Here is a 115,343-nt window from a genome sequence, read left to right on the forward strand (position 1 = left end):
GATGTCGGAGTCGCGACACACCATCGGAGCCTTCACGCTGCGCATCAAGGGTTCGCCGCAGACACGCGTGACCAGCCTCACGCGCCAGAACGGCGGCAACGCCTTCGGCATGCGCATCGTGCCTAGCCAGCCCAAGATCCTCGTGCTGGCGGCTTGAGGCGCGGGTATCAGCCGTTGCGCGGTGACGCCGTCCCCGCCAGCGTCACCTGCTGCGGAAACCCCACCCAGACAGCCAACGCCGAGTAGTTGTCCTGCGAGTCATCGGCCTTCGCCTCGGCCGCGCGACGGATCAGCGCCAGCCACTCTTCCGCGCTGTCGGCCAGCTGCAATGAACGCTCCATCACCTGCTGCGAGATCAGCTGCCACAACCCGTCGGTGCACAGCAGGAAGGCATCGCCATCGGCCAGGCGCTGCGGCGCGGTGATGGTGGCCTCTGCCGTCGCACGCGCACCTAGCGCGCGATACAGCAGATTGGTCTTCACGAGACGTTCCCCGCCGTTCTGGTGGCTCGCGGCGGCATCGCCAGAGCGCTCCGAGAGACTGTGATCCTCCGTGCGCTGCATCAGCGCGCCGCGGCGGAACCAGTACAGGCGGCTGTCGCCCACATGCGCCCAGCATGCCTGGTTGGTGATGCGGTCGACGAAGAGCGACACGAAGGTCGCGCTCATGCGGCTCTGTTCGGTCAGCTCGCGCTGCTTCGCGAGGATGGCGTCGTTCGCCGCCTTCACGCAGCGCTGGATGTTGTCGGCGGCCAGTGAAGGCGCGGCCACGAAGGTGTCGAGGGCGGTGTCGACCGCGATGCGCGAGGCCAGCTCGCCGCCCGCGTTGCCGCCCACGCCGTCGCTCACCACGAAGCAGCCGTTGCGCTCGTCGAGGTGGTAGCCGATGGCGTCCTGGTTGCCGCTGCGCTCGCCGACGCAGGAGAACTGCGAGGTCGAGATCGGAACGGCGAACGAGGAAGTAGACGAAGAGCGGGTGGCTTCAAGCACGGCGCGCCTCCTTCAGTCGTTCCATTTCCTTGTCGTAGGCCTGCTGGAAGGCGCGACCGAAGACGGCCTGGAAGTCGTCCTCGACGGCTGCCGTGGTCTCGGTGTGCAGCTGCTGCAGCTCGCGCCACAGGCGTGCTTCGCGGCCGCCGGGCAGCAGCTTCTCGCCGAGGCTGCCGTCGTGCGGAGTTTCGCGGCTGAGTGCTGCAGGGTCGAAGCGCTTCAGCAGCGTGAGCAGCGCGGCGCGCATGCCCGCGACCATGCCGAGCTGGTGCGACTGAAGGTCGCCGAGCGCGTCGTGCACCGCGGCCTCGGGCGGCAAAAAGCCGGGCATGCGTGCGCCGAACATCTGCATCAGCACGGCGCGGCCATTCGGCAGGATCTTGAACGGGTTGTTCTCCTCGTCCACGATCATCGTGATCTCGGCGCGCACCTCGCGCTTGAGCATGGCGCGCGATGACAGCAGTTCGATCGTGCCGTCGGTGAAGGCACGCATGATGCGGCCGAGCCGCTGCATGGCCTCGATGTCGAGCTGCTGCTGGCCGGCGACTTCGGGCACGCCGGCGCCTTCGAGGAAGGCCTTGAAGAGGGCTTCCGATGACGATGAGGGCGCAGTTGCTGCTGCAGTCTCGGCCGGTGCTGTGGATTGCACCGGTGCCGTTGTCGCCGGTGCGAGCGTCGCAGCAGGTGCCACGACGACGGGCGCTGCAACCGGGGCCGGCTCCGCAGCTGGAGGCGGCTCTGGCTTGATCTCCTGCACCACGGGCGGAGGCGGTGGTGGGGGAGGAGGCGGTGGAGGAACCGGCGCGGGCGGAGGCGGCGGTGCTTCCACCCTCGGCGGCTCAGCAACGGATGCGGGCGCAGGAGCCGGCGCAGGCATCGCCACCGGATTCGGCGGACGGAACTGGGCCGCCACTTCGCGCGCATGGTTCGCATGGCTGTAACCCTGCACCGCCGGCCTGTTGTTCTGCAGCAGGTCGACCGCCGGGTGCGTGTCGCCGGGCAGCAGCGGATCGGTATGGGTCAGCGCCGTGGGGCGCGGATCGGAGAGCGGCGAATGCGCGCTCTCGTCGGATGCGAAGAAGGACAGCGGATCGACGCCGCGCTTGAGCGCCACGTCCGACATGTCCTTGGCCGCGTCGGGGTTCAGTTCGGCGAGCGGATCGACAGGATTGCGGCGCGCCTGCGAGGGCAGTTCGAAGGGCTCGTGCGCCATCGGGTCGGGCATCGGCGCGGGCGTGCTGTCGACGCGACGCGGCGCGTTGGCGAGGATGGCGTCCCAGTCCGCGGCGGAAGGCATTTGGGACGAAGCGCTGGTGCTCGGACTCGGGCCTTGCTTCTGCGGGGCCGACGGCGAAAGAGTGGCCCAGGGATCGGGCTGGGGCGCTGGCGCCGGTGCCGGCGGCTGCTGGTATTGCTGCTGGAGCGGAGGAACGAAGGCCTCGCTGGGCGCTGGTGCGAAAGCAGCTGGTGGCGGTACCGGCGCTGACTGGCGCGACGGCGACGGCATCGCCACCGTGGGCTGCGTATCGCCGATGGGCAAGGCGCCTTCGCCGAACAGGTCGGAGAAGACGTCGGATGCGCCGGAAGACGGCAACAGCGCGTCGATGGGGCCTGCAGCCGGCATCGGTGGCGCGGCCATCGCAGGCGGCGGTGCGTACTGTGCTGGCGCCGGCGACGCAGGAAAGGGAGGCGGAGCAGACACGTGAGGAGGAGGGGGCGCAACCGGAGGGTGTACCGCGCGCTGCGCGCTCGATGCCTCCAGCACATAGCTGCCGATCGCCACGCGGTCGCCATCGGCCACGCGCGCTTCCTGCTCGTGCGCGAGCGCACGTCCGTTCACGCTGATGGGCAGCACCGCGCTCATGTTGCGCAGCACCGCGACGCCGTCGTCGTCGAAGCGCACGGTGGCCTGCAGGCGCGAGATCTGGCGCTGCTCGTCGGGCAGCACGAGGTTGTTGTCGGGGCTGCGTCCGATCGTTCCTCCGGGCGCGGCGAGCAATGCCGAGGGGCCCGTGGCCACCGGCCTGCCTGCGTGTTCGATCACTGTCCAGCGCATGGCTTCTCCGTGTTGGTCTTCTCGCGCCGCAGTGCCGGTGCGGCCGCGATGTTCGTCATCAACGCTTCATTCGCTTGGCGGCCTCGAACGCGGGGCCCCACACCGGATGCTTGCGCTCCGCCACGTTGAGATCGAAGGTCGGGAACGCGTCGAGAATCTTGCGGAACTGCACGCGGCACTCGGCGATCTGGTTGGCCACGCAGTAGCTGAAGGCTTCGAGCTTCATCGCGTCGAGGCGCGTGGCCGGTTCGGCACCTTCGAAAACCGACACGCCGCCGCTCTTGAGCGTGCTGAGTGCCTTGGCATAGTCGCCTTCGTCATACGCCTGTTGCGCCTTCTCGAGCGTGGTGCGCGCCACTTGCTGGCTCAGTCGTTCGGGTTGCGGCGCGGGCTCCGGCGGTGGCGTGGTCGTGCAACCGGCGACCGCAAGAAGAGCTAGCGCCAGAGCAGGCAGACATGACTTCAATCTTCTCTCCTACCTTGCAAAAGGCAATGCTTGAGATAGTGTGCCGCTGTGTTGCGACATGCACGCTATGCGCCATCGTAAGGGCGCATGACTTCGATAATATAAGCCGCGAACCCTCGGGAGATTTCAATGCATCGACGAAGCTTGCTACAAGGCGCACTTGCAACCACACCGTTGTTTGCGGGCCTCATCAGCGGATGCGCATCGACGGCCAAGTCCATGCCCACGCCCTACGCGATCACCATCAGGATCGACGACGGCGTCAATCCTGACGGACGGGGCCAGGCCGCTCCCATCCTCGTCAAGGTCTTCGAATTGAAATCTTCCGGTAACTTCGAGACGGCAGACTACTTTGCATTACAAGACCGTGACCGCGAAACGCTGAGCACCGAACTGGTCAATGCCGACCAGGCCATCATGCGCAGCGGAGAGGAGCGCGTGTTCAAGCGCGAGGCCGGTCTCGACTCGCGCGCCATCGGCATCATCGCCGGCTATCGCAAGCTGGAAGCCGCTCGCTGGCGCATCGTGCTGCCGCTGAAGGAGCCCAAGCAAACCAACCTGTACAAGGTGTGGCAGTTCTCGCCGAGCGAGCAGGCCGTGCATGTCGCTGTGCGCAAGACGGGCATAGAGCTGCTACCAAGTCGTTAACTTTGGACAGAAGGTACTGATTCGCTAGTACCAAAGTGCGAGAAATTCATAAGCGAAATGCGGTGCAAAACGTAAGACTCGACGTGTAGCATCGAGAGCAAAACAAGTGGACCGGGAGGCCGCTCTCCAGCGCATCTCCCGCTCCGGCGTGAGCACTCCCCAGGAGGTCTTTTTGGTGACAGTTCGCAATCCGGGCGCCGCAAAGAACGGCGCCCATCCGCAGGCATTGGCGAATCGCGTGGTGTGGTCCGAGGGCATGTACCTGCGCCCGCAGCATTTCCAGCAAATGGAACGCTATGTCGAGCAATACGTGACTCGGCGCACCGCGGGCCTGCAAGGCGCGTATTGGGGTTGGCTGCATCTGGACATCGATCGCGACGCATACGCGCTGGGCCGCGTGTCGCTGCTCGGCGGCGCGGGCGTGATGCCCGACGGCACGCCCTTCTCGTTCGGCGCGGAAGACGCGCCGCTTCCTTATGAGGTGCCGAGCGATCTCACAGATGAACTCATCGTTCTCGCATTGCCGTTGCGCAGGCCCGGCAGCGAGGAAGTCATCTTCTCGGAAGACGAAGGCTCGGCCGCGCGCTTCGGCGTGATCGAGCGCGAAGTGAACGACGGCAATGCCGTCGCGCTCGGCCCCGCGGTGCTGCAGCTTGCCGCGCCGCGCCTGCGGCTCGCACGCGCTTCCTCGCTCACCGCCGAGTGGCAGGCCATCGGCGCGGTGCGCGTGATCGAGCGGCGCACCGATCACAAGCTGGTGGTCGACGCCAACTACATCCCGCCAGTGCTCGATGCATCCGCGCACGCCATGCTGCGCAGCATGATCGCGGAACTGCACGGCCTGCTCACGCAGCGCTCCGAGGCACTGGCCTCGCGTCTTTCGCAGCCCGGACGCGGCGGCGTGAGCGAAGTTTCCGACTTCCTCCTGCTCGAGCTGGTCAACCGCTATCTCGCACTCACCTGGCATGCGCAGCAGGCCGTGCAGGTACACCCTGAAGAACTTTTCGTCGACTGGCTCAAGCTGGCCTGCCACCTGGCCACGCACACGTCGCCCACGCGCCGCCCGGTGCTGTGGCCGGTGTACGACCACGACAACCTCAACGAGTGCATCCGCCCGCTGCTCGAAGAGCTGCGGCGTTCGCTCTCCGCCGTGCTCGAGCAGAGCGCGATCGCCATCGAGCTGGAAGAGCGCAGCCACGGCGTGCGCGTGGGCCGCATGCCCGATCCGGTGCTGGTGCGCAACGCGGGCTTCGTGCTCGCGGTGCATGCCGACCTGCCGGCCGACGCCATCCAGCAGCGCTTCCCGACGCAGGTGAAGATCGGCTCGGTCGAGCGCATCCGCGACCTCGTGCAGCTGCAGCTTCCGGGTGTGGTGGTGCGTCCGCTGCCGGTGGCGCCGCGGCAGATTCCGTACAACGCGGGCTATCACTATTTCGAACTCGACAAGAGCGGCGACATGTGGCGCCAGCTCGAAAAATCGGGCGGCGTGGCAATGCACCTGGCCGGTGACTTTCCCGGGTTGGCCATGGAGTTCTGGGCCATCCGTCCGTGAGGGACTCTATGAACGGTGTCAATGACATGGCCGTCGGCCCGGGAGGCTTCGTGCCGCCGAACCCGGGCGGCGGCAACGCCGATACGGGCGGCATGCCCGCCGCACAGCGCGGACTTGGCGCGCAACCCGATTCCTTCACCGCATGGCACGACGCGCGGCGCCCGCATGCGGGCGACACGGCGCTCGCGGGCAACAACCCGCTCGTGGCCGCTGCCAATCCGCTGCTCGACCTGATCCCGCAGATCCGTGCCACCGGCCACCACCCCGCGCCGTCGCAACTGCGCGAGCACCTGGTCGACGAGGTGCGCCGCTTCGAAACGCGCGCGCAGCAGGCGGGCATTGCGCCCGAAGTCATCATCGGCGCGCGCTACTGCCTGTGCACGGCAGTCGACGAAGCCGCCGCGCTCACGCCGTGGGGCGGCAGCATCTGGTCGTCGCAGAGCCTGCTGGTGATGTTCCACAACGAGACCTGGGGCGGCGAGAAGTTCTTCCAGCTCCTGTCGCGCCTGGTGCAGAACCCGCAGCAGCACCTGCACCTGATCGAGCTCATCTACTTCTGTCTGGCCATGGGTTTCGAGGGGCGCTTCCGCGTCATCGACAACGGCCGCTCGCAGCTCGAGACGCTCAAGCAGCGGCTGCTGCAGATCATCCGGCAGACGCGCGGCGAAATCCCGGTGCCGCTGTCGCCGCATTGGCAGGACGGCAGCGCGCCGGTGCGCCGTTCGCGCAACTGGCTGCCCGTGTGGGCCGTGGGCGCGGTGGCGGCTGTGCTGCTGGTGGCCGTGTTCGCGTTTCTCACTTTCAATCTTGCGGGCCACTCCGACGGCGCCTTCGCGGCCGTCAATGCGGTGCGCCTGCCGCAGGCCGAGCGTGCGGTCGTCATGCCGGCGCCCGTGCCGCGCCTGCAGCGCTTTCTCGAGCCCGAGATCCGCGAAGGCCTGCTGACCGTGCGCGACGAGGCGGATCGCAGTGTCGTGGTGCTGCGCGGCGACGGTCTCTTCGCCTCGGGCTCCGACCGTGTGCTCGATCGCTATGCGCCGGTGCTCGTGCGCGTGGCCGACGCGCTCAACTCCGTGGAAGGCAACGTGCTGGTCAGCGGCTTCAGCGACGACCAGCCGATCCGCAGCGTGCGCTTTCCCTCCAACTGGCAACTCTCGCAGGCCCGCGCCGACGCGGTGAAGAAGATGATCGCAGCGCGCATTGCGCGGCCCGAGCGCCTGCGCGCCGAAGGCCGCGGTGACGCCGACCCGCTGGTGCCCAACGATTCCGCCGCGAACCGCGCGCGCAACCGCCGCGTCGAGGTGACGCTGCTGGTGGCGCCGGTGGCTCCCGCGCCACTCGTTGCGCCCGCACCCGCACCTGTTCCCGCACCGCGCTCCGGAGGCAACCGCTGATGCTGCGCGCCATCTTCCGTTTTCTCATCAGCCGCGACCTTTGGGTCTTTCTCGGTCTCGTCGCGCTCGCCTTCCTGATCTGGGTCATCGGCCCGGCCATCGCGGTGGGCCGCTATCGCCCGCTCGAAGACGAGATCGTGCGCATCGTGGTCATCGTGCTGATGTTCGCGATCTGGATCGTGCGCGTCATCTACCGCAAGTGGCGCGAGCGCCGGCTCAACGCGCAACTGCTCAACCAGTTGCGCACTCCTTCCAAGAGCGAGAAAGAGGCCAAGCCCGAGGACGCCCCCGAGATCAAGGAGCTGCAAAGCGGCTTCACCGACGCGACGAACATCCTGAAGAACATGCGCTTCGGCGCGGATGCCGACGGCAAGCCCGCGAGCCGCTTCTCGCTGTTCGACCGGCAGTACCTGTACCAGCTGCCCTGGTACATCTTCATCGGCGCGCCGGGCTCGGGCAAGACCACCGCGCTGGTCAACTCCGACCTCGACTTCCCGCTGGCTGACCAGCTCGGCAAGGCGGCGGTGCGAGGCATCGGCGGCACGCGAAACTGCGACTGGTGGTTCACCAACGAGGCGGTGCTGATCGACACGGCCGGCCGCTACACCACGCACGAGAGCAACCGCGAGACCGACGAGGGCGAGTGGAAGGGCTTCATCGAGTTGCTGAAGAAGTTCCGCCCGCGCCAGCCGATCAACGGCGCGATCCTCACCATCAGCATCGCCGACCTGCCGCTGGCTGACGACGCGCAGCGCGCGCGCCACGCGATGGCGCTGCGCAAGCGGCTGCTGGAGCTGCGCAACGACCTGGGCATCGACTTCCCGGTGTACGTGCTGGTCACCAAGACCGACCTGCTGGCCGGCTTCAACGAATACTTCGGCTCGCTGGGCCGCGCCGAGCGGCAGCAGGTGTGGGGCTTCACCTTCCCGATCCAGGGCAACCCGGCGAACAGGAAGGCCGGCAAGGGCACGGCGGCACCCGTGGGCGGCGACCTGCGCGAGCGCTTCCACCAGGAATACAAGCTGCTGCACCAGCGCCTGGACGAGCGCCTGCCCGAGCTGCTGGCGGCCGAGTCCGACCCGATGCGCCGCGCGCAGGCCTACCTGCTGCCGCAGCAGTTCGCGAGCTTCGAGGACATCCTCGGCACCTTCCTGGCCGATGTGTTCAACCCGTCGAAGTTCGAGGCCGCGTCGATGCTGCGCGGCGTGTACTTCACCAGCGGCACGCAGGAAGGCACCGCCTTCGACCGCGTGATGGGCGCCATCAAGCGCTACCTGCAGGTCAACGCACCGCCGGCACCGCCGCCGGGCCCGGGCAAGAGCTACTTCCTGAAGGAACTGCTGCAGCAGGTGATCTTCCGCGACGCGGGCGTGGCCGGCACCAACCTTCGCTGGTACCGGCGCAAGAGGGCCATCGACATCGCGGGCTACAGCGTGATCGGCGTGCTGCTGGTGCTGTTCCTCGGCGCCTGCGTGAACAGCTGGCGCAACAACAAGGACTACGTGGCCGAGGTCGACACCAACGCCAAGGCCTTCAACAAGGCCGCGGCGCGCGGCGAGCTGCCCACGGTGGTCGACACCAGCGGCGACATCGCCAGCTCGCTGCTCATCCTCGACAGGCTGCGCGACCTGCCGAAGTCCAGCCACTTCGACATCGGCGATCCGCCCACCTCCTACCGCTTCGGCCTCTACCAGGGCGAGAAGCTGCAGGCGGCCACCGACGGCGTCTACCAGCGCGCGCTCGAAACCGTGCTGCTGCCGCAGGCCGCGCAGCGCGTGGAACAGTCGCTGCGCGAAGCCGCGAAGAACGACGCCGAATACAGCTACGAGGCGCTCAAGGCCTACCTGATGCTGTACGACGCCGAGCGCTACGACGCCGACTTCCTGCAGGCCTGGCTGCTCACCGACGTGGACCGCAAGATCGGCGCCTCGCTCACGCGCGAGCAGCGCGCCAACCTCGAGTCGCACCTGAAGGCGCTGTTCTCGGGCCGCGTGGTGACCTCGCCCTTCGCGAAGGACGACAAGCTCATCACGCAGACGCGCGAACGTCTGGCCGGCGTGCCGCTGGCGCAGCGCTCGTACGCGCGGCTGCGCCGCATCCTGCTGCAGACCAGCCAGCCCAATGCCTTCACGATCGCCGAGGCGGGCGGCGCCGAGTCTGCGCTGGTCATCCGGCGCGCGAGCGGCAAGCCGCTGACCGACGGCATCCCGACGCTCTTCACCTACCGCGGCTACTGGGACATCTTCGACAAGCGCATGGCCGAGACCGCGCTGTCGCTCGAGCAGGAAGACCGCTGGGTGCTGCAGATCCGCGCGCCCGGCATCGCCGACATCACCTCGCGCGAGCTGCTGCTGCGCGAAGTGCGCCGGCTCTACCTCACCGACTACATCAAGGTGTGGGACGACTACCTCGTCGACATCCGCCTGGCCGACAGCCGCTCGCTGCTGCAGAGCATCCAGATGACGCGCGTGCTCTCCACCGCCGAATCGCCGATGTCGCGCATCATCCGCGGCGCCGCGCGCGAAACCGACCTGCTGCGCAACCACGACGAGGCCGCGCGCAGCCTGCTCGACCAGGCGCAGAACCGCGTACAGAGCACGCGAGAGCGCATCGAGCAGCTCATCGGCCAGCCCGACGGCAGCCAGCGCCGCAACACGCGCGTGGATCGCCCCGAGTCGCTGGTGGACAACCACTTCGAGCCGCTGCGCCGCATGGTGACCGCCCCCAAGCAGGGCGGCCAGGCGCCCATCGACGCGACGGCCGCGCTCATCAACGAGCTCTACAACTTCCTCACCGCAACCGATACCGCGCTGCGCAGCGGCAACATCCCGCCGACCAGCGACGCCGTCACCAAGGTGCAGGCCGAGGCCGGGCGGCTGCCGGTGCCGTTCCAGGGCATGCTGAACGATCTCTCCACCACCGCGTCGTCGAAGGCGGCGGCGGTGACGCGGCAGAACATCGGGCAGAGCGCGGCGGCCAGCATCGGCTCGTTCTGCAACCAGGCGATCGCGGGGCGCTATCCGTTCACGCGCGGCTCCAACCGCGACGTGGCTTCTGGCGACTTCGCGCAGCTATTCGCGCCGGGCGGGATGATGGACGACTTCTTCCAGAAGAACCTCATCACGCAGGTCGACACCTCGGTCAACCCGTGGGCCTTCAAGCGCGGCGTGGACGGCAGCGCGGCCGGGCGCTCGGCATACCTCGATTCCTTCCAGAAGGCGCAGGCCATCCGCGACGTGTTCTTCTCGGGCATGGCGGGCGGGCGCACGCCTTCGTTCACCATCGACATCCGGCCCGAGGACATGGACGCGCAGCTCACGCAGTTCACGCTCGACGTCGACGGCCAGACGGTGCGCTACGCGCACGGCCCGCAGGCGCCCAGCACCATCAAGTGGCCGGGCCCGCGCAACAGCAACCAGGTGCGCCTGCAGGTGACCACCGCCAACGGCACGCCGGCCGGCGGCATCGTGACCGAAGGGCCGTGGGCGCTGCACCGGCTGTTCGACAAGGCCTCCATCTCGGCGGGCAGCTCGCCCGAGTCGTTCAACGCGAGCTTCGACCTGCAGGGCAAGAAGGTGGTGCTCGCGGTCACGGCCAACAGCGTCTACAACCCGCTGCGCCTGCCGCAGATGAACAGCTTCTCCTGCCCCGGGAAGTCCTGAAATGAACAGCAGCATTCCCTCGCAGGCCTGGGTGCCCGTCGACGAGCAGATCGGCTGGTACGGCAAGCTGCCGGCCGCCGGCGACTTCCTCTATCGCCGCATGCCGCGCGAACTGCAGGCCTGGTGGGACCGCTGGATGCAGAACGGCCTGGGCAGCTTCAAGCGCTGGCCCGACGCGATGACGCGCCACTACGCGGTGGCGCCGGTATGGAACTTCGCGATTCCCGCCACGCAGGGCGTCGACGCGGTGCAGTTCGGCTGCATCGCGCCGAGCTGCGACCGCGTGGGCCGCTACTACCCCGTGTGCATCACGCTGCAGGTAGCCGCGCGCAACTACCGGCCCTCGGTGCTCGAAGGCTCGGCCGAGTGGTACTGGCAGTGCGGCACGGCGATGCTGCAGGCCATCCGCCACGGCGTGGCACCCGACCAGTTCGACAGCCAGGTGCTGGCGGCCGGCCGCGCCGGCTTCCAGACCGCCAGCGGCGGTTCGGACGACATTCTTTCGATCCTCGGGCCTACGGCCGGTGGCGCCACCGCCCAGCAGCGCCTGGGCTGGCCAGAGCTTCCACTGTGCTTCGACCCCTTCGGCAGCACCAGCTACTGGTGGACCAACCAGGCCGACGGATCGCCGTTGCGCACCGCGGCCCATGGCGGCGGGCTCAACACGCCGCTGTTTTCCAAGTTGTTTTCGCAGGGACATGTGCCATGGGCATGAACAAGAAGAGCCATATCGGCCGGCAGGCCCGGGGGGGCCACGAGGGTCATGGAGGCCATGAGGGCCACAGGGGCCATGGGGGCCATGAGGGCGGCCGTCCCGCAGGAGGAAAAGAAGCATGACGACCACGCACGGCATCGGAAGCCCGGCGGCCGACACGCAGGACGAGCGCCCGCACCCGCTGGGCGTGAACCACCGCCTCGACGAGTTCGAGCTGCTCGAGGTGATCGGCGAGGGCGGCTTCGGCATCGTCTACCGCGCCTACGACCATTCGCTGCAGCGCGAGGTGGCGATCAAGGAATACATGCCCGCCATGCTCGCGCGCCGCGTGGGCGACAACAGCGTGCACGTGCGCTCCGAGCGGCTCACGGCCACCTTCCAGGCGGGCCTGCGCAGCTTCATCAACGAGGCGCGCACGCTCGCGCAGTTCAGCCATCCGGCGCTGGTGCGGGTGCATCGCTTCTGGGAGGCGAACTCCACCGCCTACATGGCGATCCAGCTCTACAAGGGCCGTACGCTGCGCCGCCTGGCGGAAGACGAGCCCGGCAGGATCACCGAGCCCTGGCTGCTGGGCATGCTGGGGCCGCTGCTCGGCGCGCTCGAGACGCTGCACCGCAGCCAGTGCTTCCACCGCGACATCGCGCCCGACAACATCTTCATCCAGCAGGACGACCTGCCGGTGCTGCTCGACTTCGGCGCGGCGCGCAAGTCGATCGCCGACCTCGTCGACGAGGTGGCGGTGATGGTGAAGTCGGGCTACTCGCCCATCGAGCAGTACGCCGACGACAACACCCTGCTGCAGGGCGCCTGGACCGACCTGTACGCGCTGGGCGCGGTGCTGTACCGCGCGGTCACCGGCCACCCGCCGCCCTCGGCCGTGGTGCGCAGCGTGCAGGACGCCTACGCGCCGCTGTCGTCCATGGGCCGCGACGACCTGAGCCCGGCCTTCTGCGCCGCCATCGACCACACCCTGGCCGTGCACAGCAAGGACCGCACGCAGACCGTGGCCGCCTTCGCCGCCGAACTGGGGCTGGTGAAGTTGGGCGACATCTACGTGAGCGGCATGGGCGTGCCGACGGTGATCATTCCCGCCGCGCCTGTGTCGGCCACGCCGCCGCCTCCGCAGCTGACGCCGCAGCAGTTCTCGCCGGTGTCGGCGCCGGCGCCGCTGGAGCCGATGTCGATGCCCATGCCGGTGGCCGCGCCCGAGCCGGTGCGAGCTCCCTCGCCGGCGCCCGCGCCGCGCGCGGCGCAGGAAGAACGCGACAGCCGCGCCAAGGCACAGGCGGCGGCCCACGGCAACAAGAGCGCGCCCGCCCGGAAGCAGAAGCTCAAGCGCCCGCCATGGGGCATGGTCGGCGTGCTGTTGATCGCGCTCGTCGCCGTGGGGGCCTGGATCGGCCTGCGCCTCACCTCCGGCATGCAGCCGCAGGAGCCCTCCAAGACCGCGATGGTGCCGGTGCCGCCGCCGACCGATCCGATGTCGAGCAACACCGCACCGCCGGCAGCGATGCCGCCGGCGACCACCACCGGCGCCACGCCGCCCGCCACCGATGGCGTGCCGCCCGCCGTGGCCGGCGGCGGCGCCGCGCAGCCTCCGGCGGCGGCCGCCAGCGCGCCCGCCGCATCCACGGGGCCGCTGGCACCGCTCGAGAACGTTCCGGTCACCACGCCCGGGACCACGCCGACGACACCCGCCACGCCGGCGACGCCGCCCGAATCCGCTCTGGCCACCGCCGAAGCCGAAGACTGGAACCTCGCGCAGAGCGAGAACACGCGCGAGGGCTACGAGGCCTACCTGCGCCGCTACCGCCGCGGCCTGCATGCGCGCGAGGCGCGCAACGCCATCGCCGAGATCAACCGCGTCTCGCCGCCCTCGGTGCCGGTTGCCCCCGGCACGCAGCCGCCCGGAACCGTCGTGGCGGGCGCGACACCCGGCACGCCGGGGGCCGCTCCTGCGACGCCCGCCGCGGCGCCCGGCATGGGCCGCGTGCTGTTCAACGTGCGGCCGTGGGGCCAGGTGTTCGTCGACGGCGCGGATCGGGGCGTGAGCCCGCCGCTGAAGTCGCTGTCGCTGCGCCCGGGCATCTACAACATCGAGGTGCGCAACGGCGATCTCGAGGTGTTCCGCCAGCGCGTGACGGTGCAGGACAGCAAGTCCGCGCCCGTGGTGAGCCACGAGTTCAAGTAGCCGGGCGGCAGGGTCGCGCCCGCCGCCTGGCGACCCTTCTTTTGTTGGCTTGAGGCTGCATTGACGGCGATGCAGCGCGAAGGCTTTCGCCAATCGACTGGCCAAGCGACGGATCGTCGTATTCGCTCGATTTGTAATCGCGGCTGATGAGCCGTCTTCCTCGCTAACAGGTTCCTATTTGTTTTTGCACGCCTGCCTTGGGCAGGCTGCAGGCAGGACTGAGGTCGGCTTTTAACGAAAATTTTTTGATTTTGATTTGTCGAATTTTTGTTAATTCGATGTGCTGAGGTGCCGCGGCCGGTATTCAATTGGTGTCTTATTTTTAGTCAATTGAAAACATGTTATCGATTTTAAACTAACTATTTGGTGGTATTTTGCCGTTTGACGCCGTGGATTGGCATTGAATTCTCCCTCTTGGTCCTATGGCGATTGGGTTTTATTGAATTGGCTTGTTCGTAGCATTGGGTGCTAGACTTAATAGGCTCTCGCAGAAGAGTCGTGCCAAGTAAATAATAGATATTGCATGTAGGGAGGAAATCTTGAGCTATAGCCCGTTGCTTTTGCAGCGTTGGATTGCCACGTCCGAATCGGCTGTCCGATTGTGGGTTGGTCTTTCCATGGTTTGCCCGAAGACATTTTTCGGTGCGATCGGTTTGCGTTCGAGGTTTCTTTGATCTCGGGTCTTTTTCATGCGCGAGAACTGCTTCGCAATTGGCGAAGAAGTGCGCTGCTTGCCATATTGACGCTTTGCGCCGTATTGACGGGAGTGACGCAAGCCTCCGCTCAAACGGCGATTTCCGGCTCGATTTCAACTTCTGTCCGATGGACGGCCGCCGCCAGTCCATACGTGCTGAGCGGGACTGTTTCGGTGCAGGGCTCCGCGGTGCTGATGATCGATCCGGGTGTGGTCGTCTACATGGGGCCGGGCGCTGAACTCCGGGTCGATTCCGGAAGGCTGCTTGCTCAAGGCGACTCGGCTCGCCCAATCAAGTTCACTTCCGAAAAGGCGCGCTCAGGTGCGGCGCCGATGGCCGGCGATTGGGGGCAACTGGCTTTTGCGGCTGGTGCCTCGGGAAGCGCGCTCCAGCACACCGAAATTGCCTATGGTCGCGGCCTGCTCGTCAACGGCGCCGCTGTCGCGCTCGACAGCGTGCGATTGCTCAATCATGCTGCTCCGGCAATCTCTGCCGATTTGGCGGCCAGCCTCAGCGGCTCGGGAAATCAGGCCTCGGCAAACACGCTCAATGCGGTGGTGGTGCCGTCTGGCGACATCACGGGCACCACGCGATTCGGCCTGCGAGGCATTCCGTACCTGGTGCGTTCGGGCACTTTGTCCGTTGGCGCTTCTCCTTCAATCGACAGCGTTGAGCCCGGCAGCATCCTTGCCGGTGAGACGGTCACCCTGTCGCTCACCGGCAAGCGACTGACTGGCGCCGGTTCGCCCAAGTGGTCGCTGGCCGGCCTGACTGGGCAAGTGCTTGCTGGTGCGACCGACACGCGGCTGCAACTGCAGGTCGCGGCTGCGTTGACGGCTACCGCCGGCAATGCCGATCTCTCGCTGCTCACGGACGCCGGCGAAGCGATCAGGACCAACGCCTTGATCGTTCAGCGCAACCAGCCGCGCATCACGGCACTCAATCCGTCGAGCGTCTACACGTCAGCGGGCGCGACGACGGTCACCGTCTCGGGCAGTTTCCTTACCAATTCGACCGTCGTGGAGCTCGACGGGCAGCCGCTGCCCACCAGGTACGGCTCCGAGACCGAGCTCACCGCCAGCGTGCCGGAGCAGTTGGTTGCGGGCTCGCGCGGCGTCCGACTGCGCACGCCCGATCCGCTGAATCCTGGTGCTTTCTTGACATCCAATGTCCTGCCTCTCATGGTGCAGCAGGCGAGGGCTGGCTTTGTTCCGGCGACTGCGTCGATGTTCGCGGGCGCCTCGCAAGCCATCGCACTCCAGTTGCCCTTCAACGCACCAGCGGGTGGGCTCGAGTTCAATCTCACGTCGACCGCCCCTGCTATCGCAACAGTGCAGCCGAGCGTAGTCGTTCCGGCCGGCGCGAAGACGGCGACCTTCCTGGTGCAGGGCGTTGGCATCGGGGAGAGTCAAGTGATCGTGGCTCGTTCGGGCTGGGCCAATGCCACGCTGCCCGTGGCTGTGATCCAGCCGCCCGTCACACTGGCATACGAGCCCGTCACTTCGGCGCTGGTCGGCGTGCTCGTCGGCAGCGAGACGCAGCCGGTGGTCCGCTCGATCAACGGTTTGTCGTCGGAGCTTGTCGGTGTTTCATTCGGCGCGCATGCCAAACAGATCGCGCCAGCCGCAGGCGTGGTCGGCACCTCGCTCACACTTGAGATTTTCGGAGAGGGGCTCAGCGCCGTATCTGCGGTTCAGTTCGTGCCCGCGGACGGTCTCACGATGGGCGTTCCTTCGGTCAGCGCCGACGGCAAGATCCTGAGCGTGAACGTTGTCATCGACGTTGCCGCGATCAAATCAGCCCGCCGTCTGATCCTTTCCAGCGCCGCCGGCCGCGTGCCGTTCACGACGCCGGCTGGTGATCAGTTCGTAGTAGCAGCGCCGGCGCCGCGCATCGACTTCGTCAACCCGAACGTCGTGACCGTCGGTCAAGCGGCCGTCAAGCTCTCCATGGGTGGACAGAACCTGCGTGACATCCGCTCGCTGCGCTTCGAGCCACCGCAAGGCGTGACGGCCATCAACGCGCCGGTCGCGAACTCGGACGGGACACAGCTCGAGATCACCGTGCAGACCGATGCCGCTGCAACCAGTGGGCCGCGTTCCGTGATCGTTTCTACGGCGGGCGGTGAATCGTCCAGCGCTCCCACGTCGGGCAACACCTTCCAGGTAGCGCGTGAAGTCGGTGCGACCTATCGTGACCTTAGCTCACCCGTCGTGCGCGTGCAGATCGGCGATATCACGATCCCCCAGATCCAGCCAGTGGGCCCGGTTGTTTCTGCGCAGGTCGGCGTAGTGATCGGTGAGCCTCCGGTGCTGCCGAGTGGCAGTGTCGATCCGTTGGTGTCACCGGTGGTCGGCGTGATCGTCGGTTCGGGCGCATTCGACATGACCCCCAATGCCGCCAGCGTGGGGAGCACTGTCAACGTGCTGGTTCTGGGAACCGGCTTGTCGTCGGTAACGACTGTCGAGATGCAACCCGCAAGCCACCTCACGGTGAGCAACGTGGTGCCGAACGGTGCGGGTACGCAGGTCGGCTTCACCGTCGCAATCGATGCGGCCGCGGCCAAGACTGCGCGCCGCGTTGTGCTCAAGACCTCCGACGCCGCAAGCCCGGCGATTCCTTTCCTGTTGCCGGCGAAGTCGCAATTTCTCATCGCCGCACAGCTGCCGGTGGTCGATGTATCGATCAATCCGCAGGTCGTGGTGGCCGGCAAGCCGAAGGTCGACCTGATCGTACGTGGCCGCAACCTGCGCGACGTGCTGGGTGTGCGCTTCGTGCCGCCGCAGGGCATCACAGTCCTGGGTACACCCAAGGCCGATGCGGATGGCACGTCAATGCTGGTCAGCGTCCAGGCCAGTGCCGGCGCGGAGACCGGACCGCGCACGCTGGTGGTGGCAACTGTTGCGGGCGAATCGTCGGCGACGCCGACACCGTTCAATACTGTGCAGGTTGCGCGCACGGTAAGCGGACCGTTTGGTGATGCCAGGTCTCCGCTGGTGGGTGTAGTGGTCGGCGAGCCGCCGGTCGCACCGCCCGTCGCCAGGGAGGTCGTCGCACCGAATGTCCGCGTCCTCATGGGGCCGATCGTCAAGGCTGTGAGCCCAGACGGGATCGTCAAGGGAGCCACCGGCAGCCTGACCATCAGCGGCATCTCGCTCGACGGCGCGGCCGCTGCGAGCCTGATTCCCTCCGCATCGATTGGCGGCATCACGCTGGGCGCTCCTGTGGTCGACGCGTCGGGCTCAGAAGCGACGGTGCCGTTCGAGGCTGCCGCAGATGCGCCGAGCCACAGCTACCGGATCAACTTGCTCGATGCGACGGGCAAGCGCATTCCGACACTGACGGATACCCATCTACAACTGCGTGTGCTGAGTGCGCCGGTCATCTCTTCGTTCGAGCCGATCGTGATGACGCGCGGCCGCAGATATACGTTGGTGGTGCGCGGGATCAATCTCAAAGAGGTCCGGCGTATCGCGATCGAGCCTTCCGAGGACATCACGCTCGAGGAGTCGACGCTGACGTGGGGCACTGATTCGCTCGGTGAGAAGCTCAGCGTGCGCGTCTTCCTTTCGCCATCTGCCGCCACGGGGCCGCGCGTCATGCGGCTCGTGTATCCGGGCGGCGCCACGAGTGGCCAGGGCGCAACCAACAACACCCTCAACGTAGTCCCGGTGCAGTGATGAACCGATCTCCAATTTTTCCATGCTGGCCGCGGGCCATCTACAGCGGTGCTACCGAGGCAGCCGCATCTTTGTCTGCCTGTGCGTCCATCGCCTTTTCAAGGAGTCCCGAATGAATTCAACCCTGCAAACCGCATCTCGCCTGTCGGTCGTGGCGTCACGGCTGAACGCTGTTCCGAAGGCCGCCATCGCGGTCGTTCTTCTTGCTTCGATCGGCACAAGCCACGCCGCATTCAACAGCGGCAGCACCGGTGCGGACGGTGTGCTGAACCCCGCCGTCTCCACCGAGATCGTGCTTCCGCCAAGTGGCATCCTGCAGTACACCTCGATCAATATTCCGACGGGCGTCGTCGTGACGTTCAAGAAGAATGTGCTGAACACGCCGGTGCAACTGCTCGTCAGCGGCGATGCCACCATCGTTGGCAGCATCGACATTCGTGGTGGAACAGGCAAACCATCGGGTACTGCTGGCGATGGCAACCAGGCGGATGACGGTATCCCCGGCATGGGTGGCCCAGGCGGTTATGACGGTGGCCGTGGCGGCAAGGACGATCTTCAAAATCGCGGAGAACCGACGCGTGGCGGCGCTGGACTGGGGCCGGGCGGCGGTGCTGGTGGGTATGAACGAGCAGATGGATGCTATGGGGGGGTTTATTACCATCGCATGGGGCGTGGCGGCGCATACGCTACCAAAGGGGGAGCGGCATGGGGTAGCGGCCAATATTGCACGGCCGTGGCCGATGAGCCCGGGCGGGCCAACCTTTATGGCACCCCTGCCATTGTTCCCCTCATCGGTGGATCCGGTGGTGGCGGAGGTAAGGGAGGGACGAACTACCCGGGCGGCGGCGGTGGTGGTGGTGGTGGCGCGATCCTGATCGCGGCCAGTGGCACGATCACTCTCACGGGCTCTATCCTGGCGGGCGGCGGCGATGCGGCCGACCGTGCCGGTACCGGTGTCGGTAGCGAAGGCTCGGGAGGTTCCGGTGGCGCCATCAAGTTGGTCGCTACCTCGATCAAGGGCGCGGGCTCGCTCAATGCCGACGGCGGATGTCTGGTCAACAACGGGTCCCGTCAGTATTGCAACGACGTGCGACATAACGGCGGTTCACCGGGGCGTATTCGCATTGAAGGCGAGAGCGTGACGTTCAGCGGCGCCTCGTCGCCGACGTATACGACCGAAGTGCCAAGCGCCATCTCTGTGGCCAACGCGCCCGTCATTCGCATCGCCTCGGTCGCCGGCACCAACGTCCCGGCCATCCCCACCGGCAATGCCGACGTCACGCTTCCCGCCACGACAACGAACCCCGTCACGGTGAACTTCACCACGGCGAACGTGCCCACTGGCAACACCATCAAGCTGCGTGTCGTGCCGGCCTACGGCGATACCGTCGAAGTCCTGAGTCCGGCGCTCACAGGCACCACCGCGAGTGGCGCTACCAGTGTCAGCGTGAACCTTCCGCAGGGCCCGAGCGTCCTGCAGGCCATCACCAGCTACACCGTGACTGTCGCGCAGGCCGAGTCGCTCTCCCGCTTCGCGGAGAACGAAAAGGTCGAGCGCGTGGAGCTGGTCGCCTCGATGGGGCAGGACAGCGTTGCACAACTCGTGACAGCCAGCGGCAAGCGCTACACCGTGCCCGCCTCGGTACTGCAGCTCGTCGGCTTGACGGGTTGACCGCGAACGGCCACCCGGAAAAGAACAACAGGGAGCGACAGTGGTGCATGCAAGGCAACGGCAAGAGGGCATCGGGCGCGGTCGCTGCAAGCGTTTCGTGGCGGCCGCCGTTGCCTTCGCGATGCTTGCACCGTCGCTGGGGCCGGTCGCGCATGCTGCCGAGCTGATCCTCGACGAAGGCGTGGTCGTCAAGTTCGGTGCCGATGCACAGCTCGTCGTGCGCGACAAGCTGCGTGCGGGTTCAGCCGTCACGCTCACCAGTGCCAACGATGACACAGTCGCGGGCCAGACAAATCCCACTTCAGGTACACCCATTCCAGGTAGCTGGCGAGGCCTAAGCATCGAGAAGACATCGACTGCCGCAGGCCAAGCTGGATTGAGCGGCCTGTCGTTGCGCTATGGCGGTGGTCTTGCTGGCGCCGGATTGTCTGTGCGCAGCGCAAGTCCCGCTCTGCAGTTCATGCAGCTGACCGACAACACTGTCGGCTTGCGCCTGCTCGATGGCGCCAATCCGGCAATCACAGGCTCCAGCTTCCTGAGAAATGGAACGGGCATCGAGGCGTTGGGTGGCAGTGTGCCGAACATCACGGCCACGCAGTTCTCGCAAAACTCCGCCTTCGCGATCAACAACGCCAAACCCGCCACCGTGATCCAGGCCACCGGCAACTGGTGGGGACATGCAAGCGGACCACGCGACACCGCAGGCAATCCACAAGGCCAGGGCGATGCCGTATCGACAGGCGTCAACTACAGCAGCTACCTGACACAGGCGCCGCTGATCAGCCCGAGCGTCCGGCTGGTCGCGCCTGCTCCCTTCTATCCAACCAACATCCTGCGGCTCGAGCTCGCGTGTGTGAACGCGACCGAGTACCGCATCGCAGAGAACGGCGAATTCGCCGCGGCGACCTTCGTCCCCCTGGCTGGTGGCAAGACTGTCACCGACTACGCTGCATCGGCGGGCGACGGTCGCAAGACCATCGCGGTGCAGTTCCGGAATGTGGCTGGCACCGTGGTGACGGCCAACCTCACGAATCCCGCCGCCACGAACACGGCGACCGTGTTGATCGACAGTGCTGCACCGGTGGTCAGCATCAACAACCCCGCTGCCGGCAGCGTGCTCGCGCAGCCGATCACCGTCGAAGCCACCGCCACCGATGTCGGTGGCTTGGCCAAGGTCGTGTTCTATCTTGATGGGCAGGTGGTTTCCACGCAGACCACGGTTTCTCCTTCAGGCAGCTACAGCTACGCCTGGAACACCGACAACAGCGCGAACGGCGACCACACCTTGCGTGTGGTGGCGACGGACGAGGCCGGGCGAAGCAGCGAGCAGTCGCGCGTGGCGACGGTGTCGCGTACACCACCCGCGCCAGACACCTTCGGCCCGGCCGTCGCCAACGTGCGGCTCGACGGCGTTGCCTTGGCCAATGGCGCCACCGTGTCCGGCGACGCCGTGACGACTGCCGAGGTGACCGACCGCAGCGGCGTTGCACGCGTCGAACTGCTGCTCGACGGCCAGACAATCGCGACACCTTCGGGTTCCGGCGGGCTGTACAGCGCGCCGTTCAGCATCGCGGGTGTTGCCAACGGAGGCCATGTACTGATATGGCGCGCGGTCGATTCGCTGAACAACGTCACCACCGCGAGCTTCCAGGTTACGGTCACACACGCGGCGCCCGATGCTCCCGTTATCACCAATCCGAAGACGGGCCTTACGACCCGTACCCCCTCCCTGCCTGTTGCCGGCACCGCCGCCGCCGGAAGCAGCGTGCAACTGCTGGTCAATGGCCAGCCATCCGGCCCGTTGCTGACCACCAGCAACGGCACATTCAGCGGAACGGTCACGCTCGCTTCCGGCGGCAATCAGGTGCAGGCGCGCGCAAGCGATGTCTATGGTCAGAGCGGCCCGTCGGCCGTAGTGGCGGTGACTCTCGACGCCACCGTGCCCTCGAGTCCAGGCAACCTCGCGGGCACGGCACTGGTCGACGGCAAGGTCCGCCTGACGTGGACACGCTCCACCGACCCGAACGCCATCGGCTACGACCTCTACCGATCGCGCAGCGCCTTCACCGACATCGGCGCGGCCGCCAAGGCCAACGCATCGCCGATCACCGGAACCAGCTACGAAGACCTGCCCAAGCCAGACGGCGCATGGTTCTACCGATTGGTCGCAGTCAACTCGGTTTCCACACCGTCGGTGCCGACCGATCAAGTGCAAGTGACGGTTGACGGCACGGCGCCCAAGGCTGTGTCGGTGGTGTACCAGCCGCAAGGCAAAGTCGATGCGGCATCCGGCCGTATCGGCCAGGGTAAGGTGAACGTGCAGTTGATCGTCAGCGAAGAGTTGCAGACCGCACCCTATCTCGCAGTGGTGCCGGCAAGCGGTGCGCCGATCGTGCTGGAGCTGACAAAGTCCGGGTCCACCACATACACCGGCTCTTTCTTCGTCGACGGCAACACCCCGTCCGGCACCGCCAACGCACTGTTCTCGGCGCGCGACACGGTGGGCAACCGCGGCACCGAGATCGGTGCCGGGGCCACGCTCAAGATCGACACCGAAGGCCCTGCACTGTCTTCCATTACCCTGAACCCTGGCGCCCCCATCAAGGTCGGCGCGGGAACGACCGTTCAAGCCACCTTCGTCTTCAGCAAGGCATCCAAGCCCGGAGTCTCGCCGCAGATCAAATACCTGCTGTCGGGCCCAGTACGCCAGGCAACGCCGATCACAGCTCTCACAGCCGTCGACGCGACCACGTGGAAGGCCAGCTTCGTGCTGCCCACCGATGCAGGCCTGGCGTCGCTCGAGATCCTGAGCTTCAGCAGCCAGGCGCAGGACGACCTGGACAACGTCTCCACCCGCGTCAGCGCCGCCAACCGCTTCCAGGTCTACCAGGGCAACTTGCCGCCGGCCGGAGCGCCGTTGATGCTCACCGGCAAGGCATTGCCGGGCGGCAAGGTGCTGCTGAACTGGCAGGCCGTGGACGAAGCCTTCGCCTACCAGGTCTATCGCAAGGGCCCGAGCGACGCGACACTCGTTGCCCTCGCGCGCGCCAGCGGCGCTACGCATACCGACCAGACGCCCGCCGATGGGCGCTACACCTACGCGGTCGCATCGATCCGCTCGTCCAATGGCGAAGAGACCGTGTCGACCCAGAGCGCGACGGTGGAGGTCACGACCATCGCCAATGCCCCCGGTGCGCCCCAGAACCTGGCGCTGCAGCTCACGGGCCAAGGCATCAAGGCCACCTGGCAGGCGCCCGTGGCCAGCACCGTCGACTACTACAACCTGTACCGCGCCAGCGGCACCAGCATCGCCAGCGTGGCGGGCCTCACGCCGATCAAGACGCGCGTCAAAAAGTCCATCACCTACGACCCGCAGCCGTCCCCGAGCCAGGGCGCCTACGTCGTCACCGCGGTCGATGCGGCGGGCAACGAGTCGGCCGTGTCCAACTCCGCCTACCTCAACGCCAGCCTGCTGCCCGTGGTCAACCTGCGCATCGAGCAGATCGGCAACGCGCTGCCCGTCGTCTCGTGGCAAGCGCCCAACGGCACGCTGTCGGGCTACAACGTGTACGTCGGCCCCGATGCCACGCGCACCAAGCTCACGCCCAGCCCCATCACCGCCACCACCTTCAGCGACAGCGGCTTCTCGGGCGGCGAGCGCCGCTACACCGTTGCCAGCGTCGACGGCTCCGGCCAGGAGATCGGCCGCAGCCTGAGCCTGCCGGCCGTCAGCACCCAGATCGTGTCGGGACTGCCTCTCAAGCGCGGCATCATGAACAAGGTGCAGGCCCAGGTCGTCAACACCTCCGCCAGCGCCGTGACCAACGCGCGTGTGATGGTGCGCCTGCCCATCAACCGCGAGGGCACGCAGTTCGCCGACCATAAGTCCGAGCCCTTCGATCTCGGCAGCAACCAGACCCAACTGGTGACCGTGGTGGTTGGCGGCTACGCCGACCTGCCCGGCCAGGCCCAGGCCCAGGTGGGCCTGGAGAGCAGTCCGAACGAAGGCGAGACCGTCAAGATCGCACGCAACCAGACGCTCGACGTCGGTGACGGCGCGCTCGTCGTCGGCATGTCCACCGGCGAGTTCACACGTGGCGCTGCTGGCAAGGTGCGCCTGACCATCGAGAACACCTCCGAAGTCGAAGTGGAGTTCTTGACGGCCACCGCCGGCGGCAACAACCCTTCGAGCGAGCTGCGCTTCAAGATCCTCGATGCCGACGGCAACGTGCTGGCGACCCAGCCCTACAAGCAGGCCGTGGGCGCCAACGTGGTCACGCTGACCAACGGCCAGACCGTAGCGCGCATTCCGGCCGGTGCCAGCTACACCTCCGACCAGTTCGACCTGGCCGTGCCGGGCTCCAGCCCCAACAGCATCCGCGTCAAGCTCGAAGTCGACAAGATGCGCTACCACAGCGGCCAGGACGACCAGGTCGTCATCGCCGGGCGCGGCAGCGAGAAGGCCGTCTCGCTCATCGACACCGCCTACGTGGGTGAAATCACCAACGTCACGCCCACCAGCTCCTTCGGTGACCAGGACATCGTCATCAGCGGCCGCGCGCTCGCGCGCGGCGGCAATCAGCCGCTGCCGAGCACGCGCCTGAAGCTCGTGTTCAACCAGCAAGGATTCGAGCGCGTCTTCAGCGTGCTGACCGATGCAAGCGGCACCTTCACCTACACCTTTCAGCCCACGGCCACGGATGCGGGTCTCTACAAGATCAGCGCCATCCATCCCGACCTGACCGACCGGCCCGAACAGCGCAGCTTCACCATCAACCGCGTGACTTTCGGCCCCACGCCGTTCAAGGTCGACGTGCCGCGCAACTACAGCTACCCCGTGCCCTTCATCGCACGCTCGGGCGCCGGCACCACCGCGACCAACATGCGCTTCGTGCTGGAGCCGAGTGCCCAGCCGACGGGCCAGCTGCCCGTGGGCGTCAACCTGCAGTTGCCCGCGCCGGCCAGCATCGGCGAGCGTTCGCAGGTCAACGTGCCGGTCGTCTTCAGCGCCACCAACGAGGCGCCGGCCTCGGGCAGCGTCATCCTGAGCGTGTACAGCGACGAGCGCCCGCAAGGCGCCGGCGCCCCCATCGGACTGGTGCGCATCAACTACGCGTTGAGCGAGGCCAAGGCCTACCTGGTGAGCCTGCCAAGCGTGATCGAGACCGGCATGTCGCAAGGTGCGAGCCAGATCGAGAGCGTCAGCGTGCAGAACAAGGGCACGCAGGATGCGCTGGCGCTGGCCTTCACGCTGACCAAGCCCGATGGCAGTGCGGTGCCGGGCTGGGTCAATATCTCGAGCAATGCAGATGGCAACCTGGCCGTGGGCGAGAAGCGCACCATCGACATCGCCTTCAAGCCGCCGACGGGCCTGCAGGAAGGCGTGCACGAGTTCCGCCTGAATGTGCAGGGCACCAACGTGTCGGCACAGAGCCTGAACATCTATGCCAGCGTGACGCAGAGCGGGCGGGGCAACGTGCTGTTCCGTGCGAGTGACATCTACACCGCTACCCTCGACAAGCAGGGCCGGCTGATCCCCGGTCTGGCGGGAGCGGCCATTACCTTGCAGAACGAGGACGTCGCCAGCGTGAGCCATCAACTCACGACCGATGTCCTGGGCGAGGCCTACTTCCAGAACATTCCGGCCGGTCGCTACACCTATCGAGCACGGGCCAACAACCACCAGGAGGTGGCTGGACGGCTGCAGATCAAGCCGGGCGTCACGCTGACGCAGCCGATCTTCCTGAACTACAACCTCATCACGGTGGAGTGGAGCGTGCGCGAGGTCACGATCCAGGACCGCTACGAGATCACCATCGACGCGACCTTCGAGACCGACGTGCCGGCGGCGGTGGTGGTGATGCAGCCCAGCTCGGTGAACCTGCCCAAGATGAACCCGGGCGACGTGTTCTATGGCGAGCTGTCGCTGACAAACCATGGGCTGATTCGCGCCGACGGCGTGAAGCAGCAGCTGCCACAGAGCGACTCGTTCTTTCGCTACGAATTCCTGGTCGAGGTGCCCACCGAACTGCAGGCCAAGCAGCGCGTGACCATTCCCTATCGGGTCATCGCCTTGCAGTCGCTGGAGACGCCTGCCAATGCAGGCAATGCGAGTGGCGGTGGTTGCTACAACTACAGCAACACCACGCGGGTGAATTACGACTTCACTTGCAAGAACGGGGAGCTGTCGAACGGTTCCACGTCGACCAGCTGGTTCAGCAATTCGAGCAGCAGTTGCTCCTCGGGTGGCGGTGGAGGAGGCGGCGGCGGTGGTGGCGGCGGTTGGGGCGGCGCTGGCGGCTTCGGCGGCATTGGCGGTGGCAGTACCTCCATTTCTCTGCCCGGCAAGAAGTGCGTAGCCATTCCGGGAGGCAAGACGCAATGCAGCTGACAAAAAGCGAACACTCATGACCGCCATTTGCGCAAAGTGCCAGCTCGTTCGTCCTGACAACTCGAGCGTGCCAGTCTGGCAGTGCCCTGGCTGCGGCGTGGCCTACAACAAGGCGGCCGATGCGGCGCGGCCGAACCCATATCAGCGTCAGAGGCAGCACCCAGGAACGGCCCTTGGCGACGGCGGCTTCGCGTGGGGCAAGTGGCTGCTCGTGCTTGCACTGATCGTGGGGTGCTACGCCATCTACCAGATGGCGGGCAAGCGCGGCTTGACGAGCGAGAGTGTCGGCAGCCTCGACTCACGCCTGGGCCGCAGCGACAGTTCCGAACAACTCGCTGAGCTGGCGGCTGGCACGCAGGCGGGCGACGTCTTTGTCTTCAGCGCCGACTGGTGTCCGAACTGCCGCGAAGCAAAAGGATGGATGGAACAGCATAGCTTCAAGTACGAGCAATGCGATATCGACAGGGACCATGGCTGCAAAGCCCGTCTCGCCAGCCTGGGTGGCGACGGTATTCCCTACTTGATCGTCAAGGGTCATCACATGAGGGACGGCTTCGACTCTCAAGAGTTCGTGGCTGCAATGCGAAGCAGGTAGGCGAGTCGTTCGCGAAAGCCTTGCATTCGATTCAGAAGAAATACGGGAAAGAGGACCTGTGAAAACCCAACCAAGCATCGGGCGGATGGTGCGCCGAATGGGTGCAGCGCTGGCAGCGCTACTCTGCCTCGGCCTGCCTGCGGGCGTTGTGGCTCAGGGCAATGTTGTTCCCCCCAACGGAACCATGAACGCAGAGGTCGTCGACCTGAGTGTGCAAGCCGCCATAGGCAATGTGTCCTGGGCACGTACCTTCAACGGCACGGGGTGGCGCTTCAATCGCAATTGGGATGGCATCTCGGCCAGCTACAAGCCGTCCATGACGCAGAGTACCGGGGGAGGCTCGCCCGGCATGAGCAATGGCAGCCAGGGAGGCGGTTCGTCGACATGCTGGATCTGGGTCGACGAGGACTGGCAACCCGGTGACGGCGTGACCGTGCCGATTGGTGGAGGCAACGGGGGGGCTGCGGCGGTGCCTGCCGAAACATACCTGCCGCTCAATCGCAGCTACAGCCAGACCGCAGTTCCACTGGACACGGTCATTACCACGGGCTTCGCGAGTGGCTGCGGCAGCATCGGCGGCAACCTGGTGGGAAATTCCAGCGAGGTGCTCGAAGGGTGGCGTCGCCAAAGCCAGCTGTATGTCGGTGCTGGCGGAGTCTACGTCTTCAAGAATCGATTCTTTCTGAAGAAGCAGGCCATCCTCAAGCTTCCGGCGGGCAGCGCCATTCCTGTGGGCGGCAGCGTGCCGCTGGTCGGCGCCGTGAACGTCGCAAGTGGCTGGCGCTGGAGCGACAAGTCGGGCGATTGGGCCGAGTATGACGACGAAGGTCGGATGAGCCGGTATGGTGACAAGAACAACAACGCCATCTGGTTGCAGCGCAATGCGTCGGGCCAGTTGGTGCGGATCGTCGACGGCGGTGCCGGCAGCACCACGACCAGTGGATCCGTTCTGATTACGCTGCACTACAACGCCGCCGGCTATCTCGTGCAGGCCAAGGATTGGCCGCAGGTGGGCAAAAGTCTTGACCTGCCACAGCGCACCGTCACCTACACCTACGATGCCCTGGGTCGCATGACTGGCGTTGCAGATGTGCGCGGCCATACAACTGCCTATGACTACGACAGCAAATCACGGCTGACCAAGACCACCGATCCGAGAGGTGGTGAAACCAAGTTGACGTACGAATCCGAGGGCACGGCCGTCAAGAGCATGACAGCGGCGGACGGAGGCGTCACGGAATACAGCTCGAGTTGGGACAGCGCCAAAAAACTCTTCTACAGCAAGGTACAGGGCCCCGCGACGGCCGCAGGTCGACGCGTGGAGGACTACAGCCATGACCGCGCAGGCGACCTGGTGAAGTACGAGGTCAACGGACGCGCCGAGATCGAGATCAAGCGAGACCCAAGCGCAAGAACCGAGACAAGAACCAACGCCAGGGGCTTCGCTACCACCCTCACGCGAAACGAGTTTGAGCAGGTCACGCAGATCGAGCATCCAGATGGGAGCAAGCTCACAACAAGCTACGACCCGAATCTGCTGAACTCCGTCGAAGATACGAATGAACTGGGGGTGAAGACTCGATACGAATACGACGGAAAGGGCAATCTCACGAAGATGACCGAGGCGGTGGGGTCGCCCGATGAGCGCATCACCGAATTCCAGCGCGATGCTTCGGGCAGATCCACCCACATCACCCGAAAGGGCCGAACGGAGCCCAACGGTACCGTCACCCCCGACGCCACTTGGCGCCTGAGCTACGACCAGGCGGGCCAATTGGCGCAGACCATCGATCCGGAAGGCAACCTTCGCGGATATATCTACAGCCGACTCGGCGATCTGGTGCAATTCACCGGGCCCACTGGAGCGGTGTGGACCAACACCTACGATGCCGACGGTAACCAGCTCTCGGAAACTGATCCGTTAGGCAAGACCGTCAGCGCCGCATATGACGCGGCCGGCAACCAGGCGTCTGCGACTGACGAGCGCGGCAAGGTTTACCAGTTCACTCACGACAAGATGAACCGGCAGCTCAAGCAGAGCGACCCCACGGGGGCGGCTTATGCCACGAGCTACAACGTTCAGGGTTCACTGACCTCCGTCACTGACGGCGGTGGCAAGTCCATGCAGATGGACTACGACGCCCTCGTTCGACTGACAAAGGCGACCGACGCCAAGGGACAGAGCTACGCGCTGGATTACGCCGAGCCCGATGGCTCCGACAAGGGCGCACGCAAGCCTGGCCAACTGAGCTACCCCACCTTCCAGCGCCAGTTTCGCTATGACGCGCGCGAGCGAACGACACTGTCGAACGACAAGGCGGGCGCCGAGTCACGGATAGAAAGCTACACGTGGGATGGCGCGAGCCGGCAAAAAACCACGACCGACGCCAACGGCAAGACCCGCTACTACAGCTATACGCCACACGACGAACTCAGCGAAGTCAAGGACCCGTTGGGCAACAGCATCAGGCTGGTGCGCGATACGCGCGGCAATGTCATCGAAGTCGTGGATGCGAATGGCAAGTCCACTCGCATGACCTACGACCGGCGCAACCTGCTGACCTCGACGACCGATGCTCTGGGTAGTGTCACGCGCTACGCGCACGACGCCAATGGCTGGCTCAATACGATAACTTTGGCCAACGGGCAGAAGGTCGGCTATGACTTCGATGCGATGGGTCGGGTCACTGCCCAGCGCGAATACGACGCCCGGGCGGCACTGACCAAGACCACCAGCTTCACCTACGACGCTGCCAGCAACCTGCTGACCTGGAGCGACGGGACTTACAGCGCCACACGCCGCTACGACGATGTCGACCGATTGAGCAGCGAGATCGTCAACTACGGCAGCTTCAACCTTACACACGCCTACTCCTACTACGGCAACCACGAGATCAAGACATACACCGGTCCGGACGGTGCCGCCATCGAGTACGGCTACGACGGCACCGGCGTGCTGGAGAGCCTGACCATTCCCGGCGTCGGCGCTTTGTCCGTGACCGAGTGGCAGTGGTTCGCGCCAAAGAGAGTAGTCCTCCCTGGCGGCACCGAGCAGCGCATGGAGTTCGATGCCTACCAGAGTCTCACGCGTCTGAGGGTCGTCAATCCGGCCCAGGCGACAGTGTTCGAGTTGCAGAACAAGTTCGGCAAGCTGGCTGAAGTCAAGCAATCCACCATCGACGGCAACAGCGTTGACTACACACTGGACGACGCAGGTCGACTCACGGCACTCGATGCCAGTGTCCTGAGCGGACGCAGCGAGGCATTCACGCTCGACGCCAACAGCAATCGCCTGACCCACAGCAGGACAGGCAGCGGTACCTGGGTGTACGACAACGCCGGCCAGTTAACGCAACGCCCTGCTGCGGGCGGCACCGGCACCGTCGACTATCAGTACGACGCTTCGGGCAATCTCACGCAGAAGACCGATACGACCAAGAGCGAGCCCGCGCGCACCACGCGCTACGCGTGGGATGCACTCAAGCGCTTGAGCGAAGTGCGCGATGGTGCTGGTGAGCTCATCGCTCGCTACAGCTATGACCCCTTCGATCGTCGCATTCGCAAGGAACTGGGCAACTCGACGACCCTGAGCACCGCTGGCCCCGGCGCAAGCGACATCCGAAACGCAACCACGCACTACCTGCAAAGCGAGTGGGGCACGCTGGCCGAAGCCGACGGCAATGGCAAGGTTCGGACGGTCTATGGTTGGAACCCCCAGAGCGAGTCCGGCACCGCGCCCATCTACGCCCGCTTGGCCAACACGAGCCAGCCCGGCACGTGGCGCACCGTTTACTACCACAACGACCATCTCGGCACCCCGCAACGCATCACTGATGCGGCTGGCGCGGTAGTGTGGAGTGCCAGCTACGACGCTTACGGCAAGGCCACCACCCAGACCACTGTCAACCCTGCCACGGCCGTCACCAGCAACTTGAGGTATCCCGGCCAGTACTGGGATGCTGAAACCGGCCTGCACTACAACGACCGCCGCTACTACGACCCCGATGTGGGGCGCTACACCGCGCGCGACCCGATCGGTTTCGAGGGGGGCATCAATCTGTATGCCTATGCCGGTGCATCCCCGAATCGCTTCGTGGACCCTACCGGTGAATTGGGGTTTCTCGTCCCCGTGGGGGCGGCTATTGCCCGCGCGGCAGGCAGTGCTGCCGTCAGATGGGCTGCGCGGCGCTACGCGGCCTGCATGACTTCATGCGTGGGTGTGGAGCTGGCAACGGACGCGGCGGGCCAGATGCTTGGCGTGAGTTGCGATGACCCGGATCTGATGGGGGCCGTGAAGGACTGCGCCAAGGACTGCATCTGGTCGCTGATCCCCATCCCGAGACCTTGCAAGTACTCCCGTGCAGTAGGGACGGCCATCGGGGTTGGAGGGGCGATGCTCGATGGCGGGGGCGGAGGAAGTGGCTTCACCTTGCCCTCGCTGCCAACACTACCCAGATTCGGCGAAGGAGGCCTGAGAGAAAACAGCTTCTCGGGCGAGACCTTGGTGCACGTGAAGGACAAGGAAGGCCGGGCTGCTCTTAAGCCTATTGCGGACATCAAGGTTGGAGACGAAGTGCTGGCTTGGGACGAGATGGCCGTGGTGGACGGCTATCTCAGCCAAAGTCGCCCGCTAAGCCCAAGGCAAAAAGACCAACAAGCTCAAGGCTCACAAATAGAAAGCGCTTTTGGCATTCGTGGGCCGGATGCCAATCGCTACGAGAAAGTGAGCGACATCATCAGCAGCGAGAAGCGGCAGCGGTTGGTGTATCTGACGCTGAGTACGGGGGGAAAGCTCACTGCCACCGACGGACACCCTTTCAGGACGAGCGAAGGATGGCGAGACGCCATCATGCTCAAGCGAGGCGGAAAGCTTTTACTAAAGGGCGGCGAGGGCGGAGATGCCGATCTAGCTAGCGCGGCCACTATTACGAATATCCGAATCGAGACAAAGGCGATTCGAGTCTTTAATTTGGAGGTGGAGAACCTTCATACCTTCTTCGTTGGCGAGGAAGGTGTGGTTGTACATAACGCTCGAGGAGGTCCAACACCACCGCCAGGATTTAACCCAACCGGGCAACGTAGCCATGGACAGCCAGTGTATCGCAAAGGGCGGGAATATATTTCTCCGGATATAGATGGGCACAACGGAGGGGTTTGGAAAAAATGCACTGGAAATATAAAAAATCTTAGAAGCAAAAAAACGCGAGACGGCACTTATAACGCAGATCTTAGTGAGCGAATTGGAGATTGATTTGATATTGCTTATATCCCCGCCAAGCAAGAGTGAGTCAAAAATATCCGAAGAAGAGACATTCTCTTCCGTCTTTGATATCGGTAAGAAAATCGGACTTAGAAAAATCTCTCTCGATGACTTTGTGAGATACGAGCGTGCAATGGTTGCCGCCGCGACACTATTCATGTTTCATGGGAACGATCTTCCGAGAATAAATCTTCTTGAAACAGAGAGGTCAAGTTTGAAGTTGGCAAGAAAGCAAGCTAAAGAGTATGGGCTTGATCGCATACTCCTCAAAAACATACCAAGCATCGGAACTGAACTGGGGGTTAATGATTTTCAAGACTTAATTCGTTTGGTTCTGAGGGAGTGCATTTGGTTGAGTATCGAGTCAAAGGATCGGTATTTGCATTTTGGCTATGACCTTTATGTCTATTTTTCGGGAAAAGGGGCGATGCCAAAGGCGATTTCTGAGTTGAAAAATTCCGGAATGAAGTTGACGAAACTTAAAAAACTACCGATTGGGCATGGGGCGCATTGAGGGGCGATCATCGGCCAGAAAAACATCCCTGAGCCCCTCCGCCCCTATTTCAATGAGTTGTTCCAATGATTTCGAATGATGGCAAATTTTCTGGAAAAAGAGTTCGGCTTATTAGTTTTTTGGGAAAGCCGAGTGCCCCTTCTGGTGTAAAGGTGGCAGAAAACTATTGGATATTAATTGGTAACTCAGGGATGGCAATTTGCAATGGAGAGGGCGTTTGGGGACTCCCTGGGAGGAGCAGGTATCTGGTGCAATTCGAGCGAAATGTCGAAAGCTTGGGATTGCATTGCCACAATGAAATAACCAATGCTCTGTGGGTTGAAGAGAATGATATTGAGTTGGTTTTGGGTGGCCTGAGTCGAATGCAAAAAAGTAACTCAAAGTTGATGCTGAAAGTGCGATTTTGATAATGATAAAAAAGCAAATGAATGTACAAAAGAAATAAAAGTTCATTTTATGTTATTCAAGATGCCGATGGCTGGCCGCTATTTGCAGTGGAGTCGCTGTGGTGTACGCCATTGGGTGAAAATATCTATAAAGTCGAGAATGTTCCTTATTTTGTCAAGAATTTGAGGTGTGGCGACAAAATAAAGGCGATTTCTAAAAAAGAATGCAAAATGGTTTGAATGTGTCCCTAAAGCATCTGACTACTCTACGATTCATGTTTTCTGCCTCGATCCGAAAAGGGAGCAGTCTCTGCTGAAATGGGTGAAAAAAATAATTGCATTGTTAAGTCCGCCTACAGAGGGAGTTATTTTGCTTTGGGAATTCCCTCTGAGATTTTGAGAAGATCCTGAATGCGGAAGCTAAAAGCACTTGAATCTTTGGAGGGGAATGAATTCGAATTCGAGGTTGCCGCACCACGAGGGCGCTTGAAGATTGAATCGCCTGCTTCTAAGGGTTGATAAAAATTAATCGGGAGGATGGAGTGAAAGGTGTCAATGCACGATTTCTCGTTTTTTTGTTTTTGCTGCTTTTCGCGGCCGGAATACCTGGGCACGCCCAGGAAACCGTCTGCGCGAGCGTGAAGATCCAGATCAAGCAGCAGCTGACCCTGGAGCGCCAGGCGTTCGACGCCGAGATGAAGATCAACAACACCACCGACAGCGGCGTGATCTCCAACGTCTCGGTGGTGGTGAAGGTGATGGAGGAGAACGGAACGCCCGTCTTGGTCACCGAAGACCCCAACGCCAGCGGCGCGAAGTTCTTCATCCGCGTCTCCAACAAGCAGAACATCTCCGATGTCACCGGCTCTGGCACGGTGAGCCCGGCCACGTCCGCTGTCATCAACTGGCTGATCATTCCCGCTCCCGGCTCGGCGGGCCTGAATCCCGCCGGCAAGAAGTACCTGGTGGGTGCCACGCTCAAGTACCGCTACGCCGGTGAAGACCAGACGCTGGAGGTCTCGCCCGACGTCGTCACCGTCAAGCCCTTGCCGTTGCTCACGCTCAACTACTTCCTGCCCCGTGAGGTCGAGGGCGACGACCCGCTGACGGCCGAGATCGAACCCGTGGTGCCCTTCACGCTGGGCGTGCGCGTCAAGAACAACGGCCACGCCTCGGCGCGCAACCTCAAGATCGACTCGGCGCAACCCAAGATCATCGAGAACAAGCAGGGCTTGTTGATCAACTTCCAGCTCACGGGCAGCTACGTCAACGACGCGCCCACGCAGAACTCGCTGCTCATCAACTTCGGCGACATCGCCGCGTCCACCAGCAAGATCGGGCGCTGGATCATGGAGACATCGCTCTCGGGCAAGTTCACCGAGTTCAACGCCACCTTCAGCCATGCGGACGAGTTGGGCGGTGCAGTCACCTCCATCCTGCAGGCGACCAACGCGCACTTCCTGATCCGCGACGTGCGCGTCGACCTTCCCGGGCGCGACACCGTGCGCGACTTCCTCGCGGTCGATGGCGACTACATCCGCGTCTACGAGTCCGAAGGCCTGGACACGCTGGTCACCGACCGCAGCGCGGTGGCGCAACTGCAGGCCGGCACCAACTCGCAGGGTGCGGCCACCTACAAGCTCACGATGCCGCCGACCGACGGCTTCGTCTACGCGAAGATGCGCGACCCGTTCAATGGCACCAAGGCCATCGGCAACGTGGTGCGCTCGGACGCCAAGCAGATCCTGCCGGAGAACGTGTGGCTCTCGCGCAGCCGCAATCAGGACACCAAGCGGTGGGAGTACTTCGTCAACTTCTTCGACGTCAACACCACGGGCGTCTACGAGAGCGACTTCCAGGTGCCGCCGCAGGTGGCGCTGCCACCGGTGATCCAGTTCATCCCCGACCGCGTCACCAAGGTCGGCCAGGCGGTGTCGTTCCTGCTCGAGGCGTCCAGCCCACAGGGCACGCCGGTCACGCTGAGTGCTGCGCCGCTGCCCACGGGAGCGACCTTCACGCCGCAGGCAACCAACCCGCAGAGTCCGACGGTGGCACGCGCCTCGTTCAGCTGGACGCCGGGCACCGGCTCGACCGGCAACTACCTCATCAACTACACGGCCACCGACGGCACCCTGGGCGCAAGCCGTGCGGCGAGCATCAAGGTGGAGACGGACGCACCACCGCCGGGCCCTGGTACACCGACCATCGACGGTCCGGTATCCGGCGCGCAGGTGACCAAGCTGCGTCCGACGCTGCAGGTCATGACCTCGGCCGATGCGAAGGACCCGACGACCAAGGTGCAGGTCGAGGTCTACGCCGACGAGGCGATGACGCAGCAGGTGGCTTCGGCCCTGGTCGACAAGGCGCCTCCGGCGCCGGGTAACGGTTCGGGCACGTCGGTGCAGCCGACCGGCTGGATCGTGGACGTGGACCTGAGCGACAACACCAAGTACTGGTGGCGCGCCCGTTCCTTCAACGGCACGACGATCTACAGCCCCTGGGTGAACGGCCACTTCTTCGTCAACACGGTGAACGATGCGCCGGACAACTTCAACCTGACGAACCCGGTGCCGGGCTCCGACGTGACCACGCTGGTGCCCACGCTGAGCTGGACCAACAGCTTCGACAAGGACGGCGACGTCGTCACCTACAGCGTCTTCGTCTACAAGAACACGGCGCTGACGGACATCGTCGCGCAGGTCGCGGACCTGCCTGAAGCAGCGGGTGGCAGCACCTCTTGGACCGTGCCGACACCGTTGGTGAACCACGGCCGCTACCACTGGCGGGTGATCGCGAAGGACGCGCTGGGTGCAGTCACGCCGACGCCGGCGCGCCTGTTCATCGTCAACACGGGCAACCTTGCGCCGACCATGCCGGGCATCGTGTCGCCGCCCGTTGGCGGGCAGAGCGCGACCCCGGCCACGCCCTTGACGGTGCTGAACAGCATCGACCCCGAGAACGACCTGATCACCTATGTGTTCGAGATCGATTCCGTCAACACTTTCGACTCGGCCGACAAGCGCACGTCGGGCCAGGTGATGCAGAACAGCGCGGGCTCGACCACCTGGGTGACGCCCGCGCTGGTGGAGAACAAGCGCTACTGGTGGCGCGCCAAGGCGCAAGACGGCCATGCCGAGTCGGCGTGGGTGATGGGCAACTTCCTGATGAACGCGGTGAACGATCCGCCGCCCGCGCCGACGGTCAAGAACCCCGGCAACGGTGCATGGGCGGCCACGCAGCAGCCCAGCCTCGAAGCCAACCCGGTGATCGATCCGGAAGGCGAGGCGGTGCGCTACGAGTTCGAAGTGTTCCGTGACGCGGGCCTCACGCGGCGCGTGTCCAGCGGCATGTCGAACACGACTGCGCTGATCGTGGGCACGGTGCTGGAAGACAAGACCACGCACTGGTGGCATGTGCGTGCCGTCGATGCATCGGGTGCGATGAGCGCCTGGAGCACGCCGGCGGTGCTCTACATCAGCACGGGGCCTTACCAGAACCCGAGCATCGGACTGACCGCGCCGGCCACGCCGATCGTGCCCGACACCGTGACGGTTGACGGCGTGCAGCGCAAGCAGGTCACGCTGCGTTGGGAGGGCGTGGACCCGAACATCGAGCCGACCGTGGCGTTGTACTACGGCACTTCCGCCTCCGGCTATGCCGGCAACCTGATCGTCGATGGCCTGCGCCAGAACGCGGGCACGCAGTCGGGAAGCTATGTATGGGATGTATCGGCGCTCGGCACCGGTACCTACTACGTCCATGCCGTGATCTATGACGCGCGCGGCATGGGGCGGGCCTATGCGCCGGGCACCGTGGTGATTCCGCCGGCTACGCAGTCCGGCTTCGTCCTGGTGACGGCGAGCGCTCTGCTCTTCACATCGGAGCAGGGCGGTAGCGCGACGTACAAGGTGCGACTCGCCAGCAAGCCCTCGTCCGACGTGACGGTGCCCATTGCGTCGACCAATCTGCGCGAGGGAGAGCCGACGCCTTCCAAGCTGCTGTTCACGCCGGGCAACTGGTCTGTCAACCAGACGGTCACGGTCACGGGGCGCGACGACTGTGCACCCGACGGTCCGCAGGACTATCAGGTACTCAACGGCAAGGCACTGTCGAACGACCCGAACTACATCGGCCTGTCCGGCAAGGAGGTGAACCTGATCAACCACGACAACGTGGATGTTTTCTCGAGCACGAGCAATCCGAAGATCCACCTGTGCGGCTTGACTGTGGTCACGGAAAAGAAGATCGACGCGCGCACCTGGGAGTACACCCTGCGCGGTGAACTGACGAATACCGGAGCCGCCGTTGCTGGCGTCAGCGCAAAGCTGGGCCGCATGCCGTTCAGCGTGTTCCGCCTGCTCGACGACACGCTGGTGTTTGGCGCAGTGGGTGCGGGTGAAACGGCAAAGACGAACGACACGATCACCGTTCGCTCGAACTTCCAGGTTCCTCCGGGGCTTTTTAAGGCAGGCCTGCACCTCCGATGGACGGCCACGGTACAGCCATGATGCAAACAAAAATTTGTGCCTCCGGGTACTTCCCGGGTTCGATGGCTCGCCGAGCCCGCGGCTTCACGTTGCTCGAGTTGCTCGTGGTGATCGTGATCATCGGCCTGCTCACGGCCATCGTCGGACCGCGCTATTTCTCGCAGATCGGGAAGTCCGAGCAAAGCACGGCCAAGGCGCAGATCGATGCGCTGGGCAAGGCACTCGATTCCTACCGTCTCGATACCGGTCACTACCCGAGCACCGAGCAAGGCCTGCAGGCGCTGGCCAACAAGCCGAACGGCGAGGCCAAGTGGAACGGCCCCTACATGCAAAAGAAGATTCCGCCGGATCCCTGGGGCAAGGAGTACATCTACCGCACACCGGGACAGGCGGCGGAGTTCGATCTGCTGTCCTACGGCAAGGATGGGCAGGCGGGTGGTGAAAAAGAAAACGCCGATGTGTCCTTTCACTGAGGCGGTGTTTTGATGGCTGCGACAGGCGCACGGCTCCGGGTTCAGGAGCGCAATGGGCAAAGCACCTGGATGCTCTTTGCCGGCATGGATGCCTCGGCAGCCACCCGACAGGCGCGTCTGGATGGGTTGCGCGTGCTCGAGGTCGATTCGATGCCTGGCAATATCGATCTGTCGGCCGATGCGAAGCCGAGGCAGCGTGCCGATACGACGAAGCGAGGCGGAGCATTCGACCTGCTGCTCTTCAGCCAGGAGCTGCACTCGCTGCTGCAGGCCGGCCTGAACCTCGGTGAGGCGCTCAATACCTTGGTCGAGAAGTCGCAAGGACCGACGCGCGTGCTGCTGTCCGACGTCGAGATGAGCCTGCGACAGGGAAAGAACTTCTCGGATGTGCTCGAGGCCCATTCGCTGCAGTTTCCGGCCGTGTACGTGGCAACGGTTCGCTCCAGCGAGCGCACGGGCAACTTGCCCGAGGCGATGGAGCGTTTCATCGCCTACCAGCAGCAGTTCGACGTACTGCGCAAGAAGCTGGTGTCGGCGGCCATCTATCCGGCCTTGCTGGTCACGGTCGGCGGGTTCGTCACGCTATTTCTGCTGGGTTATGTCGTACCGCGGTTCGCCGCGGTGTACGAAAACTCCGGCCGTCCGATGCCCCGGGCTTCCGGCGTGCTGCTGTCGATCGGTCACCTGGTCTACGACCACGCTGTCATCGCCTTGAGCCTGGTTGCCGCCGTGTTCGTGCTCGCCGTGTGGCAGCTGCGCCAGGCTTCGACGCGCAAGCGGCTCGCTGAACTGGCGCTGAGGCTGCCGGGCCTGGCACCGCATGCAGACCTGTTCCGGCTGAGCCGCTTCTACCGCGCATTGAGCCTGTTGCTGTCGTCCGGAATTGCCCTGCCTCGCGCAATGGGCATGGTGGGGGGCTTGTTGAGCACGGCGCAACGGTCTGCGCTTGCCGGCGCACGGGAGCGCATCGAGGAAGGCGGCAGCGTGTCGCAGGCGCTGGTCCAGTTCGGCCTCGCCACACCGGTGGCGAAGTCGCTGGTGCAGGTGGGCGAACGCTCGGGCCAGCTGGCGCCCATGTTCGACCGCACCGCGCGCTTTCACGACGAAGAAATGACCCGTTGGATCGACGCCACCTCCAAGCTGCTGGAGCCGATCCTGATGCTGGCCATCGGCCTCGTGATCGGCCTGGTGGTAGTGCTGATGTATATGCCGATCTTCGAGCTCGCGGGGAGCCTGCAGTGAGCGGCGGCGCACTCAATACAGCCGAACTTGCGCATGTGCTCGGGCTGGTGTGGATGGACATGGCCCGGCTGCGCGAGTTGCGTCCGCGGTGGGATGCGATCGGGTACACCGATGCGGTGGCGCGCAAGATCGCAGTGCTGCAATCCGGTGCGGACGACCGGAGCGCCGCGAACCGTGTCTACCTCGCGCTGACCGATCACCGCGATGCAGCCGCGGAAACCTGGGGCCTCAACCAGTGCCGTCGTCTCGGGATTCGCGACGTGGCCGTGAGCCTCGTCGATGCCGACGACTTCGACGGCCTGCTCGCGCAGCAGGAACGCCAGATGCGGGCGATGGACGGCTTCCAGTCGGTCGAAGCGGAAGCCGATGACGCGGAGTTGGCCGCGCTCATCAGCATGGTCTCGATCCAGCAGGAAACCAGCCCGGTCATCAAGCTGGTCAACTCGACGCTGTACGACGCGCTGAAGCTCAATGCGAGCGACATACACCTGGAGTGCGATGCGCAGGGGTTGCGCGTGCAATACCGCCTTGACGGCGTACTGGTCTCCATCGCCGAAGTGGCGGGCGCCGATATGGCGGAGCAGGTGATCCAGCGCGTCAAGGTGATGGCCGAGCTCGACATCGCCGAGCGCCGCATTCCGCAGGACGGGCGCTTCAAGGTGCGCGTCAGCGACCGCGACATCGACTTCCGCGTATCGGTGATGCCGAGCATCTTTGGCGAGGACGCCGTGCTGCGCCTGCTCGACCGCAAGGCGCTCACTGAGCAGGCGCAGAGCCTCACGCTCGAAAGCCTCGGGCTGCGCGAACAGACCAAGGCCTCGATCCGTCGGCTCGCCGGCAAACCCCACGGCATGCTGCTCGTCACGGGGCCGACCGGCTCGGGAAAGACGACCACGCTGTACGGCACCATCACCGAGATCCATACCGGCCGCGACAAGATCATCACCATCGAAGACCCGGTCGAATATCGCTTGCCGCACGTGCTGCAGATTCCGGTGAACGAGAAGAAGGGGCTGACCTTTGCGCGCGGCCTGCGTTCGATCCTGCGGCACGACCCCGACAAGATCATGGTGGGCGAAATCCGCGATGACGAGACGGCGCAGATCGCCGTGCAGGCCGCGTTGACCGGGCACCTCGTGTTCACCACGGTCCACGCCAACAACGTGTTCGACGTGCTGGGACGCTTCCTGCATATGGGTGTGGATGCCTACAGCTTTTCCGCGGCACTCAACGGCATCGTGGCGCAACGGCTGGTGCGCGTGAATTGCCCGGTGTGTTCGGAGCCCGTCGAGCCCACTCCTGAAGCGCTGTCTGCCGCGGGCATCGATTCCGAAACCATGCAGTCCTGGACCCTGCGCGCGGGCAAGGGCTGCGGCCACTGCCGTGGGACCGGCTTCAAGGGGCGTCGGGCCGTGGCCGAGGTGCTGGTGATGAACGACAAGCTGCGCGAAATGATCGCCGCACAAGCCTCGATTTCCATGGTCAAGGAAGAAGCGCGGCTGGCTGGCTGGATTCCGCTGGCCGACATGGCCATCGAGCTCGTGGCGTCGGGTGAAACGACGCTCGACGAAGTCGCGCGCGTGGCGGGCTGAGCACACATGGCACGACCTGTTCTTTACATCTACATCGGTGCGCGGTGTCTGCAGGCGGCCTGGGCAGCGCGCCGCGGCGCCGAACTTCGCATGCTGTTCAACGCCGCTTATGTCGAGCCGTCGACCGGTGAGTTGCCGGCACTGGCCGACGCGTTGCCGGCGAGCGTTTCGGACGCCATCGAGGCGCTCGGGCGTGTCTGCCAGGTCGAGCTGGCCTCCAGGCGCAGCGCCGAACTTCGCGTGCTGGTCTCCGATCATTGGGTGCCCAGTGGCTCGGTCCCGTGGGGGGCGGCGCAGTACCGGACGTCGGCGGCCGTTGTCGTCGCGCGCGCGGAACTCCGCGACGCAGGCCACGAGGTCAACTCGGGAGACCTGTTGCGGCTGGACGATGCGCCGCTGCGTCAACCTCGGCTCGCGGTCTGCTATCCGGCGGCGCTCCTTGAATCGTTGACGCGACTTGCGACAGGCTTGAAGACGCGGCCGCACTCCATCACCACCTTGTCCGCGCTGGCTTGGCGCGGCAATGACGCTTTGGCACCGACGCCTGGGCATTCGGAGCGCGTATTGGCCATTCTCGAGCCGTGCGACACAACCTCCCGGCAAGCGATTCTGGTTCGGGGGCAGCGCGCATCGGCATGCATCGACGAGGTGGTGATTCGGCCTCTGCATGTCGACACCGTGGCACGGCCCGCGGCGCGCGAGCTGACCGCGTCCGTCGCGGCCATCGTCCAGCGCCTGGGCTGGAGCGCCGTGCCGTCGGCTTCGACGCCCGAGGTCGCGACCTTGTTCTCGGTGACCGACCTGACGCCCAACGATCCCCTCACGGGTGTCACGGGGCCGATGGCCTGGTGGGTGTTGCCGCAAGGTCGACGCGATCTGGTGTCGACCCACGCACTGGACGCCGTTGCACGCGCGTCCCGTCCTTCGGCGGCCAAGCTGCTCGTGCTTGCATTCGTCGTCGCGGGCATTGGCCTTGCGGGGCAGGTACTGTGGCGCAACGACGCCCGGCTGCAGGACGCACTCGCCAAGGCTTCGGCAGCCCGGCGCTCCGCCGCTGTGCCGCAAACGCCGCCGCCCTCCGTGGAGCAGACCAAACGCATTGCCGCCGTCAATGCAGTGATCTCCGAACTCAACATTCCCTTGCCCCGGTTGCTGCGCGCACTGCAGGCGCCCAAGGACATCCGGGTGGGGTTGTTGGGTCTTGAACTCGTCGCCGGAAGAGAAAGAGGCATCGGGCCTGACGGTGCGCGCCCCGCGCGCCCGACGCTCAAGATCCACGCGGAAGCTCCGACCAGTGGCGACATGACGCGCTATGTCGCCTATCTGTCCGACCGCAAGCCGCTGGACCGGGCCTACCTCGTCAGGCACGAGGTGCCGGAGAGCGCGGCAGCAGCGGCTGGCGAGGGCCGCGCGAACTACCGCTTCACCGTGGAGGTCGCATGGAAGGACTGACACGGCGGCTTCGCCACGGCTTGGCGGACGCCTGGTGGCAATGCCGGCGAAGCGCGCGGAGGGTGTATCGCCTTGGCGGTATCGACGGTCTCGCGATCCTGCTCGGGCTGCTGGTGATCTGCGGGCTCTTCGCCGGCGTGGCGCACGTCAAGAAACAGCGTGCGGTGCTGCGCGTGCCGGGTGCTCCGACTGCCTCGGCAGAACCGTCGCCGGGCGGTGTGATGGAGATGTCCAACATGCAGAAATTCGAGCAGATGCTTCCCGCGCACGAGGACATTCCCGAGGTGCTCGAACGTCTGTTCGAGCTGGCGGTCGAGGAGCGGCTGGCGCTTTCGCGCGGTGAGTACCGTGCGCAGAACGACGATGTCGGCCAGTTCGTGCGCTACCGCATGACCATGCCGATCAAGGGCAACGCGGCTGCGGTACAGCGCTTCATGGAGCGCGCGCTGGCCCGCAACCGCAGTCTGGTGTTCGAGTCGGTGCAGTTCAAACGCGACCGTATCCAGGCTGAGCAGGTCGAGGCGATCGTGCAGTGGACGCTGATCACCAGCTTGCCGGGGCAACCGGCACGCGAGTCGGTGAGGGGCGCGCCATGACGCAACGCAAGCTGTTGCTGGGCGTGGCATTCGTGGCCACGTTGGTCGCGGTGTATTTCGCTCCGGCCAGGGACGACGTGGTGGTGCAGGCCGCCGTGCGTCCATCCGTGCCCGATGCGCCGCCTCGCGAATTCAGGACGCAGCCGGCCACCGCAGGCAATGCCACCGTGCTTGCCTTGCGATCGCGAGACGACATCGACGGCGACGACTCGAACCTGTTTGCGGCGCGGAGCTGGGAAGTACCCGCGACCAGGACCCAAGCGCCGGCGCCGGGCCCCGCCGAACCTGTCGCGCCGCAGGCACCGCCCGTGCCGCTGCAGCTGCTGGGGCGCTATCAGGAAGGCGGAAAGACGGCCATGTTCGCCATCTTCAACGGAGACAGCGTGGTGTTGTGGCCCGGAGAAAACATCAATCCCGAATGGCGCGTCGACGCCATCGAGGCGGGGCAGGTCGTACTGACTTACCTGCCGCTGGGACAGAAGCAGAGTCTGCCGTGGACGGCGACCCAATGAAAGAAGAAATGATGATGTTCATGAGCCTGCGTCTTCGGCGCTGGGCCCGCAGGACGGCGTGCGCGGCGGCCTGCGTCGTGCTGGCCGGTTGCGCCAGTCAGGTGGCGTTTCGCGAGGCCAACCAGCTGCTCGCCGATAACAAGCCGACCGAAGGTATCGTGAAGCTGGAAGAGGCCGTCAAGCTCGATCCTAAGAATGCGGAGTATCGCGTGGCGCTGGCCACGACCCGCGCCAGCCTGATCAACCGCTATCTGACTGCGGCCGAAGCGAATCGTCGCGACGGGCGGCTGACGGAAGCGGAGAAGTGGTACCGGCAGGTGACGGCTCATGACGCCGAGAACGCGATGGCGCGCCAGGGGCTGGAGTTGCTTGTGGTCGAACGCAAGCACCGACTCGTGGTGGTCGAGGGCGAAGCCCTGTTGAAGAAGGGCAAGCCGGAAGACCTGGTCACGGCACTCGACATGCTGCGCCCGATCCTGAGCGAGAACCCCCGGCAGAAAGAAGCGCTGAACCTGAAGGAGCGCATCGAGGAAGCACAGAACAAGCAGGCCAAGCCCGAAGCCAAGCTGGCCGAGAGCTTTCGCAAGATCATCACGCTCGAGTTCCGGGATGCGTCGCTGCGGACCGTGTTCGATGTGATCGCAAAGGTGTCGGGCCTGAACTTTTTCTTCGACAAAGACATTCGTCCGGACCTCAAGGCGAACATCATGGCGCGCAACATCACCATCGAAGATGCGGTGCGCCTGCTGATGGTGACCAACCAGCTCGAGCAGAAGATCCTGAACGAGAACTCGGTGCTGATCTATCCGAGCACACCGCAGAAGCTCAAGGACTACCAGACGCTCTCGGTGCGGACCTTCTACCTTGCCAACGCCGACGTGAAGGCGGTGTCGAACACCATCAAGACCATCGTCAAGACCAAGGACCTGGTGATCGACGAGCGGCTGGGCCTGATCATCATGCGCGACACGCCCGATGCGATTCGCATGGCGGAGCGCATCGTCGCCCTGCAGGACCTGACCGATCCGGAGGTGATGCTGGAGGTCGAGGTGGTCGAGATGAAGCGGTCGCGCCTGCTCGAACTCGGCATCAACTGGCCCAGCCAGTTGTCGCTGTCGCCGGTGCAGATCGATGGCGTGCCGCTGGTACTGAAGGACCTGGGACATCTCAATCGCAGCAACCTGCGGGTGAACGATGCAGCCAGCTTCGGCGTGACGGCCAAGGCACGCAAGGACGATGCGGACGCGAGCATCCTCGCCAACCCGAGGATCCGCGTGCGCAACAAGGAGAAGGCCAAGATCCTGATCGGCGACAGGGTGCCGGTGATCACGACGACATCGAATGTGACCGGCTTCGTATCGGAGTCGATCAACTACCTGGACGTGGGCCTCAAGCTGGAAGTCGAGCCCAGCATCTACCTGGACGAAGAGGTGGCCATCAAGGTCAACCTCGAGGTGTCCAGCCTTGTGAAGGAAATCCTCAGCAAGTCGGGATCGCAGGCCTATCAGATCGGCACGCGCGGCGCGAGCACGGTGTTGCGACTGAAGGATGGCGAGACGCAGATTCTTGCGGGCCTGATCAGCGATGAAGACCGCTCCAGCTCCAGCAAGGTGCCGGGGTTGGGCGAGATGCCGGTGGCCGGCCGCCTGTTCGGAAGCCAGAAGGACGACACGTTGCGCAGCGAGATCCTCTTGTCCATCACGCCGCGCGTCGTGCGTTCGATCCGCAGGCCCGATCTGCAGTCGGCCGAGTTCGAGTCCGGCACCGAGAGCAGCATCGGTGCACGGCCGCTTCAGCTGACAGGCGGAGCACCCGACGTGCCAAAAGCGGCTGGTGCGCCTGCTGCGGTTGGCGCCGTGGCACCTGCGGCTGCCGGGACGAGCACGGTGGCGCCGGTGAACGCTGACAGCGCACCGAAGGCGGCGCCCGGAACACCTGCGGCACCTTCGGCAAAGGGCGCGCAGGCAACCGGCGCGGTCAGCCTGAACTGGCAAGCGCCCACGCAGGTGAAGGTGGGGGAACAGTTCAGTGCGGTCTTGCGCGTGAACAGCCAGCAAGCGCTGCGCGGCCTGCCGATGCTCGTGGGCTTCGACCCACAGGTCATGCAGATCGTGAATGCCCAGGAGGGAGACTTCTTCAAGCAGGCCGGCGGAAAGAGCAACTTCAGCCAGCGCGTGGACGGGGTGCAGGGCAAGGTGTTCCTTGCGGCGCTGCGCGAGAACCCTGCTGGGGGAGAGGCCGGCATCAACGGCACGGGCAGTGTTGCCACGCTGACTTTCAAGGCCGTCAAGGCCGACCCGGGGGCCAGGTTGCAACTGCTCTCGGCTACGCCCGAGCCTCCATCGGCGTCGCCGGTGGTCGTGCCTGTCGAGCAAGTGTTTCGGATCGTTCCGTAGCAGCAGGCATGCGTTCAGCAAGCACCTCACTTCGGTCACATGGCTTCACGTTCGTGGAACTGCTCGTGACGCTCGCGATCATGGCCGTGCTTGCGACCGTGGCAGTGCCGTTGGCGCAGGTGAGCGTGCAGCGCCAGAAGGAACAGGAACTCAGGGCTTCGCTGATGCAGATCCGCGAAGCGCTGGACGCCTACAAGCGTGCCTCCGACCAGGGGCGGATACAGATGAAGCTGGGCGAAAGCGGCTTCCCCAGGAAGCTCGACGATCTGTGGCAAGGCGTTCCGGACCAGCGCAGCCCCAACCAGCAGAAGCTCTACTTCCTGCGTTCCTTGCCGCGCGATCCGACCTATGCGGACCCCTCGGCGCCTGCCTCCGACACCTGGGGCCTGAGAAGCTATGCCTCGCCGCCAGATGCGCCGGCCGAAGGGGATGACGTGTTCGACGTGTATTCCAGGTCGAAGAAGATCGGTCTCAACGGTGTCGAGTACGCGCTGTGGTGATTGCCGGCAGCGGAAATTCAAAAAAAATCAGAATCAGGGAGCAGGACAGTGAAGATTGCAAGTGGGGTCGGGGCGAGGGCGCATCGCGTGTGGGGAACGGCAGGGCTTGCTGTCATGCTGGCCATGGGCATCGCGGTATCTGCGCTGGCCCAGGGCACGGTCGTTCCTCCCAACGGCACGCTGAGCAATGAGGTCATCGACCTGAGCGTGCAGACGCCTGCGGGTTCGGTGGAATGGAGGCGCAGCTTCAATGGCACCGGCTGGCGCTTCAACCGGCACTGGGACGGCGTCTCCGCGAGCTACAAGCCCGTGATGACCCAGAACACCGGCGGTGGGGCGCCTGGGATGAGTCATGGGAGCCAGGGCGGCGCGCCCGCGACTTGCTGGATATGGGTCGATGAGGACTGGCAGCCGGGCGATGGATTGCCCGACGTGACTGTCCCAATTGGCGGCCGCCTCCCGGCTTTGGCGATACCCCCTGAAACCTACCTGCCCCTCAACCGCAGCTACAACCAGACGGCCAGCCCGCTGGACACCGTCATCACCACCGGCTTTGCAAGCGGATGCGCCAGCATCGGGGGCAACCTCGTGGGCAACTCCAGCGAAGTCATCGAAGGCTATCGCCGCCAGAGCACCCTGTACGTGGGCGCCGGAGGCACCTATATCTTCAAGAACCGCTACACCTTGAAGAAGCAGCCCATCCAGAAGCTCGCTCCCTTCGCCTTGCCCATCGGCGGCAGCGTGAGCTTCGTGGGCTTGACCAGTGTGGCCAGCGGCTGGCGATGGGTCGACAGAGCCGGTGACTGGGCCGAATACGACGACGAGGGGCGCATCAGCCGCTATGGCGACAAGAACAACAACACGGTCTGGCTGCAGCGCAATGCGGCCGGGCAGATCGTGCGCATCATCGATGGGGGCACGACGGCGGTGAGCGGCAACGTGATCATCACGCTGCACTACGACGCCAAGGGCTATCTCACCCAGGCAAAGGATTGGCCGCAGGCGGGCAATAGTCTCGATCTGCCGCAGCGCAGCGTGACCTACACCTACGACACGCAAGGTCGCATGACGGGCGTGACCGATGTGCGGGGCAACACCACGCTCTACGAGTACGACAGCAAGCAGCGGCTGACCAAGACCACCGACCCCAGGGGCGGAGAGACCAGGCTGACTTATGAAGCCGAGGGCACGAGCGTCAAGAGCATGACGACAGCGGATGGTGGAGTCACCGAATACGGCTCGAGCTGGGACAGCACAAAGAAGCTGTTCTACAGCAAGGTGACGGGGCCGGCGACGGCCGCGGGCAGACGGGTGGATGACTACAGCCATGACCGCGCAGGCGATCTGGTGAAGTACGAGATCAACGGGCGCGTGGAGACGGAGATCAAGCGCGATCCGAGCGCGAGGACAGAGACTCGCACGAACGCCAGGGGCTTTGCGACCACCTATACGAGAGATGAGTTCGAGCAGGTCACGCAGATCGTCTATCCGGACGGTGCCAAGACATCCACCAGCTATGAGCCGAGGATGCTCAATGCGGTTGAGGAGACAGATGAATTAGGTGTCAAAACGCGCTTCGAATATGACGATAAGGGGAATCGGATCAGAAAGACAGAGGCGCTTGGACTGCCTGAGCAGCGTGTGACGGAATACGCGCGCAACGGCGCAGGGCGACCGACGAACATCACACGCAAAGGGCGCACCGAAGCCAACGGAACGGTGACGCCAGATACCACCTGGCTGTTTGACTACGACGGCGCCGGGCAGGTCGCGAGCGTCACTGACCCGGAAGGGAACAAGCGCATTTACGTCTACAACCGTATCGGGCAATTGGTCAAATACGCTGACCCGCGGGGCAATACCACAACGTATGAGATCGACGCAAAGGGCAATCTCACGAAGGTGACCAATGCCCTTGGTCACGTGCGCACTCTTGTCTACGACAGCAACAACAACCTCGCCACCAGCACCGATGGCCGGGGCAAGGCCATTCAGATGGCGTATGACGCGATGAATCAGCGCGTCCAGACCATCAATGCCGTGGGCGGAAAGGCCCAGGTGAACTACGACAAGCTGGGCCAGCAGGTCGGTCAGACCGATGAGGATGGACGCATCCGTACCAGTGGCTACGATAACTTCCAGCGCATCGCAAGTGAGAGCGATGCATTGGCCAACGTGACACAGTATGGCTATCGAATCGCCGACGGCTCCGGCGCAGGTGAGGTCGGCAGCCTCGTCGCTCCCACAGACATCCAGTACCCCACCTTCAGGAAACTGATCAAGTACGACGGTCGTGAGCGTCCGACCACGGAGACCGTGCTGAACGCCGGTGCTTCAGGTACCCAGACGTCCATCAGCGCCAATGTCTACGATGCCAAGGGGCAACTTCTCGCTGAGCAGGATGCCTACGGGAAGAGCCGAAGCTCCAAGTACGACCCTCTGGGACAAAAGGTAGAGGTAGTCGATGCCTTGGGCGGCAAAAGCCAGACTGTTTACGACAGTCGAGGAAACCTGATACAGGTAACTGACGTCAAGGGGAACGTCACAAGGCTTGACTACGATCGCAGCAGCCGCCTCATCAGCGAGACTCTGCCTCTCGGTCAAGTTACCCGCTACAGCTACGACCCCGCTGGCAACCTGGCTGAACTTGAAGACCCCACCGGGGCCAAGAAGCAATTCACCTACGACGCGGCCAACCGCATCACCGGCATAAAGCAAGTGAAGGCGGGCACGCTCGCGCGCAGCATTACCGCGGCGTGGGACGCGGAGAACCATATGACGGCCTGGAGCGACACCAACGCCACGAAGCCCATTGGCCAACAGACCACCAGTGCAACGCTTGTCTACGATGACGTGGGCCGCAAGACGGAAGAGACCGTCACTTACCCTAACCCTGCTGGGGGCACTTATCAGCTGAGCTACGGCTACCAGTACAGCTCGGCGGGCAAGAAGACCAGCCTGAAATGGGCTGACGGCACCACTCTGGGCTACAGCTACAGCCAGCACGGTGAACTGGAGAGTGTGACCGTCCCCGGCGAAGGTACCCTGAGCGTGAACCGGTTCAGGTGGCTGGTGCCTACCAAGATCACCCTGCCGGGTGGCGGTACTCAGGACAAGAGTTGGGATGGCCTTCTGAACCTGGAGAGCCTGAAGTCTCGCACCCCCGGCCAGCAGACCACGCTGACATTGACCAATACCTACAGCAAGCTGCAGGAGATCAAGAGTGCGAACCGGAGTGACAGTGCAGGGGGGCTGAGCAAGATACAGAACAGCAGCTATGGCTACGACGACGAACTGCGGCTGATCCAAGTCAAGACCGACGCCGGTGGGCTGCTCACGGAGACCGAGACGCTGGAGCTGGATGGTGTGGCCAACCGCACGCGCCACAGCAGGACAGGAGGCTCCGTGTGGAGTTACGACGCCAACAACAGGCTTCTAAGTCGTCCGGGTCCGGACGGCGGCAGCACCATCACTTATCAGTGGGACGCCAACGGCAACCAGGTCGGCAAGACAGAAGGCACGAGGACAACGAACTTTGTCTACGACGGAGATAACCGGCTGATCGAAGTCAAGGAACAGAACGGGAACCTGATCGCAAGGTACGACTATGACCCCCTGAACAGGAGGACTTGGAAGGAGCAGTACCGCGACAGAGCTGGCAACGTGCTCGAGCAGGCCAGCCGGACCTACTACCTCTACAGCGAGGAGGGGCTGATTGCGGAAGCCACGCAGGCCATTAGCCTGAACGCGGACAAGACCAGCGCCGCCAGCGAACAGCCGGCTATCGTCACTCAATACGGTCCTCGGCCCAACAGCGCGTTCACTACCGGCATTTTGTTCATCAAGACAAAGAACACCAACGGCGAGAACACTTTCGCCTACTACCAGCACAACCACTTGCAGGTGCCGCTACAAGCCACGGACAAGAGCGGCAATGTGGTGTGGACTGCCAGTTACGACGCCTTCGGGCAGGCCGTGGTGAACACGCTGGCGCCGACACAGAACAAACCCACGATTACCTCGAACTTGAGGCTGCCTGGGCAATTCGAGGACAGCGAGACGGGGCTGCACTACAACTGGAACAGGTATTACGAACCCCAGACGGGACGGTATTCAAGCGCCGATCCCATTGGGTTGAATGGCGGGATCAACCGCCATGCTTATGTTGGCGGAAAACCTGTCGTAGATGTAGATCCAACTGGGGAATTCGGCTTGGCGGGCGCGGCTGGTGGAGCAGTCGTGAATGCCGGAATTCAACTTGGCCTCAACATGATTTTGGGTGGCGGTAGCTTTGCAAATGCGTTCAAGTGCATTGATTTCAGAAAAGTAATGACGGCCGCTGCAATAGGTTTTGTTGGGCCAACTGCTTTTGGTAACAAAATCATGCCCCGCCTTTTTGGAAAAGGCGAGGAATTTCCGATTGGTTCAATTGCCAAGACAGCTGGCGTAGGAACGGCGGCCAATTGGTTGACCGGTAAAAGCGATGCGCCTCCATTAAATCTTTATAGTGCCGATGAGTGCGAATGCAGAAATATAAAGAGCAATATTCATAACTCGGTTGGACATGTAGGTCAGGTGCTGACAGGGTTGGTTTTTTGACTTCCGGATGAAATTTTTTGCTTTCACTATTGTGTTCCTTGGGGCGCAGGCAGCCATCTTGTTTTCTGCCGCTTATTTTTATAAGAGGAAAAAATTCTTTTTATGCTGTGTTGCAGTGTATTTTCCAGTATTGGCATTTTTGGTTGTCTGGAGAATCGGTGGCGGAGAGGATTTCCTTGGGTTGGCATTAATGCAATTTGCTTTTTCTTTTTCTTACACTGTTCATTTGTGCGGCAAAGAAAAATCGTAATCGAGCCATTGGGAATTTTTTGACTGTGAAGAGCTTTGAAAGCGATTTGGTTGGTTGGGCTAAAAAATTCCGGAAGAAAATAATGAAAACGCAATGCATAAGGTGGTGTACTAGCATTGCCTTGTTGCTCGGCTTGATGCCTGTGTTCGCCTTTGCCCAGGAGACGGTGTGCGCGACCGGCCTCAACAGGGTCGAGTACGTGCTGTGGTGATGGCTCGCTCTCAGCATGCTTGGCGCGCGCATTGCGGCGGCTTCACTCTGATCGAGCTGCTGGTCGTGCTGTCGATCGTTGCGCTGTTGCTCACCATTGCCGCGCCGCGCTACTTTGGATCGATCGACAAATCGAAGGATCAGGTGTTGCAGGAGAACCTGCGCGTCGTGCGCATCACGCTCGACAAGTTCCATGCGGACAAGGGGCGTTGGCCGAAGACGCTCGACGAACTGGTCGAACAACGATATCTGCATGCCGTGCCCACCGACCCCGTGACCGAATCCCGCACCAGTTGGATCCTGCTGCCATCACAGAACAGCGAGGAAACGGGGGTCGCCGGTATCAAGAGCGGCGCACCCGGCGTGACGAAGGATGGCCGATCGTATGAAAGCTTCTGAGCGCATGGAATGTGCCGCCGGAGCGCGTGTGCGGCAGCGGGGCTTCATCTACATCTGGGTGCTGCTGCTTGTTGCGCTCATGGGTGTCGGCATGACCGTTGCCGCCGATGTGCAGACCACCACCACCCAGCGCGACAAGGAGAAGGAGTTGCTGGCAATCGGGCGCCAGTACCGAACGGCACTCGCGAGCTACTACGCCGCCCGGTTGCCAGCATCGGCTGCTGGTCTACCCTCCGGCATGGAGCTCGGTCAGCCGGTGTCGGGCTTGCCGCCCGCAGCAGGCGGCACCAACGTACCAGTGGCTGGTGGTGCGCAAATGCCGCCGCAGAATGACCCGCGCGGCTACCCCGCCAGCCTCGATGAACTCCTGAAGGATGAGCGCTTTCCAGGTATCCGCCGACATCTGCGCAAAGTCTTCGTCGACCCGATGACGGGCAAGGCCGAGTGGGGGCTGGTCCAGGTTTCGGGCCGCATCGTCGGCATCCATTCGCTTTCGGCAGCCGTGCCGATCAAGCAAGCGGGCTTCGAAGGCGACGAGCAAACTTTTACGGGTGCACAGAGCTATTCCGAATGGGTTTTCGGAGCCGTCGGGCAGGTGCCCTTGCCGGGTGCCAGCAAGACGGACGGGCCGATGTCCGAAACCTCGCTGCCGACCTTTTCGACGGCGCCTTTCCCAACGTCTCCGCGACCTTGATTTGAGCCAAGGGATCTACTCATGCAAAAAATAGCCGCCAGCATGTCGTTCGCCGCATTGCTGACGATCTCGATGAGCAACCCCGCGGGCGCACAGACGAACAGCGGGCTGCCACCCATCCTGCGCGACATGCCCCAATCGGGATCGATGTGCAAGAACGAGCGCCTGCCCGGTGCATCTGCCTCAGGCGGTGGACGTACTGAAAGCAGTCTGGAAATGAGTTGTGCACTGCCGCCCACGTCTGCCTCGGCCTTTCTGCAAAGGAGTGGCTCGACGGTGATCGATACGCGCCACGAGAGCGATTTCGCGCGCTTCCACATCGCGAATGCAATGCGCGCAGACGTCGCGACCCTGCGGCTGAAGGAGTACCTGCGCGACAAGCCGATGCTGCTGGTCGGTGACGGCAAGTCGGACCGCGAGCTGTACGGAGCCTGTGGGCGCCTGCGTGCCCAGGGATTCAAGTCGGTGCACGTACTCATGGGCGGTATGGCAGGGTATCTGGCCAAGGGACTGCCGGTGAATGGCAGTGGTGCGCCTGATGCGTTCGAGCTCGCGCAGATCGACCCATCGCAGTTGTGGGCACAAAGCCAGTTTCCGGAGGGACTGGTCATCGTTGTGGACAGCACCACGACGGCGGAATCCCTTCCGCTGGCTTCGCGTGTTGCCGATGGCGCACCGCGAACGATTGCGGGAGTCGTCGAACGTCGCCGCAAGGAGCAAAAGACGACGCTCGCTAATGTGACACTGGTCATCGACGGTGCGATGACCGAGGCAGTGTTCCGACAGTACAGCCAAGCCGTGGCACCGACCCCGTTGCTTGTCTATTCCGGTGGGGCCGGCGCACTGAAGGAGTTCCTCCGGTCTCAGGAGGCGGCATGGGCGGCGCTTGCGCGGGGGCCCAAGCAGCCGCGCTGCGGTTGAATTCGTTGCATGCACAGGCGCACCTGGATCAAGGGCATCGTCGGCGCAATGGCGGGCGGCTCTTGGGCATGCGCGCGCAGCAGCTTTGCCGCCGACGGGGAACTGCAGTTGCGCTTCAACTTGAACATGAGCAATCCAGGTGCCGTTGCGCTGGCGGCGCAGCGTGTCTGGATGTACTTGCCCGTGCGCCGGAGTGCATGCTGGACCCTGGGCGGCATCGATTTCGGTTTGCCACATGAACTGCAGCGCGATGCGCTGGGGCATTCCATTCTCTTTGTTCCGCTGGACGGCCTGACTGCTTACGCAAGGCGCTCCGCACCCCTGATGGTTCATTTGAAACGCACGGAGATGATGTCATCGCCGGTGATTCAAGATGCGAACGAGTGGCTGGATCCCGAGCGTTACATCGAATCGGATGCAGGAGAAATCGCAAGCCAGGCAAGCGCCCTCAGATCGGGAACCACGAGAGAAACCATCCGCAACATCTACGACTTTGTCGCTTCGAACCTCGAGTACGCGGGCTATCTCTTGGAAAATTTCGGTGCTCTCTATGCATTGCGCAGGCGGCGCGGAGATTGCACCGAATACGCCGGACTGGTGGTGGCCCTGTGCCGTGCCTTGAGCATTCCGGCACGCATGGTGGAGGGCTATGTCACGGATCGCAGCTTCGCGCCCAAACCAATGGATTTTCATGATTGGGCAGAAGTGGTGGTCGACGGACGGTGGCGAGTCGTGGATGCGCAGAAGGGCAGTTTCCTGGAGAGGGATGAGCAGTACATCCCATTGCGCTACTACCGCGACAGGGCGTTGAACGGCGTGGGGCTGGCGCACCGCTATCGTGTTGAAGGGGAAATGGAGTTCAGCGTTTAGCCTCCAGCGTGCCGCATGAGCGGGTCGGTCGAGCTTCGTTCAAGCCACACCGCGCAAGGCCCTGCGGTACTGCACCGCCTCGGCCAGATGCCCGACCTGCACCGCCTCCGATGCAGCCAGATCCGCAATCGTGCGCGCCACCTTCAGTGCCCGGTGCGTGCTGCGCGCGGACCAGCCGAGCTTGGCGGCCGCGTTGAACATGAACGCGCGTGCCGCGTCGTCGAGTGCGGCATGGCGATCGATGGCCGCGCCGTGCAGCGACTGGTTCGCATGGCCCTGGCGCCGCATCGCGCTTTCGCGCGCGGCGACGACGCGCTCGCGGATGCTGTCGGTCGATTCGCCCGCCGGCGCCTCGAGCAGCAGTTGCGCCGACACCGGAGGCACTTCGATGTGCAGGTCGATGCGGTCCAGCAGCGGGCCGCTGAGCTTGCCCTGGTAGCGCGAGACCTGGTCCGGCGTGCAGCGGCAGGGCCTTGCCGAAGAGCCTAGATAACCGCAAGGGCAGGGGTTCATCGCGGCGACGAGCTGGAAGCGCGCGGGGAACTCGGCGCGCCGCGCGGCTCGGGCGATGGTGATCGTGCCGGTCTCCAGCGGCTCGCGCAGTGCCTCCAGCGCGGAGCGGGCGAACTCGGGGAACTCGTCGAGGAAGAGAACGCCGTGGTGGGCGCGCGAGATTTCTCCGGGCCGGGGCGGAGAGCCTCCTCCGACCAGCGCCACCGCGCTCGCAGTGTGATGCGGCGAACAGGTCGGCCTGCTCATCCATCTTTCCGTCGCGAAGCGTCCGCCGAGACTGGCCACCGCCGCACTCTCCAGCGCTTCATCGATGCGCATCGCAGGCAGCAGCCCCGCGAAGCGCTGCGCGAGCATCGACTTGCCCGAGCCCGGCTCGCCCACCATCAGCAGGCTGTGGCCGCCCGCCGCCGCGATCTCGAGCACGCGCTTGACGCCCGTGTGTCCCTTCACTTCGGACAGGTCGGCGTACCGGGGCGCGGCCATGTCGGGCGCGGCCTGGATGCGTGCCCAGCCGTCATCCGGGGTATCGGGCAGTTGCGCGGCGGCATCCTCGCCGGCCACGAACTGGCGCACCACGTCCAGCAGGTGTTTCGCGCCGTACACCTCGCCGCCCGGGACCAATGCGGCCTCCTGCGCACTTTCCAGGGGCAGCACCAGCCGCGTCGCGACGCCGCGCGTGTGCAGCGCCAGCGCCATCGCCAGTGCACCGCGAACGGGCCTGAGTTCGCCCGACAGCGAGAGCTCCCCCGCGAATTCGTGGCCGGCGAGCCTGGCGTTGTCGATCTGCCCGCTGGCCGCGAGGATGCCCAGCGCGATGGGCAGGTCGAAGCGCCCGGAGTCCTTCGGCAGGTCGGCCGGGGCCAGATTGACGGTGATCCGCTTGTTGTTGGGAAACTCCAGCCCCGCGTTCTGCAGCGCCGAACGCACCCGTTCGCGCGCCTCCTTGACCTCCGTTTCGACCAGGCCGACCAGCGTGAAGCTGGGCAGGCCGTTCGCAAGATGCACCTCTACCGTGACGCTGGCCGCTTCAAGGCCCAGCAAGGCGCGGCTTTGCACCAAAGACAGTCCCATTCCTCTCCCTCTCCCCAAGATGGTGCGCGTTTTTCGGGCATTCCCGCGGTGGTGCGGCGCACCGTCTGTCTGCAACCACTCGCAACAGGGGTTGTAACGATTTGGCTCTCAACCGCGGCGCGAGGCCGGTTGCAAGGGGAGGCATTCGTGCACTTTGGCACGCTCCCTGCTTTGAGCCCTCCGGTCCAACAACACACTTGCGAGGAGTTCCCTGATGACGCACCGTACCGCCGCCCAGGCGCTGATCGTTCTGGCCACCGCATTGACCGCGTCCGGCGCGGCCCTGGCGCAGACTGCAACGACCGACGCCGCAGCAGCGCCTGCGGCAGCTCCCGCCCCGAATCTGACCGGCAACGTGTCCATCACCACGAACTACAAGTTCCGTGGCCAGGACCAGGACATGATCGGCAAGAACGACTACGCGAAGACCAAGGGCTTCAAGCCCGCCATCCAGGGCGGCCTCGACTACGCCTTCGGCGACAGCGGCTTCTACGTGGGCAACTGGAACTCCAGCGTCAACTGGCTCAAGGGCAACAGCATCGAGATGGACGTGTACGGCGGCTACAAGTTCAAGGCCGGCCCGCTGGACATGGACGTCGGTGCGCTCACCTACATCTACCCGGGCAACTCCTCGGGCAACACCACCGAGCTGTATGTCGCCGGCACCTACGCCAACGAGACCTTCGGCTCGTTCACCGCCAAGTACTCGCACACCGTGTCGAAGGACTACTTCGGCTACGCCGGCAACAAGGCCGGCTCGGGCCTGAAGGGCACCAACACGGGCTACCTGAACCTGGCCTACAGCAAGGAGATCGTGCCCAAGGTCACGCTCAAGGCTGCCGTGGGCTTCACCAACATGTCCAGCGACATCCGCAGCCTGGGCTACAAGAGCTACGTCGACTACAACATCGGCGCGAGCTACGACTTCGGCAACGGCCTCTCGCTGACGGGCTCGGTGCAGGGCGCCAACAAGAAGAACTCGTACCTCGCGGTGAGCAACCCGGGCGTCGACTACGGCTTCGGCACCTTCGGCACGACCTACTACTCGCCGAACAAGGCGCGCTTCATCCTCACGCTGACGAAGACGCTGTAATCCATACAACAACGAGGTGCGGCCGAAGCTGCCGCGCCATTTCATTTCCATCCGAAGGAGAAAACTCATGAAGCTGGTCACAGCCATCATCAAACCGTTCAAGCTCGACGAAGTGCGCGAAGCACTGTCGGCCATCGGCGTGCAGGGGATCACCGTCACCGAGGTGAAGGGCTTCGGCCGCCAGAAGGGCCACACGGAGCTCTACCGCGGCGCGGAATACGTGGTCGACTTCCTGCCCAAGGTCAAGATCGAGGCGGCCGTCTCCGACGACCTCGTCGATCGCGTGATCGAGGCCGTCGAAGGCGCAGCACGCACCGGCAAGATCGGCGACGGCAAGATCTTCGTCTACAACCTCGAACAGGTCGTTCGCATCCGCACCGGCGAAACGGGCCGCGAAGCCCTCTGATCGAGTCCTGGCCCGAAAGAACAACGACTATGAAAAAACTGCTTGTCTCTCTTGCGCTCGGCTTGAGCGTGCTGGCCGCCGGTACCACCGGCTTCGCGCAAACTCCCGCCGCGGCCACGGCCGAGGCTCCGGCCGCGTCGGCACCGGCTGCCGCCGCGCCCGCCCCTGCTGCGGCGCCCGCGGCCGCGGCCCCGGCCGCCGCCGATGCGGCTCCCGCAGCGCCTGCAGCGGCCCCCGCTCCGAAGATCGACTCCGGCGACACCGCCTGGATGCTGACTTCGACGCTTCTTGTGATCCTGATGACCATCCCCGGCCTCGCGCTGTTCTATGGCGGCCTGGGCCGCTCGAAGAACATGCTGTCGGTGTTGATGCAGGTCTTCGTGATCTTCTCGCTGATCAGCATCCTGTGGGCCGTCTACGGCTACAGCCTGGCTTTCTCGGGTGACGGCAACTTCTTCGGAGGATTCGACAAGATCTTCATGAAGGGCATCACGCAGGAGACCTTCGGCGCGCTGACCACGATTCCCGAATACGTGTTCGTCGCCTTCCAGGGCACCTTCGCGGCCATCACCGTGGCGCTGATCGTCGGCGCCTTCGCGGAACGCGCCAAGTTCTCGGCCGTGCTGCTGTTCTCGGTGCTGTGGTTCACCTTCAGCTACGTGCCGATCGCCCACATCGTGTGGGGCGGCGGCCTGCTGGGCAAGGACGGCGCGCTCGACTTCGCCGGCGGCACCGTGGTGCACATCAACGCCGGTGTGGCCGGCCTGGTCGGTGCCTACATGGTCGGCAAGCGCGTCGGCTACGGCAAGGAAGCCTTCACACCTCACTCGCTCACGCTCACCATGGTCGGCGCATCGCTGCTGTGGGTCGGCTGGTTCGGCTTCAACGCCGGCTCCGCCGGTGCTGCCAACGCCGTCGCCGGCCTGGCCTTCGTGAACACGGTGCTCGCCACCGCCGCCGCGGCCCTGTCGTGGATCCTGGGCGAGAGCCTGCACAAGGGCAAGGCCTCGATGCTGGGTGCCGCATCCGGTGCAGTCGCCGGCCTCGTGGCCGTCACGCCCGCCGCCGGCTTCGTCGGCCCGATGGGTTCGATCGTGCTGGGCCTGCTGGCCGGCCTGGTCTGCTTGTGGGGCGTGGGTGGCCTCAAGCGCATGCTCGGCGCCGACGACGCGTTCGACGTGTTCGGCGTGCACGGCGTGGGCGGCATCCTGGGTGCCATCCTGACCGGCGTGTTCGCTGCCAAGGGCCTGGGCGGCACCGGCGGCGCGACCCCCGACACCTTCGCGATGGGTGCACAGGTCTGGATCCAGATCAAGAGCGTGCTGCTCACGATCGTGTGGTCCGGCGTGGTTGCCTTCATCGCCTACAAGATCGCCGACCTGACCCTCGGCCTGCGTGTGTCGGAAGAAGAAGAGCGCGAAGGCCTCGACATCTCCTCCCACGGCGAAACGGCTTACAACCGCTGATCTGCCTTGGCGGGCCTGCCTTCGGGCAGCCCGCCATCGAATGAACGACCACCACCACTTACAAGAAGAATTCTCCGTAACGAGTTTTTCAAGCGAGGTCTCCTTTGGATGTTCAGCCCGCGAGCGCTCCGGCGCCAGCGGGCTTTTTTTTGCCCATCGCCGCGATGGCCGGGAGCACAATCGCGACACCATGTGGACCTCCATCGAAGACAGCCTCTGCGAGCTCGGCGAATCGCCGTTCTGGCATCCCGAAGAACGATCGCTCTACTGGCTCGACATTCCCGGCCGTGCCGTGCTGCGAACGCGCGGCGAGATCGGCTCGCCGGGCGCGAAGGTCGAGCGCTGGCCCCTGCCCACCGAGCCCGGCTGCATGGCGCCCGCGCGCAGCGGCGGCCTCGTGATCGCGCTGCGCGACGGCATCTACCGCGCGCGTGAATGGGGCGGCGAGCTGGTCGCGATGGCGCGCGTGGAGCACGACGTGCGCACCATGCGCTTCAACGACGGCAAGTGCGACCCGCTGGGCCGCTTCTGGGGCGGCTCCCTCAACGAGGCGAAAGACCGCGCCAACGCCGCGCTCTACTGCTTCGACGCACGTCCCGACACAGACGTCTCGCCCACGCTCACGCAGATGGCCAACGAGTCCACCACCGCCAACGGCCTCGCCTTCTCGCCCGATGCGCGCACTCTCTACTGGGCCGACACCGCCGCGCACGTGGTGTGCGCATGGGACTGGGACGCGGAGGCCAACTCGCTTTCGCACGCCCGCGTGTTCCACCAGTTCGACGCCAAGCCCGAGGGCTGGAGCGTCGACGCGCCGCTGGGCTACCAGGGCCGCCCCGACGGCGCCACCGTCGACGCGCAGGGCCACTACTGGGTTGCCATGTTCGAGGGCGCGCAGCTGCTGCGCTTCGCGCCCTCGGGCGAGATCGTGGCCTCGGTGCCCGTGCCCATGCAGTGCCCGACCATGCCCTGCTTCGGCGGCGACGACCTGAAGACGCTGTTCGTCACCAGCGGCCGCAAGGGCCGTCCCGCCGCCGAGATCGCGCAGCGGCCCGCCTCGGGCACGGTGATCTCGATGCGGGTCGACACGCCCGGGCTGCCCGTCAACTTCTTCGCGGACTGAGATCGGACCTTCGGGCGCGCATGGCCCTGCAGCACATTCCGCCGATCCAGTGCCTGCTGACCTTCGAGGCAGTGGCCCGTCTGCGCCACGCCGGGCGCGCGGCCGACGAGTTGTGCGTGACGCCCAGCGCCGTGAGCCACCGCATCCGCCAGCTCGAATCGCATGTCGGCTTCAAGCTCTTCGGCCGCGGCGACTTCAGCCTCACGGCCGATGGCGCGGCCTATCTCGCGAACGTGCGCACGGGGCTCGCCGCGCTGCAGGCGACACCGCTCGGCGGCAGCGCGGCGCAGCGCGCCACGCGACTGCGCATCGCCGTCACGCCCACCTTCAGCCGGCAGTTCCTCATGCCGAGGCTGGAGCTGTTCCGCAACATCTACCCCGACATCGAACTGGTGCTGCAGGTGTCGATCCCGCTGCTCGACGTGACGGCCGAGCAGGCCGACCTGGAGGTGCGCTACGGCCCCGGCGGTTATGCCGACTGCGAGCACCGGCTGCTGATCGAGGAGCAGGTGGTGCCCGCCTGCAGCCCGAGCTACCTCAACGAGTTCGGCCCCTTCACGGGCTTCCGCAGTGCGGCGGAGATCGCCGCCGCGCGGCTGATCCGCAGCCCGCTCGAGCCCTGGGGCACCTGGTTCGCGAGCTGCGGCATCGACCAGCCTGAGCCCGCCATCGGCTCGCAGTTCAACGACCTGGGGCTCATGTACGACGCGGCCGCCAGCGGCTTCGGCGTGGCGCTGGTGCGGCAGAAGCTGGGCGCGGAGTGGTTCGAATCGGGGCGGCTGGTGGCGCTGTCCGACCAGGCCGTGATCTCGCCGCACCGGCACTTCATCTGCTGGCAGCCCGGCACGCTGGAGCGCTGGGAGTGCGCGGCCTTCGCCGACTGGCTGGGGCAGAGCCTGCGCTGAACCGGGCCGCGAAGTTCTTTCAAGCACCCGGCAAAAATCCATCAACCCGGGGCGGCCGGAATGTCCGTAGAGTGCGGTAAACACGAGACATCCCGCGAGCAAGAAAGAAAAGAGGCCGCCGCATGAACGCGCCGCTGACCCCCACGCAACACGATTCGCTACAGAAAACGGAGCGCCAGTCGCAGATAGTGCGCGCGCTGCAGTCGCACCTGCCGGCCCACGCGCTGATCTGGCACGACGAGGACACCACCCCCTACGAGTGCGATGGCCTCACCGCCTACCGCGCCCGCCCGCTGGTGGTGGCCCTGCCCGAGACCGAGGCGCAGGTCGCCGCCGTGCTCAAGACCTGCCACCAGCTCGGCGTGCCCGTGGTGGCGCGCGGCGCGGGCACCGGGCTCTCGGGCGGCGCCATGCCGCACACCATGGGCGTGACGATGTCGCTCGCCAAGTTCAACCGCATCCTGAAGATCGACCCGGTGAGCCGCACGGCCGTGGTGCAGTGCGGCGTGCGCAATCTGGCCATCAGCGAGGCTGCGGCGCCCTTCAACCTCTACTACGCGCCCGATCCGTCGAGCCAGATCGCCTGCACCATCGGCGGCAACGTGGCCGAGAACTCGGGCGGCGTGCACTGCCTGAAGTACGGCCTCACGCTGCACAACGTGATGCGCGTGCGCGGCTTCACGGCCGAGGGCGAGCCCATCGAGTTCGGCGGCGAGGCGCTCGACGCTCCGGGGCTCGACCTGCTCGCGCTCGTCATCGGCAGCGAGGGCATGCTGGCCGTGACCACCGAGGTCACCGTCAAGCTCGTGCCCAAGCCGCAGCTCGCGCGCTGCATCATGGCCAGCTTCGACGACGTGCGAAAGGCCGGCGACGCGGTGGCTGCAGTGATCGCGGCCGGCATCATCCCCGCCGGGCTGGAGATGATGGACAAGCCCATGACCGCCGCGGTGGAAGACTTCGTGCGCGCGGGCTACGACCTCGACGCCGCCGCCATCCTGCTGTGCGAATCCGACGGCACGCCCGAAGAGGTGGAAGAGGAGATCGGCCGCATGACCGAGGTGCTGCGCGGTTGCGGCGCCACCGCCATCGCCTGCAGCAGCAGCGAGGAAGAGCGCATGAAGTTCTGGAGCGGGCGCAAGAACGCGTTTCCCGCCTCGGGCCGCATCAGCCCGGACTACATGTGCCTCGACTCGACGATTCCGCGCAAGCGGCTGGCCGACATCCTGCTGGCCATCCAGGAGATGGAGAAAAAGTACAACCTGCGCTGCTGCAACGTGTTCCACGCGGGCGACGGCAACCTGCACCCGCTGGTGCTGTTCGATGCCAACGACCCCGACGAGCTGCACCGCTGCGAACTCTTCGGCGCCGACATCCTCGAGACCAGCGTCGCCATGGGCGGCACCGTCTCGGGCGAGCATGGGGTGGGCGTGGAGAAGCTCAACAGCATGTGCGTGCAGTTCACCGCCGCCGAGAACGAGCAGATGTTCGGCGTGAAGCGCGCCTTCGATCCCGAGGGCATGCTCAACCCCGGCAAGGTGATCCCGACGTTGCAACGCTGCGCCGAGTACGGCAAGCAGGTGGTGCGCGGCGGCAGGCTGCCGCACTCCGATCTGCCAAGGTTCTGATGGCAATGGAAAACAACAACAACGACAACGCACTCCAGCAGGTCGTCGAGCGCATCCGCGCCTCGGCCGCTGACGCCACGCCGCTGTGCATCCGCGGCGGCGGCACCAAGGATTTCTACGGCGAAGCGCCGCAGGGCGAACTGCTCGACATGCGCCCGCTCGCAGGTATCACCAGCTACGAGCCGAGCGAGCTGGTCGTCACCGTGCGCGCGGGCACGCCGCTGGCCGAACTCGAAGCGGCACTCGCCGAGAAGGGCCAGTGCCTGCCCTTCGAGCCGCCGTGCTTCGGCAGCGGTGGCACGGTGGGCGGCATGGTCGCGGCCGGGCTGAGCGGCCCGGCGCGCGCGAGCGTCGGCTCGGTGCGCGACTACGTGCTCGGCGCCACGCTGGTCAACGGTCGTGGCGAGGTGCTGACTTTCGGCGGGCAGGTGATGAAGAACGTCGCGGGCTACGACGTGTCGCGGGTGCTTGCCGGTTCGCTCGGCACGCTGGGCGTGATCGCGGAAGTCAGTCTCAAGGTGCTGCCTGTGCCGCCCGCCGAAGCGACGCTCGAGTTCGCCTGCGGCCAGGCCGATGCCTTGCGTCTGCTCAACGAATGGGGTGGCCGACCGTTGCCGCTGAACGCGAGCTGCTGGTTCGAATACGCCGGCGCGGGCGCGCTCTACCTGCGGCTGCGCGGCGCCGTGGCGGCGGTGGAAGCCGCATGCGAGCACCTGGGCGGCGAGCGCAAGGACAATGCGCGCGCCGCCGCCGACTGGCAATCGCTGCGCGACCAGCAACTGCCGTGGTTCGCCTCCGGTGAGGGGCCCGATGCGCTCTGGCGTGTGTCGGTGCCGCAGACCGCGCCGGTGCTTTCCATCGATGGCGCCGCGCCGCTGATCGAATGGCACGGCGGCCAGCGCTGGTACAAGGCGCCGCCGTCGGAGGCCGCGCGCATCCGCGAGATCGCACGCGCGGCGGGTGGCCACGCCACGCTGTTCCGTCTGCCGGGCTCGGCCCCGCAGGCCGAAGTGCCGCGCTTCGATGCGCTGAGTGCACCCGTCGAACGCATCCAGCGCGCGCTGATGCGCGAGTTCGATCCGCACGGCCTTTTCAATCGCGGCCGCCTGCTGCCCGCCAACTGAGAACAAGAACAGAGACATGCAAACCGAGCTCGCCCCCGAATTCCAAGGCACCGACGAAGGCCGCGAGGCCGAAGCCATCCTGCGCAAGTGCGTGCACTGCGGCTTCTGCACCGCCACCTGCCCGACCTACCAGCTGCTCGGCGACGAGCTCGACGGCCCGCGCGGACGCATCTACCTCATCAAGCAGGTGCTCGAGGGCAAGGCGCCGACGCGCAGCACGCAGCTGCACCTCGACCGCTGCCTCACCTGCCGCAACTGCGAGAGCACCTGCCCGAGCGGCGTGCAGTACGGGCATCTGGTCGACATCGGCCGCAGGATCGTCGACGAGAAGGTGCCGCGCCCCGGGATGGAATCGGCACAACGCTGGGTGTTGAAGGAAGGCCTGCCGTCGCCGCTCTTCGGCCCTGCGATGAAGCTGGGCCAGTCGGTGCGCGGGCTGCTGCCCGAGGCGCTGAAGGCCAAGGTGCCCGCGAAGCAGGAGGCTGGCGCATGGCCCACGGCCACGCATGCGCGCAAGGTGCTGATGCTCGCGGGCTGCGTGCAGCCGTCGATGATGCCCAACATCAACAGCGCCACCGCGCGCGTGCTCGACGCGGCCGGCATCCAGGCGGTGATCGCGCCCGAGGCCGGCTGCTGCGGCGCGGTGAAGTTCCACCTGAACGACCAGGACGGCGGCAAGGCGCAGATGCGCGCCAACATCGACGCGTGGTGGCCGTACGTGGAGCGCAACGAGGTCGAGGCCATCGTCATGAATGCATCGGGCTGCGGCGTCACCGTGCGCGAGTACGGCCACATCCTGCAGCACGACGCGGCCTATGCGCTGAAGGCCGCGCGCATCAGCGAGCTCACGCGCGACCTGAGCGAGCTGCTGCCTGATCTGGTGCCTGCGCTGAAGGCCCGCGTGAAGGCGCCCGCCGGCGTGGTGGCCTACCACCCGCCGTGCACGCTGCAGCACGGCCAGAAGCTGCGCGGCGGCGTCGAGACGCACCTGCGCGCGCTGGGCTTCGACATGCGCGTGGCGATGAACGAATCGCACCTGTGCTGCGGCTCGGCCGGTACCTACTCGGTGCTACAGCCCGAGCTGGCCTATCCGCTGCGCGACCGCAAGCTGGGGCACCTGAAGCAGCTGCAGCCCACCACCATCGCCTCGGCCAACATCGGCTGCATCACGCACCTGCAAAGCGGCAGCGGCGACACGCCGGTGCGGCACTGGGTCGAGTTGCTGGACGCGGCGCTGGTGCCGGGCAAGGCCTGATCACGAGGCCTGATCGCAGGCATCGTCGGACAAGGAGGAGGGGGTTGGTCCGACTCGCCCGGCGCCGGTTCGCGGCGCATCATGGCCGCACCGAATCTCCAAGGAGAAAGCGCCATGTCTCACCTTCTGCCTGCATCCTTCACCTCCGCCACGCTGCGCCGCGTGCTGCTGGCCTGCGTCTGCGCGGGCGGTGCGATGGCCGCGCAGGCCCAGGGCGCCATGCCGCCATGGCAGGGCGCCGGCTCGGCGCGCTATGTGTGCGGCGGCATCGGCTCCGACGAATCGACGGCGATGCGCGCGGCCATGAAGGAACATCCGCTCGCGCTGCTGTTCGCGCGCGCCGACGGCGCCTACATGGCGAACGTCGACGTGACCATCAAGGGTGGCGATGCCAACAACGCCGCGGCCCTGGCGTTCCGCGCCAGCGGCCCGGTCTGCCTGGTCGACGTGCCGAACGGGCGCTACGTGATCGACGTCGCGGCGCCCGGCGGCGCGGTGAAGAGCCAGACCGTGACGGTCGGCGGCGGGCCGAAGACGGCCGACTTCAGGTTCTGACGAGGCGGCCGCAGGCCGTTCAGGCCGCGGCCAGCGCGGCTTCGACGTCGCGCTCGAGCGAGGCCGGCGTGTCCAGCGGCGCGTAGCGCTTGAGCACCGTGCCGTCGCGCCCGACCAGGAACTTCGTGAAGTTCCACTTGATGGCCGTGCTGCCCAGGAGGCCCGGCTTTTCCTTCGTGAGCCACTGGTACAGCGGCGCGGCATTGCTGCCATTCACGTCGATCTTCTCCATCATCGGAAAGCTCACGCCGTAGTTCTTCGTGCAGAAGGCGCCGATCTCCTCGTTGGTGCCCGGGTCCTGCGCGCCGAACTGGTTCGAGGGAAAGCCCAGCACCGTGAGGCCCTTGCCGGCGTACTTCTCGTGCAGCGCCTCCAGCCCCGCGAACTGCGGCGTAAAGCCGCACTTGCTGGCGGTGTTGACGATCAGCAGCACCTTGCCCCTGAAGGTGGAGAGCTTCACCGGCTTGCCGTCGATCAGGTTGGCTTCGAAGTCGTAGACGCTGGTCATGCTGTTTTTCCTCAGGTGGGAGAAGACGAGGCGCGATCATCGCGCCGCGCAGGCGTTCGCGCAAACGCAGCCCAGACGGCCCCCAGCACGATCAGCGCGCCGCCCATGAGGATGCGCGGGTCCATGGAGGCCGCGCCCAGCGCCACCGACGACACGCTGGCGAACAGCACCTCCGACAGCATGATCACCGAGGTCGCCGAAGCCGTGAGCCGCGCCGCGCCGTACTGCAGACACACGTTGGCGAAGACGAAGGCCGTGCCCAGCAGCGCGGCCCAGCCCAGCCAGCCGGGCGAAGCATGCAGCGGCGAATCGAACGCGCCCAGCGCGGTGCCGCCCAGCGCCGCGACGCCGGCCACGAAGGTGCAGCCGCAGAACATCGCCAGCGCGCGCGATTCGCCCGGCGCCTGCCGCAGGTGGCGCAACGCGATGTTGGTGACGGCAAAGCCGAAGCCGGCGGCCACGCCCAGCCAGTCGGGCAGGCTCGAAGGCACCGGCCAGTCGGTGCCGGGCGCCTTCAGCACCACCGCCACGCCGGTCAGCGCCAGCGCCACGCGCGCCAGCGCACCGCCGGTGGGGCGCTCGCCGAGCAGCAGCCAGGCCAGCAGCACACTCCACAGGGGCATCAGGTAGAAGAGCAGCACCACGCGCACCACGTCGCCCTGCGTCACGGCCCAGTTGAAGCCCACGTTGGTGAAGCCGGCGGCGAGGCCCAGCACCGCCAGCATCGGAAAGGCCGCGAAGCCCTTCCACGCATGCCGGCGCAGCACGCCCATCAGCACGGCGATGGCCAGGTAGATCAGGCAGGTGGTCCACAGCGGATGCAGCCCGTGGCCCGCGATCTGGCGGAAGGGAAACCAGGAGACGCCCCAGACGAAGGCGTTCAGTAGCAGGGCGAGTGCTGGCATTGTTGCGTTGGAAGAAGGGAGCGCCGGCCGCGCCGGCGGTTTCACCAACGCGTGCGAGCGGTGTCAGTGATGCTTGTCGCTACGGGCGATAGCCAGCAGGTGCTCGACTTCCTCGGGATATTTCTTGAGGTTGTTCTCGTGCCAGCGCTTGATGATCCACATGCAGCCCGCCACCACGAGGCCGAAGGCGCTGATGGCGCCGTAGGCCGAGAGTCCGAGGCCCGTGCACACGCTGTAGAAGCCGCCCAGCAGAAGAATGCAGGCCTGCTCGTTGAAGTTCTGCACCGCGATGGAGCGGCCCGCGCCCATCAGGTTGTGGCCGCGGTGCTGCAGCAGCGCGTTCATCGGCACCACCAGGAAGCCGCCCAGGCCGCCCAGCAGGATCAGGAACGGCACCGCCAGCCACACGTTGCCGATGAAGTTCATGCAGATCACCATCAGGCCCATCGCGATGCCCATGGGAATCACGCGCGTGGCCATGTCCAGCCGCATGCGCATCGAGGCGACGATGGCGCCCACGGCCGTGCCGATGGTCACCACGCCCGTCAGCGCCGAGGCCTGCGTGGTGTTGTAGCCCAGGGCGAGCGAGGCCCAGGCCAGCACGATGTACTTGAGGTTGCCGCCGGCGCCCCAGAAGAGCGTGGTGGTGGCCAGCGAGATCTGGCCGAGGCGGTCGCGCCACAGGCGGGCGTTGCAGTGCCAGAAGTCGGGCAGCAGCGCGGCGATGTTGCGTGCCAGGCCGTGCTCGGGGTTGGCGCGCAGCGGGCGCATCTCGACGCCGGTGTGCGGAATGCGGGTGTTGAACCAGGCCGCGAGGATGTAGACGAAGATCAGCACGGCGAGGGCGGCCTCGGCCGGCGTGTCGATGCCGGTGTCGATGAGCGGAAGGTCGAAGGCCAGCAGCTTGCTGGAGACCGCATGCCCCACCAGCGCGCCGCCGAGCACGATGCCCAGCAGGATCGACGCGATGGTCAGCCCCTCGATCCAGCCGTTGGCCTTGACCAGCTGCGACGCCGGCAACAGCTCGGTGAGGATGCCGTACTTGGCCGGCGAGTACGCCGCCGCGCCCAGCCCCACGATCGAATAGGACAGCAGCGGGTGCGAGCCGAAGAGCATCATCACGCAGCCCAGCACCTTGATGGCATTGCTGATGAACATCACCTTGCCCTTGGGCAGGGCGTCGGCGAAGGCGCCCACCAGCGGGGCGAGCACCACGTAGAAGACCGCGAAGATGGGCACCAGCGCCGCGCGTTGCCATTCGGGCGCGCCCGAACTCCGCATGAGGTCGACCGCAACAACGAAAAGCGCTTGGTCGGCCAGCGACGAAAAGAACTGGGCCGACATGATCGTGTAGAAACCGCGCTTCATCGATGGGCTGGCTGGCCAGAGGGTCTGCTGGCGGTAGTGAAAAAGTGTCGCGTAGAGGGCGAATGGGCGGTTATAGCACGGGGGTGCGACATCGAATCCGGCATCCCCACCGTGTTCGACCCCATTCCCGAAGATGCTAAAACGTGGTCTGCATTGTCCCCGAGCCCTTCCCGGAAACCCTTCATGCCGCGCCCGATCCTCGCCACCGTCCACACCGAAGCCCTGCGCCACAACCTCGAGCGGGCGCGCCGTTCGGCCCTCGAGGCCCGCGTCTGGGCCGTCGTCAAGGCCAACGCCTATGGCCATGGCATCGAGCGGGTCTATGAGGGTTTGCGAGGTGCCGACGGCTTCGCGATGCTCGACCTGGCCGAAGCCGAGCGCGTGCGCGCCCTCGGCTGGCGCGGCCCGGTGCTGCTGCTGGAGGGCGTCTTCGAGGCCCGCGACCTGGAGCTGTGCTCGCGGCTGGACCTCTGGCACACCGTGCACTGCGACGAGCAGATCGACATGCTCGCCGCCCACAAGACCCTCAAGCCGCAACGTGTGTTCCTCAAGATGAACTCGGGCATGAACCGCCTGGGCTTCACGCCCGAGCGCTTCGGCTCCGCCTGGACCCGCCTCAACGCGCTCACCCAGGTCGACGAGATCTCCCTCATGACCCACTTCAGCGACGCCGACGGCGAGCGCGGCATCGCCCACCAGCTCGAGGCCTTCGAGCGCGCCACCCGCGACCTGCCCGGCGAGCGCTCCATCGCCAACAGCGCGGCCACGCTGCGCCACGCCGACCTCACGCGCGGCGACTGGGTGCGCCCCGGCGTCATGCTGTACGGCGGCGCGCCCGACTTCCCGGTGCACGATGCGGCGCACTGGCAGCTGCAATCCACCATGACGCTGTCGACCCGGCTCCTGTCGGTGCAGACGCTGCAGGCCGGAGACACCGTCGGCTACGGCTCCAACTTCACCGCTGAGGGGCCCATCACCATCGGCGTGGCGGCGGTCGGCTATGCCGACGGCTACCCGCGCCACTGCGGCACCGGCACGCCGGTGCTGGTGAACGGCGTGCGCACCCGCATGGTCGGGCGCGTGAGCATGGACATGATCACCGTCGACCTCACCAACGTGCCCGACGCCAGGTTCGGCAGCGAGGTCACGCTGTGGGGCAAGTCGGAGAAGACCGGCGCCGTGCTGCCCATCGACGAGGTCGCGCGGGCCGGCGGCACCATCGGCTACGAGCTCATGTGCGCGGTGGCGCCGCGCGTGCCCTTCGCCGACATGGCGGACGCCGCCTGAGTCGCCCGAACAGCCTGAAGCCGTGAAGATCCTTTCCAACTGGCGCTCCGTGCGCCTGTGGGAAACGCAGGTCGAGCGCGAGCTCCATCGCAAATACAGCCTGCGCACGCACGGCATCCTGATCGGCAGCTTCACGCTGCTGCTGATGTGGGGCGTCTCGGCGCTGCAGATGCACCTGCTGCACGTCGATTCGCTCGCGGTGCGCTACTTCCTTACGCTGGGCGTGGGCTATCTCGGCTACCTGCTGGTGCTGCGCTGGTGGGCGAAGCGGCTGGTCGAGGAGCGCGACCTCGACCTCAACGTCGACGCGCCGGACTTCGAGTTAGGCGGCGGACGCGGCGGCTCGCACGGTCACGCGAGCATCGGCGAGGCCCCGGGCGACGGTGGCGGCGGCAGCGGCCTCTCGGACATCGCCAGCGGCGCGCTCGACGTGGCCGGCGGCGCCGACGAGGGCGCGGTGGTCGTCATTCCGGTGATCGCCATCTTCCTGATCTGCGTGGCCATCCTGTTCGGCGCGGGCTCGCTCGTGCTGCTGTACTTCAGCTGGGACGCGCTGCTGGCCGTGGCCATCGAAATCGCGTTCTCGTACGTGTCGGCGCGCGCGGCGGTGCGCGTGGCGCGCGAGGGCTGGCTCATGGCCGCGGTGCGGCTCACCTGGAAGCCGCTGCTGGGCGCGGTGATCTGCGCGGTGGCGCTGGGCGCGCTGCTCGATCACTTCATGCCGCAGGTCAACTCCCTGCCCGAGGCCGTGCGCGTCCTGATGAAGACGCACTGACGCCGAGCGCACCGAGCAGGTGATCGACCAGCGCCCTGCACTTGGGCGCCATGAAGCGGTTGGGTGGGTACAGGATGTACGCGTGCCCCTGGTAGTTGCCGCGGTACTCCCACTCGGGCAGCACGCGCACGAGGCTTCCCGCGTCCAGCGCCTCCTGCGCGACGAAGGCCGGCACCACGGCCACGCCCAGGTCCGCGAGCGCGCCTTCGAGCCGCACCTCGCTGTGGTTCGAGACATAGCGGCCGCGCACGATGACTTCCGCCTCCTCCTTTTCTCCTTCTTTCCTGCCGAACCGCCAATGGTTGTCGCGCTCGTGCTCGCCCAATGAAAGGCAGCTGTGCGCCGCGAGGTCGCCCGGATGCGCGATGACGGGGTGCTCCGCCAGGTAGCGCGGCGAGGCGCAGAGGATGTGCCCCACCGGCATCAGCTGCCGCGCCACCAGCCCCTCGGGCGGCTTCGTCGTCAGCCGCACCACCAGGTCGACGCCTTCGCGGATCGGGTCGACGTCGCGGTCGGCCACGATGAGCTGCACGTCCACCTCGGGATAGCGCCGCAGGAACTCGAGGATGTGCGCATGCAGCACCCGCCGCGCGAAAGCTTTCGGCGCGCTGATGCGCACCAGCCCGCTGGGCCCGGCGGCGAACTGCTCACCGATCTCCATCGCGCCCTGCGCCGCCAGCACCAGCTCGCGGCAGCGCGCGAAGGCCTCGGCGCCGGGCTCGGTCAGCCGCAGCTGGCGCGTGGTGCGCTGAAGCAGCTGCACGCCGATCTCCTTTTCGAGCCGCTTCACCTGCCGGCTCGCCGCCGACGGCGTCATGCCCAGCAGGTCGGCCGCCGCAGAGAAGCTGCCCAGCTCGGCGACCCGCACGAAGGTCACCATCTCCGGCAGCACCTTGAGAAATGAATTCGTTCCCACGACGCAATAGTCCTGTTCCGGCCGACGGCTGTGCGGCCCGGGTGATGCCCGGAACAATTTCCTGCCCGATGGATGCGTCGGGTTTTCGGAAATGTTCGCGGACGGCGGAAGCGGAGTATGGATTCAAAGATGAGAAAACCGGCGGGCATCGGTCTTGCCGAAGTCATGCTGCTGCTCGTGGCGGCGGTGTGGGGCGGCAGCTACGCGGTGGCCAAGCAGGCGACGCAGCAGCTGCCCGTGCTGGAGTTCATCGCGCTGCGCTTCGGGCTGACCTTCGTCGTGCTGCTGCCCGCGCTGAGGCCGCTGTTCGGTGCGCGGTGGCGCCAGGGCCTCGCGGTCGGCGGCCTGCTCGGCGCGAACCTGCTGGCGATCTTCGTGTGCGAGACCTTCGGCGTGTCGCTCACCACGGCCAGCAATGCCGCCTTCCTCATCAGCCTGTGCGTCGCGCTCACGCCTTTCGTCGAGTGGTGGCTCCTGGGCCAGAGGCCGGCGCGGCGCGTGTTCTGGGCAGCCGGCCTGTCGGCACTGGGCGCCGCGATGCTGTCGGCCACCTCGCCCGCCGAGCTTTCGGTCGGCTGGGGCGACGGCCTGATGGTGATCGCCGCCTTCCTGCGCGCCGTGATGGTCTGCATGACGCGGCGGCTCGCCGGTCATCACGCGATGCCAGCGCTGACGCTCACGGCCGTGCAGTCGGGCATGATGGCCCTGGGCGCGGCGCTGCTCGCGCTCGTCGCCTCGCCGGCCGGCGGCACCTGGCACATGCCGCCCGCCACCGCTTCGTTCTGGTGGGGCATGGCGTACCTCGTGCTGCTGTGCACCGTCTTCGCCTTCTTCGCGCAGAACCACGCAGCCTCGCGCTCGAGCCCGAGCCGGGTGTCGCTGCTGATGGGCAGCGAGCCGGTGTTCGGCGCGCTGATCGCGGCGTACGGCTTCGGCGAGCGCATCGGGCCGTGGGGTTGGGCGGGGGGCTTGCTGATCGTTGGGGCGGCGTGGTGGGTGGCGATGCCGGCCAGTACCAGCACCCGTCGTGGCATCCTCGGCGATACCGCCTGACCGGGTATTCAAGCTTGCTCCCTGCATGAAATATGTAGCGTTCCTGAGTCTTTCCATGTGGCTGTGCGCCACGGCCCCGGCCCTTGCCGCCGATCCTGTCCTGGCGCCCAATGCGCCGCAGGACAGGCCCGTTCGCTCCGACGCAGCCGGCCAGATGGAGCGGGCCATCGCCCCCTATGTTGCACAGGCCAAGGCTTCCTACCCTCAAGCTAAACAGCGATTTCTTGCCGGGCTTCCGAAGGGGCAATTCTTCTTCCTGACCACGCGAATCGTCGACCGAAAAGGACATGTCGAGCAGGTCTTCGTTGCCGTGCAGCGCATCCAGGCCGGCACCGTCACAGGAAAGATATGGAGCAACATCGCGCACGTCGAGAACTTCCGCTTCGGCGATGCCTACACGTTCCCGGAGACGGACATGGTCGATTGGCTGATCACACGACCGGATGGCACTGAAGAAGGCAATTTCGTTGGAAAGTTTCTCGACACCTACAAGCCGAGATAAGGTCGGAAGATGACCCGCATTTCCACCAGAACTCAAAAAAGACTGGCGCATCTCCGGCGTCGACGCCAAAGGGAAAAGGATAGGCAAGCGCCTGCGCGAGCGTCGAGCCAGCATCGGTTCGACGCCAGCTTGCGCATTGCGGGCGTTGGCGCGTACCACGACGAGATCTTTTCCAGGACGGGCATTGCGTCCACGCACTCGCACAGAAAGGGTGAGCTTCGCGGGAGAAGCCCCGCCCTCGGCTGCTGGACCGAGGATCTGTGGCGTCTCGAATCTCCGCTTGGCGAACTGGCAACGATCGACCAGCATCTTGAATGGCTCCAGGCACAGATCGCCCCGCATAAAGCGTACTTCGCCGGGCTGTGTGCTCGCGGCGAGTGGGCAGACCTGTGCCTGGGGTGCCTGTCCGAAAGTCCGTACCCCGTCTTGAGGGCCAGCCCAGGCGCACTGGCGATGATGAAAGACCTTGGCCTCGGACTGTCGTTCAACTTCACATGTGTCTGAGCAGGCGCGAGGCCTTTCGGCAATGATCGATTTTTCGGTGGCCTCGCGTGCACATACCCTGCGCGGCACGATCACGAACAACTCCGCGGGCGACGCGCCCCGGCTGCTGGCGCTGCACGGCGGCGGCCAGTCGTCGCGGCGCGGCATCCACTACCTTCTTGCAGGACTGGCGCACGCCGGCGTGCCCGGCGCGTCCTTCGATTTTTCCGGCCATGGAGAAAGCACCGGGCAGGTCGAAGGCTCCAGCCTGAACGAGCGCGTGGCACAGGCGCTGGCCGTGGCGGGCCATGTGGCGCCGGGGCGTGCGATCTCGCTGATCGGCACCAGCATGGGCGGGCACATCGCATGTTCGTTGATCGAGCGGCTGCAGCCGCCGGCGCTGGTGCTCTTCTGTCCGGCCGCTTATGTGGCCCAGGCGCAGGACGCGCCCTTCGGCCCGAGCTTCCAGGGCATCCTGCGCTCGACCGTGGACTACGCGAGTTCGCCTGTCTTCACGGCGCTGGAAGGCTTCGAAGGCCGGCTGCTGCTGGTGTACGGAACGGAGGACGCGGTGATTCCCACGCAGGTCCTCGACCAGTACGAAAGCAGGGCCCGCAGGGCGAAGTCGGTCGAGGTCGTGCGGCTCGAAGGCGCGGGGCACAAGCTGCACGACTGGCTCCAGTCCCATCCGCGCGATCACGACCGGGTGCTCGATGCCGCGCTGCGAACCTTGACCTCCTGAGCCGGAGACAATCCGCGCCGGGAGGAATCACGTTCACATGAAATCGAAGAGACAGACGCGGCGCGCCGGCTGGCGCGCATGCGGCATTGCGCTGGCTGTCGCCGGCTTTTCGGCGCACGCCGAACCCGATGCGCCGGCACCGGCGGTCCACCAACAGTCCGCGGAAGTCGTCGCCGATGCGCCCGCCGCACCTGCCGCAGCGGCCGAGCCGGCGGCGCCGCAGACCCGCGTGCGCTTCAGCCGGGGCATGTACAAGCCCGGCATCGAACAGCTTCGCGTGGTCCGCCGCGAAAGCACGATGAACAACATCGCGGGGCAGGTCGCCCTGAACATCGCGCTGACGGCGATCGCGGGCCGCGTGAGCGTCGGCGCGCAGGGGTTCTCTAAGGACGATCTCGGCGGCACCACGCTCGAGGCGCTCAAGGACGATCCGGCGGGCGCCAACCCCGCCATGAGCGAGTTGGTCGACGCGCTCAGCAAGGTCGCCACCGACATCTACCGCAAGCGCGCCGAGGCCGCGTACGCGACGGCCCTGACGGACGGCTCCACACCCGAGGAGATCGAGGAAGCGCGCAAGGTGCAGGCGGTGGCCGACACGCCGCTGCTTCCGGGCTCCTGGCATCTGGTCTACGAGAACCTCACGGGCTCGGACGAGCTGTTCCGACTGAAGTTCGGCGCCGAGCTCGGCCGCGCGGGCTTCATGCGTCCGCCTGCCACATGCTTTTATCAGTCGGAGCCGGTCGCCTGGAACGAATGGCAGGCCGACAACTGGCAGCGGCTGCGCGAGGAGCGCGCCAAGGCTGTCGCGCGCTGCACGGAGACGCTCGCGGCCACGCCCGAAAAGTTCTGGTAGGCCCGTCCCCGGCTACGCCGCGCGAAACACCTCCGGCGCCGGCTGGAGGCTCGGCTGCCTCAGCGCGAGCAGGTCGTCGTCGGCGCACAGGATGGCGAAGGCCCGGTGCTTCTCGCCGAAGCTCATGACGGGGCCGGCGTGGTGCAGCGCGCGGTGGTTGAAGGCCACCACGTCGCCCGGGTCGACCTCGTAGCCGACGATGTCGAAGGCGCCTCGGTTGGACTCGATGTCGGGCAGTTCGGGCGCTTGCGCCCCGTCGTCCGCCGGCCCTATCCAGCCGGCTCGCCGGTAGCCCGTCTTCCAGAGGTGGGAGCCGCGCACCACTTCCGGCGCGGTCTCGCGCGGCATGTGGTCCACCGGCATCCACAGGTGGACGATGCGGTGGCTGTCCGCCAGGCCATACGACATGTCCTGGTGCCAGGGCGTCGCGGTCGCGGCGCTCACGTCCTTGTCGAAGAGCAGCTGGTCGCAGATCCAGCGCAGCCGCCGCATCACGGTCAGCTGCCCGGCGATCTCGCTGGCGCCCGACTCGGACACCACGCGCTGCAGCAGGCCGTCGCGCCGCTGCTCGATGCCGTCGCGCGCCAGCTCTATCCAGTCGCGTGAGACGATCCCGCGCAGGCACACGACGCCGTCCCTCAGGAAGCGCAGGCGCTCGTCGATGCTCACGCCGCGAAGCAGTGGGTTGCTCATCAAGATCTCCTCATCCGGCACCGGCCCTGTGGGCCTCATGCGCGTTGCTCCCCTTGTTCCCCGGTTGCCCGCATCAGGAAGAACAGCCAGGCGATCATCAGTGCGGCCATGCAGGCGAAGCCCCACGTCATGGCGTGGATGGTCTGGATGTAGGAGACGGGTTGCCCCGCCGCGAGCATCGCGGCGGCGAACACCACCGCGCCGGCCACCGAGCACAGCAGCAGGGCACCCGGCCGCGACGCGGCCCTGAAGCCGGTGCGCAGGCACATGGTGAGGCCGAAGATCGCGGGCGCGTAGAAGAAGGGCGAGAAGTCCATCCCCCTGTAGTTCGCGCCGAAGGCCAGCACCACGAGGCGCGGCCCCAGCAGGCCCAGCACCACGCCCACGGCCTCGGCGACCAGGAAACCGAGCAGCACGAAGCCCGTGAAGTCACGGAACGACTTCTTCCTTTGCGCGTCGTCGGCCGACTTCCAGTTGGCCGCCAGCTGCGGCAGCAGGTAGTAGCCCAGCGCCGACAGCACGTACTGCATCGGCAGCAGGAAGGTGATGTAGATCTTGAGCAGGCCGCCCTGTTCGGCATCGGCCGAGGAGCCGAGCAGCAGGATGGCGCCGCCCGTCATGATCCAGCTCATGAACTGCGAGAGGCTGGCCTTCCAGCCGTAGGCCATCGATTCGCGCGTGGTGAGGCCCTGCGCGTCCTTCGCGGCGGGCAGCGGAAGAACCGTGTGGCGCGTGTTCGCGAGCACCAGGTAGAGAAAGGGGATCTGCAGCACGGAAACCAGCAGCAGGGCTTCCTTCCAGCCGGCGGGCCGCTCGGCATTCAGCACGACGACATAGCCCACCGCGATCAGCGCGCCCGAGACGCAGAGAACGCCGTAGCGTCGCCCCGCGAGCAGCAGGCTGCGCGAAATCCAGAAGATCTCGTAGCCGACGATCAGCGCCACGCCCACCCAGTGCAGTTGCCCCGGAAACGCGGCGATCTGCCACGCCAGGAAGCCCAGCAGCGAGAACAGGACCACCAGGGCCCACGTCAGCCACGCCGCGGACCGGTCGGTGTAGTAGCGCCTGATCAGCAGGGGCTCGTGCACCATGGCCATGTGCAGGATGTACTGGAAGCTGATCACCGCGAGGAACGCGGAGGCCACGCCGAAGTCCGTGGGCGAGAGCACGCGCGCCAGCGCGAAGCTGAGCAGCAGCTGGCTCGCGCTGTAGATGCACTGGTCGGCAACGGCATAGATGGGACCACCGAGGCGTTTCCTGAGTCCGGACAGGCGCTGCTTCATTCAACCTTCCCAAGCTTCCTGCGCATGCATCGCCTAGCCCGAGATGGACAGCAGAACCGGATTGGAGGTCGCCTTCACGGTGAAGCCCTCGCCCGAACGGTTGCCGCAGGTGCCTTCGCGCATCTGCGGGAAGAAGTCGACGCGCGTGCACTTCTTGCCCGCGCCCGCGGGCACCGACACGCTCTGCTCCGCGCCCTGCGTCCAGACCACGTGCAGCATCGATTCGCCGCGGCGCAGCACCAGCTGGCTCGCGCCGCGCGCGTCGTCATAGGAGACCTTCTGCGAGTGCCTTGCGATCTTGAGGAACTCGGTCAGCGCCGAGTAGGCCTCCTTCTTCTCGCCGGCCTTCGACTTGAGGCCGAAGTTGTCTTCCTTCGAGAAGTACGACTGGCCCCGGTCGCGCCATGAATAGAGATTCAGCAGCTTGATGCCCGCCGCTGCGTTGATCAGGTATTCCCGGAAGATCAGCGACGCCTGCGCGCCCTGGTTGCGCACCGGCAGGTACGAGGCATAGCCCCATTCGGAGGCGACGATGCCTGTCTTGTTGAGCTGGCGGCGGTCGAGCTGCGCGCGAAGCTTCTCGTAGTCGGCCAGCGCCGTCTCGGGCACCGAGCGGTAGGGGTGGATCGAGATGTCCGTCAGGCAGTCGCTGCGCGCGGCCGAGACGAAGGCGTCTTCCAGCTCCGAGGGCACCTTGCCCGTGCCGCCGCCGACGAAGGGCAGCTTCGCGAAGCCGAAGCCGACGATGATGTCCGGGCGGATCTGCCGCTGCGCGAGCCTGTTGCACAGCTCCGCCGAGGCGGCGCCGAAGTCCGGCACCAGCGCGGGCTGCAGGAAGGTCTTGTTGTCCGGCTCGTTCCACACTTCCCAGACGGCGACGTCGGCCGAGTTGGCCTTGATGAAGTCGGCCGCGAAGTCGGCGAAGCGGCCTTCCTTGGTGTTGCTCCTGCCTTCGCCGCCGCCACCGCTGCTGCTGCTGCTGCTGCGCATGTCGCCGGGTTCGTGGCCCCAGATCTCCTTGCCGCCGAAGAGCGTCACGATGGCGTTGAGCCTGGCCTTGCGCACGCGCTGGATCAGCTTCGGGTAGTCGGTCATCGTGGGGTTCACGCTTTTGATCGGCGGCCGCACGCCGAAGCGCACGAACTCGAAGCCGGCCGCGCGGATCTCGTGCAGGTCGTCGTCCGTGATCGTCGCGGGGTCGATCTGCACGCTCAGCGAAACCGGGTATTCCGAGTTGAGGGTGCCGATGCCCCTGGCATGAGCTGCAGTGACAGGCACGACCGAAGCGGCCGCGAAGAGCAATGCGCCCAGCAGGCTGGAGATGATCGTTTTCTTCATGGCAGTACCGACTCCTTGTACAGATCGACGATGGCGGTGTTCATGCGCTGCGAAGTGAACTTCTCCTCGAAGATCCTTCGCCCGGTCTGGCCCATCTGGCGCAGGGTCTCGACGGGCATGCGGTCGATCTCGCGCAGCATCTGGTCCATGTGCTCCAGCTCGAAGAGCCGGCCGCTGCGGTCGTTCTCGACGATGTCGACGAGGCCGCCGACGGCCGATGCGAAGACCGCCTTGCTCCTGGCCATGGCCTCGACCGCGACGAGGCCGAAGCCTTCCCAGCGCGAGGGAACGACGATGGCGTCGCAGGACTGATAGACCGCGTCGAGCGCGTCCTTCTCGAGCCAGCCCTTGAACTCGACCCGCTCGGGCTGCGCGAGCTGCAGGTCCTTGCGCACCGCGTCGCCGACCACGATCAGCCTGAAGCCGGGCCGCACGCGGGCGTAGGAGTCGAGCAGGAGGTCGATGCCCTTTTGCCGGTCGAGCCGGCCGACGAAGAGGATGGTTCGCGGCGCGGGTTCTCCGGCGTCGTGCTGCGGCAGGCGCGCCGGTGCCGGCGCGGGGCTCACGGAATCGATCCCGTTGGGAATGCAGGTGCAGCGCCTGATGCCGGACTCGGCCGCGATCCGCACCTCGTGGCGGCTGATGCAGATGATGGCGTCGCTGCGCGAGGACAGCAGCCTCTCGATCCAGCGGTAGGCCGACTTCTTGTAGCTCGACGCCGTCTGGTCGAAGGCCCAGCCGTGCGAGCAGTAGACGATCTTCACCTCGCGCGGTATCTGGCCCAGCAGGGCCATCGAGCGCACGATGCCGCCGGCGATGGAGCTGTGCAGGTGCAGCACCGAGGGCCGTTCCGACTCGATGATCTTCTTCACGCGCGCGGCGTAGCTCACCAGCGAGAGCGGGCTGCGCGCGGTGGGCACCACGTGGGCGCTCTCGGGGTTCAGCCAGTCGACCTGCCCGGGCAGGATGAACTTCACCTGGCTGATTTCCGGCGAGTTGCGCTGGTAGTTCGAAACGATCCGGAGATAGGTCTCCAGCCCGCCCTTGAGCGTTTCCGCGACGTGCAGGACTTTCATGGCTTGGCTCCTCGGCTGCTCAGATCAGGGCGTGGGTGCCGGCGATGACTTCGGACTGCAGCTCGCCGAGCCGGCCCGGGTCGTTTCTTTCCCGCAGCAGGTTCAGGACGGAGGCCTTCAGCTCGTCATGGCGCGGCGAGAGATCGAACAGGAACTCGGTGCGGTTCGTGAGCCGGAAGAAGGACTCGACCTTCTTGTCCCAGTTCATGCCGATGGACGGGATGCTCAGGCTGTAGGCGACGATGTTCGCGTGCAGCCGGTGCGCCGCGATGCAGGAGCAGGCGCTGATCAGCGCGACCAGATCGTCGGGGCGCTTCGGAACGGCGAAGGAGAAGTCGTCCGCCGCCGCGGTGCGCTCGGAAATCTCTGCGAGGACCTTGTTGTCCTCCGCCGCACCGTTCGTGAAGTACAGCACCCGCGCACCTTCGGCCCGCAATGCCTGCGCGAGGCCGGAGAAGAATTCGGCCGAGCCGCCGGCGCGCTTGCCGCCGTATTCGGAATTCATCACCAGCGCGTCGAGGCTGCTGACGCAGATGCCCACGTCCCATTTCTTTTCGGCGGAGAGCTCTTCCGAGAAGGCGCTCGCGCAGACCAGCGCCGGATCGGGCACCACACTGACGCGGCTGCGCGGAACGCGGAAGAAGGCGTGCAGGTTGTTCGCCGAATCCACGTCGCGCGTGGCGTAGAAGACGGGGGCGGCGTTCTGCAGGAACCTGCCGACGAGCCACTGCCCCCAGTACGACCACTTGCCCGTGACCCCGACCGACACCACGGCCACCCGCTTGCCGCGCAGCAGCCTGCCGAGGAAGAAGAGCTTCGACGGGAAGTTCAGCGCCACGTCGCAGAAGAGCTGGCCGCCACCGATGATGACGAGGTCGGCATCGGCCACCGCCGCCTGCCATTGCCTGCGCCAGCTCAGCAGGTAGTTCTTCAGGCAGTACGCGAAAACGATTGCCGAACGCAGCAGCGAAGGCAGCTTCTGGAAGACGCCGAACGCGCCGCCGCCGCGCAGGTTGGCTTCGTCGAACGCGACGCGCCCGGCGATGTCGAGGAATTCGACCTTCGCGTCGGGGTACTTCATGCCCGCGATGTGGGCCAGCGACGCCGCGATGACGCCGTCGCCGAGGTTGTCGCTGAACGGCACCGCGCAGATCAGGATTTTTTTCATCTTTGAATTGGCCTGTTTCCGGAAACCTTGATGGCAATCAGATAAAGCATCACCGAGGTCAGATGCCTGGTGAAACTGCCGAGGTCCGGTTCGAAAATCAATTGAACGAGGATGTGCGCGACGAAAAGACTGCCGAAGAAGCGGGGCTCGAATTGCGTCGGATCGCGCTTCGACCATCGTCGCGCCTTGTAGAGAATGATCAGCATGGCGGCGATCATCAATTGCATGAACGCGTCGCTCGCAGTCTGGAAATAGAGAATGGGCGTGATCAGCACCGTCGCTGCATAGCCGTAATTAACCAGGAAGCCTGGGCCGGTGGCAGGCGACGCGATGTTGGTGAAGGCAGTGCGGTTGTCGCTGCCGATCTGCTCCGCATAGGCATTGGAGGTGTCGCGCGGCGATTGCAGCGTCTGCAAAAGGCTGGATGGCGCCGCCAGAACCGCACCGGCAATCGCAATGGCCGCCAATACGTGGTATTTGAGCGGCCGCCGCCAGAGGTAATGGACGATGAAGAAAACGCCGACGATCAGCAAATAGTAATTGCGGACGAAAATTCCATAGACTGCGTAAAGACCTAGAAATGCACTAATGGTGAGAAACCTGGAAGTCCGGAAATAGATCGTCGTCACCGTGATGCACATGGTCATGATGAGCACCACCGTCTCCTTCGACGGCGCGAACATGTTCAGCATGATGCACGGCGCAATCAGCAGCAGCCGCGAAAAGAAATCTCCCGATCTGCGGATCTTGTGCGTCGCGAAGAAAAGAAATATGGCGCTGCTGATGCAGGTGAAGACGTCGAGATTGTCCGATCCGATGATGCTGAAAAGCGCGGCCGTGACGGCGAACGAATTGTCCATTTCGTCCGTTCCGCCGTAATTCAAGATTTCGAGGATCTTTGCCGAGTCGACACTCCATTTCTCGGGAAGCATTTCCCGGAAATACGCATAGATGATCACGTACACGAACACGATCAGCACCCCGGCGGCGGAGTACTGGTTGAAGCGGCGCGTGCCTCTTCTTCTCGTTGTTATCGGTGTTCGTGGCGGCGCGGCCGGAGCTGGAATGGCGTGGCTCATCGGCATGTGGATTCCGATCGGATCAATTCCAAAGCGAAGGAAGGTCTGTCCGGCCTTGCGGCGTGGACTCCGTGAAAGGCGAACTCCGGCCGACGCGGCCGGAGCCGATCACCCGGGACCGGCGAGATTCATCGCGACCCGTGACCGGCGGCAACCACCCAGATGGTTCTGATGAAGATGTCCACGTCCTTCCCGACGGAAAGGGTTTCGACATACCTCACGTCGAGCGCGACGCGTGCGTTGTAGGTCAGCTGGTTGCGCCCGCTGACCTGCCAGAGGCCGGTGATGCCCGGCCGCACCGCGCAGTAGTGCGACCAGCTGTGGCCGTAGAGCTCCTTCTGCTCGAGCATGCAGGGGCGGGGGCCGATCAGGCTCATGTCGCCCATCAGCACGTTCCAGAATTGCGGCAATTCGTCCAGGCTGGTCTTGCGGATGAATTTGCCGAAACGGGTGATGCGCGGATCGTCGTCCAGCTTCTGGTATTCGTCCCACTGGCGGCGCGCCTCGGGATTGTTCTTCAGGTGTTCTTCGAGCACCTGCGCCGAATTGGCGATCATCGAGCGGAATTTGTAGAAGCGGAATACCCGGCCGTTCTTTCCGTAGCGCGGCTGGTAATAGAGCACTGGCGCGCCCGAACTCGCGAAAACGCAAAGGCCGAGGAGCACGAAAAGCCAGCCGAAGGCGGCGAAGAAGAAAAGCGCGGCGCTGATATCCACCGATCTTTTCGCGATCTTCAGCAATGGGGAATGGCTGATTCCGGATTGCGAACCGCCGCGGGACATTTCACCGCCCGCGTCGGAAATATCCCAGCCTTGCGGTACGAGCGATTCTTCGGGACGGAGATTTCCCATCGGGGTTTTCCATCCGGATTTGAAGCGCGACAAGATTTCCCGTCGAAATGCTTTCATTTTTGACGCACCTTTCCTCATGCGGGCAAATGCCCGCAGATCCTCGGTTATGGCCCTGTGTTTTTGGCCGACACTACCCGCACAAATGCCTCTTAGTGTCTGCAATGCAGAAACTATTGCGCGGCCAAATGACTCGATGAAGGCAGTACGAATGAACTAACAGCCATTTGTAATGCCTTTTTATGCCGAATACTATGTGAGTATTTAATCGATGCGGCGGGCTGAAAACCCGCTGCATGATTTTGAATTTAACTCCAATTCAGACGGACTAAGTGGAATCCCTGTTGGTATTGTATGTGTATTGCAACTGCTTGTAAGCGCCGTATTTGTAACCCCCGCTTCCAGCGTGGCGGCGGCTTAAATCAATAGCATTCAGAATTACGCCATTTACAGTTCTGCCCGCGTGGGCGAGCCTTCTGACGGTTTCGTTCAATTCGCCCAGCTGGGTTTTTTCGGCGCGCGCCACCAGCAGCAGGGTGCTGGCCAGCGGCGCCACCGAGGCGGTGTCGGCGGCCACCAGCACCGGGGCCGTGTCGATGACTACCAGGTCGTACATCGGCGACAGCTTTTCCAGCACGTGCACGAAGGACTCGCTGGTGAGCAGCTCCGCCGGATTCGGCGGCAGCACCCCCGTGGTCATGATGTCCAGGTTGGGCAGCACGGCAGGGCGGATGGCCTGCTTGAAGTCCAGCGTGCCGGCGATCAGCTCCGACAGGCCGGAGGAACGCGGGATCGAGAAGAACTGGCTGACCCGGCCCTTGCGCAGGTCGGCGTCGATCAGCAGCACGCGCTTTCCGGTGGCCGCCGTGATCGCCGCGAAGTTCACAGAGACGAAAGTCTTGCCGACGCCCGGCGTCGCGCCCGAGATGAGCAGGCGGTTGTTGGTCGCCTCCAGCATCGCGAACTGCAGCGCGGTGCGCAGGCTGCGCAGGCTCTCCACCGCAGGGTCCTCGGGCTGCAGGTGCGCCAGCACATGCTTTCCGGCGACCTTGTTCTCGATGTTCCTGTCGATGGTGCGTTGCGCGGCGCTGAGCGGAACGCTGCTGTAGACGTTGAGGCCGGTGTGGCTCTCGATCTCGGCCGGGTTGCGGATACCGCCGAAGAAGGAGCTGCGCGCGATCGCGGCGCCGAAGCCGGCAGCCAGCCCGAGGATCGCCGCCAGCGCGATGACCAGCGGACGCTTCGGCCACACCGGCTCTTCCGGAACGATCGCCTCGTCGAGCAGGCGGACGTTGCCCACCTTGCCTTCCTTGGCCAGCCGCATCTGCAGCGAGCTGTTGAGCAGCGACACGTAGAGGTCGGTGTTCACCTTGATGTCGCGCTGCATGCGCACCGTGTTCTGCTGCAGCTCGGGCATCTTGCGGATGCGCGCGTCAACGGTGGCCAGCGCGCTCTTCCATGCGGCGACCTGCGCGTCCAGCGTCTGCACGTTGGGGTGCTCGTTCGTGAAGCGCGAGGTGAGCTCGCGCCGCTTCTGCTCGGCCTCGAGCAGCTTGGACTGCAGGTCGACCGTCTGCGTCAGCGCGTTCTTCGCCTCGTCGTCGAGGCTGACGGTGCCGTTCTGGTTGCGGTAGCGGTTGTAGATGTCTTCCGACTGCTCGAGCTGCTTCTTGAACTGCGGCAGCGCGCCATCGAGGAAGCCCAGCGTCTTCTCGGCCTCGGCCGCCTTGCGCTCCATGTTCTGGCGCACGTAGAGCCGGCCGATCTCGTTGAGCAGCTGCGTCAGCTTGTCCGCGTCGGGGTTCTTCCAGCTCACGTCGAGCACGCCCGACTGCTTGCCCTTCTCGACCACCTTGAGCGCGTCCTGCAGCGCCAGCAGCGTGAGCTGCGTGGAAGACCGCACGAGCACGAACTGCGCGCCGGGCTTGGCCTCGATGCTCGTGACCATCAGGCTCAGCTTGCCGTTGGGAACGCCCGGCACCTTCGCTTCCATCAGCGTGCCGACGCGGCCCTTCATCGGCGTGTCGATGTCCGGGTTGCCCAGCTCGTACTGGCCGTCGGTGCCGAGGGTCAGCGTGAACTGCTTGTCCTCGAAGTCGGTGGGCACGTCGAACTTCGGCACGAGGATCTTCTCGGTGCCGGTCACGTAGCCGGAGAGCCCCATGAAGCCGGGGTCGGAAAGCTCGGTGGCGCGGCGCGCGAGCCAGCTGCCCACGAAGGGCGCGTAGCGCGGCCGTGCACTGATATAGAGCTTGGTGTTCTCCACCGCCTTGCCGAGGATGGCGCGCGAGCGAAGTATTTCGATCTCGCCCGCGGCCGGCGTCTTCACGCTCAGCAGCGAGGAGGCCGCGTCGCCGAGGAAGCTCCCGGCCGAGTTGCCGGAGTCTTCGACCTGCACCGCGACGTTGCCTTCGTAGACCGGCTTGCCGAGAAAGGCGTACGCCGTGCCCAGCAGCACGGCCACGACGGCGATGGCCGCGACGAGCCAGCGGTTGTCGATCAGGATGTCCAGGTACTCGGCCAGGTTGATGCCATCACCATCCTCTTCCATGGCTTGCAGCGGCAGCGCGGCTTGCTGGGTTGCGTTCATGTAGTTTGCTGCTCGGGTTTTGTGATTTTCAGAATGCGATCGATCCACGCCCGGGCGCCGGCATCGATCAACGCCAGGGCGTGCTCGAACGCCGCCTCGTCCTGTCCGTAGGGATCGGGCACGTCGTGCCCGTCGAACTCGGCGATGCGGAACACCTTGCCGCGCACGAAGGGGTAGGTCGACTCGAGGTAGCGGCGCTGCTCGCGGTCCATCACCAGGATCAGGTCGGCCTGCCGGCACAGCAGCTGGCTCACCTGCTGCGCGACGTGGCCCGAGATGTCGAGGCCGCGCTTCTTCATGAGCGCCTGGGCCATGGCGTCGGCGGGCTTGCCGATGAGCGCGCCGGTGCCCGCGGAGAACACGCGCAGTCCCGGCAGTCCCGCCGCGAGCAGGCCTTCGGCCATGGGGCTTCGGCAGATGTTGCCGATGCAGACGGTCAGCACGGATCTCATCGGTGGTTCATGTAGACCTGGTCGCTGTTGTAGAGCGCCTGGGTCGCCGGCAGGATCAGGCTGGCCACCCGGTACCAGGTGACCAGCGGCACGGAGTCGATGTAGACCACGTCGCGCGGCTGCAGCGGAAAGCGGTCGGCCAGCGCGAGCGCGGCGGGGTTCTTCGCGTTGAGATGGAAGACGGCCGGCGTGCTCCTGGCGCCGCCGGCGTCATTGCTGCCGCCGCTGTTGCGCACGACGTAGATCTGTCCCGTGTTCGCGGTGCCCAGGTTCGCGCTGCCGGCCTCGCCCAGCGCCTCGTTCAGGCTGAGCTTGCCGTTGTGCATGGTCAGCGCGGAAGGCTTGAGCACTTCGCCCATCACGAACACCTTGCTCTCGTCGCGGTTGCGCACCTGCACCACGTCGCCGCTCTGCAGCGGGATGCGGCTGGCGCCGACGCCGATGTCCTGCAGCTTCGGCAGGTCGATGAGCGTGGTCTTGTCGCTGCGCGTGAGCGTGATGAACGAGCGGTCGCCCGCGGCAGTGATGCCGCCCGCGCGGTTGAGCGCCTCGGCCAGCGTCATCGGCACGTCGGTGAAGATCTGCAGCCCCGGCGAGTTCACCTCGCCTTCCACGAAGGCGCGGCGGCTTCTGAAGGACTGGATGCGCACCGTCACCTGCGGGTCCTTGATGTACCTGGCGATCTGCTTGGCGATCAGGTCGGAGGCCTCGATCTCGGTCAGGCCCTGCATCTTCACGCGCCCGATGTACGGAAAGCTGATCTGCCCCGAGGCGTCGACGATGAAGCCGGGCGCCACGCTGATGCCGGTGGGGTCCACCTGCTGGGAGATCACGGCGCCGGCGTGCGGCAGCAGTTCGGGGTGGTCGTAGACGACCACGCCCACCACGTCGCCCGGCCCGATCGTGTAGACCGGCGCCTCGCCGAACAGCGCCTTCACATCCGGCGGCACCGCCGTCGGCCGCGCGTCGGCCATCGCCCGGATCAGGCTCGGCGAGATCGGCACCAGCCCGCCTTCGGCCGGCATGCCGTCGGCCGAGAGGGCCGGCGCCGGGCTCTGGTCGGGCTCGTAGGCCACCACGGAGCCGAAGCCCGGCGCGCAGCCCTGAAGCGCCAGCGCACCGAGCAGGGCGGCACTCCACCCCGTCAGGTACAGGTAGCGTGTCAAATGGAACTCCATTGCGAACTTGGTTATTTCAAAAACTGCGATTCCACATGCAAAGCCCGAGCCTGATTTGGCATCGATTGCGCCGGTTAATTCTTTCTATTGAGGGAGGCTTATTCCAGGCAATCGGCGCTTTATCGGAAGGCCGGTGAGAGCGCGAATTGTCGCTGCCTTCGCAAGACGACTTTTTGGTGGAGTAGACGCAAGTGACGTGTCTATTCGTACCTCGACCACGCCATGCTCAGGGTTATGTTCCGGCGCTCGCTGCGCCGACCTGTTTTCACTGGGGAAATGGGGTGCGAAATGCCCTTTTCGCAGGCGCTTTCCAACGGTGGAAATTGCGACCTATTTATTACCCCGGACAGCCGGGAGATTGTGGTTTTCGATCCACAAAGTCAGGTTCTATAGGGTTTTTGATATTGCGTTTGAATTTGTAAAGAAATGTGTCTTGGTAGGAGATGGCTGACAAGCCGTGGGCCAGGAGCATCAATGTGCCTGCCGGAGGCAACAAAGGGCTTCAGGGAGGCGAAAACGCCCCGGATGCGCCCGAGGCGACCGGGGAGTACGGTTTTCTGATTAATCAGGGAATTGAGCGCCCCGTGCAGGGGCCGAAAGCACCAAGTGCGTGCAATGCTGTTCCAATCCAGCCGAGGAATGATTTCAGGCTAATCGGGGCGCCATTTCGTGCAGGTTCTTATTTGTGCTGCACGTGGCAAGACTTTTGTAATGCCTTTTGATCTCCGAAATTCCTGGCGCCGGAATATGTTTCATATTTCGATCATTGAAACCGGCATTGGGCGGCTCAAAGATTGGAATAGATCAGAAAAAAGGGCTCATGAACGGCCGCGCGAAGCCGATCCAACCACAAATCCGGGATAAATATCGTGCCGAATGCCGGCGCAATTGAATGCGAATGTTTCTGTGCCGCGCCGCGAAACAGGGCCCGTTGCAGGCCCGCGGCTTATTGTTCGCGGTCGTCGCCGGGGTGGCCGAGCTGGCTCTTGGCCGAGCGCACGCCTCGCACCACCAGATAGAGAGCGCCGCCGGCAACCACCACGAAGCCGGCCACCGCCAGGCCGCCCATGCCGAAGGCCCACCACCAGAACAGGCCGCTGATCGGCAGCAGCACCAGCGCCACCAGCAGCTCGATGAAGATCAAACGCATCCGTCTCCCCTTGTTCTCAGACATGCATGCAGCCTTGGTGGTGTGTAATAAATCGCTACGTGCATTTTGAGTGGCGAGAGGATAGCCCAAGAAGAAATGCGGGGGTACAGGGTTTGCGGCCCCCGCAACCCCACCCCCGTGTCTTCTTCAGTCTGCGGGCCCAACCTGTGCGCGGCCTGACTGGCGGCCTCGCCCCGCGGAGTCGCCAGGCCTGCCGGTCAGTACAGCCCGAGCTGCCGCGTGCGCAGCCGCGCCAGGCCCAGCAGCGCGTCGGTGAACGGCGTGGCCACCGCCGTCAGTTCGCCCAGTTCGCGCACCACCGTCACCAGCGCGTCCAGCTCCACCGAGCGTCCGGCTTCCACGTCCTGCAGCATGGAAGTCTTGAACGCGCCCAGCTTCTTGGTGATTTCGTGCCGGTCTTCCGGGCTCTGGGTGATCTCGATGCCGATGCGCCGGCCGATCTCCTTGGCCTCCAGCATCACCGCCGAGATGAAGCCGCGCACGTAGTCGTCGCCCATGATCAGGTCGGTGGTGCAGCCGGTGAGGGCGCTGATCGGGTTCACCGTCATGTTGCCCCACAGCTTGAACCACACGTCCTTCTGGATCTGCGGCGACAGCGTGGTGTCGATGCCCGTGCTCTTCAGCAGCGCCAGCAGCTTCTGCACGCGCGGCGTGGCTTCGCCCGAGGGCTCGCCGATGATCAGCCCATTGCCGAAGTGGTGCCGCACCACGCCCGGCGCATCCAGCGAGCAGCTCGCGTGCACCACGCAGCCGATCACGTTGCGTGACGGAATGGCGCGCGCGATGGCGCCGTCGGGGTCCACGGCCGCCAGCCGGTGGCCGGTGATCTCGCCGCCGAAGCCGCCTTCCAGGAACCACCACGGCACGCCGTTCATCGCCACCAGCACGACGGTGTCGGCGCCGATCAGCGGCCCGATGCGCTCGGCCACGCCAGCCAGCGCGGGCGCCTTCACGGCGATGACCACCAGGTCCTGCACGCCCAGGGCCTCGGGGTCGGCCACCGCGTTGACGGGCACGCGCGTGCGCACATCGCCCCGCATCAGCGACAGGCCGTCGCGCTGCAATGCTTCGAGCGTGGCGCCGCGCGCCACCACGTTCAGCCGTTCGCCCGCCTGGGCGAGGCCGACACCGATCCATCCGCCGATCGCGCCGGCGCCGTAAATACAAATCTTCATGAGCTCAGTCGCTTCGGTTCAGTTGCGGTACGAGGCGTCGATGCGGTCCACCTGCCGCACCAGCGCGTTGAATACGTCCTGCCCCGCGCCGTGATCGGGGCTGAACTGCAGCGCGTCGCGCGTGCAGCGCCGGGCGATCTCCTCGCTCACCGGAATCGCCTTGCCCATCGAGAAGGTCGCCATCTGGATCTCGCAGGCGCGCTGCAGCGTCCACAGGATGGCAAAAGTCTGCGGCAGCGTCTGCCCCCAGGCCAGCAGGCCGTGGTTGCGCAGGATCACCGCGTTGCGGTCGCCGATGCTCTTCAGGAGGCGCGGACCTTCGTCGGCATGGATGGTGATGCCCTCGAAGTCGTGGTACGCCACCATGTCGTGCAGCTGCGCCGTATAGAAATTGGTCTGCTGCAGGCCGCCCTGCAGGCAGGCCACGGCCACGCCGGCCGTGGTGTGCGTGTGCATCACGCAGTGCGCGCCTTCCAGTCCGTCATGGATGGCGGCGTGCACCGTGAAGCCGGCCGGGTTCACCGGATAGCTCGATCCGTCGAGCACCTTGCCCTGCAGGTCGATCTTCACCAGGTTGCTGGCCGTGACCTCGCTGTAGTGCAGGCCGAAGGGATTGATGAGGAACTGCTTCTCGCCACCCGTCACGCTGTCGGGCAGGCGCACGGTGATGTGGTTGTAGATCATCTCCGTCCAGCCCAGCATCGCGAACACGCGATAGCAGGCCGCGAGCTCTTCGCGCGCGGCGCGCTCGTCCGGGTGGATCGAGGGATGGACCAGCGCCGACGTGAAAGACGGCGCACTGGTGGCGAGTGTGTTCATGGCAGTTCCTTCTAAATGGCTTGCTCATTGCGCCAGCCGGTGGTCCTTCGCGGGGAACACCGCGGAACCGGCTTTGCCGGGCCGCTGGTGTTGCCCCTTGAGGGGGATTCGGCTACACGAAGTGAGCAAGAAACGGGGTGGTCTATCCCTCCGCGGTGAAGCCGACTTCCTTCACGATCGGCGCCCACTTGGCGGTGTCCTTCTTCAGCAGTTCCGTCAGCTCGGCCGGCGTGGAAGACATCGCTTCCAGGCCGAAGGTGCCGAGGCCGTCGATCACGTCCTTCTGCGCGAGCGCGCTCTTCATCGCAGCGTTCAGCTTCGCCACCAGCTCGGGCGAGGCCTTCGCTGGCAGGAAGAAGGCGAACCACTCGCTGTGCGCCATGTCCTTCAGGCCCTGTTCGCCGAAGGTGGGCACTTCGGGCGCGAAGCGGCTGCGCTTGGCGCCCGACACGCCCAGGATGCGCACCTTGCCGGTCGGCAGGTGCTGCGTGATGTCGCCGATGGGGCCCGACACCGCCGAGATGTTGCCGCCCAGCAGGTCGAGCATGGCCGGCTGCGTGCCGCGGTAGGCCGCGTGCTTGAGTTCGACATCGCCCTTTTTGCCCAGCAGCGCGCCGATGAAGTGCGGCGTGGAGCCGGCGGCCGGCGAGCCGTAGTTGGCGCCCGCCGGATTGGCCTTGGCCCATGCCAGGAACTCGGGAACGGTCTTCACGCTGGCCGGCACGGCCGGGCCCACGGCGAAGCCGAAGTCGAAGATGCAGGCCAGGCTGACCGGCGTGATGTCGGTCATCGGGTCGTACGGCAGCTTCTTGTAGATGTGCGGGTAGATCGTGAGGATCGAGGTCGGCGTCTGCAGGATGGTGCTGCCGTCGGCCGGCCGGCCCTTCACATAGCCCACGGCGATCTGGCCGCCGGCGCCGGTGCGGTTCTCCACCACCACCGTCTTCGCGTAGTCGCCGCCGAGCTTCGTCGCCAGGCGGCGGCAGGTGGTGTCCGAGGTGCCGCCGGCCGCGAAGCCGGTGACGATGGTCGCGGTCTCGATGTTCGTCGTCGCCTGCGCGAAGACGTTCTGGCCAAGGGTGGCCATCAGGGCGGAAGCGCTGGTGGTCTGCAAGATCTGGCGGCGCGTGAAGCTCATGGTGTCTCTCTCCGGATGGTGGTTATGGAGGATCGATCAGGACTCGTCGCGCAGCCAGGTGACCGCGCCCGAGTGGGTCACGGCGCCCTGGTGGGCAGGGCGCACGGTGAGCGCGTATTTTTCCAGCAGGCCGCCGCGCGCGACCCCCGCGTTTACCTCACGTCCGGCGAGCCGCGCAGCGATTTCCTCGGCCGCGAGATCGACCGTGATCGAGCGCGCCTCCGCCCGCGCGTCGATCGACACCATGTCGCCGTCGCGCAGCGCGGCGATCGGGCCGCCGTCCGCCGCCTCGGGCCCCGCGTAGCCGATGCACAGGCCGCGCGTCGCGCCAGAGAAGCGGCCGTCGGTCAGCAGCGCCACCTTGTCGCCCATGCCCTGGCCGTAGAGCAGGGCGGTGATGCCCAGCATCTCGCGCATGCCGGGGCTGCCCTTCGGGCCCTCGTTGCGGATCACGATCACGTCGCCCGCTTCGTAACGGCGGTTCTGCACGGCGGTCTGCGCTTCTTCCTCCGAATTGAAGACGCGTGCCGGGCCGCGGAACACGAGGCCCTTGAGCCCCGCCGTCTTGAGCAGCGCGCCGTCGGGGCACAGGTTGCCCTTGAGCACCGCCAGCCCGCCGTCGCGCGTGATCGGGTTGCCTGCCTCGCGCACCACGCGGCCGTCGGGCGCCAGCGCGCCGTCCAGTTCCTCGGCAATCGTGCGGCCGGTGAAGGTGAGCGCGTCGCCGTGCAGGAAGCCCTGCTCCAGCAGCGTGCGCAGGATGACGCCCGCTCCGCCGATGTAGAACACGTCGCGCGCCAGGTACTTGCCGCCCGGGCGCAGGTCGGCGACGAGCGGCGTGCGCGCGAAGATCTCGGCCACGTCGTCGAGGTGGAACTTGATGCCCGCCTCGTGCGCGATGGCCGGCAGGTGCAGCGCCGCGTTGGTCGAGCCGCCGGTGGCCGAGACGACAGCGCAGGCGTTCTCCAGCGCCTTGCGCGTGACGATGTCGCGCGGAAGCGGACCATCGCCCAACACCGCCCTCATCAGCTGCTTCGCCGCGCGGCGCATCAGCGGCGCGCGTTCGCTGAACACGGCCGGCACCATGCTGGAGCCGATGGGCGCGAGGCCCAGCGCCTCCGACACCATGCCCATGGTGTTGGCCGTGAACTGCCCCGCGCAGGCGCCGGCGGTGGGCAGGCAGGCGCGGCTCATCGCGTCGAGCTCGTCGTGCGTGGCGGTGCCGGCCAGCACCTTGCCGATGGTCTCGTAGGTGTCGACCACGTTCAGGTCCTGGCCGTCGGGCCCCGGCATCTGGCCCGGCAGCGCCGAGCCGCCGTGCACGAACACGCTGGGCACGTTGCAGCGGACCATGCCCATCATCAGCCCCGGCAGGTTCTTGTCGCAGGCGCCAATGGCGAAGATGCCGTCCCACTGGTGGCCGCGCGTGGAGGCTTCCACGCTGTCGGCGATGAGCTCGCGCGAGATCAGCGAGAAGCGCATGCCCGAATGCGCCATCGTCAGCCCGTCGCTGATCGACACCACCGGGCATTCGTGCGGCGTGCCGCCGCCGGCGTAGATGCCGGTCTTGGCGTGCTGCGCCTGCTCGCGCAGGTTGAGGTTGCACGGGCTCATCTCGCCGCCCGTGTGGAACACGCCGACGTGCGGGCGCGCGATGTCCTCGTCGTCCTGGCCCAGCGCGTGCAGGAAGCTGCGCGTGGTCGCGCGGATCGTGCCCTCGCGGATGGTGGCGGAGCGGAAGCGCTTGTTGCCGCTGTTGCTGCTGTTCGGATCGTCGGGCGTGGTCATCGGCTGGCGTCGGGGCTGGCTGGGCGTGGAAGAAGGAGGTGGGTCAGAACATGCCGTTCTTGTTCGCGGCGGTCTCGGGCACCGGCTGCACCACGTCCCAGTGCTCGACGATCTTCCCGTTCTCCAGCTTGAAGATGTCGACGATGGCGCTGCCGCGCGTGCCCGGCTCGCGGATCGCGTTGACGTGCAGGATCACGTAGTCGCCGTCGACGAAGCTGCGCTTGATCTCGCTCTTCGAGTTCGGAAACTTCTCGCGCAGGAAGGCGATGAACTTGCGGAAGCCCTCGGGCCCGTCGGCAGCCGTGGGGTTGTGCTGCACGTAGCGGTTGCCCACGTACTGCAGGGCCGCGTCGGCGTCCTTCTGGTTCAGGCCCTTCTCGTAGAAGGCGAGCACGGCCTGGCGGTTGGCTTCCTGTTGTGCGGTCGTCCCCTGCTTGCCGCCGCCCATGGGCGCGCAGGCGGCAAGGAACAGGGTGGCTGCCGCGGCCAGGGCCGCGAGGGTCGTGCGTTGCATTGCGAGTGCTCCCGTGTGAAGAAGAAAAGAGATCAGTAGCCGTTGGGCGAGGCCGCGCCGGGCGCCGCCTTGTACTTGGCCAGCAGCTGCTTCGCGGCGGCGGCCAGCACGATGGTGTCCACGCCCACCGCCACGAACAGCGCGCCGGCCGCGAGCCACTTGCGCGCCTGCTCCTCGGTGGTCGACAGGATGCCCGGCGCCTTGCCCGCCTTGAGGATGCGCGCGATGGCGTCGGCGATCACCGCCTGCACCTCCGGGTGGTTGGGCTGGCCCACGAAGCCCATCGAGGCCGACAGGTCGGCCGGGCCGATGAACACGCCGTCCACGCCCGGCGTGGCCGCGATGGCGTCGAGGTTCTTCATCGCCTCCACCGTCTCGGCCTGCACCAGCAGGCAGGTCTGCGCGTTGGCCTCGTGCAGGTAGTTGGGGTAGGCCTGCCAGCGCGAGGCACGGGCGAGCGCGCTGCCCATGCCGCGGATGCCCTCGGGCGGGTATCGCATGCCCTGCACCAGCCGCGCGGCCTGTTCGGCGGTGTCGACCATCGGCACCAGCAGCGTCTGCGCGCCGATGTCGAGGTACTGCTTGATCAGCGTCGTGTCGCCCACCGGGATGCGCACGACGGGATGCGAGCGCTCCGATTCAGGCTGAGCCGACCATGCGCTGGAAATGCCCTGCAGCTGCGCGAGCACCGAGCGCACGTCGTTGGGCGCGTGCTCGCCGTCGACCAGCAGCCAGTCGTAGCCGGTGCCGGCCAGGATCTCGGCCACGTAGCCGTCGGCCAGGCCGACCCAAAGGCCGATCTGGGGCTTGCCGGCCGCGAGGGCCTGCTTGAAGGTGTTGATGGGGGTGTGCATGGTGTTCTCTTCAGGCAAAGCGGAACGAGATGGAGCCCAGCGGGCCGTAGTCGGCATGGAAGGTGTCGCCCGGAACGGCGGTGGTCGGCCGCGTGAACGAGCCGCCCAGCACCACTTCGCCGGCCTCCAGGCATTCGTCCCAGGGCGCGAGCTTGTTCGCGAGCCAGGCCACGCCGGTGGCCGGGTGGTTGAGCACGGCCGCGGCCACGCCCGATTCCTCGATCACGCCGTTCTTGAAGAGCAGCGCGCTCACCCAGCGCAGGTCCACCGCGTCGGGCTTCACGGGCCGACCGCCCATCACGATGCCGGCGTTGGCCGCGTTGTCGGAGATGGTGTCGAACACCTTGCGCGGGGCCTTGGTGTGGCGGTCGAACTGCTCGATGCGCGCGTCGATGATCTCGATGGCGGGCACCACGTAGTCGGTGGCGGCCAGCACGTCGAAGATGGTCACGTTCGGGCCCTGCAGCTTCCTGCCGAGGATGAAGGCCAGCTCGACCTCGATGCGCGGTGCGATGAACCGCTTGAACGGGATGTCGCCGCCCTGCTCGAAGAACATGTCGTCCAGCAGCGTGCCGTAGTCGGGCTCGTCGATCTGGCTGGACTGCTGCATGGCGCGCGAGGTCAGGCCGATCTTGTGGCCCTTGACGGTGCGGCCCTCGGCGATCTTGGTCTTCACCCACTCGCGCGAGATGGCATAGCCGTCCTCGATGGTCATCTCGGGAAAGCGCTTGGAGAAGTGCTCGACCTGCACGCGCGACTTCTCGCTTTCGTGCAGCTCGGCGGCCAGTTGGGCGATGGTGGCTTGGGAGAGCATGTGGGTCCGTTCTTCTCTTGTCGTCGTTCAGCTCTTGTTGAACAGCGGATGCAGGTTGCTGTGCTTGCCGTCGTACACCTGCCCCGGGCTTTCGTCGATCTGCAGCGTGATGCCGATGTGGCGCTTCTCGAAGATCGGCGCGAAATGCGCGCGCACGTCGGCCAGCAGCTCGTCGCCGGCCTTCTTCTTCACCGCCTCCGAGCGCCCGGGGGCCATGCGGATGTTGAGGTACACGAAGGCGTAGTCGGCCTTGCCGTCGGCCACCGCGTAGTGCGCGGCGGGGTAGGCCAGAACGCGCGTGCCGCCGATGGGGAACACCGGCTTGTCGGCCTCGTCGCGCTGCTTCAGCATGGTGTCGGCCAGCGTGCGGCACAGGGCCGACATGTCGGTCTCTGCCTCGATGTTCGGCGTGTAGAGGATCACGAGATGGGGCATGGGTGCTGCTCTCCGTTCATTCCACCGACATCGTCGCGGCCGTGCAGGTCACCGCGAAGATCGGGATCGCCTTCATATGGAAGATCTCGCCCTTGCCGCGGGCGGCCGCCGCCACGCTGATGAAGGTGCGGATCTCGAAGCCGCCCTGGCCCGCCTCGCGGTAGGTGGCCTCGTCGCCGTAGTCGTCCTGCGAGAGCAGCGCCTCGCGGTCGTTGGCGCACCAGCGGCGCATGAACTCGGCGTCCCACTCGGCGTTGACCTTGCCCGAGTCGGGCGTGGCCGGCCAGTGCGAGATGCCGCCCGTGCCCACCAGCGCGATGCGTTCGGGCACCTTGTCGCAGGCGCGGCGCAATGCTTCGCCGAAGGCCCATGCGCGGTGCAGCGGCGTGAGCGGCGGGCCCTGGCAGTTGATGTTCACGGGGATGACCTTGGTGTCGAACTTCGGCGTGAGGAAGTTCAGCGGCACCATGATGCCGTGGTCGAACTTCCACTCCTCGGCATAGGCCACGTCCACCGTCTGCATCACCTCGCGGATCAGCCGCTGCGACAGCGCGGCGTCACCCGGGATGCGGTGCTTCTCGATGCCCAGCCACTTCGGGTCTTCGATGGGGCCTTCGTAGCTGTCGGCCATGCCGATCGCGTAGGCCGGCATGTTGTTCATGAAGAAGTTCGCGAAGTGCTCGGCGGCGATCACGATCACCGCGTCGGGCTTCGTCGCGCGCATCGCCTCGCCGAAGCGATGGAACTGCGCGTGGAACTCGTCCTTCACGGCCGGGTCGGCAAGATGCGCGCGGCCGGTGATGCCGGGGGCGTGGCTGCACACGCCTGCGAATACGAGACTCATCTCGATGCCCGCCCGGCCGCCCGAAGGGCATCGAGCGCCCCCTCGGGGGGCAGCGAACCACACAAGGTGGGGAGCGTGGGGGTCTTCATATTCCTGCCACTTTCTCGTCGGTTCCGGTTGTCATTGCATAGATGCCCGCGCGCACAGGGCCGTACTTGCGCACGCCCTCGCGCATGGCTTCGAGGTAGTCGGCCCACGGAATGCCCAGCAGCGGCGCGAAGTGCATCAGCAACTGGCCGTTGCATCCGAGCACGTAGAGCTTGCCGATGTCGCCGGTGTCGATGGCCTCGCGTTCCTCGTCCGTGAAGTCGTAGGCGCCCAGCAGTGCCGCGCGCGTTTCGCCGCCTTCGGCATAGCGCCGCTGCACTTCCTGCTCGCGATTGAGCGCGAACAGGAACTTCTGCATCGCATAGAGGCTCATCGTTCAGCCCTCGATCTGGATGTTGGCCTTGCGGATCACGTCGGCGTACTTCGCGATCTCGCTCTGGATGAAGGCCGCGAAGCGCTCCGGCGTGCCCGACAGCGACGCGATGCCGCCCTTCTGGAAGGCATCGGTCACGGCGGAGCTCGCGAGCGCGCGGTTCACCTCGGCGTTCATGCGCTGCACGACGGCGTCGGGCGTGCCGGCCGGGGCCAGCAGGCCGTTCCACGAATTGGACTCGATGGGCACGCCCTGTTCGGCCAGTGTGGGTATGGCGGGTGCGTACTGCGAGCGCTGCGCGGTCGCCATGCCCAGCGCCACCAGCTTGCCGCTCTGGATGTGGCCGCGGAACTCGGGCCAGTTGCCGAACATCATCGTCACCTGCCCGCCGAGCAGGTCGGTGAGCGCCGGGCCCTGGCCCTTGTAGGGCACGTGCACGATGTCCAGGCCCATCTGCAGCTTCAGCATCTCGCCCGAGAGGTGGGCCGAGGTGCCGTTGCCGAAAGAAGCGAAGCTCAGCGTGCCTGGCTTGGCCTTGGCGGCGTTGCGCAGGTCGGCCAGCGTCTTCAGGCCGCTGTTCGGATGCGTGGCGAGCACGTGTTCCGACATGCCCATGAGCGCCACGGGGCGCAGGTCCTTCTGCGTGTCGTAGGGCAGCTTGCGGATCAGCGTCTGGTTGGCCGTGAAGCTGTTGGCCACGCAGACGAAGGTGTAGCCATCGGGCGCGGCCTTGGCGGCGGCGTCCACGCCGATCACCGTGCCCGCGCCGGGCTTGTTGTCGACGATCACCGGCTGGCCCAGCGTCTTCGACAGCTCGGTGCCGACGAGGCGCGCGACGAAGTCGGTGGTGCCGCCGGGCGTGAAGGGCACGATCACGCGGATCGGCCTGGCGGGCCATGTGCCCTGTGCGCGTGCGAGCGATGGCAGGGCCGCGAGGGCGGCCGCGCCTTGCAGCAGCGTGCGGCGGCTCGAGTTCACGCCACGCCCCAGTGCGGAATGTGGTGCGAGCCCAGCGACACAGCCACGTTCTTCGGCTCGCAGAACACTTCGTAGCTCCAGGTGCCGCCTTCGCGGCCCGTGCCCGAGGCCTTGGTGCCGCCGAAGGGCTGGCGCAGGTCACGCACGTTCTGGCTGTTGACGAAGCACATGCCGGCCTCCACGGCGGCGGCCACGCGGTGCGCCTTGCCGATGTTCTCGGTCCACACGTAGCTGGAGAGGCCGTACTGGATGTCGTTGGCGAGCTCGATGGCGTGCGCCTCGTCCCTGAACGGAATCAGGCAGGCCACCGGGCCGAAGATCTCGTCCTGCGCGATCTTCATGCGGTTGTCGACGTCGGCGAAGACGGTGGGCGCGACGTAGTTGCCCTTCTTCACGCGGTCGGGCAGGTTCGACGGCGCTTCCAGCCCGCCGCACAGCAGCGTCGCGCCTTCCTTCGGGCCCAGCTCGATGTAGCTGCGCACCTTGGCCAGGTGGGCCTGCGAGATCATCGGGCCGACGATGGTCTTCTCGTCCAGCGGGTCGCCCACCGTGATGCGCTTCGCGCGCTCGGCGAACTTCGCGGCGAAGTCGGCATAGATCGACTGCTGCACCAGGATGCGCGAGCCGGCCGTGCAGCGCTCGCCGTTGTTGCTGAAGATCATGAACACGGCCGCGTCGAGCGCGCGGTCGAGGTCGGCGTCTTCGAAGATCACGAAGGGGCTCTTGCCGCCGAGCTCCATGCTGAACTTCTTCAGGCCCGCGCTCTTCACGATTCGGTTGCCGGTGGCTGTGGAGCCGGTGAAGGAGATCGCGCGCACGTCGGGGTGCGCCACCAGCGGCTCGCCGGCTTCCTTGCCGTAGCCGTGCACCAGGTTCAGCACGCCGGGCGGAATGCCGGCTTCCAGCGCCAGTTCACCCAGGCGCGCGGCCGTCAGCGGCGACAGCTCGCTCATCTTCAGCACGGCGGTGTTGCCGAAGGCGAGGCAGGGCGCGACCTTCCAGGTGGCCGTCATGAAGGGCACGTTCCACGGGCTGATGAGCGCGCACACGCCCACCGGATGGAACAGCGTGTAGTTCAGGTGCGTGGGCGTGGGGTAGGTGTGGCCGTCCACGCGCGTGCACATCTCGGCGAAGTAGTAGAAGTTGTCGGCCGCGCGCGGCACCAGCTGCTTGCCCGTTTGCGCGATGACCTGGCCGCAGTCGTTGGTCTCGGTCTGCGCGATCTCGGGCACGTTCTTCGCAATGAGATCGCCGAGCTTGCGGATGAGCTTCGCGCGCTCCGGCGCGGGCATGCCGGCCCATTTCGGGAAGGCTTCCTTGGCGGCGGCCACGGCCGCGTTCACCTCGGCCTCGCCGCCGGAAGCGACTTCGGCCAGCACTTCCTGCGTGGCGGGGTTGACGGTCTCGAAGTAGTCCGAGCCCTTGACGGACTTGCCGCCGATGAGATGGTCGATCTGTTGCATGAAGAGAGTCCGGTTCAGTCAGTCCAGTTTGATGTCGCGCGCCTTGATCAGGGCGTGCCATTTCTTGCGCTCCGAATCGGTGTAGCGCGTCATTTCGGTGGCGTCGGCGGGGCGTGCCTCCCAGCCGGCGTCGTAGAGCTTCTGCTTCACGCCGGCATCGGCCATGGCCTTCTGCAGTTCGCTGCCCAGCTTGGCCTGCACTTCCTTCGGCGTGGCCGCGGGTGTCACGAGGCCCTGCCATGTGTAGGCCTCGACGTTGGCGAAGCCGAGTTCCTTGGCAGTGGGAACGTTGGGCAGCTGCGGCACGCGCTCGCCCGACATGGCCAAGAGCGGGATCACCTTGCCGGCCTTGACGGCGCTCACGCCGCTGGGCAGGTCGAGCATCATCAGCGCGACCTGTCCGCCCATCAGGTCCTGCAGGGCCGGGGCGCCGCCCTTGTAGGGCACGTGCAGCATCGATACGCCGGCCTCGCGCTGGAACAGTTCGTAGGCGAGGTGATGCGGGCTGCCGGTGCCCGGCGTCGCGATGCTGTACTTGCCGGGCGAGGCCTTGAGCGCGGCCAGCAGCGCCTTCGCATCGGCGATGCCGGCATTGGGCGCGGCCGTGATGATGAGCGGCGAGCGGCCCATCATGCCGACGAGCGCGAAGTCTTTCTCGGCGTCGTAGGGCAGCTTCTTGTAGAGCGCGGGGTTGTAGACCAGCACGCCGTTGTCGGCGGAGAACACGGTGTAGCCGTCGCCCGGCGAGCGCGCGACGTTCTCCGACGCGATGATCGCGCCCGCTCCGGGGCGGTTGTCCACCAGCACCGGCTGGCCCATCTGCTGCGAGACCTGCGCGCCCACGGTGCGCGCGAGGAAGTCGGTGCCGCCGCCGGCCGGGTAGCCGACCACCCAGCGCACGGGCTTGGCGGGGTAGGCGGTCTGTGCAAGGGCCGTGGCCGAGACGGCCAGCGCGAATGCGGCTGCGGTGAACTTGAGGAGCTTTCTGCCGGTGATCATGTCGTGTTGTCTCCGCTGATCTGGTTATGGATATGGCAAGGAAAAAGCGCGCTGCGACAGCGCGCCGGCTCAGGCCGCCGCGATGGTGTTGACCAGCGCGCCGACGCCTTCGATCTCGGTGACGACCACGTCGCCCGGCTTGCAGTCGACAACCCCGTCAGGCGTGCCCGTGAGGATCAGGTCGCCCGGCGAGAGCGTCATGAAGCGGCTGAAGTACTCGATGAGGAAGGGCGCGTCGAAGATCATGTCGCGCGTGTTGCCTTGCTGCGTGACCGTACCGTTGACGGTGGTGCGCAGCGCGAGCGCCATCGGGTCGGCGATGTCGGCCGCGTCCACGAACCACGGGCCCAGCGGCGTGCAGGTGTCGCGGTTCTTCACGCGCAGGTTGGGGCGGTACCAGTTCTCGAGGTAGTCGCGGATGGCGTAGTCGTTGGCCACCGTGTAGCCGCCGATGAAGTCGTAGGCGTCGTCGCGCTTCACGTTCTTCGCGGTCTTTCCGACCACGATGGCGAGCTCGCATTCGTAGTGCATGAACTGCACGCCGGCCGGGCGCTGCGTGTGCTGGCGATGGCCGATGAGCGCGCTCTGGCCCTTGACGAACACCAGCGGTTCTTCGGGTGCCTTGAACTCGAGTTCCTTGGCGTGGTCGGCGTAGTTCAGGCCCAGCGCGAGGATGGTGCGCGGGCGCGCGGTGGGCGCGAGCGGCGGCAGCCACACGAGCTGCTCCTGCGGCACGACGCGGCCGTCTTCCAGCCGCACGGCGGCGTCGGGCTGGCCGTTGAATTCGTGACTGGTGCCGATGTGTTCGCGGCCCTCGAAGATGACGCGTGCGTGCTTCATGCGACTTCCTTCGCCAGCGTGTTGCTCAGGGTTTCGAAGCCCGGTGCGGAGATGTCGATGCGGTCTCCCGCGCGTGCCAGCGGGCGGCCGGGGCCGCAGCCGAGCATCAGCACGTCGCCGTGCGCGAGCGTCATGAATTCGCCGACGTCGGCGAGCAGTTGCCGTGCGGGGCGCACGAGCTGCGAGAAGTCGAGCGACTGCCTGAGTTCGCCGTTGATGCGCACCTCGACGCGGAAGCTCGCGGGGTCGGCCACTTCCTGCGCATCGCGCAGCACGGGGCCGATGCCGAGGAAGCCGTCGACGCACTTGAACTTGACCGGCGGGCGGAAGAAGCTCGCGTGCGGGATCGACAGGTCGTTCATCAGCACGAAGCCTTCCACGTCGCCCTCGGCGCCGATCACCATGCCGATGCTCGCGCCGACTTCCACTTCGGGCACCGCGGCGGGCACGGCGATGGCGCTGCCGTGCGGGCTCCAGGTGTTGGCCGTCTTCACATAGAGAACGGGGGCCTTCGGCGGTGCCTTGTAGGGCGGCTGCGTCATCTGCGGCGCGAGCGCTTCCGCCTCGGCTCGGAAGTTGAGCAGGGTGCCGTACACCGTGCCCGTGGGCAGGAAATGGGGAGTGATGCTGCTCATGGCGAGGGTTGCTCCAGTGCGATCAGTTCGTCGAGCAGCCCGTAGAGCTGCGCGAGCTTGGCCTTGCCGAGGGACTTTTCCATCCAGTCGTAGTGCGCCTCGATGCTGCTTCCCAGGCGCTTCACCAGCTTCATGCCGTGCGGCGTGGCCTCGACCACGGTGCGCCGCTGGTCGGCCGGATCGCGCGCGCGGGTGATGAGGTTGTCGCGCTCCATGCGCGCGAGCACGCCGGTGAGGCTGGGCCCGAGGATGAAGGCCTCGCGCGCGACGCGGCCGGTGTCGACCGCGCCGTGCTCGCCCAGCACGCGCAGCACGCGCCATTGCTGGTCGGACAGCGCGTGCTCGCGCAGGCTGGGCCGCGTGTGGGCCATCACGGCTTCGCGCGCCTGCAGCAGCAGGCGCGGCAAGTTGCGATGAGTGAATGTCGTGCTCAAGGCTTGTCTCTTCCGAAATTACTTAACATGTTAAATGAATCGTCGAAGCTTTCCTAGTGGCTGTTCCGATCGATTCGAAAACCTAGGGTATGCACGGATGAGCCGTGCGCCGCGGGAGCTGCGCGCTTCAGCGCGCGACCGGTGGCTCGCGGCGGCGCCGGTCGGCCTTGGGCAGGTTGGCCGCTGCAGCCACCATCGCCTCGCCGCGCGCGTGCAGGCGCTGCAGCATGTCGTCGAGCAGCGCCACTTCGTCGGCCTTCAGTGCGCCCAGCAGTTCGGTGTTGATGGCCGACACCAGCGGGTACAGCTGGGCGTGGAGCTTCCTGCCTGGCGCGGTGAGGCTGAGAAGCACGTGCCGCCGGTCGCCCGCGGGCTGCTCGCGCGACACCAGGCCCTTGCCGACCAGCGAAGTCACTGCGCGCGACGTGCGTGCCCTGTCGAGCTGCGCATGCTCGGCCAGTTGCGACGAACCCAGCGCGCCGTGGCCCGCCAGCGTGGCGATGAGCCGCCATTCGCGCCGCGTGATGCCGAAACGCCCTTCGCACAGCCGGATCACCATGCTGCCCGCCACCGACAGCAGCCGGCTCGTGCGGTAGAGCAGCAGGTCGTCGAGCGTGCGTGGCGGTGCGTGCATAGGCATAGGGGTTTGCCCGGGCGATGATTGATTAGATGAACCAATTGTCGGCGCTCTACAGTGGCCGCGACCCATCGCGCCGCACTGGCGGAAGAGAACGGAGACGAGACAGATGACGACAGACCCGCAGTTCCTGTACCAGCCAGGTCGCCGCCGCGCGCTGGCCGTGCTCGGCGGCATGGCCCTCGCGCCGCTGGCCGCAACCGTGCAGGCGCAGCCGGCCATTGCGCCCGGAACCCCCATCCGAGTGCTGATCGGCGTGCCCGCCGGCGGCACGCAGGACGTGCTCACGCGCGCCATCGCCCAGGAAGTGCGCGAGTCGCTCGGCCCGCTCATCGTGGACAACCGCTCCGGCGCCGCCGGGCGCATCGCGGTGGAAGCGGTGAAGACCGCCGCGCCCGACGGCCACACGCTGCTGCTGGGCACCGCCAGCATGATGACCATGTTCCCGAGCGCCTACAGGAACCTGTCGTACGACCCGATCAAGGACTTCCAGCCCATCATCAACGCGGCGCGCTTCGAGCTCGCGCTGGTGGTGCACAAGGACGTGCCGGCCAACACGCTCTCCGAGTTCATCGCATGGGCGAAAAAGCAGCCGGGCGGCGCGAGCTTCGCGTCGTACGGCGCGGGCACGCCCTCGCACTTTCTCGGCGAGATGCTCAGCCGCGCGGCGGGGCTGTCGATGGTGCACGTGCCCTATCGCGGCTCCACCCCGGCGCGCCAGGACGTGATGGGTGGCACCGTGCCGGCCTACTTCGACACCGTGGGCGGCGCGCTGCAGATGCTGCCGGGCGGCCGCGTCAAGGTGATCGCCACCAGCGGCGAGAAGCGCTCGCCGCTGATGCCCAGCGTGCCCACCTTCGTCGAAGGCGGTCTGAAGGACGTGGTGGCGACCGCATGGTTCGCCTACTACGCGCCATTGAAAACGCCGAAGCCGGTGCTCGACCAGCTGCGCGCCGAATTCACGCGTGCCGTGAACTCGCGCGAGGTGCGCCAGCAACTGCTGCAGAACGGCATGTACCCGGTGGGCGACGGCCCCGAGGCGCTGTTGAAGACGATGCGCGAGGACGCGGCGCGCTGGGCGGCGATCATGAAGGCGGTGAACTTCCAGGCGAACGACTGAGGAGGCAGCGCGCCCGGCCACCTAAACTCGAAGGATGGCCAAGGACAAATCACTTTTCGTCTGCAGCGAATGCGGCGGCACCAGCCCGAAGTGGCTGGGCAAATGCCCGAGCTGCGGCGCGTGGAACACACTCATCGAGCAGGTGGCGGGCGCGGGCAGCGGGCCCGCCAACAACCGCTTCGGCACCCAGTTCGCCTCGCTCGCGGGCGCATCGGAGCTCGCGACGCTTTCCGAGATCGAGGCGACCGACGTCGCGCGCACCCCCACAGGCATCGACGAGCTCGACCGCGTGCTGGGCGGCGGCATCGTCTCGGGCGGCGTCACGCTGATCGGCGGCGACCCGGGCATCGGCAAGTCGACGCTGCTGCTGCAGGCGGTCGATGCGCTGCAGCATGCGGGGCAGAACGCTCTTTACGTCACCGGCGAGGAAAGCGGCTCCCAGGTGGCGCTGCGCTCCAGGCGTCTGGGCCTCGACCACTCGCAGGTGCAGGTGCTGGCCGAGATCCAGCTGGAGAAGATCATCGCCACGCTCGACGCCACGCGCCCGGCCATCGCGGTGATCGACTCGATCCAGACCGTGTACTCCGACCAGCTCACCTCGGCCCCGGGTTCGGTGGCACAGGTGCGCGAGTGCGCCGCGCATCTCACGCGCTTCGCCAAGACCAGCGGCACGGCCGTGGTGCTGGTGGGCCACGTGACGAAGGAGGGCGCGCTCGCCGGTCCGCGCGTGCTCGAGCACATGGTCGACACGGTGCTGTACTTCGAGGGCGACACGCATTCGAGCTTCCGCCTCGTGCGCGCCATCAAGAACCGCTTCGGCGCGGTCAACGAGATCGGCGTGTTCGCGATGACCGAGCGCGGCCTGAAGGGCGTGACCAACCCGAGCGCGATCTTCCTGAGCCAGCACGCCGAGCCGGTGCCGGGCAGCGTGGTGCTGGTGACGCTCGAAGGCACGCGGCCGATGCTGGTGGAAATCCAGGCGCTGGTCGACAACGGCGGCCCGAGCCCGCGCCGCCTCTCTGTGGGCCTGGACCGCGACCGCCTCGCGATGCTGCTGGCGGTGCTGCACCGCCATGCGGGCGTGGCCTGCATGGACCAGGACGTGTTCGTGAACGCGGTGGGCGGCGTGCGCATCAGCGAGCCCGCGGCCGACCTGGCGGTGATGCTGGCCATCACCTCCAGCCTGCGCGGCAAGCCGATGCCCAAGGGCTTCATTGCATTCGGTGAAGTGGGCCTGGCCGGCGAGGTGCGCCCCGCGCCGCGCGGACAGGAGCGCCTGCGCGAGGCCGCCAAGCTGGGCTTCAGCGTGGCGGTGGTTCCAAAGGCGAACGCGCCCAAGAAGGGCGCGAAGGAAATCGAAGGGCTGACGATCCATGCGGTGGATCGCATCGAGGAGGCGATGGACGTGGTCCGCCGCCTCGACTGATCCGGTCTTCAGCCGGATCTGCGCATCAGGAAAAAATGACCCGGCGCGCACGCTGGCGCACCGGGCCTACCCTCCCTATCCCCCGATGTGCATCGTGAACGCCGGTCCGCTGTTGAGTACGCATTGGCCGCTGCCCAGCGTGGCCGAGTTCATCGAGTACTGGCAACTCAGGTTGCCGCCGCGGCTGCCCGTGGCGTTCGCCACGCCGTTGGCACGCGAGCCGGCGACCCGGGTTGCCTCTCCCTGAAACTGTTCACCGCCGATCTGTGCGTTGAAGTGGCCGCGGCCGTTCATGTCGTTGGTCACGGTGCCGGCGACGACGCCGTAGCGCGAGGCTTCGGCATTCGACGGGTACAGCCGCGCGTTGAAGGTCTGTGCGACCGGGCCCGGTGCGACGGCGTAGGCCTGCGAAGGCGGCGCTGCCGGAGCGGGTTGCCCGAGCGGCACGACATAACAGCCGCTGAGTGCGGCGGCCGTGAGCGTGGCGGCGAGGGTGAGACGAACGAATGTGACGGAGCGCGGAATGGTCATACGCTTTTCGGTGGCCCGGGCAGATGCCCGTGCGGCGAAATGTGCCAGCCGATGCGCCCGCGCAAAGTGCTTTTGGGGCCGAGTACCGTTTTTCGCCCCTTGCGGTAGTCGGGGTGGCTACTTCGAAGGGGCACTCGAGGGGCGGCGACAATGCGCGCCATGAATTTCAAGAACTTTCTATTGCCTCTGGGCGCCATCGTCGTCATGGCGCTGGCCTGGCGCGCGGGTGGATGGGGCGGTGTCGCCCTGGCCGGCGGCGCGATCGTGATGTTCCTGCTGCTGCACTTCAACCGCGCCATGCAGGTGCTCAAGCGGGCGGCAGAGCGGCCCGTGGGCTACGTGGCCAGCGCGGTGATGCTCAACGCCAAGCTCAAGCCGGGCGTGACGCTCATGCACGTGATCGCGATGACGCGCGCCCTCGGCGAACTGCGCTCGCCCAAGGACGAGCAGCCCGAGCACTACCGCTGGACCGACGGCGGCGGCTCGTACGTCGACACCGTCTTCAACGGCGGCAAGCTGCAGAGCTGGACGATGACGCGCCCGGAAACACCGGCTGACGACGAAGGCAACAACGACACGGCGGCCTAGGCCGCGCTCCCCTTGCGCCGGGGCTGCCGCCAGGGCGGATTCGTCTTCGCCTGGTGGCGAGCCTCCTTCGCGAATTCGGCGCATGCGTGCGTCATCAGGTCGGCCGAACGGTAGACCAGGAACACGTCGAAGTCCGGCAATTCGTCGGTGATCGGCAGCTTCTCCAGCAGATGCGGCTGCAGCCGCAGCGGCCCCGCGCCGTGGAACACGAAGTCCGACCACATGCTGATCAGGTCGGTCTGCGTGGCCAGTTGCAGGCCCAGCAGGTTCGACGCGCTCTGCACCATGCGCTTGGGCATCTCCAGCCCGTGCATGTTCATCGTGCTCACCAGCGGGCTGCCTGCGTCGTCGATGGGGTCGAGCACCAGCCAGTCGGCGTCCACCAGCGGCTGCAGCCTGCGCACGCGCCGCAGCGGATGGCCGGCGCGCACCGACAGGTGCATGGCCACCGAGAACAGCGGCTCCCATTGAAAGGCGTTGGTGCCCGGCCCGTTGCAGGTGGAGACCAGCCCCAGGTCGAGCCGGCCCTCGCGCAGTCCCTCGAAGATCTGCTGCGGCCGCAGCTCGAAGCCGCGCAGCGCCACGTTGGGAAAGCGCCTGCGAAACGACGCCATCGCATCGGGCAGCGGCCCGCTCGACGCCACGGCGGTGAAGCCGATGTTCAGCTGCGCCTCGTCGTGCCCGCGTATCGCTTCGATGTCTTCCAGCGCGTGCCGCAGTTCCTGCTCGACCACGCTCGCGCGCTTGACCAGCGCCGTGCCGTAGGCCGTGAGGCTCACGCCGCGCGTGGAGCGCGACATCAGCGTCACGCCGAGTTCGCGCTCCAGCTCCGAGATGGTCTTCGACAGCGCCGGCTGCGTGGTGTGCAGGCTGCGCGACGCCTCGTGGATGCTGCCGTGCTGCGCCACCGCCAGCAGGACGCGCAACTGTTGCAGCTTCATCGTGGTGCCGATCCAGCGAAAGGAGGCGTGTTGGGGCTTGTCCCGATGGCTTCCGGAGCCTCTTTATGACGGGGATGCCGTTTGGTTATCAGCATGAAAATTTGTGATTCTTCGCCGCAGCGCTTTGCCTGAATACTCCGCCGCGAACGGGCCCCAGGGTTATGCAGAGGCCCCCCGCAACCTGTACGTGGAGTGACATTAGATGAGCGAAGCCGCATTGCCCGCAAGCCCGATCGGAGGCTCTTCAGCAGCCACCGCCCATGCGCCCCATGCCACGCAGGGCAAGGGAAAGCAGAGCCAGTTCCGCCTGATCGCCGCCTGCTCGCTGGGCAATGCGCTGGAGATGTACGACTTCACGGTCTACAGCTTCTTCTCGCTGCTGATCGGCAAGCTGTTCTTCCCCTCCGACAGCCCCTACGGCTCGCTGCTGCTGGCAGTGGCCACCTTCGGCATCGGCTTCGTGATGCGTCCGCTGGGCGGCGTGATCATCGGCAACTACGCCGACCGCAAGGGCCGCAAGGCCGCGATGACGCTGACCATCGGCCTCATGGTGCTCGGCACGCTGTGCATCGCGCTCGCGCCGCCGTACGCGTCGGCCGGCGTCTTCGGCTCGCTGATGATCCTCGCGGGCCGCCTGCTGCAGGGCTTCTCGCTCGGCGGCGAGGTGGGCGCGGCCACGTCGATGCTGATGGAGGCGGGTGGCGTGAAGGGGCGCGGTTTTCGCGTGAGCTGGCAGCTCGCGAGCCAGGGTGTTTCGGCGCTGCTGGGCGCGCTCACCGGGGCGGCGCTGTATGCCGCGCTGCCGCAGGCCTCGCTGGAGAGCTGGGGCTGGCGCCTGCCGTTCCTGCTCGGGCTGCTGATCGCGCCCGTGGGCCTCTACATCCGTGCCCACCTCGAGGAAACGCATGTTGCCGAGAGCCACGAATCCAGCCCCATCGGCCGGCTGCTGCGCGAGCACGGCGGGCTGGTGCTCAAGGGCATCCTGGCCACCACGGCCGGCACCGCGACGATGTACCTCGTGGTGTTCTTCATGCCCACCTACATGATCCGCGTGCTGCACATGCCGCCGTCGCTTTCGCTGCTGTCGGGCTGCGTCACTGGCATCACGCTTTTCGCGGTGTCGCTCGTCGCGGGGCGGCTCGCCGACCGGCTGCCGAACCGCAAGCCGCTGGTGATCGGCTCGCTGCTCTTCAGCGTGATCGCGGTGTACCCGGTGTTCTGGCTCATCGGCCAGTACCCGAGCGTGCCGCTGGTGCTGTGCCTGTCGGCGCTGCTCACCGCGAGCGTGAACATCGGCACCACGCCGATGTTCCTGATGCTGCTGGAGATGCTGCCCGCCGGCGTGCGCGCCAGCGGCATCTCGGTGATCTACAGCGTGGGCGTGACGGTGTTCGGCGGCTCCTCGCAGTTCATCGTGACATGGCTGCTCGCGAAGACCGGCAACCCGATGTCGCCCGCGTTCTACATGATGGTCTGCGGCGTGCTGAGCCTCTGCGCGCTGCTGAGCCTGCGCGAACGCAAGGCGGCCTGAACTCCATCGACGAAGAAAGAAGAGCCCTCCGGATGACCCGCCAACTCAGCCCCCAGACCACCAGACTCCTGTCGCGCCTGCTGCCGCAGGCCGACGTCGACACACAGGCCTTCGTCGACATCCGCCGGCAGATCCATGCCAACCCCGAGCTCGGCTTCGAGGTGAACGCCACCAGCGAGCTGGTCGCGAACCTGCTGCGCAGCTGGGGCTACGAGGTGCACACCGGCATCGGCCGCACCGGCATCGTGGCGCAGCTCAAGCTGGGCAGCGGCACGCGCCGCCTGGGCATCCGCGCCGACATGGACGCGCTGCCCATCACCGAGGCCACGGGCCTGCCGTACGCGAGCCGCAACGCCGGGCGCATGCACGCCTGCGGGCACGACGGCCACACGGCGATCCTGCTGGCGGCCGCCAAGGCGCTGGCGAAGGCGCGCGACTTCGACGGCACGCTCAACCTGATCTTCCAGCCCGACGAAGAAAACCTCTGCGGCGCGCGCGCGATGATCGAGGACGGCCTGTTCGAGCGCTTCCCCTGCGATGCGGTGTACGCGCTGCACAACGCACCGGGCGTGCCGGTGGGCACCATGCTGGCGGTCGAGGGGCCGCTCACGCTGTCGTCCGACGTGGCCGACGTCACCATCAAGGGCGTGGGCGGGCATGGCGCCATGCCGCACCGCGCACGCGATCCGGTCGCGGCCGCCGCGGCGGTGGTGACGGCGCTGCAGACGGTGGTGGCGCGCAACGTGGCGCCGGACGACATCGCGGTGGTGTCGGTGGGCTTCATCCGCGGCGGCGCCACGCACAACGTGATTCCGCAGTCGGTGTCGCTGGGCCTGAACGTGCGCGCGGCCAGGCCCGAGACGCGCGCGCTGGTCGAGCAGCGCATCCGCGAGATCGTGAGCCTCACCGCGCAGGCGCACGGCGTGGAGGCCGAAGTCGACTACCGCGCGCTGGTGCCGCCGGTGGTCAACACGGCGGCCGAGACGCAGCTGGCCGCGCAGGTGTGCGCCGAGCTGGTGGGCGAGGAGAACGTCGTCAGGCAGGCGCCGAAGGGCTTCGCGGGCAGCGAGGACTTCGCCTGGATGCTCTCCGAGCTGCCGGGCTGCTATCTGCTGCTCGGCAATGGGGAGGGCGAGTTCGGCGGCTGCATGGTGCACAACCCCGGCTACGACTTCAACGACGAAGTGCTGCCGCTGGGCGCGGCCTGCTGGGTACGGCTGGCTCAGACCTACCTGGTTGCCTGAGCCGCGGCGCCCTCAGAACGGTGCGTCTTCCGTTTCTGCGCCTGCCGTAGCCTCGGCTTGGGCGGCAGCAGGCTTCGGCGCTTCGTCCGGCGCTGCCGCAGAGAACGCAGCCTCGCCGCCCAGCGCGTCGAGCAGCGCGGGCACCAACTGGCCCAGCTCGCCGGTGGCGATGGCCACGTCTGCGTCGAAGTTGTCTTCCTTCTTGCCGCCCGCGGCGCCGTCGCCCGTGCCTTCGAGGAAGGCGATCTTGCGGATCAGCAGGCCGTGCGTGAGCTCGAAGGACACGCGGTCGTCCCAGGTCAGCGCGAGCCGCGTGGGGCGCTTGCCGTCGGTGATGTGCTGCTTCACCTCGTCGATGTCCAGCGGGTGCTTGGCGTAGCGCACCACGGCCTTGGAGTCGTCGCTCGCCTTGAGCTCGCACTCGCGGTCGATGGTGAAGCCGGCCGGTGGCTCCTGCGTGAGCAGCCAGTTGGCCATGGCGGCCGCGGGCTCGATCTGGGTGTTGATGAGGGCCACGGCAAAGCCGTCGAGCGACTTCACGAGGCTGGTGACCACTTCGTCGGCGCGCGAGGCGTTGCCGCTGTTGATCACGAGGCGGTTCTCGGCCTTGTCGATCCACACCGTGACGCGGGCACTGCGCGTGAAGGCCATGGGCAGCAGCTCCAGGGTGATGTCTTCCTTGAGCTCCTTCTTTTCCTTCTTGCCGGGCTTGCGGCCGGTGGTGGCCTCGATGTGGGCGCAGCGCTCGTCGACCTTGCGGCGCACCACCGAGCCGGGGACCTGCTTGCTCTCGATCATGTATTCGACCAGCCACTGGCCGTCGATGGACTCCACCAGCGGGCCGTTGGCCTCGCCGCGCGGCTCGATCCAGCCGGCGGACTTTTCCTGCGAGGGGCCGCAAGGCACGAAGCGCTGCTTGCCGAGCCCTTCCTCCGCCTCGGCCAGTGTCTGGGACCAGGCGGGTTCGATGCGATAGACGATGACGTTCTTGAATACGGACACGGAAACCCTTTTTCCAACGGTTTGGACAGCCGGCCATTGTCGGGCACCTCGTTCCGGGCTCGGCCGTAAAATCGCAAGCTTTTGCGACTTCCCTTCCTGTCGCACCCCCACACCGATCCCAAAGGAATCAGGAAATGAGCTCGATCCCCCCCTCGCTGGACGACCGTGACGGCAAGATCTGGATGGACGGCGAACTCGTGGACTGGCGCGACGCCAAGATCCACGTGCTGAGCCACACGCTGCACTACGGCTGCGGCGCCTTCGAGGGCGTGCGCGCCTACAAGACGGCCGACGGCGGCACGTCGATCTTCCGCCTGGCAGAGCACACCGAGCGCCTGTTCAACAGCGCCAAGATCCTGCGCATGAAGATCCCCTTCACGCAGGAGCAGCTCAACGAGGCCCAGAAGCAAGTGGTGCGCGAGAACAAGCTCGAGAGCTGCTACCTGCGTCCGCTGATCTGGATCGGCTCCGAGAAGCTGGGCGTGAGCCCCAAGGGCAACAAGGTGCACGCCATGGTCGCGGCCTGGTCTTGGGGCGCCTACCTGGGCGAAGAGGGCATGAAGCGCGGCATCCGCGTGAAGACCTCCAGCTACACCCGCCACCACGTCAACATCACGATGACGCAGGCCAAGACGGTGAGCAACTACACCAACTCGATCCTGGCCAACATGGAAGCGCTGGACGACGGCTACGACGAGGCGCTGCTGCTCGACGCGAGCGGTTTCGTGTCGGAAGGCGCGGGCGAGAACATCTTCGTGGTCAAGGGCGGCGTGATCTACACGCCCGACCTGTCGGCCGGCGCGCTCAACGGCATCACCCGCAACACCATCCTGCACGTGTGCAAGGACCTGGGCCTCGAACTGGTGCAGAAGCGCATCACGCGCGACGAGGTCTACATCGCCGACGAAGCCTTCTTCACCGGCACGGCAGCCGAAGTCACGCCCATCCGCGAACTCGACCGCGTCGAGATCGGCAACCGCGGCGACGGCGGTGCCCGTGGCCCGATCACCGAGAAGATCCAGGCGGCCTTCTTCGACATCGTGAACGGCAAGAATCCCAAGTACGCACACTGGCTCACGAAAGTCTGAGAAGAAGAGAACCCATGTCCACCAATGCAGTAGTCGAACTCCTGGCCAAGGAGCTCAATCATCAGGGCGGCGTGTTCTGCCCCAGTCCCAAGGCCGACATGAAGCTCTGGAACAGCCACCCGAAGGTCTACCTCGACGTGGCGCGCACCGGCGAGGCCAAGTGCCCGTATTGCGGCACGGTGTACCGGCTGAAGGCTGGCGAAGTGGTGTCGTCGCGGCACTGACCAAGGCAGGCCGCTGAACCGAACGGCCCCGGCCGTCCGATGCCTCTTCAGGCAGCCGGGCGGGCGGGGTCTTTTTCCAGGCTTTCCAGGCTCTTCAAGCGCGATGGCAGCAGGCCGCGCCACGGGGCCGGGTCGTTCTTCTCCTGCGCGAGCCGCAGGTAGACCATCGAGATGAAGAGCAGCGCCAGGCCGATCTGCGCGTCGCGCATGGCCGAGTTCACGCTCGAGGCGATCAGCGCGATCAGCGTCGCCGCCAGCGCATAGCGGCCCGCGATGTCGGGCCGCTTCCATGCCTGCCAGACGGCGGCGACCATGATGACGAGCAGGCTCAGCAGGGCAGGCAGGCCGCCTTGCGCGCCGACCCACAGGAAGTCGTTGTGCGGCATGTTCGAGTCGGCGAGGAGCGCCGGGCCGCGCTTGTGCCACTGGTCGGTCCAGCCGCCTATGCCCCAGCCGGTGAGCGGACGGTCGGCGATCATGAGGCCGGTGTCGCGGTACATGTAGTAGCGGATGGCCCAGCTGCCCTTGAAGACCGCGCCGGCCTGAGCCTCCTCGATTTCCTGCACGCCGACTTCGACCTTGTGCTGCAGCTGCGGCAGCTGGTAGAGCCCGGCGCCCATCACCACGGCACCCAGCACCAGCGCGCCCACCAGCATCTTCAGGTGGCTGCGCCACTGGTGGATGCACACCACCGGAATCACCAGCAGCAGCGCGAGCACCGAGGTGCGCGAGGTCAGCGGCAGCGCCACCACCAGGCCCAGCCCGAGCATCAGCACGAAGGCCGGAATGGCGCGCAGCGGCTTGTGCGCGGCGATCTGCGCGATGCCCCACACCGCGGCGGTGGAGGCCACCACGCTGAAGAGCAGCGCGTTGCTGATCGACTTGTTGCCCACTTCCATCACCACCGCGCGCAGCGGCGACCAGATGTTGAAGCCGCCGACCGCGTAGAAGACGACGACCAGCACGATGTTCAGCGCGGCCACCAGCAGGAAGCCGCGCAGCGCCCATATCGCTTCCTCGCGCGAGAGCGCCATCGCCATCAGTATCGTGAGGCCGATGCGTATGCCGTGGAACAGGTTGGAGCCGGTCTCGGGGTAGTGCTGCCCGATGGCCAGCACGATGAGGGTCCAGGCGAAGTAGGCCACCACCGGCCACCACAGCGGGTTGGCGCGCAGCCGCGCATAGCGCTCGCCCAGGCCGCCGGCCACCAGCATGGTGAGCAGCAGCAGGATGGCCGAAAGATAGGTGACGCCGACCGGCATGAACACCACCAGCCCCCAGAACATGGCCGCGGGCCGAACGATGTGCGATCTCTGCATAGGGGCGGGATTTTAGGTTGGCATCTTGGAGCTGACCTGACTTCTCCCCCAGGCTTCGCGCACTTCGTGTCGCTTCGCCAACCCCCTCGCCGGGGGCGATGCCTGCGGCCCGGCAAAGCCGGTTCCGCGGCATCCCCGCGGGGGGCGGTGTCAGTGGCTGCGCGCGGCCGCCGGCAGGCGGATCACGAAGCTCGCGCCGCCACCGGGGCGGTCTTCGCAGCGCACGGTGCCGCCGTGCCGTTCGGCGATCGACTTCACCAGCGCCAGTCCCAAGCCCACGCCGCCGTTGCGCTCGCTGGCGCCGGGCAGGCGGTAGAAGGGCTCGAAGATGCGTTCGCGCAGTGCGGGCGGCACGCCCGGCCCGCGGTCGTTCACGCGCACGGTGGCGTAGCCGTTGGCACTGCCCAGTTCCACCGCGATCTCGCCGGCGCCGTAGCGGCGTGCGTTCTCCAGCAGGTTGCGGATGGCCCGGCGCAGCAGGCGCGACACGCCCGGCACGGTGAGCGTGGCGTTGTCGGTGCCGTCTGCAAGGTCGAGCTCGGCGTTGACCTGCGAGCATTCCTCGGCCGCCAGGCCGGTCAGGTCGACCGGCTCGATGGTGCCCATGTCGGCCTCGCTCGCGTCGAGCCGGCTGGCCAGCAGGATCTCGTCGATGAGCTGGTCGAGCTCGCCGATGTTGCGCGAGATCTCCTCGCGCGCCGACTGGCTCGGGTGCTCGCCCATCAGCTCCAGGCCCATGCGGATGCGGGTGAGCGGCGAGCGCAGCTCGTGCGAGGCGTTGGCCAGCAGCGACTTGTGCGAACGCACCAGCTGCTCGATGCGTTCGGCCGACGCATTGAATCGTTTGGATAGATCAGCCACTTCGTCCTGCCCTTCTTCTGTCACGCGCACCGAGAGATCGCCCTCGCCCCAGCGCTGCACGCCGCGTTGCAGCGATTCCAGCCGCTGCGTGATGCGCCGCACGATCGGGTACACGCCCAGTGCCACCGCCACGCCCACCAGCGCGATCATCCAGCCCAGCCCGAAGGGCGTGCGCCACGGCGCGAAGCCACCGGTGCCGGTAGGGCGCTCGCGCGGCGCCACGCGCAGCGTGATGGCCTTGCCGTCGCTGAGCGTCACATCGAACTCCAGGCCCTGGCCCGGCACGCGCAGGGCGGTGCCCGCGCCGATCGGCTTGTCCTGCGCGTCGAGCACCACCACGTTGCGCGGCACAGGCGCCAGCCGCTCGCGCTCGGCCTCGGCGGCCTCGCGCACGATCCAGTTGGCCATCAGCGTGAGGATCACGACGCCGCCCACCACCGCGAGCCAGATGCGGACGTAGAGATGGCGCGAATAGAGATTCAGCATGTTGTTGCGATGCGGCCGCCGCCGGGCCGCCCCAAGGCGAGCCGCGCCTCCCCCTTGGGGGGTGGCGAATTACACGGAGCGAAGCGAGTGAAAAGCCGGGGGGCAGACATTTCTAGTCTTGCTGCTTGGCGAAGACGTAGCCCACGCCGCGCACGGTAAGGATGCGCTTGGGATTCTTCGCGTCGACTTCGATGGCCGCGCGGATGCGACCCATGTGCACGTCGATGGAGCGGTCGAAGGCTTCCAGTTCACGGCCGCGCACGGCTTCCATGATCTGGTCGCGCGTGAGCACGCGGCCCGCGCGCTCGGCCATCGCCGTCAGCAGGTCGAACTGGTAGGAGGTGAGGTCGGCCACCGCGCCGCCCACCGACACGGTGCGCGCATTGCGGTCGATTTCCAGCGTGCCGAAGCGCATCACCGACGAAGCCTCGGCCTCGGTGACGCTCTCGGCGCGGCGGCGCAGCACGGCGCGGATGCGCGCCAGCAGCTCGCGCGGCTCGAAGGGCTTGGGCAGGTAGTCGTCGGCACCGATCTCCAGGCCGATGATGCGGTCCATGGGGTCGCCCTTGGCCGTCAGCATCAGTACCGACACTTTCGACAGCGGTCCGGGCAGCGCGCGGATGCGGCGGCAGACTTCGAGCCCGTCGGTGTCCGGCAGCATCAGGTCGAGGATCACCAGGTCGGGCGCGTGCTGCTGCAGCTGCTCGAGCCCTGCGGCGCCGTCGCCGGCA

The 115,343-nt window shown here is 65.9% G+C and carries 94 protein-coding genes (2 of these 94 only partly in view); 52 read left to right on the plus strand and 42 right to left on the minus strand.

The window, feature by feature from the left end; translation table 11 throughout:
* Positions 1-157: the final stretch of a DUF4150 domain-containing protein gene (locus SFB74_RS01470; protein ID WP_093206783.1), read on the plus strand. Its footprint begins 227 nt before the window's first position; 157 of the gene's 384 nt are visible here — the last part of the coding sequence; the start codon falls outside the window, past its left edge; the stop codon is at positions 155-157.
* A 10-nt stretch (positions 158-167) separates the two neighbouring features.
* On the opposite strand, the gene SFB74_RS01475 is transcribed toward SFB74_RS01470, so the two are convergent.
* The 3 genes from SFB74_RS01475 to SFB74_RS01485 are packed head-to-tail and all read right to left on the minus strand — an operon-like array spanning position 168 to position 3,403.
* Positions 168-989, minus strand: coding sequence for a PP2C family protein-serine/threonine phosphatase (locus tag SFB74_RS01475; protein WP_432728887.1), 822 nt, complete (start codon positions 987-989; stop codon positions 168-170).
* Entirely contained in the window at positions 982-3,045 is a 2,064-nt protein-coding gene (tagH, locus tag SFB74_RS01480; RefSeq protein WP_432728888.1) for a type VI secretion system-associated FHA domain protein TagH, read from the minus strand. Before tagH ends, SFB74_RS01475 begins: the two co-directional genes overlap by 8 nt.
* 58 nt (positions 3,046-3,103) lie before the next feature.
* Positions 3,104-3,403, minus strand: coding sequence for a TssQ family T6SS-associated lipoprotein (locus tag SFB74_RS01485; protein WP_432728889.1), 300 nt, complete (start codon positions 3,401-3,403; stop codon positions 3,104-3,106).
* Positions 3,404-3,730: 327 nt separating this feature from the next.
* Between SFB74_RS01485 and tssJ the strand changes: the two genes are divergently transcribed.
* From tssJ to SFB74_RS01625, 28 genes are all read left to right on the plus strand, one after another.
* On the plus strand, positions 3,731-4,159 hold the full coding sequence (gene tssJ / locus SFB74_RS01490; RefSeq protein WP_432728890.1) for a type VI secretion system lipoprotein TssJ: 429 nt from the start codon (positions 3,731-3,733) through the stop codon (positions 4,157-4,159).
* 256 nt (positions 4,160-4,415) lie between these two features.
* Positions 4,416-5,711 carry a type VI secretion system baseplate subunit TssK gene (gene tssK / locus SFB74_RS01495; RefSeq protein WP_432731858.1) on the plus strand — a complete coding sequence of 432 codons (1,296 nt, stop codon included), beginning with the start codon at positions 4,416-4,418 and terminating at the stop codon, positions 5,709-5,711.
* 8 nt (positions 5,712-5,719) lie between these two features.
* On the plus strand, positions 5,720-7,105 hold the full coding sequence (locus SFB74_RS01500) for a DotU family type VI secretion system protein (protein ID WP_432728891.1): 1,386 nt from the start codon (positions 5,720-5,722) through the stop codon (positions 7,103-7,105).
* On the plus strand, positions 7,105-10,767 hold the full coding sequence (gene tssM, locus SFB74_RS01505) for a type VI secretion system membrane subunit TssM (protein ID WP_432728893.1): 3,663 nt from the start codon (positions 7,105-7,107) through the stop codon (positions 10,765-10,767). The genes SFB74_RS01500 and tssM overlap by 1 nt, the downstream gene beginning before the upstream one ends.
* A 1-nt stretch (position 10,768) precedes the next feature.
* Positions 10,769-11,482: a type VI secretion system-associated protein TagF gene (gene tagF, locus SFB74_RS01510; RefSeq protein ID WP_432728894.1), complete on the plus strand. Its 714-nt coding sequence runs from the start codon at positions 10,769-10,771 to the stop codon at positions 11,480-11,482.
* A 118-nt stretch (positions 11,483-11,600) separates the two neighbouring features.
* Positions 11,601-13,673 (plus strand): serine/threonine protein kinase, encoded by a 2,073-nt coding sequence (locus tag SFB74_RS01515; protein ID WP_432728895.1) that lies wholly within the window; start codon positions 11,601-11,603, stop codon positions 13,671-13,673.
* Between the two features lie 622 nt (positions 13,674-14,295).
* Positions 14,296-18,048 carry an IPT/TIG domain-containing protein gene (locus SFB74_RS01520; RefSeq protein WP_432728896.1) on the plus strand — a complete coding sequence of 1,251 codons (3,753 nt, stop codon included), beginning with the start codon at positions 14,296-14,298 and terminating at the stop codon, positions 18,046-18,048.
* A gap of 112 nt (positions 18,049-18,160) precedes the next feature.
* Positions 18,161-19,720, plus strand: coding sequence for a hypothetical protein (locus SFB74_RS01525; protein ID WP_432728897.1), 1,560 nt, complete (start codon positions 18,161-18,163; stop codon positions 19,718-19,720).
* Between the two features lie 97 nt (positions 19,721-19,817).
* Positions 19,818-26,111 carry an Ig-like domain-containing protein gene (locus SFB74_RS01530; RefSeq protein WP_432728898.1) on the plus strand — a complete coding sequence of 2,098 codons (6,294 nt, stop codon included), beginning with the start codon at positions 19,818-19,820 and terminating at the stop codon, positions 26,109-26,111.
* 97 nt (positions 26,112-26,208) lie between these two features.
* A complete protein-coding gene (locus SFB74_RS01535; RefSeq protein WP_432728899.1) occupies positions 26,209-26,706 on the plus strand; it encodes a glutaredoxin domain-containing protein in 498 nt (165 codons plus the stop codon).
* Between the two features lie 58 nt (positions 26,707-26,764).
* Positions 26,765-31,957 (plus strand): RHS repeat-associated core domain-containing protein, encoded by a 5,193-nt coding sequence (locus tag SFB74_RS01540; RefSeq protein WP_432728900.1) that lies wholly within the window; start codon positions 26,765-26,767, stop codon positions 31,955-31,957.
* Positions 31,938-32,480 carry a hypothetical protein gene (locus SFB74_RS01545; protein WP_432728901.1) on the plus strand — a complete coding sequence of 181 codons (543 nt, stop codon included), beginning with the start codon at positions 31,938-31,940 and terminating at the stop codon, positions 32,478-32,480. Before SFB74_RS01540 ends, SFB74_RS01545 begins: the two co-directional genes overlap by 20 nt.
* Positions 32,481-32,545: 65 nt before the next feature.
* A complete protein-coding gene (locus SFB74_RS01550) occupies positions 32,546-32,887 on the plus strand; it encodes a hypothetical protein (protein WP_432728902.1) in 342 nt (113 codons plus the stop codon).
* A gap of 617 nt (positions 32,888-33,504) precedes the next feature.
* Positions 33,505-37,374 carry a hypothetical protein gene (locus SFB74_RS01555; RefSeq protein ID WP_432728903.1) on the plus strand — a complete coding sequence of 1,290 codons (3,870 nt, stop codon included), beginning with the start codon at positions 33,505-33,507 and terminating at the stop codon, positions 37,372-37,374.
* A 41-nt stretch (positions 37,375-37,415) separates the two neighbouring features.
* Positions 37,416-37,826, plus strand: a complete 411-nt coding sequence (gspG, locus tag SFB74_RS01560; protein ID WP_432731859.1) for a type II secretion system major pseudopilin GspG — start codon at positions 37,416-37,418, stop codon at positions 37,824-37,826.
* 12 nt (positions 37,827-37,838) lie between these two features.
* Entirely contained in the window at positions 37,839-39,068 is a 1,230-nt protein-coding gene (locus tag SFB74_RS01565) for a type II secretion system F family protein (protein ID WP_432728904.1), read from the plus strand.
* Between the two features lie 59 nt (positions 39,069-39,127).
* Positions 39,128-40,660: a GspE/PulE family protein gene (locus tag SFB74_RS01570; protein WP_432728905.1), complete on the plus strand. Its 1,533-nt coding sequence runs from the start codon at positions 39,128-39,130 to the stop codon at positions 40,658-40,660.
* Positions 40,661-40,666: 6 nt separating this feature from the next.
* Positions 40,667-42,112, plus strand: coding sequence for a hypothetical protein (locus tag SFB74_RS01575; RefSeq protein ID WP_432728907.1), 1,446 nt, complete (start codon positions 40,667-40,669; stop codon positions 42,110-42,112).
* A complete protein-coding gene (locus SFB74_RS01580; RefSeq protein ID WP_432728910.1) occupies positions 42,100-42,708 on the plus strand; it encodes a hypothetical protein in 609 nt (202 codons plus the stop codon). Before SFB74_RS01575 ends, SFB74_RS01580 begins: the two co-directional genes overlap by 13 nt.
* The gene (locus SFB74_RS01585) at positions 42,705-43,220 is read left to right on the plus strand and encodes a hypothetical protein (RefSeq protein WP_432728912.1); all 516 of its coding nucleotides are present in this window, start codon (positions 42,705-42,707) and stop codon (positions 43,218-43,220) included. The genes SFB74_RS01580 and SFB74_RS01585 overlap by 4 nt, the downstream gene beginning before the upstream one ends.
* A complete protein-coding gene (locus SFB74_RS01590; protein WP_432728913.1) occupies positions 43,127-45,616 on the plus strand; it encodes a cohesin domain-containing protein in 2,490 nt (829 codons plus the stop codon). Before SFB74_RS01585 ends, SFB74_RS01590 begins: the two co-directional genes overlap by 94 nt.
* An 8-nt stretch (positions 45,617-45,624) precedes the next feature.
* A complete protein-coding gene (locus SFB74_RS01595) occupies positions 45,625-46,116 on the plus strand; it encodes a type II secretion system protein (protein WP_432728914.1) in 492 nt (163 codons plus the stop codon).
* A 114-nt stretch (positions 46,117-46,230) separates the two neighbouring features.
* The gene (locus tag SFB74_RS01600) at positions 46,231-50,715 is read left to right on the plus strand and encodes an RHS repeat-associated core domain-containing protein (RefSeq protein WP_432728915.1); all 4,485 of its coding nucleotides are present in this window, start codon (positions 46,231-46,233) and stop codon (positions 50,713-50,715) included.
* Positions 50,716-50,722: 7 nt separating this feature from the next.
* Positions 50,723-50,965, plus strand: coding sequence for a hypothetical protein (locus tag SFB74_RS01605; RefSeq protein WP_432728916.1), 243 nt, complete (start codon positions 50,723-50,725; stop codon positions 50,963-50,965).
* Between the two features lie 210 nt (positions 50,966-51,175).
* Positions 51,176-51,574 (plus strand): type II secretion system protein, encoded by a 399-nt coding sequence (locus SFB74_RS01610; protein ID WP_432728917.1) that lies wholly within the window; start codon positions 51,176-51,178, stop codon positions 51,572-51,574.
* Positions 51,561-52,268, plus strand: coding sequence for a hypothetical protein (locus tag SFB74_RS01615; RefSeq protein WP_432728918.1), 708 nt, complete (start codon positions 51,561-51,563; stop codon positions 52,266-52,268). Before SFB74_RS01610 ends, SFB74_RS01615 begins: the two co-directional genes overlap by 14 nt.
* 21 nt (positions 52,269-52,289) lie before the next feature.
* Positions 52,290-53,189: a rhodanese-like domain-containing protein gene (locus tag SFB74_RS01620; protein WP_432728919.1), complete on the plus strand. Its 900-nt coding sequence runs from the start codon at positions 52,290-52,292 to the stop codon at positions 53,187-53,189.
* Positions 53,190-53,198: 9 nt separating this feature from the next.
* Positions 53,199-54,059, plus strand: a complete 861-nt coding sequence (locus SFB74_RS01625; protein ID WP_432728920.1) for a transglutaminase-like domain-containing protein — start codon at positions 53,199-53,201, stop codon at positions 54,057-54,059.
* Positions 54,060-54,098: 39 nt separating this feature from the next.
* Here the strand turns inward: SFB74_RS01625 and SFB74_RS01630 are convergent, their stop codons facing one another.
* Positions 54,099-55,643: a YifB family Mg chelatase-like AAA ATPase gene (locus SFB74_RS01630; RefSeq protein WP_432728921.1), complete on the minus strand. Its 1,545-nt coding sequence runs from the start codon at positions 55,641-55,643 to the stop codon at positions 54,099-54,101.
* A 214-nt stretch (positions 55,644-55,857) separates the two neighbouring features.
* On the opposite strand from SFB74_RS01630, the gene SFB74_RS01635 reads away from it, so the two are divergent.
* The 9 genes from SFB74_RS01635 (at position 55,858) to SFB74_RS01675 (ending at position 65,195) form a co-directional block, all read left to right on the plus strand.
* On the plus strand, positions 55,858-56,736 hold the full coding sequence (locus tag SFB74_RS01635; protein ID WP_432728922.1) for a TorF family putative porin: 879 nt from the start codon (positions 55,858-55,860) through the stop codon (positions 56,734-56,736).
* Positions 56,737-56,803: 67 nt separating this feature from the next.
* Positions 56,804-57,142, plus strand: coding sequence for a P-II family nitrogen regulator (gene glnK / locus SFB74_RS01640; protein ID WP_007833403.1), 339 nt, complete (start codon positions 56,804-56,806; stop codon positions 57,140-57,142).
* A 29-nt stretch (positions 57,143-57,171) separates the two neighbouring features.
* The gene (locus tag SFB74_RS01645) at positions 57,172-58,608 is read left to right on the plus strand and encodes an ammonium transporter (protein ID WP_026346784.1); all 1,437 of its coding nucleotides are present in this window, start codon (positions 57,172-57,174) and stop codon (positions 58,606-58,608) included.
* Positions 58,609-58,798: 190 nt separating this feature from the next.
* Positions 58,799-59,731: an SMP-30/gluconolactonase/LRE family protein gene (locus tag SFB74_RS01650; protein ID WP_432728924.1), complete on the plus strand. Its 933-nt coding sequence runs from the start codon at positions 58,799-58,801 to the stop codon at positions 59,729-59,731.
* 20 nt (positions 59,732-59,751) lie between these two features.
* Entirely contained in the window at positions 59,752-60,636 is an 885-nt protein-coding gene (locus tag SFB74_RS01655; RefSeq protein ID WP_432728925.1) for a LysR substrate-binding domain-containing protein, read from the plus strand.
* A gap of 122 nt (positions 60,637-60,758) precedes the next feature.
* Positions 60,759-62,261 (plus strand): FAD-linked oxidase C-terminal domain-containing protein, encoded by a 1,503-nt coding sequence (locus SFB74_RS01660; protein ID WP_432728926.1) that lies wholly within the window; start codon positions 60,759-60,761, stop codon positions 62,259-62,261.
* Positions 62,262-62,266: 5 nt separating this feature from the next.
* A complete protein-coding gene (gene glcE, locus SFB74_RS01665) occupies positions 62,267-63,385 on the plus strand; it encodes a glycolate oxidase subunit GlcE (RefSeq protein WP_432728927.1) in 1,119 nt (372 codons plus the stop codon).
* Positions 63,386-63,401: 16 nt separating this feature from the next.
* A complete protein-coding gene (gene glcF / locus SFB74_RS01670) occupies positions 63,402-64,640 on the plus strand; it encodes a glycolate oxidase subunit GlcF (protein WP_432728928.1) in 1,239 nt (412 codons plus the stop codon).
* 114 nt (positions 64,641-64,754) lie between these two features.
* Entirely contained in the window at positions 64,755-65,195 is a 441-nt protein-coding gene (locus SFB74_RS01675; protein WP_093206803.1) for a hypothetical protein, read from the plus strand.
* 19 nt (positions 65,196-65,214) lie between these two features.
* Here SFB74_RS01675 and SFB74_RS01680 read toward each other — a convergent pair whose 3' ends face one another.
* The 3 genes from SFB74_RS01680 to lplT form a co-directional block, all read right to left on the minus strand.
* Complete coding sequence (locus SFB74_RS01680; RefSeq protein ID WP_432728929.1) at positions 65,215-65,703, minus strand: glutathione peroxidase; 489 nt, start codon at positions 65,701-65,703, stop codon at positions 65,215-65,217.
* A gap of 11 nt (positions 65,704-65,714) precedes the next feature.
* On the minus strand, positions 65,715-66,608 hold the full coding sequence (locus SFB74_RS01685) for a DMT family transporter (protein WP_432728930.1): 894 nt from the start codon (positions 66,606-66,608) through the stop codon (positions 65,715-65,717).
* A gap of 63 nt (positions 66,609-66,671) precedes the next feature.
* Positions 66,672-67,976 (minus strand): lysophospholipid transporter LplT, encoded by a 1,305-nt coding sequence (gene lplT / locus SFB74_RS01690; RefSeq protein WP_432728931.1) that lies wholly within the window; start codon positions 67,974-67,976, stop codon positions 66,672-66,674.
* Between the two features lie 183 nt (positions 67,977-68,159).
* On the opposite strand from lplT, the gene alr reads away from it, so the two are divergent.
* Entirely contained in the window at positions 68,160-69,263 is a 1,104-nt protein-coding gene (gene alr, locus SFB74_RS01695) for an alanine racemase (protein ID WP_432728932.1), read from the plus strand.
* 22 nt (positions 69,264-69,285) lie between these two features.
* Positions 69,286-70,038, plus strand: coding sequence for a hypothetical protein (locus tag SFB74_RS01700; RefSeq protein ID WP_432728933.1), 753 nt, complete (start codon positions 69,286-69,288; stop codon positions 70,036-70,038).
* Here the strand turns inward: SFB74_RS01700 and SFB74_RS01705 are convergent.
* Positions 69,992-70,954 (minus strand): LysR family transcriptional regulator, encoded by a 963-nt coding sequence (locus tag SFB74_RS01705; RefSeq protein ID WP_432728934.1) that lies wholly within the window; start codon positions 70,952-70,954, stop codon positions 69,992-69,994. The two genes, SFB74_RS01700 and SFB74_RS01705, sit on opposite strands and share 47 nt — an antisense overlap.
* 129 nt (positions 70,955-71,083) lie before the next feature.
* Between SFB74_RS01705 and SFB74_RS01710 the strand changes: the two genes are divergently transcribed.
* The 5 genes from SFB74_RS01710 to SFB74_RS01730 are packed head-to-tail and all read left to right on the plus strand — an operon-like array spanning position 71,084 to position 74,587.
* Entirely contained in the window at positions 71,084-72,007 is a 924-nt protein-coding gene (locus SFB74_RS01710; RefSeq protein WP_432728935.1) for a DMT family transporter, read from the plus strand.
* 25 nt (positions 72,008-72,032) lie between these two features.
* On the plus strand, positions 72,033-72,509 hold the full coding sequence (locus SFB74_RS01715; RefSeq protein WP_432728937.1) for a hypothetical protein: 477 nt from the start codon (positions 72,033-72,035) through the stop codon (positions 72,507-72,509).
* 9 nt (positions 72,510-72,518) lie between these two features.
* On the plus strand, positions 72,519-73,013 hold the full coding sequence (locus SFB74_RS01720) for a DUF4279 domain-containing protein (protein WP_432728938.1): 495 nt from the start codon (positions 72,519-72,521) through the stop codon (positions 73,011-73,013).
* 22 nt (positions 73,014-73,035) lie between these two features.
* Positions 73,036-73,734: an alpha/beta hydrolase gene (locus tag SFB74_RS01725; protein ID WP_432728939.1), complete on the plus strand. Its 699-nt coding sequence runs from the start codon at positions 73,036-73,038 to the stop codon at positions 73,732-73,734.
* 37 nt (positions 73,735-73,771) lie between these two features.
* Positions 73,772-74,587: a hypothetical protein gene (locus SFB74_RS01730; protein WP_432728940.1), complete on the plus strand. Its 816-nt coding sequence runs from the start codon at positions 73,772-73,774 to the stop codon at positions 74,585-74,587.
* A gap of 12 nt (positions 74,588-74,599) precedes the next feature.
* Here the strand turns inward: SFB74_RS01730 and SFB74_RS01735 are convergent, their stop codons facing one another.
* The 28 genes from SFB74_RS01735 to SFB74_RS01870 all read right to left on the minus strand — a co-directional run bounded on the left by SFB74_RS01735 (position 74,600) and on the right by SFB74_RS01870 (position 102,254).
* Positions 74,600-75,280, minus strand: a complete 681-nt coding sequence (locus SFB74_RS01735; RefSeq protein ID WP_432728941.1) for a phytanoyl-CoA dioxygenase family protein — start codon at positions 75,278-75,280, stop codon at positions 74,600-74,602.
* 35 nt (positions 75,281-75,315) lie between these two features.
* Positions 75,316-76,563 carry a hypothetical protein gene (locus tag SFB74_RS01740; protein ID WP_432728942.1) on the minus strand — a complete coding sequence of 416 codons (1,248 nt, stop codon included), beginning with the start codon at positions 76,561-76,563 and terminating at the stop codon, positions 75,316-75,318.
* Between the two features lie 33 nt (positions 76,564-76,596).
* Positions 76,597-77,901, minus strand: coding sequence for a hypothetical protein (locus tag SFB74_RS01745; protein WP_432728943.1), 1,305 nt, complete (start codon positions 77,899-77,901; stop codon positions 76,597-76,599).
* Positions 77,898-78,977 carry a glycosyltransferase gene (locus SFB74_RS01750; protein WP_432728944.1) on the minus strand — a complete coding sequence of 360 codons (1,080 nt, stop codon included), beginning with the start codon at positions 78,975-78,977 and terminating at the stop codon, positions 77,898-77,900. Before SFB74_RS01750 ends, SFB74_RS01745 begins: the two co-directional genes overlap by 4 nt.
* 19 nt (positions 78,978-78,996) lie before the next feature.
* Entirely contained in the window at positions 78,997-80,145 is a 1,149-nt protein-coding gene (locus tag SFB74_RS01755; protein ID WP_432728945.1) for a polysaccharide pyruvyl transferase family protein, read from the minus strand.
* Complete coding sequence (locus tag SFB74_RS01760) at positions 80,142-81,224, minus strand: hypothetical protein (RefSeq protein ID WP_432728946.1); 1,083 nt, start codon at positions 81,222-81,224, stop codon at positions 80,142-80,144. The genes SFB74_RS01755 and SFB74_RS01760 overlap by 4 nt, the downstream gene beginning before the upstream one ends.
* Positions 81,225-81,352: 128 nt before the next feature.
* Complete coding sequence (locus SFB74_RS01765) at positions 81,353-82,132, minus strand: sugar transferase (protein ID WP_432728947.1); 780 nt, start codon at positions 82,130-82,132, stop codon at positions 81,353-81,355.
* Positions 82,133-82,400: 268 nt separating this feature from the next.
* On the minus strand, positions 82,401-84,662 hold the full coding sequence (locus SFB74_RS01770) for a polysaccharide biosynthesis tyrosine autokinase (RefSeq protein WP_432728948.1): 2,262 nt from the start codon (positions 84,660-84,662) through the stop codon (positions 82,401-82,403).
* Positions 84,659-85,114, minus strand: coding sequence for a low molecular weight protein-tyrosine-phosphatase (locus tag SFB74_RS01775; protein WP_432728949.1), 456 nt, complete (start codon positions 85,112-85,114; stop codon positions 84,659-84,661). Before SFB74_RS01775 ends, SFB74_RS01770 begins: the two co-directional genes overlap by 4 nt.
* A complete protein-coding gene (locus SFB74_RS01780) occupies positions 85,111-86,292 on the minus strand; it encodes a polysaccharide biosynthesis/export family protein (protein ID WP_432728950.1) in 1,182 nt (393 codons plus the stop codon). The genes SFB74_RS01775 and SFB74_RS01780 overlap by 4 nt, the downstream gene beginning before the upstream one ends.
* A gap of 946 nt (positions 86,293-87,238) precedes the next feature.
* Positions 87,239-87,442, minus strand: coding sequence for a hypothetical protein (locus SFB74_RS01785; RefSeq protein ID WP_176665714.1), 204 nt, complete (start codon positions 87,440-87,442; stop codon positions 87,239-87,241).
* 218 nt (positions 87,443-87,660) lie between these two features.
* Positions 87,661-88,638, minus strand: a complete 978-nt coding sequence (locus tag SFB74_RS01790) for a 2-dehydropantoate 2-reductase (protein WP_432728951.1) — start codon at positions 88,636-88,638, stop codon at positions 87,661-87,663.
* Positions 88,639-88,656: 18 nt separating this feature from the next.
* Positions 88,657-89,457 carry a class II aldolase/adducin family protein gene (locus SFB74_RS01795; protein WP_432728952.1) on the minus strand — a complete coding sequence of 267 codons (801 nt, stop codon included), beginning with the start codon at positions 89,455-89,457 and terminating at the stop codon, positions 88,657-88,659.
* Positions 89,458-89,599: 142 nt separating this feature from the next.
* Positions 89,600-90,595, minus strand: a complete 996-nt coding sequence (locus SFB74_RS01800) for a Bug family tripartite tricarboxylate transporter substrate binding protein (protein WP_432728953.1) — start codon at positions 90,593-90,595, stop codon at positions 89,600-89,602.
* Between the two features lie 36 nt (positions 90,596-90,631).
* Positions 90,632-92,383, minus strand: a complete 1,752-nt coding sequence (ilvD, locus tag SFB74_RS01805; protein ID WP_432728954.1) for a dihydroxy-acid dehydratase — start codon at positions 92,381-92,383, stop codon at positions 90,632-90,634.
* A gap of 43 nt (positions 92,384-92,426) precedes the next feature.
* A complete protein-coding gene (locus SFB74_RS01810) occupies positions 92,427-92,897 on the minus strand; it encodes a nuclear transport factor 2 family protein (RefSeq protein ID WP_432728955.1) in 471 nt (156 codons plus the stop codon).
* A gap of 32 nt (positions 92,898-92,929) precedes the next feature.
* Positions 92,930-93,751, minus strand: coding sequence for a 4-hydroxy-2-oxoheptanedioate aldolase (gene hpaI / locus SFB74_RS01815; protein WP_432728956.1), 822 nt, complete (start codon positions 93,749-93,751; stop codon positions 92,930-92,932).
* 10 nt (positions 93,752-93,761) lie between these two features.
* The gene (gene hpaH / locus SFB74_RS01820) at positions 93,762-94,565 is read right to left on the minus strand and encodes a 2-oxo-hept-4-ene-1,7-dioate hydratase (RefSeq protein WP_432728957.1); all 804 of its coding nucleotides are present in this window, start codon (positions 94,563-94,565) and stop codon (positions 93,762-93,764) included.
* Between the two features lie 27 nt (positions 94,566-94,592).
* Positions 94,593-95,000, minus strand: a complete 408-nt coding sequence (locus tag SFB74_RS01825; RefSeq protein ID WP_432728958.1) for a 5-carboxymethyl-2-hydroxymuconate Delta-isomerase — start codon at positions 94,998-95,000, stop codon at positions 94,593-94,595.
* Positions 95,001-95,016: 16 nt separating this feature from the next.
* Positions 95,017-95,844, minus strand: a complete 828-nt coding sequence (locus tag SFB74_RS01830; RefSeq protein ID WP_432728959.1) for an extradiol ring-cleavage dioxygenase — start codon at positions 95,842-95,844, stop codon at positions 95,017-95,019.
* An 85-nt stretch (positions 95,845-95,929) separates the two neighbouring features.
* Positions 95,930-96,265 carry an aromatic ring-opening dioxygenase subunit LigA gene (locus tag SFB74_RS01835; protein WP_432728961.1) on the minus strand — a complete coding sequence of 112 codons (336 nt, stop codon included), beginning with the start codon at positions 96,263-96,265 and terminating at the stop codon, positions 95,930-95,932.
* 3 nt (positions 96,266-96,268) lie between these two features.
* Positions 96,269-97,243 carry a tripartite tricarboxylate transporter substrate binding protein gene (locus SFB74_RS01840; RefSeq protein WP_432728963.1) on the minus strand — a complete coding sequence of 325 codons (975 nt, stop codon included), beginning with the start codon at positions 97,241-97,243 and terminating at the stop codon, positions 96,269-96,271.
* Entirely contained in the window at positions 97,240-98,706 is a 1,467-nt protein-coding gene (hpaE, locus tag SFB74_RS01845) for a 5-carboxymethyl-2-hydroxymuconate semialdehyde dehydrogenase (protein WP_093301285.1), read from the minus strand. The genes SFB74_RS01840 and hpaE overlap by 4 nt, the downstream gene beginning before the upstream one ends.
* Positions 98,707-98,724: 18 nt before the next feature.
* Positions 98,725-99,705: a Bug family tripartite tricarboxylate transporter substrate binding protein gene (locus SFB74_RS01850; protein WP_432728965.1), complete on the minus strand. Its 981-nt coding sequence runs from the start codon at positions 99,703-99,705 to the stop codon at positions 98,725-98,727.
* A gap of 69 nt (positions 99,706-99,774) precedes the next feature.
* Positions 99,775-100,545: a fumarylacetoacetate hydrolase family protein gene (locus SFB74_RS01855; RefSeq protein ID WP_432728966.1), complete on the minus strand. Its 771-nt coding sequence runs from the start codon at positions 100,543-100,545 to the stop codon at positions 99,775-99,777.
* Complete coding sequence (locus tag SFB74_RS01860) at positions 100,542-101,180, minus strand: fumarylacetoacetate hydrolase family protein (protein WP_432728968.1); 639 nt, start codon at positions 101,178-101,180, stop codon at positions 100,542-100,544. The genes SFB74_RS01855 and SFB74_RS01860 overlap by 4 nt, the downstream gene beginning before the upstream one ends.
* Positions 101,177-101,614: a homoprotocatechuate degradation operon regulator HpaR gene (gene hpaR / locus SFB74_RS01865; RefSeq protein ID WP_093206842.1), complete on the minus strand. Its 438-nt coding sequence runs from the start codon at positions 101,612-101,614 to the stop codon at positions 101,177-101,179. Before hpaR ends, SFB74_RS01860 begins: the two co-directional genes overlap by 4 nt.
* Positions 101,615-101,741: 127 nt before the next feature.
* Positions 101,742-102,254, minus strand: a complete 513-nt coding sequence (locus SFB74_RS01870) for a MarR family winged helix-turn-helix transcriptional regulator (RefSeq protein ID WP_432728970.1) — start codon at positions 102,252-102,254, stop codon at positions 101,742-101,744.
* A 106-nt stretch (positions 102,255-102,360) separates the two neighbouring features.
* Here SFB74_RS01870 and SFB74_RS01875 point away from each other — a divergent pair, with 106 nt between their 5' ends.
* Both SFB74_RS01875 and radA read left to right on the plus strand, forming a co-directional pair.
* On the plus strand, positions 102,361-103,371 hold the full coding sequence (locus tag SFB74_RS01875; RefSeq protein ID WP_432728971.1) for a Bug family tripartite tricarboxylate transporter substrate binding protein: 1,011 nt from the start codon (positions 102,361-102,363) through the stop codon (positions 103,369-103,371).
* 34 nt (positions 103,372-103,405) lie between these two features.
* Entirely contained in the window at positions 103,406-104,797 is a 1,392-nt protein-coding gene (gene radA / locus SFB74_RS01880; RefSeq protein ID WP_432728972.1) for a DNA repair protein RadA, read from the plus strand.
* 75 nt (positions 104,798-104,872) lie between these two features.
* Here radA and SFB74_RS01885 read toward each other — a convergent pair whose 3' ends face one another.
* The gene (locus SFB74_RS01885) at positions 104,873-105,328 is read right to left on the minus strand and encodes a hypothetical protein (protein ID WP_176665731.1); all 456 of its coding nucleotides are present in this window, start codon (positions 105,326-105,328) and stop codon (positions 104,873-104,875) included.
* A gap of 150 nt (positions 105,329-105,478) precedes the next feature.
* Between SFB74_RS01885 and SFB74_RS01890 the strand changes: the two genes are divergently transcribed.
* Positions 105,479-105,916 (plus strand): glycerate kinase, encoded by a 438-nt coding sequence (locus tag SFB74_RS01890; protein ID WP_432728973.1) that lies wholly within the window; start codon positions 105,479-105,481, stop codon positions 105,914-105,916.
* On the opposite strand, the gene SFB74_RS01895 is transcribed toward SFB74_RS01890, so the two are convergent.
* Positions 105,913-106,857: a LysR family transcriptional regulator gene (locus SFB74_RS01895; protein ID WP_432728974.1), complete on the minus strand. Its 945-nt coding sequence runs from the start codon at positions 106,855-106,857 to the stop codon at positions 105,913-105,915. The two genes, SFB74_RS01890 and SFB74_RS01895, sit on opposite strands and share 4 nt — an antisense overlap.
* A 202-nt stretch (positions 106,858-107,059) precedes the next feature.
* On the opposite strand from SFB74_RS01895, the gene SFB74_RS01900 reads away from it, so the two are divergent.
* Together SFB74_RS01900 and SFB74_RS01905 are read left to right on the plus strand one after the other, a co-directional pair.
* Entirely contained in the window at positions 107,060-108,388 is a 1,329-nt protein-coding gene (locus SFB74_RS01900; protein ID WP_432728975.1) for an MFS transporter, read from the plus strand.
* Positions 108,389-108,420: 32 nt separating this feature from the next.
* Positions 108,421-109,632, plus strand: coding sequence for a M20 aminoacylase family protein (locus SFB74_RS01905; RefSeq protein ID WP_432728976.1), 1,212 nt, complete (start codon positions 108,421-108,423; stop codon positions 109,630-109,632).
* Between the two features lie 12 nt (positions 109,633-109,644).
* On the opposite strand, the gene SFB74_RS01910 is transcribed toward SFB74_RS01905, so the two are convergent.
* Positions 109,645-110,634: a recombination-associated protein RdgC gene (locus SFB74_RS01910; RefSeq protein WP_432728977.1), complete on the minus strand. Its 990-nt coding sequence runs from the start codon at positions 110,632-110,634 to the stop codon at positions 109,645-109,647.
* A gap of 134 nt (positions 110,635-110,768) precedes the next feature.
* On the opposite strand from SFB74_RS01910, the gene SFB74_RS01915 reads away from it, so the two are divergent.
* Together SFB74_RS01915 and SFB74_RS01920 are read left to right on the plus strand one after the other, a co-directional pair.
* Positions 110,769-111,722 carry a branched-chain amino acid transaminase gene (locus SFB74_RS01915; protein WP_432728978.1) on the plus strand — a complete coding sequence of 318 codons (954 nt, stop codon included), beginning with the start codon at positions 110,769-110,771 and terminating at the stop codon, positions 111,720-111,722.
* Positions 111,723-111,736: 14 nt separating this feature from the next.
* Positions 111,737-111,946: a zinc-finger domain-containing protein gene (locus SFB74_RS01920; RefSeq protein ID WP_093206858.1), complete on the plus strand. Its 210-nt coding sequence runs from the start codon at positions 111,737-111,739 to the stop codon at positions 111,944-111,946.
* Positions 111,947-111,993: 47 nt separating this feature from the next.
* Here SFB74_RS01920 and SFB74_RS01925 read toward each other — a convergent pair whose 3' ends face one another.
* From SFB74_RS01925 to SFB74_RS01935, 3 genes are all read right to left on the minus strand, one after another.
* Positions 111,994-113,265, minus strand: coding sequence for an O-antigen ligase family protein (locus SFB74_RS01925; protein ID WP_432728979.1), 1,272 nt, complete (start codon positions 113,263-113,265; stop codon positions 111,994-111,996).
* A gap of 150 nt (positions 113,266-113,415) precedes the next feature.
* A complete protein-coding gene (locus tag SFB74_RS01930; RefSeq protein ID WP_432728980.1) occupies positions 113,416-114,612 on the minus strand; it encodes an ATP-binding protein in 1,197 nt (398 codons plus the stop codon).
* 112 nt (positions 114,613-114,724) lie between these two features.
* On the minus strand, positions 114,725-115,343 hold the 3' portion of the coding sequence (locus tag SFB74_RS01935; RefSeq protein ID WP_432728981.1) for a response regulator. It continues 104 nt past the right edge of the window; the window shows 619 of its 723 coding nt (coding positions 105-723); the start codon falls outside the window, past its right edge; its stop codon occupies positions 114,725-114,727.

The organism is Variovorax xiamenensis, assembly GCF_050916385.1.
In the GTDB taxonomy this organism is placed as follows: Bacteria; Pseudomonadota; Gammaproteobacteria; order Burkholderiales; family Burkholderiaceae_C; genus Variovorax.

What these genes read in the sequence shown, in the direction of transcription:
- SFB74_RS01780 (WP_432728950.1), bottom strand. Translation starts at nt 86,292, where the DNA reads ATGGAGTTCCATTTGACACGCTACCTGTACCTGACGGGGTGGAGTGCC.
- lplT (WP_432728931.1), bottom strand. Translation starts at nt 67,976, where the DNA reads ATGAAGCGCGGTTTCTACACGATCATGTCGGCCCAGTTCTTTTCGTCG.
- glcF (WP_432728928.1), top strand. Translation starts at nt 63,402, where the DNA reads ATGCAAACCGAGCTCGCCCCCGAATTCCAAGGCACCGACGAAGGCCGC.
- SFB74_RS01930 (WP_432728980.1), bottom strand. Translation starts at nt 114,612, where the DNA reads ATGCTGAATCTCTATTCGCGCCATCTCTACGTCCGCATCTGGCTCGCG.
- SFB74_RS01575 (WP_432728907.1), top strand. Translation starts at nt 40,667, where the DNA reads ATGGCACGACCTGTTCTTTACATCTACATCGGTGCGCGGTGTCTGCAG.
- SFB74_RS01620 (WP_432728919.1), top strand. Translation starts at nt 52,290, where the DNA reads ATGCAAAAAATAGCCGCCAGCATGTCGTTCGCCGCATTGCTGACGATC.
- SFB74_RS01925 (WP_432728979.1), bottom strand. Translation starts at nt 113,265, where the DNA reads ATGCAGAGATCGCACATCGTTCGGCCCGCGGCCATGTTCTGGGGGCTG.
- tssM (WP_432728893.1), top strand. Translation starts at nt 7,105, where the DNA reads ATGCTGCGCGCCATCTTCCGTTTTCTCATCAGCCGCGACCTTTGGGTC.
- SFB74_RS01630 (WP_432728921.1), bottom strand. Translation starts at nt 55,643, where the DNA reads ATGGGACTGTCTTTGGTGCAAAGCCGCGCCTTGCTGGGCCTTGAAGCG.
- SFB74_RS01660 (WP_432728926.1), top strand. Translation starts at nt 60,759, where the DNA reads ATGAACGCGCCGCTGACCCCCACGCAACACGATTCGCTACAGAAAACG.
- SFB74_RS01625 (WP_432728920.1), top strand. Translation starts at nt 53,199, where the DNA reads ATGCACAGGCGCACCTGGATCAAGGGCATCGTCGGCGCAATGGCGGGC.
- SFB74_RS01615 (WP_432728918.1), top strand. Translation starts at nt 51,561, where the DNA reads ATGAAAGCTTCTGAGCGCATGGAATGTGCCGCCGGAGCGCGTGTGCGG.
- tagF (WP_432728894.1), top strand. Translation starts at nt 10,769, where the DNA reads ATGAACAGCAGCATTCCCTCGCAGGCCTGGGTGCCCGTCGACGAGCAG.
- tssJ (WP_432728890.1), top strand. Translation starts at nt 3,731, where the DNA reads ATGCCCACGCCCTACGCGATCACCATCAGGATCGACGACGGCGTCAAT.
- SFB74_RS01855 (WP_432728966.1), bottom strand. Translation starts at nt 100,545, where the DNA reads ATGAAGCACGCACGCGTCATCTTCGAGGGCCGCGAACACATCGGCACC.
- SFB74_RS01895 (WP_432728974.1), bottom strand. Translation starts at nt 106,857, where the DNA reads ATGAAGCTGCAACAGTTGCGCGTCCTGCTGGCGGTGGCGCAGCACGGC.
- SFB74_RS01600 (WP_432728915.1), top strand. Translation starts at nt 46,231, where the DNA reads ATGCTGGCCATGGGCATCGCGGTATCTGCGCTGGCCCAGGGCACGGTC.
- SFB74_RS01685 (WP_432728930.1), bottom strand. Translation starts at nt 66,608, where the DNA reads ATGCCAGCACTCGCCCTGCTACTGAACGCCTTCGTCTGGGGCGTCTCC.
- SFB74_RS01795 (WP_432728952.1), bottom strand. Translation starts at nt 89,457, where the DNA reads ATGAACACACTCGCCACCAGTGCGCCGTCTTTCACGTCGGCGCTGGTC.
- radA (WP_432728972.1), top strand. Translation starts at nt 103,406, where the DNA reads ATGGCCAAGGACAAATCACTTTTCGTCTGCAGCGAATGCGGCGGCACC.
- SFB74_RS01735 (WP_432728941.1), bottom strand. Translation starts at nt 75,280, where the DNA reads ATGAGCAACCCACTGCTTCGCGGCGTGAGCATCGACGAGCGCCTGCGC.
- SFB74_RS01720 (WP_432728938.1), top strand. Translation starts at nt 72,519, where the DNA reads ATGACCCGCATTTCCACCAGAACTCAAAAAAGACTGGCGCATCTCCGG.
- SFB74_RS01915 (WP_432728978.1), top strand. Translation starts at nt 110,769, where the DNA reads ATGAGCTCGATCCCCCCCTCGCTGGACGACCGTGACGGCAAGATCTGG.
- SFB74_RS01760 (WP_432728946.1), bottom strand. Translation starts at nt 81,224, where the DNA reads ATGAGCCACGCCATTCCAGCTCCGGCCGCGCCGCCACGAACACCGATA.
- SFB74_RS01710 (WP_432728935.1), top strand. Translation starts at nt 71,084, where the DNA reads ATGAGAAAACCGGCGGGCATCGGTCTTGCCGAAGTCATGCTGCTGCTC.
- SFB74_RS01740 (WP_432728942.1), bottom strand. Translation starts at nt 76,563, where the DNA reads ATGAAGCAGCGCCTGTCCGGACTCAGGAAACGCCTCGGTGGTCCCATC.
- SFB74_RS01920 (WP_093206858.1), top strand. Translation starts at nt 111,737, where the DNA reads ATGTCCACCAATGCAGTAGTCGAACTCCTGGCCAAGGAGCTCAATCAT.
- hpaH (WP_432728957.1), bottom strand. Translation starts at nt 94,565, where the DNA reads ATGCTCTCCCAAGCCACCATCGCCCAACTGGCCGCCGAGCTGCACGAA.
- hpaE (WP_093301285.1), bottom strand. Translation starts at nt 98,706, where the DNA reads ATGCAACAGATCGACCATCTCATCGGCGGCAAGTCCGTCAAGGGCTCG.
- SFB74_RS01645 (WP_026346784.1), top strand. Translation starts at nt 57,172, where the DNA reads ATGAAAAAACTGCTTGTCTCTCTTGCGCTCGGCTTGAGCGTGCTGGCC.
- SFB74_RS01905 (WP_432728976.1), top strand. Translation starts at nt 108,421, where the DNA reads ATGACCCGCCAACTCAGCCCCCAGACCACCAGACTCCTGTCGCGCCTG.
- SFB74_RS01610 (WP_432728917.1), top strand. Translation starts at nt 51,176, where the DNA reads ATGGCTCGCTCTCAGCATGCTTGGCGCGCGCATTGCGGCGGCTTCACT.
- SFB74_RS01860 (WP_432728968.1), bottom strand. Translation starts at nt 101,180, where the DNA reads ATGAGCAGCATCACTCCCCATTTCCTGCCCACGGGCACGGTGTACGGC.
- gspG (WP_432731859.1), top strand. Translation starts at nt 37,416, where the DNA reads ATGGCTCGCCGAGCCCGCGGCTTCACGTTGCTCGAGTTGCTCGTGGTG.
- SFB74_RS01825 (WP_432728958.1), bottom strand. Translation starts at nt 95,000, where the DNA reads ATGCCCCATCTCGTGATCCTCTACACGCCGAACATCGAGGCAGAGACC.
- SFB74_RS01770 (WP_432728948.1), bottom strand. Translation starts at nt 84,662, where the DNA reads ATGAACGCAACCCAGCAAGCCGCGCTGCCGCTGCAAGCCATGGAAGAG.
- SFB74_RS01850 (WP_432728965.1), bottom strand. Translation starts at nt 99,705, where the DNA reads ATGATCACCGGCAGAAAGCTCCTCAAGTTCACCGCAGCCGCATTCGCG.
- SFB74_RS01585 (WP_432728912.1), top strand. Translation starts at nt 42,705, where the DNA reads ATGACGCAACGCAAGCTGTTGCTGGGCGTGGCATTCGTGGCCACGTTG.
- glnK (WP_007833403.1), top strand. Translation starts at nt 56,804, where the DNA reads ATGAAGCTGGTCACAGCCATCATCAAACCGTTCAAGCTCGACGAAGTG.
- SFB74_RS01500 (WP_432728891.1), top strand. Translation starts at nt 5,720, where the DNA reads ATGAACGGTGTCAATGACATGGCCGTCGGCCCGGGAGGCTTCGTGCCG.
- SFB74_RS01730 (WP_432728940.1), top strand. Translation starts at nt 73,772, where the DNA reads ATGAAATCGAAGAGACAGACGCGGCGCGCCGGCTGGCGCGCATGCGGC.
- SFB74_RS01890 (WP_432728973.1), top strand. Translation starts at nt 105,479, where the DNA reads ATGCGCGCCATGAATTTCAAGAACTTTCTATTGCCTCTGGGCGCCATC.
- SFB74_RS01775 (WP_432728949.1), bottom strand. Translation starts at nt 85,114, where the DNA reads ATGAGATCCGTGCTGACCGTCTGCATCGGCAACATCTGCCGAAGCCCC.
- SFB74_RS01755 (WP_432728945.1), bottom strand. Translation starts at nt 80,145, where the DNA reads ATGAAAAAAATCCTGATCTGCGCGGTGCCGTTCAGCGACAACCTCGGC.
- ilvD (WP_432728954.1), bottom strand. Translation starts at nt 92,383, where the DNA reads ATGACCACGCCCGACGATCCGAACAGCAGCAACAGCGGCAACAAGCGC.
- SFB74_RS01590 (WP_432728913.1), top strand. Translation starts at nt 43,127, where the DNA reads ATGGCGCGTCGACGCCATCGAGGCGGGGCAGGTCGTACTGACTTACCT.
- tagH (WP_432728888.1), bottom strand. Translation starts at nt 3,045, where the DNA reads ATGCGCTGGACAGTGATCGAACACGCAGGCAGGCCGGTGGCCACGGGC.
- glcE (WP_432728927.1), top strand. Translation starts at nt 62,267, where the DNA reads ATGGAAAACAACAACAACGACAACGCACTCCAGCAGGTCGTCGAGCGC.
- SFB74_RS01675 (WP_093206803.1), top strand. Translation starts at nt 64,755, where the DNA reads ATGTCTCACCTTCTGCCTGCATCCTTCACCTCCGCCACGCTGCGCCGC.
- SFB74_RS01900 (WP_432728975.1), top strand. Translation starts at nt 107,060, where the DNA reads ATGAGCGAAGCCGCATTGCCCGCAAGCCCGATCGGAGGCTCTTCAGCA.
- SFB74_RS01885 (WP_176665731.1), bottom strand. Translation starts at nt 105,328, where the DNA reads ATGACCATTCCGCGCTCCGTCACATTCGTTCGTCTCACCCTCGCCGCC.
- SFB74_RS01835 (WP_432728961.1), bottom strand. Translation starts at nt 96,265, where the DNA reads ATGAGCCTCTATGCGATGCAGAAGTTCCTGTTCGCGCTCAATCGCGAG.
- SFB74_RS01715 (WP_432728937.1), top strand. Translation starts at nt 72,033, where the DNA reads ATGAAATATGTAGCGTTCCTGAGTCTTTCCATGTGGCTGTGCGCCACG.
- SFB74_RS01515 (WP_432728895.1), top strand. Translation starts at nt 11,601, where the DNA reads ATGACGACCACGCACGGCATCGGAAGCCCGGCGGCCGACACGCAGGAC.
- hpaI (WP_432728956.1), bottom strand. Translation starts at nt 93,751, where the DNA reads ATGCACACCCCCATCAACACCTTCAAGCAGGCCCTCGCGGCCGGCAAG.
- SFB74_RS01650 (WP_432728924.1), top strand. Translation starts at nt 58,799, where the DNA reads ATGTGGACCTCCATCGAAGACAGCCTCTGCGAGCTCGGCGAATCGCCG.
- SFB74_RS01655 (WP_432728925.1), top strand. Translation starts at nt 59,752, where the DNA reads ATGGCCCTGCAGCACATTCCGCCGATCCAGTGCCTGCTGACCTTCGAG.
- SFB74_RS01750 (WP_432728944.1), bottom strand. Translation starts at nt 78,977, where the DNA reads ATGAAAGTCCTGCACGTCGCGGAAACGCTCAAGGGCGGGCTGGAGACC.
- SFB74_RS01570 (WP_432728905.1), top strand. Translation starts at nt 39,128, where the DNA reads ATGGCCCGGCTGCGCGAGTTGCGTCCGCGGTGGGATGCGATCGGGTAC.
- SFB74_RS01605 (WP_432728916.1), top strand. Translation starts at nt 50,723, where the DNA reads ATGAAATTTTTTGCTTTCACTATTGTGTTCCTTGGGGCGCAGGCAGCC.
- SFB74_RS01580 (WP_432728910.1), top strand. Translation starts at nt 42,100, where the DNA reads ATGGAAGGACTGACACGGCGGCTTCGCCACGGCTTGGCGGACGCCTGG.
- SFB74_RS01680 (WP_432728929.1), bottom strand. Translation starts at nt 65,703, where the DNA reads ATGACCAGCGTCTACGACTTCGAAGCCAACCTGATCGACGGCAAGCCG.
- SFB74_RS01800 (WP_432728953.1), bottom strand. Translation starts at nt 90,595, where the DNA reads ATGAGCTTCACGCGCCGCCAGATCTTGCAGACCACCAGCGCTTCCGCC.
- SFB74_RS01595 (WP_432728914.1), top strand. Translation starts at nt 45,625, where the DNA reads ATGCGTTCAGCAAGCACCTCACTTCGGTCACATGGCTTCACGTTCGTG.
- SFB74_RS01550 (WP_432728902.1), top strand. Translation starts at nt 32,546, where the DNA reads ATGATTTCGAATGATGGCAAATTTTCTGGAAAAAGAGTTCGGCTTATT.
- SFB74_RS01785 (WP_176665714.1), bottom strand. Translation starts at nt 87,442, where the DNA reads ATGCGTTTGATCTTCATCGAGCTGCTGGTGGCGCTGGTGCTGCTGCCG.
- SFB74_RS01810 (WP_432728955.1), bottom strand. Translation starts at nt 92,897, where the DNA reads ATGCAACGCACGACCCTCGCGGCCCTGGCCGCGGCAGCCACCCTGTTC.
- alr (WP_432728932.1), top strand. Translation starts at nt 68,160, where the DNA reads ATGCCGCGCCCGATCCTCGCCACCGTCCACACCGAAGCCCTGCGCCAC.
- tssK (WP_432731858.1), top strand. Translation starts at nt 4,416, where the DNA reads ATGTACCTGCGCCCGCAGCATTTCCAGCAAATGGAACGCTATGTCGAG.
- SFB74_RS01745 (WP_432728943.1), bottom strand. Translation starts at nt 77,901, where the DNA reads ATGAAGAAAACGATCATCTCCAGCCTGCTGGGCGCATTGCTCTTCGCG.
- SFB74_RS01870 (WP_432728970.1), bottom strand. Translation starts at nt 102,254, where the DNA reads ATGCCTATGCACGCACCGCCACGCACGCTCGACGACCTGCTGCTCTAC.
- SFB74_RS01875 (WP_432728971.1), top strand. Translation starts at nt 102,361, where the DNA reads ATGACGACAGACCCGCAGTTCCTGTACCAGCCAGGTCGCCGCCGCGCG.
- SFB74_RS01525 (WP_432728897.1), top strand. Translation starts at nt 18,161, where the DNA reads ATGAATTCAACCCTGCAAACCGCATCTCGCCTGTCGGTCGTGGCGTCA.
- SFB74_RS01635 (WP_432728922.1), top strand. Translation starts at nt 55,858, where the DNA reads ATGACGCACCGTACCGCCGCCCAGGCGCTGATCGTTCTGGCCACCGCA.
- SFB74_RS01830 (WP_432728959.1), bottom strand. Translation starts at nt 95,844, where the DNA reads ATGAGTCTCGTATTCGCAGGCGTGTGCAGCCACGCCCCCGGCATCACC.
- SFB74_RS01765 (WP_432728947.1), bottom strand. Translation starts at nt 82,132, where the DNA reads ATGAAAGCATTTCGACGGGAAATCTTGTCGCGCTTCAAATCCGGATGG.
- SFB74_RS01725 (WP_432728939.1), top strand. Translation starts at nt 73,036, where the DNA reads ATGATCGATTTTTCGGTGGCCTCGCGTGCACATACCCTGCGCGGCACG.
- SFB74_RS01790 (WP_432728951.1), bottom strand. Translation starts at nt 88,638, where the DNA reads ATGAAGATTTGTATTTACGGCGCCGGCGCGATCGGCGGATGGATCGGT.
- SFB74_RS01565 (WP_432728904.1), top strand. Translation starts at nt 37,839, where the DNA reads ATGGCTGCGACAGGCGCACGGCTCCGGGTTCAGGAGCGCAATGGGCAA.